This is a genomic window from Marinobacter sp. RI1, from assembly GCF_041155085.1.
Lineage (GTDB): Bacteria > Pseudomonadota > Gammaproteobacteria > Pseudomonadales > Oleiphilaceae > Marinobacter > Marinobacter nauticus.
In genome coordinates this window covers 3,551,916-3,666,011 of sequence record NZ_AP031605.1, presented here as the reverse complement: position 1 = coordinate 3,666,011, position 114,096 = coordinate 3,551,916, and the positions used below count along the sequence as shown (strand labels likewise).

General features: G+C 57.7%; 101 protein-coding genes, 2 tRNA genes, 3 rRNA genes, 1 other RNA gene and 1 pseudogene (1 of these 108 cut by a window edge). 84 read left to right on the top strand and 24 right to left on the bottom strand.

What is annotated here, in order from left to right:
- The 7 genes in view from ACAM27_RS16635 to ACAM27_RS16605 are tightly spaced (at most 39 nt apart) and all read left to right on the top strand, a layout consistent with a single transcriptional unit that may run on beyond the window.
- Positions 1-470, top strand: partial view of a GspH/FimT family pseudopilin gene (locus ACAM27_RS16635; RefSeq protein WP_369612888.1) — the 3' portion only. It extends 64 nt beyond the left edge of the window; the window shows 470 of its 534 coding nt (coding positions 65-534); its start codon lies off the left edge, out of view; its stop codon occupies positions 468-470.
- 10 nt (positions 471-480) lie between these two features.
- Positions 481-885, top strand: a complete 405-nt coding sequence (pilV, locus tag ACAM27_RS16630; RefSeq protein WP_222534811.1) for a type IV pilus modification protein PilV — start codon at positions 481-483, stop codon at positions 883-885.
- Positions 885-1,955 carry a PilW family protein gene (locus ACAM27_RS16625; protein ID WP_222534812.1) on the top strand — a complete coding sequence of 357 codons (1,071 nt, stop codon included), beginning with the start codon at positions 885-887 and terminating at the stop codon, positions 1,953-1,955. The genes pilV and ACAM27_RS16625 overlap by 1 nt, the downstream gene beginning before the upstream one ends.
- 14 nt (positions 1,956-1,969) lie before the next feature.
- Complete coding sequence (locus tag ACAM27_RS16620) at positions 1,970-2,539, top strand: PilX N-terminal domain-containing pilus assembly protein (RefSeq protein WP_222534813.1); 570 nt, start codon at positions 1,970-1,972, stop codon at positions 2,537-2,539.
- The gene (locus ACAM27_RS16615) at positions 2,536-5,928 is read left to right on the top strand and encodes a pilus assembly protein (RefSeq protein ID WP_369612333.1); all 3,393 of its coding nucleotides are present in this window, start codon (positions 2,536-2,538) and stop codon (positions 5,926-5,928) included. The genes ACAM27_RS16620 and ACAM27_RS16615 overlap by 4 nt, the downstream gene beginning before the upstream one ends.
- Positions 5,929-5,967: 39 nt before the next feature.
- On the top strand, positions 5,968-6,294 hold the full coding sequence (locus ACAM27_RS16610) for a hypothetical protein (protein WP_369612332.1): 327 nt from the start codon (positions 5,968-5,970) through the stop codon (positions 6,292-6,294).
- Positions 6,291-6,707: a type IV pilin protein gene (locus ACAM27_RS16605; protein ID WP_369612331.1), complete on the top strand. Its 417-nt coding sequence runs from the start codon at positions 6,291-6,293 to the stop codon at positions 6,705-6,707. The genes ACAM27_RS16610 and ACAM27_RS16605 overlap by 4 nt, the downstream gene beginning before the upstream one ends.
- A 1-nt stretch (position 6,708) precedes the next feature.
- Here the strand turns inward: ACAM27_RS16605 and ACAM27_RS16600 are convergent, their stop codons facing one another.
- The 3 genes from ACAM27_RS16600 to ACAM27_RS16590 form a co-directional block, all read right to left on the bottom strand.
- Entirely contained in the window at positions 6,709-7,185 is a 477-nt protein-coding gene (locus tag ACAM27_RS16600; protein ID WP_369612887.1) for a GspH/FimT family protein, read from the bottom strand.
- A gap of 165 nt (positions 7,186-7,350) precedes the next feature.
- Positions 7,351-8,739 carry a sigma-54-dependent transcriptional regulator gene (locus ACAM27_RS16595; RefSeq protein WP_369612330.1) on the bottom strand — a complete coding sequence of 463 codons (1,389 nt, stop codon included), beginning with the start codon at positions 8,737-8,739 and terminating at the stop codon, positions 7,351-7,353.
- A 49-nt stretch (positions 8,740-8,788) separates the two neighbouring features.
- On the bottom strand, positions 8,789-10,435 hold the full coding sequence (locus tag ACAM27_RS16590; RefSeq protein ID WP_023009262.1) for a PAS domain-containing sensor histidine kinase: 1,647 nt from the start codon (positions 10,433-10,435) through the stop codon (positions 8,789-8,791).
- A gap of 92 nt (positions 10,436-10,527) precedes the next feature.
- Here ACAM27_RS16590 and ACAM27_RS16585 point away from each other — a divergent pair, with 92 nt between their 5' ends.
- A complete protein-coding gene (locus ACAM27_RS16585; RefSeq protein ID WP_369612329.1) occupies positions 10,528-12,192 on the top strand; it encodes an NAD+ synthase in 1,665 nt (554 codons plus the stop codon).
- 8 nt (positions 12,193-12,200) lie between these two features.
- Here ACAM27_RS16585 and ACAM27_RS16580 read toward each other — a convergent pair whose 3' ends face one another.
- On the bottom strand, positions 12,201-13,034 hold the full coding sequence (locus ACAM27_RS16580) for an outer membrane protein assembly factor BamD (RefSeq protein WP_369612328.1): 834 nt from the start codon (positions 13,032-13,034) through the stop codon (positions 12,201-12,203).
- 172 nt (positions 13,035-13,206) lie between these two features.
- Between ACAM27_RS16580 and rluD the strand changes: the two genes are divergently transcribed.
- From rluD to clpB, 3 genes are all read left to right on the top strand, one after another.
- Positions 13,207-14,184 carry a 23S rRNA pseudouridine(1911/1915/1917) synthase RluD gene (gene rluD / locus ACAM27_RS16575; RefSeq protein ID WP_014420609.1) on the top strand — a complete coding sequence of 326 codons (978 nt, stop codon included), beginning with the start codon at positions 13,207-13,209 and terminating at the stop codon, positions 14,182-14,184.
- 49 nt (positions 14,185-14,233) lie between these two features.
- Positions 14,234-14,932: a peptidoglycan editing factor PgeF gene (pgeF, locus tag ACAM27_RS16570; protein WP_374730292.1), complete on the top strand. Its 699-nt coding sequence runs from the start codon at positions 14,234-14,236 to the stop codon at positions 14,930-14,932.
- Positions 14,933-15,106: 174 nt separating this feature from the next.
- Entirely contained in the window at positions 15,107-17,686 is a 2,580-nt protein-coding gene (gene clpB / locus ACAM27_RS16565; RefSeq protein WP_369612327.1) for an ATP-dependent chaperone ClpB, read from the top strand.
- Positions 17,687-17,766: 80 nt separating this feature from the next.
- Here clpB and ACAM27_RS16560 read toward each other — a convergent pair whose 3' ends face one another.
- Positions 17,767-18,243, bottom strand: coding sequence for a DUF4124 domain-containing protein (locus ACAM27_RS16560; RefSeq protein ID WP_369612326.1), 477 nt, complete (start codon positions 18,241-18,243; stop codon positions 17,767-17,769).
- A 470-nt stretch (positions 18,244-18,713) separates the two neighbouring features.
- Here ACAM27_RS16560 and ACAM27_RS16555 point away from each other — a divergent pair, with 470 nt between their 5' ends.
- The 23 genes from ACAM27_RS16555 to ACAM27_RS16445 all read left to right on the top strand — a co-directional run bounded on the left by ACAM27_RS16555 (position 18,714) and on the right by ACAM27_RS16445 (position 40,810).
- Complete coding sequence (locus ACAM27_RS16555) at positions 18,714-20,432, top strand: acetolactate synthase 3 large subunit (protein WP_011784400.1); 1,719 nt, start codon at positions 18,714-18,716, stop codon at positions 20,430-20,432.
- Between the two features lie 2 nt (positions 20,433-20,434).
- Positions 20,435-20,926, top strand: a complete 492-nt coding sequence (ilvN, locus tag ACAM27_RS16550) for an acetolactate synthase small subunit (RefSeq protein WP_011784401.1) — start codon at positions 20,435-20,437, stop codon at positions 20,924-20,926.
- A gap of 64 nt (positions 20,927-20,990) precedes the next feature.
- Positions 20,991-22,007, top strand: coding sequence for a ketol-acid reductoisomerase (gene ilvC / locus ACAM27_RS16545; RefSeq protein ID WP_011784402.1), 1,017 nt, complete (start codon positions 20,991-20,993; stop codon positions 22,005-22,007).
- Positions 22,008-22,097: 90 nt separating this feature from the next.
- On the top strand, positions 22,098-22,913 hold the full coding sequence (gene pssA / locus ACAM27_RS16540) for a CDP-diacylglycerol--serine O-phosphatidyltransferase (RefSeq protein WP_121208500.1): 816 nt from the start codon (positions 22,098-22,100) through the stop codon (positions 22,911-22,913).
- A gap of 87 nt (positions 22,914-23,000) precedes the next feature.
- On the top strand, positions 23,001-23,975 hold the full coding sequence (gene msrP, locus ACAM27_RS16535) for a protein-methionine-sulfoxide reductase catalytic subunit MsrP (protein ID WP_369612325.1): 975 nt from the start codon (positions 23,001-23,003) through the stop codon (positions 23,973-23,975).
- The gene (locus ACAM27_RS16530) at positions 23,975-24,592 is read left to right on the top strand and encodes a sulfite oxidase heme-binding subunit YedZ (protein WP_121208498.1); all 618 of its coding nucleotides are present in this window, start codon (positions 23,975-23,977) and stop codon (positions 24,590-24,592) included. The genes msrP and ACAM27_RS16530 overlap by 1 nt, the downstream gene beginning before the upstream one ends.
- A gap of 418 nt (positions 24,593-25,010) precedes the next feature.
- Positions 25,011-26,551, top strand: a 16S ribosomal RNA gene (locus ACAM27_RS16525).
- Positions 26,552-26,640: 89 nt separating this feature from the next.
- A tRNA-Ile gene (locus ACAM27_RS16520) sits at positions 26,641-26,717 on the top strand.
- A gap of 96 nt (positions 26,718-26,813) precedes the next feature.
- A tRNA-Ala gene (locus ACAM27_RS16515) sits at positions 26,814-26,889 on the top strand.
- Between the two features lie 311 nt (positions 26,890-27,200).
- Positions 27,201-30,092 (top strand): 23S ribosomal RNA (locus ACAM27_RS16510).
- A gap of 99 nt (positions 30,093-30,191) precedes the next feature.
- Positions 30,192-30,306, top strand: a 5S ribosomal RNA gene (gene rrf / locus ACAM27_RS16505).
- The 16S, 23S and 5S rRNA genes sit together here with 2 tRNA genes alongside, the layout of an rRNA operon.
- Before the next feature lie 116 nt (positions 30,307-30,422).
- Positions 30,423-31,973, top strand: coding sequence for a 2-isopropylmalate synthase (locus tag ACAM27_RS16500; RefSeq protein ID WP_011785936.1), 1,551 nt, complete (start codon positions 30,423-30,425; stop codon positions 31,971-31,973).
- 30 nt (positions 31,974-32,003) lie between these two features.
- Positions 32,004-32,822, top strand: coding sequence for a hypothetical protein (locus tag ACAM27_RS16495; RefSeq protein ID WP_369612324.1), 819 nt, complete (start codon positions 32,004-32,006; stop codon positions 32,820-32,822).
- On the top strand, positions 32,819-33,301 hold the full coding sequence (rimI, locus tag ACAM27_RS16490) for a ribosomal protein S18-alanine N-acetyltransferase (protein ID WP_369612323.1): 483 nt from the start codon (positions 32,819-32,821) through the stop codon (positions 33,299-33,301). The genes ACAM27_RS16495 and rimI overlap by 4 nt, the downstream gene beginning before the upstream one ends.
- A 61-nt stretch (positions 33,302-33,362) precedes the next feature.
- Positions 33,363-34,943: a peptide chain release factor 3 gene (gene prfC / locus ACAM27_RS16485; RefSeq protein ID WP_022991995.1), complete on the top strand. Its 1,581-nt coding sequence runs from the start codon at positions 33,363-33,365 to the stop codon at positions 34,941-34,943.
- A 23-nt stretch (positions 34,944-34,966) separates the two neighbouring features.
- Positions 34,967-35,758 (top strand): TatD family hydrolase, encoded by a 792-nt coding sequence (locus tag ACAM27_RS16480; protein WP_369612322.1) that lies wholly within the window; start codon positions 34,967-34,969, stop codon positions 35,756-35,758.
- Between the two features lie 202 nt (positions 35,759-35,960).
- Positions 35,961-36,389, top strand: coding sequence for a 50S ribosomal protein L13 (gene rplM, locus ACAM27_RS16475; protein ID WP_011785931.1), 429 nt, complete (start codon positions 35,961-35,963; stop codon positions 36,387-36,389).
- 12 nt (positions 36,390-36,401) lie between these two features.
- Positions 36,402-36,794: a 30S ribosomal protein S9 gene (gene rpsI, locus ACAM27_RS16470; protein WP_011785930.1), complete on the top strand. Its 393-nt coding sequence runs from the start codon at positions 36,402-36,404 to the stop codon at positions 36,792-36,794.
- A 239-nt stretch (positions 36,795-37,033) separates the two neighbouring features.
- Positions 37,034-37,627 (top strand): ubiquinol-cytochrome c reductase iron-sulfur subunit, encoded by a 594-nt coding sequence (petA, locus tag ACAM27_RS16465; RefSeq protein WP_014420621.1) that lies wholly within the window; start codon positions 37,034-37,036, stop codon positions 37,625-37,627.
- On the top strand, positions 37,627-38,859 hold the full coding sequence (locus tag ACAM27_RS16460; protein ID WP_183580835.1) for a cytochrome bc complex cytochrome b subunit: 1,233 nt from the start codon (positions 37,627-37,629) through the stop codon (positions 38,857-38,859). Before petA ends, ACAM27_RS16460 begins: the two co-directional genes overlap by 1 nt.
- Complete coding sequence (locus ACAM27_RS16455; protein WP_369612321.1) at positions 38,859-39,614, top strand: cytochrome c1; 756 nt, start codon at positions 38,859-38,861, stop codon at positions 39,612-39,614. The genes ACAM27_RS16460 and ACAM27_RS16455 overlap by 1 nt, the downstream gene beginning before the upstream one ends.
- Positions 39,615-39,718: 104 nt before the next feature.
- A complete protein-coding gene (locus ACAM27_RS16450; protein ID WP_011785926.1) occupies positions 39,719-40,348 on the top strand; it encodes a glutathione S-transferase N-terminal domain-containing protein in 630 nt (209 codons plus the stop codon).
- Between the two features lie 57 nt (positions 40,349-40,405).
- Positions 40,406-40,810, top strand: a complete 405-nt coding sequence (locus tag ACAM27_RS16445) for a ClpXP protease specificity-enhancing factor (protein ID WP_206769525.1) — start codon at positions 40,406-40,408, stop codon at positions 40,808-40,810.
- Between the two features lie 29 nt (positions 40,811-40,839).
- Here the strand turns inward: ACAM27_RS16445 and ACAM27_RS16440 are convergent, their stop codons facing one another.
- From ACAM27_RS16440 to ACAM27_RS16430, 3 genes are read right to left on the bottom strand one after another with little or no spacing between them, the layout of a single operon-like run.
- Positions 40,840-41,430, bottom strand: coding sequence for an SIS domain-containing protein (locus ACAM27_RS16440; protein ID WP_011785924.1), 591 nt, complete (start codon positions 41,428-41,430; stop codon positions 40,840-40,842).
- Between the two features lie 9 nt (positions 41,431-41,439).
- Positions 41,440-41,811 carry a YraN family protein gene (locus ACAM27_RS16435; RefSeq protein ID WP_014420625.1) on the bottom strand — a complete coding sequence of 124 codons (372 nt, stop codon included), beginning with the start codon at positions 41,809-41,811 and terminating at the stop codon, positions 41,440-41,442.
- 6 nt (positions 41,812-41,817) lie between these two features.
- Complete coding sequence (locus ACAM27_RS16430; RefSeq protein ID WP_369612320.1) at positions 41,818-43,671, bottom strand: penicillin-binding protein activator; 1,854 nt, start codon at positions 43,669-43,671, stop codon at positions 41,818-41,820.
- A 144-nt stretch (positions 43,672-43,815) separates the two neighbouring features.
- Between ACAM27_RS16430 and rsmI the strand changes: the two genes are divergently transcribed.
- From rsmI to lpxC, 18 genes and pseudogenes are all read left to right on the top strand, one after another.
- Positions 43,816-44,679, top strand: coding sequence for a 16S rRNA (cytidine(1402)-2'-O)-methyltransferase (gene rsmI, locus ACAM27_RS16425; RefSeq protein WP_369612319.1), 864 nt, complete (start codon positions 43,816-43,818; stop codon positions 44,677-44,679).
- A gap of 38 nt (positions 44,680-44,717) precedes the next feature.
- An RNA gene (gene rnpB, locus ACAM27_RS16420) (RNase P RNA component class A) lies at positions 44,718-45,068 on the top strand.
- 310 nt (positions 45,069-45,378) lie between these two features.
- A complete protein-coding gene (gene mraZ / locus ACAM27_RS16415) occupies positions 45,379-45,831 on the top strand; it encodes a division/cell wall cluster transcriptional repressor MraZ (protein ID WP_011785920.1) in 453 nt (150 codons plus the stop codon).
- Entirely contained in the window at positions 45,828-46,787 is a 960-nt protein-coding gene (gene rsmH / locus ACAM27_RS16410; protein ID WP_369612318.1) for a 16S rRNA (cytosine(1402)-N(4))-methyltransferase RsmH, read from the top strand. The genes mraZ and rsmH overlap by 4 nt, the downstream gene beginning before the upstream one ends.
- Positions 46,788-46,813: 26 nt before the next feature.
- Positions 46,814-47,218: a cell division protein FtsL gene (gene ftsL, locus ACAM27_RS16405; RefSeq protein WP_014420629.1), complete on the top strand. Its 405-nt coding sequence runs from the start codon at positions 46,814-46,816 to the stop codon at positions 47,216-47,218.
- Between the two features lie 30 nt (positions 47,219-47,248).
- On the top strand, positions 47,249-48,991 hold the full coding sequence (locus tag ACAM27_RS16400; RefSeq protein WP_369612317.1) for a peptidoglycan D,D-transpeptidase FtsI family protein: 1,743 nt from the start codon (positions 47,249-47,251) through the stop codon (positions 48,989-48,991).
- Positions 48,992-48,994: 3 nt separating this feature from the next.
- Complete coding sequence (locus tag ACAM27_RS16395; RefSeq protein WP_369612316.1) at positions 48,995-50,479, top strand: UDP-N-acetylmuramoyl-L-alanyl-D-glutamate--2,6-diaminopimelate ligase; 1,485 nt, start codon at positions 48,995-48,997, stop codon at positions 50,477-50,479.
- Entirely contained in the window at positions 50,476-51,873 is a 1,398-nt protein-coding gene (gene murF, locus ACAM27_RS16390; RefSeq protein WP_369612315.1) for a UDP-N-acetylmuramoyl-tripeptide--D-alanyl-D-alanine ligase, read from the top strand. Before ACAM27_RS16395 ends, murF begins: the two co-directional genes overlap by 4 nt.
- Positions 51,858-52,943 carry a phospho-N-acetylmuramoyl-pentapeptide-transferase gene (gene mraY, locus ACAM27_RS16385; RefSeq protein ID WP_014420633.1) on the top strand — a complete coding sequence of 362 codons (1,086 nt, stop codon included), beginning with the start codon at positions 51,858-51,860 and terminating at the stop codon, positions 52,941-52,943. Before murF ends, mraY begins: the two co-directional genes overlap by 16 nt.
- Positions 52,944-52,958: 15 nt before the next feature.
- Positions 52,959-54,299, top strand: a complete 1,341-nt coding sequence (gene murD, locus ACAM27_RS16380) for a UDP-N-acetylmuramoyl-L-alanine--D-glutamate ligase (protein ID WP_369612314.1) — start codon at positions 52,959-52,961, stop codon at positions 54,297-54,299.
- On the top strand, positions 54,299-55,498 hold the full coding sequence (gene ftsW / locus ACAM27_RS16375) for a putative lipid II flippase FtsW (protein WP_023008917.1): 1,200 nt from the start codon (positions 54,299-54,301) through the stop codon (positions 55,496-55,498). Before murD ends, ftsW begins: the two co-directional genes overlap by 1 nt.
- Entirely contained in the window at positions 55,491-56,582 is a 1,092-nt protein-coding gene (murG, locus tag ACAM27_RS16370; RefSeq protein WP_369612313.1) for an undecaprenyldiphospho-muramoylpentapeptide beta-N-acetylglucosaminyltransferase, read from the top strand. Before ftsW ends, murG begins: the two co-directional genes overlap by 8 nt.
- The gene (gene murC, locus ACAM27_RS16365) at positions 56,575-58,020 is read left to right on the top strand and encodes a UDP-N-acetylmuramate--L-alanine ligase (RefSeq protein ID WP_023008915.1); all 1,446 of its coding nucleotides are present in this window, start codon (positions 56,575-56,577) and stop codon (positions 58,018-58,020) included. The genes murG and murC overlap by 8 nt, the downstream gene beginning before the upstream one ends.
- Positions 58,013-58,990, top strand: a complete 978-nt coding sequence (locus ACAM27_RS16360) for a D-alanine--D-alanine ligase (RefSeq protein ID WP_369612312.1) — start codon at positions 58,013-58,015, stop codon at positions 58,988-58,990. Before murC ends, ACAM27_RS16360 begins: the two co-directional genes overlap by 8 nt.
- The gene (locus tag ACAM27_RS16355; RefSeq protein WP_369612311.1) at positions 58,983-59,822 is read left to right on the top strand and encodes a cell division protein FtsQ/DivIB; all 840 of its coding nucleotides are present in this window, start codon (positions 58,983-58,985) and stop codon (positions 59,820-59,822) included. Before ACAM27_RS16360 ends, ACAM27_RS16355 begins: the two co-directional genes overlap by 8 nt.
- Before the next feature lie 36 nt (positions 59,823-59,858).
- Positions 59,859-61,094, top strand: coding sequence for a cell division protein FtsA (gene ftsA / locus ACAM27_RS16350; RefSeq protein WP_011785907.1), 1,236 nt, complete (start codon positions 59,859-59,861; stop codon positions 61,092-61,094).
- Between the two features lie 100 nt (positions 61,095-61,194).
- Positions 61,195-62,184, top strand: a pseudogene (ftsZ, locus tag ACAM27_RS16345) (cell division protein FtsZ); the annotation flags it as partial.
- 377 nt (positions 62,185-62,561) lie between these two features.
- Positions 62,562-63,476, top strand: a complete 915-nt coding sequence (gene lpxC / locus ACAM27_RS16340) for a UDP-3-O-acyl-N-acetylglucosamine deacetylase (protein ID WP_011785905.1) — start codon at positions 62,562-62,564, stop codon at positions 63,474-63,476.
- 11 nt (positions 63,477-63,487) lie between these two features.
- On the opposite strand, the gene ACAM27_RS16335 is transcribed toward lpxC, so the two are convergent.
- Positions 63,488-63,937: a DUF721 domain-containing protein gene (locus tag ACAM27_RS16335; RefSeq protein WP_011785904.1), complete on the bottom strand. Its 450-nt coding sequence runs from the start codon at positions 63,935-63,937 to the stop codon at positions 63,488-63,490.
- A 213-nt stretch (positions 63,938-64,150) separates the two neighbouring features.
- On the opposite strand from ACAM27_RS16335, the gene ACAM27_RS16330 reads away from it, so the two are divergent.
- From ACAM27_RS16330 to ribA, 6 genes are all read left to right on the top strand, one after another.
- Complete coding sequence (locus ACAM27_RS16330) at positions 64,151-65,107, top strand: M23 family metallopeptidase (RefSeq protein WP_011785903.1); 957 nt, start codon at positions 64,151-64,153, stop codon at positions 65,105-65,107.
- A gap of 89 nt (positions 65,108-65,196) precedes the next feature.
- Positions 65,197-67,935, top strand: coding sequence for a preprotein translocase subunit SecA (secA, locus tag ACAM27_RS16325; protein WP_011785902.1), 2,739 nt, complete (start codon positions 65,197-65,199; stop codon positions 67,933-67,935).
- A 101-nt stretch (positions 67,936-68,036) separates the two neighbouring features.
- Entirely contained in the window at positions 68,037-69,254 is a 1,218-nt protein-coding gene (argJ, locus tag ACAM27_RS16320; RefSeq protein ID WP_011785901.1) for a bifunctional glutamate N-acetyltransferase/amino-acid acetyltransferase ArgJ, read from the top strand.
- The gene (locus ACAM27_RS16315; protein ID WP_011785900.1) at positions 69,235-70,224 is read left to right on the top strand and encodes a Nudix family hydrolase; all 990 of its coding nucleotides are present in this window, start codon (positions 69,235-69,237) and stop codon (positions 70,222-70,224) included. Before argJ ends, ACAM27_RS16315 begins: the two co-directional genes overlap by 20 nt.
- An 87-nt stretch (positions 70,225-70,311) precedes the next feature.
- Positions 70,312-70,794, top strand: coding sequence for a cyclic pyranopterin monophosphate synthase MoaC (moaC, locus tag ACAM27_RS16310; RefSeq protein ID WP_011785899.1), 483 nt, complete (start codon positions 70,312-70,314; stop codon positions 70,792-70,794).
- Positions 70,795-70,926: 132 nt separating this feature from the next.
- Positions 70,927-71,538 carry a GTP cyclohydrolase II gene (gene ribA, locus ACAM27_RS16305; protein ID WP_014420644.1) on the top strand — a complete coding sequence of 204 codons (612 nt, stop codon included), beginning with the start codon at positions 70,927-70,929 and terminating at the stop codon, positions 71,536-71,538.
- Positions 71,539-71,581: 43 nt separating this feature from the next.
- Here the strand turns inward: ribA and dxs are convergent, their stop codons facing one another.
- The 4 genes from dxs to ACAM27_RS16285 form a co-directional block, all read right to left on the bottom strand.
- Positions 71,582-73,513 (bottom strand): 1-deoxy-D-xylulose-5-phosphate synthase, encoded by a 1,932-nt coding sequence (dxs, locus tag ACAM27_RS16300; RefSeq protein ID WP_369612310.1) that lies wholly within the window; start codon positions 73,511-73,513, stop codon positions 71,582-71,584.
- Between the two features lie 120 nt (positions 73,514-73,633).
- A complete protein-coding gene (ispA, locus tag ACAM27_RS16295; protein WP_011785896.1) occupies positions 73,634-74,530 on the bottom strand; it encodes a (2E,6E)-farnesyl diphosphate synthase in 897 nt (298 codons plus the stop codon).
- Entirely contained in the window at positions 74,530-74,787 is a 258-nt protein-coding gene (locus ACAM27_RS16290; RefSeq protein WP_011785895.1) for an exodeoxyribonuclease VII small subunit, read from the bottom strand. Before ACAM27_RS16290 ends, ispA begins: the two co-directional genes overlap by 1 nt.
- Before the next feature lie 58 nt (positions 74,788-74,845).
- Positions 74,846-75,619, bottom strand: a complete 774-nt coding sequence (locus ACAM27_RS16285; protein WP_022991979.1) for an NRDE family protein — start codon at positions 75,617-75,619, stop codon at positions 74,846-74,848.
- 92 nt (positions 75,620-75,711) lie between these two features.
- On the opposite strand from ACAM27_RS16285, the gene ACAM27_RS16280 reads away from it, so the two are divergent.
- Genes ACAM27_RS16280 through ACAM27_RS16265 form a run of 4 tightly spaced genes read left to right on the top strand, consistent with a single transcriptional unit; the run spans position 75,712 to position 78,674 of the window.
- Positions 75,712-76,509, top strand: a complete 798-nt coding sequence (locus ACAM27_RS16280) for a sulfite exporter TauE/SafE family protein (protein ID WP_011785893.1) — start codon at positions 75,712-75,714, stop codon at positions 76,507-76,509.
- Positions 76,510-76,519: 10 nt separating this feature from the next.
- A complete protein-coding gene (gene lgt / locus ACAM27_RS16275; protein ID WP_011785892.1) occupies positions 76,520-77,308 on the top strand; it encodes a prolipoprotein diacylglyceryl transferase in 789 nt (262 codons plus the stop codon).
- On the top strand, positions 77,305-78,144 hold the full coding sequence (locus ACAM27_RS16270; RefSeq protein ID WP_022991978.1) for a thymidylate synthase: 840 nt from the start codon (positions 77,305-77,307) through the stop codon (positions 78,142-78,144). Before lgt ends, ACAM27_RS16270 begins: the two co-directional genes overlap by 4 nt.
- Positions 78,145-78,158: 14 nt before the next feature.
- Positions 78,159-78,674, top strand: coding sequence for a dihydrofolate reductase (locus ACAM27_RS16265; RefSeq protein WP_011785890.1), 516 nt, complete (start codon positions 78,159-78,161; stop codon positions 78,672-78,674).
- A gap of 19 nt (positions 78,675-78,693) precedes the next feature.
- On the opposite strand, the gene ACAM27_RS16260 is transcribed toward ACAM27_RS16265, so the two are convergent.
- Positions 78,694-80,220, bottom strand: a complete 1,527-nt coding sequence (locus tag ACAM27_RS16260; RefSeq protein WP_022991977.1) for a DEAD/DEAH box helicase — start codon at positions 80,218-80,220, stop codon at positions 78,694-78,696.
- 198 nt (positions 80,221-80,418) lie between these two features.
- On the opposite strand from ACAM27_RS16260, the gene ACAM27_RS16255 reads away from it, so the two are divergent.
- Positions 80,419-81,207: an acyl-CoA thioesterase II gene (locus ACAM27_RS16255; protein WP_014420651.1), complete on the top strand. Its 789-nt coding sequence runs from the start codon at positions 80,419-80,421 to the stop codon at positions 81,205-81,207.
- 18 nt (positions 81,208-81,225) lie between these two features.
- Here the strand turns inward: ACAM27_RS16255 and ACAM27_RS16250 are convergent, their stop codons facing one another.
- The 3 genes from ACAM27_RS16250 to ACAM27_RS16240 form a co-directional block, all read right to left on the bottom strand.
- On the bottom strand, positions 81,226-82,125 hold the full coding sequence (locus tag ACAM27_RS16250; RefSeq protein ID WP_369612309.1) for a haloalkane dehalogenase: 900 nt from the start codon (positions 82,123-82,125) through the stop codon (positions 81,226-81,228).
- Between the two features lie 122 nt (positions 82,126-82,247).
- On the bottom strand, positions 82,248-82,496 hold the full coding sequence (locus tag ACAM27_RS16245; protein WP_011785886.1) for a hypothetical protein: 249 nt from the start codon (positions 82,494-82,496) through the stop codon (positions 82,248-82,250).
- 98 nt (positions 82,497-82,594) lie between these two features.
- On the bottom strand, positions 82,595-82,945 hold the full coding sequence (locus tag ACAM27_RS16240) for a hypothetical protein (protein ID WP_014420653.1): 351 nt from the start codon (positions 82,943-82,945) through the stop codon (positions 82,595-82,597).
- A gap of 130 nt (positions 82,946-83,075) precedes the next feature.
- Between ACAM27_RS16240 and ACAM27_RS16235 the strand changes: the two genes are divergently transcribed.
- Positions 83,076-84,167 carry an AI-2E family transporter gene (locus tag ACAM27_RS16235; RefSeq protein ID WP_022991975.1) on the top strand — a complete coding sequence of 364 codons (1,092 nt, stop codon included), beginning with the start codon at positions 83,076-83,078 and terminating at the stop codon, positions 84,165-84,167.
- 107 nt (positions 84,168-84,274) lie between these two features.
- The gene (locus ACAM27_RS16230) at positions 84,275-84,685 is read left to right on the top strand and encodes a peptidoglycan-binding domain-containing protein (RefSeq protein ID WP_022991974.1); all 411 of its coding nucleotides are present in this window, start codon (positions 84,275-84,277) and stop codon (positions 84,683-84,685) included.
- A gap of 66 nt (positions 84,686-84,751) precedes the next feature.
- Here ACAM27_RS16230 and ilvD read toward each other — a convergent pair whose 3' ends face one another.
- On the bottom strand, positions 84,752-86,587 hold the full coding sequence (gene ilvD, locus ACAM27_RS16225; protein ID WP_014420655.1) for a dihydroxy-acid dehydratase: 1,836 nt from the start codon (positions 86,585-86,587) through the stop codon (positions 84,752-84,754).
- A 153-nt stretch (positions 86,588-86,740) separates the two neighbouring features.
- Between ilvD and ACAM27_RS16220 the strand changes: the two genes are divergently transcribed.
- A complete protein-coding gene (locus ACAM27_RS16220) occupies positions 86,741-87,994 on the top strand; it encodes an HDOD domain-containing protein (RefSeq protein WP_014420656.1) in 1,254 nt (417 codons plus the stop codon).
- Positions 87,995-88,038: 44 nt separating this feature from the next.
- A complete protein-coding gene (locus ACAM27_RS16215; RefSeq protein ID WP_011785880.1) occupies positions 88,039-88,620 on the top strand; it encodes an LON peptidase substrate-binding domain-containing protein in 582 nt (193 codons plus the stop codon).
- A 3-nt stretch (positions 88,621-88,623) separates the two neighbouring features.
- On the opposite strand, the gene ACAM27_RS16210 is transcribed toward ACAM27_RS16215, so the two are convergent.
- Genes ACAM27_RS16210 through ACAM27_RS16200 form a run of 3 tightly spaced genes read right to left on the bottom strand, consistent with a single transcriptional unit; the run spans position 88,624 to position 92,089 of the window.
- Positions 88,624-90,075 carry a bifunctional DedA family/phosphatase PAP2 family protein gene (locus ACAM27_RS16210; RefSeq protein WP_113879825.1) on the bottom strand — a complete coding sequence of 484 codons (1,452 nt, stop codon included), beginning with the start codon at positions 90,073-90,075 and terminating at the stop codon, positions 88,624-88,626.
- Positions 90,072-91,070 (bottom strand): GGDEF domain-containing protein, encoded by a 999-nt coding sequence (locus ACAM27_RS16205; RefSeq protein WP_224851130.1) that lies wholly within the window; start codon positions 91,068-91,070, stop codon positions 90,072-90,074. Before ACAM27_RS16205 ends, ACAM27_RS16210 begins: the two co-directional genes overlap by 4 nt.
- Complete coding sequence (locus ACAM27_RS16200; protein ID WP_369612308.1) at positions 91,067-92,089, bottom strand: GGDEF domain-containing protein; 1,023 nt, start codon at positions 92,087-92,089, stop codon at positions 91,067-91,069. Before ACAM27_RS16200 ends, ACAM27_RS16205 begins: the two co-directional genes overlap by 4 nt.
- Positions 92,090-92,225: 136 nt before the next feature.
- Between ACAM27_RS16200 and ACAM27_RS16195 the strand changes: the two genes are divergently transcribed.
- The 10 genes from ACAM27_RS16195 (at position 92,226) to lipB (ending at position 101,274) form a co-directional block, all read left to right on the top strand.
- The gene (locus tag ACAM27_RS16195) at positions 92,226-93,482 is read left to right on the top strand and encodes a glutamate-5-semialdehyde dehydrogenase (RefSeq protein WP_369612307.1); all 1,257 of its coding nucleotides are present in this window, start codon (positions 92,226-92,228) and stop codon (positions 93,480-93,482) included.
- A gap of 4 nt (positions 93,483-93,486) precedes the next feature.
- Complete coding sequence (gene nadD, locus ACAM27_RS16190; protein ID WP_011785875.1) at positions 93,487-94,137, top strand: nicotinate-nucleotide adenylyltransferase; 651 nt, start codon at positions 93,487-93,489, stop codon at positions 94,135-94,137.
- A gap of 93 nt (positions 94,138-94,230) precedes the next feature.
- Positions 94,231-94,581, top strand: a complete 351-nt coding sequence (rsfS, locus tag ACAM27_RS16185) for a ribosome silencing factor (protein WP_011785874.1) — start codon at positions 94,231-94,233, stop codon at positions 94,579-94,581.
- Positions 94,582-94,583: 2 nt separating this feature from the next.
- On the top strand, positions 94,584-95,054 hold the full coding sequence (gene rlmH, locus ACAM27_RS16180; protein ID WP_023008896.1) for a 23S rRNA (pseudouridine(1915)-N(3))-methyltransferase RlmH: 471 nt from the start codon (positions 94,584-94,586) through the stop codon (positions 95,052-95,054).
- An 8-nt stretch (positions 95,055-95,062) separates the two neighbouring features.
- Entirely contained in the window at positions 95,063-96,961 is a 1,899-nt protein-coding gene (gene mrdA, locus ACAM27_RS16175) for a penicillin-binding protein 2 (RefSeq protein WP_183580761.1), read from the top strand.
- A complete protein-coding gene (gene rodA / locus ACAM27_RS16170; protein WP_113879827.1) occupies positions 96,961-98,103 on the top strand; it encodes a rod shape-determining protein RodA in 1,143 nt (380 codons plus the stop codon). The genes mrdA and rodA overlap by 1 nt, the downstream gene beginning before the upstream one ends.
- Positions 98,104-98,213: 110 nt before the next feature.
- Positions 98,214-99,101 (top strand): septal ring lytic transglycosylase RlpA family protein, encoded by an 888-nt coding sequence (locus tag ACAM27_RS16165; protein WP_369612306.1) that lies wholly within the window; start codon positions 98,214-98,216, stop codon positions 99,099-99,101.
- Positions 99,102-99,158: 57 nt separating this feature from the next.
- A complete protein-coding gene (locus ACAM27_RS16160) occupies positions 99,159-100,322 on the top strand; it encodes a D-alanyl-D-alanine carboxypeptidase family protein (RefSeq protein WP_374730291.1) in 1,164 nt (387 codons plus the stop codon).
- A gap of 32 nt (positions 100,323-100,354) precedes the next feature.
- Positions 100,355-100,633, top strand: coding sequence for a YbeD family protein (locus tag ACAM27_RS16155; protein WP_370228928.1), 279 nt, complete (start codon positions 100,355-100,357; stop codon positions 100,631-100,633).
- A gap of 2 nt (positions 100,634-100,635) precedes the next feature.
- Entirely contained in the window at positions 100,636-101,274 is a 639-nt protein-coding gene (gene lipB / locus ACAM27_RS16150) for a lipoyl(octanoyl) transferase LipB (RefSeq protein ID WP_369612305.1), read from the top strand.
- Here the strand turns inward: lipB and ACAM27_RS16145 are convergent.
- Positions 101,262-102,356 (bottom strand): GGDEF domain-containing protein, encoded by a 1,095-nt coding sequence (locus ACAM27_RS16145; RefSeq protein WP_369612304.1) that lies wholly within the window; start codon positions 102,354-102,356, stop codon positions 101,262-101,264. The two genes, lipB and ACAM27_RS16145, sit on opposite strands and share 13 nt — an antisense overlap.
- Positions 102,357-102,609: 253 nt before the next feature.
- Between ACAM27_RS16145 and ACAM27_RS16140 the strand changes: the two genes are divergently transcribed.
- Positions 102,610-104,016 carry an AarF/ABC1/UbiB kinase family protein gene (locus tag ACAM27_RS16140; protein ID WP_113879832.1) on the top strand — a complete coding sequence of 469 codons (1,407 nt, stop codon included), beginning with the start codon at positions 102,610-102,612 and terminating at the stop codon, positions 104,014-104,016.
- Here ACAM27_RS16140 and ACAM27_RS16135 read toward each other — a convergent pair.
- A complete protein-coding gene (locus ACAM27_RS16135; RefSeq protein ID WP_014420673.1) occupies positions 104,013-104,438 on the bottom strand; it encodes a YqaA family protein in 426 nt (141 codons plus the stop codon). The two genes, ACAM27_RS16140 and ACAM27_RS16135, sit on opposite strands and share 4 nt — an antisense overlap.
- Before the next feature lie 58 nt (positions 104,439-104,496).
- Here ACAM27_RS16135 and ACAM27_RS16130 point away from each other — a divergent pair, with 58 nt between their 5' ends.
- Positions 104,497-106,623: a methyl-accepting chemotaxis protein gene (locus ACAM27_RS16130; RefSeq protein ID WP_369612303.1), complete on the top strand. Its 2,127-nt coding sequence runs from the start codon at positions 104,497-104,499 to the stop codon at positions 106,621-106,623.
- Positions 106,624-106,777: 154 nt separating this feature from the next.
- On the top strand, positions 106,778-107,032 hold the full coding sequence (locus ACAM27_RS16125; RefSeq protein ID WP_011785863.1) for a GrxA family glutaredoxin: 255 nt from the start codon (positions 106,778-106,780) through the stop codon (positions 107,030-107,032).
- 73 nt (positions 107,033-107,105) lie between these two features.
- Here ACAM27_RS16125 and ACAM27_RS16120 read toward each other — a convergent pair whose 3' ends face one another.
- Complete coding sequence (locus ACAM27_RS16120) at positions 107,106-108,368, bottom strand: 6-phosphofructokinase (protein ID WP_011785862.1); 1,263 nt, start codon at positions 108,366-108,368, stop codon at positions 107,106-107,108.
- A gap of 144 nt (positions 108,369-108,512) precedes the next feature.
- On the opposite strand from ACAM27_RS16120, the gene mpl reads away from it, so the two are divergent.
- From mpl to ACAM27_RS16100, 4 genes are all read left to right on the top strand, one after another.
- Complete coding sequence (gene mpl / locus ACAM27_RS16115; protein WP_183580753.1) at positions 108,513-109,907, top strand: UDP-N-acetylmuramate:L-alanyl-gamma-D-glutamyl-meso-diaminopimelate ligase; 1,395 nt, start codon at positions 108,513-108,515, stop codon at positions 109,905-109,907.
- Positions 109,900-110,523: a flavin prenyltransferase UbiX gene (locus tag ACAM27_RS16110; protein WP_014420676.1), complete on the top strand. Its 624-nt coding sequence runs from the start codon at positions 109,900-109,902 to the stop codon at positions 110,521-110,523. Before mpl ends, ACAM27_RS16110 begins: the two co-directional genes overlap by 8 nt.
- 122 nt (positions 110,524-110,645) lie before the next feature.
- Positions 110,646-111,785, top strand: coding sequence for an acyl-CoA dehydrogenase family protein (locus ACAM27_RS16105; protein WP_011785859.1), 1,140 nt, complete (start codon positions 110,646-110,648; stop codon positions 111,783-111,785).
- Between the two features lie 146 nt (positions 111,786-111,931).
- Positions 111,932-113,866: a hypothetical protein gene (locus ACAM27_RS16100; protein WP_369612302.1), complete on the top strand. Its 1,935-nt coding sequence runs from the start codon at positions 111,932-111,934 to the stop codon at positions 113,864-113,866.
- Positions 113,867-114,096 lie beyond the last annotated feature (230 nt).

Here is a 114,096-nt window from a genome sequence, read left to right as displayed (position 1 = left end):
GGCTTATGCGCAGTACTGGAGCGCAGCGAGGATTTACATTGATTGAGTTGTTGGTACTTGTGGCCATTCTGGGAGTCGTTGCCACCATCGCGGTGCCAAGCTTCTCACGTATTATTGAAAGCAATCAGCTGACCACCACCGGTAATGATTTGGTTGGAGCCTTAAACCTGGCAAGATCAGAGGCCGTGCGTATGGGAGCTCCGGTGTCCCTTGTGCCTGCTGGATCTTTCACCGCCGGTTACCGGGTAGTCGATAATGGTGGCTCCATCATCAGCGAGTTTCAGGGGGCCCCCGGTTCCTACAGCATTACCCGAACTCAGGGCGGTAATCCGAGATTTGCGGCAACGGGGCTCCTGCTTGGCGCCACGCCGCCAATATTCGATATTTGTCGGGCGTCTGGCGAAGATGGGGTAAGAATTACAATGACCGGTGGCGGTCAGATCCGTTCTCAACGAATAACCTGTCCATGAGGCTGACCTGATGGCTAAAAATTTTTGTAATCGAAAAGCTCAGCGCGGTTTCACTATGATTGAAGTGTTGATAGCGGTATTGATACTTGCGATCGGGTTGTTGGGCGTCGCCGGTGTGCAACTGGTGTCAATGCAGCAGACCGCCAACTCCACTCTTCGTTCAGAAGCGACCATGTACGCCCAATCTCTGGCTGACAGGGTTCGCTCAAACGGTGGCCTTAACCTCACCGCTACCGAGATTGCTGACCTCAAAAAGCAAGTGAAGGCTGGCTTGGGGCCTGGAGCTGATGTGGCGATCAATCTCAAGTCTGGCGGTGACATTGCCGAGGTCCAGATTACCTGGGTTGAGCGAGATCCGTTTGCTGCGTCAGGTGGAACATCGTCTCAGACACTTACTCTGGATGCGAGGCTGTGATGAGCGGTCATAATTTAGCCCCCAACGCTTTCTCAAAGAAGCAGTCCGGTCTGTCACTGATCGAGCTGATGATTGCCTTGCTGCTTGGTTCCATTCTGACCGTTGCGCTGGTTCAGATTTTTACCTCCAACAGCCAGTCGTTCCGCAGCAATCAGTCGATGGCTCGTTCGGCTGAGTCCGGGCGTATCGCCGTCGATATCCTGGCCCGCGCTATCCGTAATGCCGGTTTTTTTGGTTGTTATCCGATTACCAGCCTGACCAACAATCTGGATAGTACTGACGGAGAATACAGTGCTCTGCTGCATGGATATTCCACCTTTGGAGTGTCAGCCGACAACAGCGAGCGGCCGGCAGGGGCCGTTGCAGGAACGGGTTTTTTTAATGTAACTGGTGTTCGGCGTCCGGGAGACATTGTCCGTTTGGATGCCGATATGACGAATGGCTCCAGTATTCAGCTCAACACGGCTGGCAGCCTTACCGCAGGCGATGTAGTTTTTATCAGTAATTGTGAGGTGGGGGATTTGTTTGAGATCTCTTCGCTGAGTGTATCCGGATCTAACGTCACCATTACTGCTGATGGTAGTGCAGGCTCCAACGGGCACCCTGGTAATGACCTCTCGGGTAATGCGCCGGCTGGGTGCGGTTCCCAGTGCTTGAGTGCGACCTACAGGCGCGGTACGGAACTCTTTCAGGCCTACAGCGAAGGCTATTTCATCGGTAACGCCGCAGGCGGTGGCCTGTCACTCTTCATGAGACAGCAAGACGGATCCACGATAGAGCTGGTAAATGGCGTTGAGGATATGGAGATTCGGTTTGGAGAAGGCACGGCTGCTAATGGTGTTCAGAACTGGCTGGCCGCCGGGGCGGTTTCAGACTGGAACTCGGTGATAGCGGTTGAGGTGAGTCTGCTGGTGGCCTCGGAGGACAACAATGTCCGTGACAGCGCTCAGACCTATTGCTTCCCCGGGTGGGAAGACTGCGTCGCCGACACCAGCAAACGGACAACGGCAGCGGATCGAAGACTGTACCGGGTATACAACTTTACATCTGCCCTGAGGAATCCATTTTGAATCGGGTGATTGTTATGCATAGAGCAGGACAACAGCGAGGTGTTGCGCTACTGATGTCGCTGGTCATTCTATTGGTGCTTAGCCTGCTTGCTCTCTCCGGAATGCAGGGCAGTATCATGCAGGAGCGAATGACGACGGCACAGCGAGACGGAATGCTGGCGCTTGAGGTTGCCGAAACGGCAATGCGAGAGGCGGAGGCGACCCTGGATAATATGTCGGACCTGTCAGATTTTGGCAGCACGACAGGCTTCTTTGACGGTACGGACACCAGTGTGACGGTGCCGTCCCCGTTTTCCGCGGCGACCTGGAACAAGGACGCGTCGGGCGACCCGATAAGTGCGGTGGAGGGCTCTGCGGTAAATGGCGTAACGCCGCTATTCCTTTTTGAATACAAAGGCAAAGTCGTTGTGGATTCCGAAGGACAGTTGCCACGGGATTTCAGTCAGTATGGCTCTGAAGGGCCGGCGGAGTTTGATTACGCACGTATCCTGGTCAGAGCGTCAGGGCCTTCGGGTTCCGGGGTGCGCTTGCTTGAAGGCTTTTACGTATTCCAGCCGAACGGGCTGGCAGGAGGTAATCCGTGAACAAGTTCAATCTCAAATTGGCATTATCGGCCGCTCTCATAGTGCTGCCAGCGTCTGGCTACTCTGCTCGACCGGATTTTGCTCAGCAGCCGTTATTTCTGGGAAGTGCCGTAGCGCCAAATCTGATGTTTATTATTGATGACTCAGGTTCCATGGCTCGCGAGTACATGCCAGATGAGATCGGCGGGTATAACGACATCGATTCGAAGTCCTGGAACAGCTACTACCAGGAAGGGGCCGATGCTGAGTATCGCTTCTACTATTCTTCCCACATCAACAAAATGTGGTATGACCCATCGGTAACTTATTTTCCCCCTTACAAAGAGGATGGAACGGGGCGCTATCCGAATTCTTCGTATACAAATGCGCCCATCAACGGTTACGACGGAAACAGTGCCTCCAGAGATCTGCGGGATACGTTCTCGATTGATGGCTACAACGTTGAAGGCGGGGGGTTTTACTTCACGTTCAACAGTTCCAGCAGTTGTGATGCCAACCCCTATCAGAACGGCTGCTACACGTATGTTTCGGTCAACAACCTGAGCGCGGCGGAAAAGACCAATTTTGCTAATTGGTACTCTTACTATAACACCCGAATTGAATCTTCTCGTGCTGGCATTAGCGAGGCATTTTTTGAGTTGCCGACCAGTTTCCGGTTGGGCTGGGGGCGACTTAACTACGACAATGAGAGCAAGAACACCATTGATGATGCCTCCGGCGTTCGGGCGGTTCAGGAAGGCGTTCGAGAGTACACCAACTCCAGGCGTGAAGACTTCTATGATTGGCTCTACGCGGTTCCCGCCAACGGAAACACCCCACTGAGGCGTGCTCTGGATGGCGCGGGTACCTACTTCGAGAAAAGTAAACGAGCCTGGGCGGATAACCCTGGCGAGTCGGTAAGTTCGACCAATCCGGTGCGGGAATGCCGGTTGGCGTACACCATTCTGATGTCGGATGGCTACTACAATGGTAGCTTGAATCTCAACGCGACCAAGAAAGCCGACGACAAGGATGGCGATACCCTTACCAACAACAGGGGTGACTCTTTCAAATATACGCCGGTGAATCCATTCAAGGATAACAGGGATGACACCACCCTCGCCGACGTGGCTATGGATTACTGGAAACGTGACCTGCGAACCGATATTGTGAACTACGTTCCGACCTCAGAGAAAAATCCTGCGTTCTGGCAACACATGGTGACTTATACCGTGGGGCTTGGCGTGACGGGGTCCATCGACCCGGTTGATGCGTTTAAAGCGATTGAGAACGGCACTTACGTGAACTGGTGGGGTGGAACCAGTAATGAGGACAAGGTAAACGATATGCTTCATGCGGCGGTTAATGCCCGCGGAGGTTTCTTTAGTGCCTCAGATCCTGCAACCTTCGCGAAAGAGTTGAAGGGAACGGTTGGCGAGATCGTCAATGAAGCTGGCTCGTCCACCGCGGTGGAATTCGATGTGTCATCTTTTCAGCAGGGCGCCCTGATTTTCTCAACCCAGTTCGACCCGAATGGTTGGACGGGTGACCTTAAAGCGGCCAAGCTCGGCGGAACCAACTCACCCATCGTACCGGATATCAATGAAGCGGTTAAGCAAGGTAACGGCTGGTCAGCCCGGGATATTCTAGACAACAGGGACCTCAGTGCCGACGACCGTGTGATCATTACCTACGGCAGTGTTGCGGGCGGCTTTCGCTGGGGCAACCTGACTAACGCTCAGAAAAATGATCTGCGGTTCGGCGGTGTTACCGACACCATAGCCCAGCAGCGCCTTGCGTTTATTCGGGGCGATCGTTCACTCGAGGGCACTCCAGGATGGCGCAAGCGGGGTAGCCGGCTGGGGTCAATTGTGAATTCATCCCCCGAGTTTGTCGGTGAGCCCCGGGCGATCTGGCCGGATGCGTTGCCATTTGGAAGTAGTGGCAAGTGGTTCTCTGATTTTGCCAGCAGCAAAAAGTCTCGTACGCCGGTTGTTTATACTGGATCCAACGATGGTATGTTGCATGGCTTTAACGCAAGTGCCAACGGCGGTAATGAGGTGCTGGCATACATACCCGAGTTCGTATACAACGCTTCCGCCAGCAATGCTGGTTTGCATTTCCTGTCGGATCCGGACTATCAGCATCGTTATTACGTGGATCTGGAGATACGACAGCAGGATATCTTTACCAAGGGTAAACAAGCCGATGGTTCTCTGACGGCGGACGAAGACTGGCGGACGATTATTGTTGGCGGTGGTCGTGCCGGGGCAAAAGGAGTCTTTGCGCTGGACGTCACTGATCCCTCGGGATTTTCGGAGGCCAATGCCGAAAAAGTTGTTCTTTGGGAGTTTTCGGGGCAGGACGACGCCCGAATGGGATATGTCACCCAAGCCCCAATCATTGGAATGACCAAGTGGGGAACGGATCTGCGCTGGACTGCGTTCATCTCCAATGGTTACAACTCCAATACCGAAAGCACGGGTTTCTTCATGCTTGATATCGAAGGCGGTATGGACGGTACCTGGGACAGTGCGGATGTGCGTTATGTCGAGTTTGAGGGGGCTGGTGGCGACGGTTTGTCACCGCTGGCGGCATTCGATACCACGGGCGATTATCTGATTGACCGTGTTTATGCCGGTGATCTCGATGGCAATATGTGGGTTGCCAGCGTAGATTCCAGTGGTAACTGGGCATCGGCCTACGGCAACGGCGGGAACCCCCAGGCGCTGTTCACCACTCAAGCCAAGCAGCCCATCACTGCGGCTCCCGTTGCCTCAGCTAATCGCAGGGTTTCCCGTGCAGGCAATGTTCCCAACCTGATGATCTATTTTGCGACCGGCCAGTATCTGGAGACTGCGGACGTTACGTCGGTTGATACCCAGTCTGTCTATGGTGTTTGGGACCGTGGTACATCTGGTCTGACGGTGAGTAGCCTGGAGTCCCGGACGATTACTGAGGGTACGGTGACAGACAGCAACGGCGTTTCGGCGACTGTCCGCTATTCCAATGGGAAAGAGCTGGATTTCTCGACCACGAAAGGCTGGTTTGTTGACCTGCCCATTACCGGTGAAAGAGCGGTTGTCAGCCCGCAGGTTCGTGGTGATTTTGTTTATCTTAACTCGATGATACCGGATGAGAACCCCTGTCTGGGTGGCGGTACTGGTTGGGCGATGGCCTTTGGCCTCGATGGGCGAAACCCGGAAAAGGCGGCCTTCCTGCGCTGGCCGGAGAAAATCATTGGTTACAAGTTGGAGGGTTTGCCGAACCAGTCGACCATTCTGGGCACCTTCCGGTTCACGCCGGGAAGTAATGCCAAGGACCCTGTGGACGTTATGGAGATCCCGCCGCTAAGCGGTGCCGTGACTGATGCCGGGCGCAGAGGCTGGAACGAGTTAATCGACAATTAATCGTTATGGCCCGGACGCACTGGGTGGGGAGTTAGCAACATGAGTAGTCGTAGAAGCATAGCCATTGTCCTCGTTCTGGCGATGTCAAGCACCGGAGTGGTTGCCCAGGGAGTTCCGGGCAGTTTGGAAACGCCAGAGGGCACTCCACGCCAGCATGTGGTGGATTCCATTCATGCTGAAGCGCGCCGGATCGTGATTGATGACACAGAGTACTTTCTGGAGGGGAGTGTGCTGATCAATGGTCAGGAAGTCGCGCCCGCTGCCGTGGTAAATATTCTGCGGGAAGGTCAGCGTGTCACGAACCTGGAATCAGACCGTGATAACGAAGATGGCTACCTTATTTTGCGGGAGGTTAACCTGTTTTGATCAATATCAGAATGACGCACCATCGTGGTTTCTCGCTAATTGAGTTAATGATTGTGGTCGCCATCGTCGGCATCATTGCGGCAATAGCGTACCCTTCTTATTCGAATCACGTAAGAGAAACTCGTAGAACCACGGCTCAGGCGGATCTGGTGGAGTTGGCGCAATGGATGGAGCGTCAGTATTCGGGAGATTTCTCATATCTGGAGGGGGGGAATCAGCCCACCCTGCCATTTACCCAATCCCCCAGAACGGGTACTGCGTTCTACAACCTGAGCTTCAATGGGACTGTTGCCGCTAACACCTATACACTGCAGGCCGTGCCGACCGGAGATCAGACTAATGATACCTGTGGCACGCTCCGCATAACCCAGACCGGTGCGAGATCTTCAACATCAGGGACTGATTGCTGGTAAATTACGAGCATTTCAATGGGCGTCCCTGAGCATCCTCAGGGATGCCATCTCCATCATGATCGTTTGCCAGGCGCGCCCTCCCACCTCTGCTTATAATGATTTGCCCCGCCAAACTTGCATTGCCCGTGTTCGGGCACCAGGTTACGTTGCCGATGTCACTATGGACGAATCCAGAAGGCCTGAACTGGAAATAGCTTCGATGCAGTGAGCGAACCACGATCCGACCTGAACCTCCGGTAGAAACGACTCTTAGAGGGGCTTTGCCGGCGGTTAGCTGCCTTTGATTATCTGGATCGGAAAATGCGTAGATTTCATTGTTCCAATCCCGGGAGCATGCGCCCATCGAGTTCACAGGGCACACCGTAACGATGACTCCTTCCATAACGGCATGTTGTCGTGCAAGGGCAAACAGGCCCAAGAGGTCGTGCAGCGTGCCACGCCTTTCCTGGTTTTGAAGGGCGCTGGTGAGTGACGGCATAGCAAGGCCTGCCAGTAATCCGATCAGTGCAGTGAGGACAAGGAGTTCAATTAGTGAGAACCCTGCTTTTTTCTGGGAATGCATCGATTAACGTCCGTGTTGGTCATATTTGGGGCAGCGTTGCATCCTGCAAGCGCCGAAGTGAGGACTAACTATACTCCAAAGTCACTCCATCCCCAACTTCTTCAACCGGTACCGCAACGCCCGAAAGCTGATCCCCAGTCTCTTGGCCGCCGCCGTTTTATTCCACCGTGTCGCTTCCAGTGCTTTTTCAATGGCCTGTCTCTCGATGCTTTCCAGATAGCCCTCAAGATCGATCTCACCCTCGGGCACCGGAGCTGCTGCAGCATTCGTTTCTGACTCCGTCTCTCTGGTCGCCGAGCCCGAGCCCGCTGGCGCAACACCGCCGCCAAGATGGAGATCTCCGGCATCAATCAGGTCTTCGTCGCACAGGGTAAAAGCGCGTTCCAGAATGTTCTCCAGTTCGCGCACGTTGCCGGGAAACTCGTAGCCTTTGAGTCGCTCGATGGCGGCCGGGGTGAGTCTGGCCGGGTCGCACTCGTATTCCCGCGCTATGCGTTGGAGAATGTGCTCGGCCAGCAGGGGAATATCCTCGGCGCGCTCGCGCAGCGGCGGAACCGCCAGTTCGATAACGTTGATCCGGTAGAACAGATCCTGGCGGAAGTCGCCTTCCTGCACCAGTTCCGGGAGGTTTTTGTGGGTGGCGCTGAGCACCCGGATGTCCACTGGCACTTCTTTGGTATCGCCGACCGGGCGGACGGCTTTCTCCTGGATAGCACGCAGCAGTTTTACCTGCATGGCCAGTGGCAGGTCGGCCACTTCGTCCAGAAATAGGGTGCCACCATCGGCAGAGCGGAACAGGCCCTGCTTGTTCTCGACGGCTCCGGTGAAGCTGCCCTTCTTGTGGCCAAAGAACTCGCTTTCCATCAATTCCGAGGGGATTGCGCCACAGTTCACTGCGATAAAGGGGCCGTCACTTCTGGGGCCTTGCAGGTGAATCATGCGGGCGACCAGCTCCTTGCCGCTGCCGGATTCGCCGCTGATAAACACCGGTGCCTGGCTTCTGGCGAGCTTTTTCGTCTGTGTGCGCAGTTTCCGGATTTGCGGCGAGTCGCCCAGAAGCAGGCCAGGCTCATCGGAATCAGCGGTTCCGCGGGTCTGGGGTTCTGACAGCTTCAGAGCGCTGTTGACCAGTTCCCGCAGGCGGGGCAGCTCCACGGGCTTGGATACGAAGTCAAAAGCGCCGGCTTTGAGCGATTCGATAGCCGTATCCATGCTGCCATAGGCGGTGATCACTGCAACGGGGGTGCAGGGAGTGTGTTGCTGGATCCAGTGAACAAGCTCTATGCCATTGCCGTCGGGCAGGTTCATGTCGGTCAGGCAGAGCTGGGGGTTGTGCTGCTGCAGCAATTCCCTGGCGCTGGCCAGATCGGGGGCAGTGTAGGTGGTAATGCCCATCCGGGTGAGGGTGATTTCCAGTAGATCCCGGATATCCGGCTCGTCGTCAACAATCAGCGCTGTCTGTGTAGTCATTCTGTGTCTTCGGTTCCCTGTTGAATTCAAACGCCCGATGGCCAGCTGGTCAGATCATTCGCCCGGGGTGAGCAAACGTTATGCGGAATCGGCACCCCGGCTGTCCGTCATCGACCAGCGACAGGTGTGCCTGGTTGGCTTCGCATAACTCCCTGGCCAGGTAGAGGCCAAGCCCGGTTCCGCTTTTATCCGTGGTGAAAAAGGGCTCGAATACGGAATGCCGATGCTCGGCACTGATGCCCGGGCCAAAATCCCGAACGTCCACGTAAGCCCGTTTGCCATCGGCCGTGGCGCCCGCAATTAATTGTATCCTGTTTTGCCCGGTCTGCTGTTTGCTGTACCGCAAACCATTGTCGCACAGATTCACCATCACCTGCTCAATCTGGCTCTTGTCGAAACGAGCCTGTGGAATCTGCTCGCTGATATTCAATTCGATCGTGGTGGCCGTTTCCCCATTCACGGTCTGCACGAAATCATCCCGGAACTCGCGAAGCCATTGGCCGACATCTATCAGCTCGGAATTTGCGGTCCGGCGGCGAGAAAGGTCCAGTACATTCTCGATGATGCCATTCACCCGTCGGGAGTGACGGCGAATGATGTCGAGCATGCGAAGATCCCCCTCATCCAGGCTGGGGGATTCTTCCATCAACTGGGCAGCGTGGCTTATGGCGCCGAGAGGATTCCGGATTTCGTGAGCGATGCCAGCCGTTAAGCGTCCGAGTGAGGCCAGCTTCATCTGTTGGGCCTGCTGGGTCACTTTGCTCATGTCTTCAATAAACACCAGAATCTGGTCGCCCCGCTCCTGGTCCAGTTGCGTGAAGTTGGCCTGCAAAAGCGGTGAGGTAGACGACGCCTGAAAGGGTTCAATCCGCATGTTGGGGTTTTTCAGCCAGCTTTCGAGCCCCTGCCTGAGCGGTTTAGGCAGTAGCCTTGCACGGGGCTCCAGATCTTCTCCATCGGCGCTCACACCGAACAGCAGTTCTTCGGCGGCGGCGTTGGCAAGCCGAATCTGGCCGAAACGATCAAGCACCAGGATGCCGGTACGCATGCGCTGGATGATCTGCTGGTTGATCTGTTCCAGTTCCTGAATGCTCCGTGCCCGGCTGCTGGCCAGGGCTTCGCTTCGGATCATCCGTTTTGAAATGCCCTGCAGGACAAAAGCCGCGGCAAAGTAGAGTATGCCCAGAGAACCCGCCCGGACAATGTCGTCGGCGGTTTCATTGATGGCGAGTACCGCCCAGCCGGAGATGCCGAGAGAGCAGATGGCAGCCAGTGCCGCGTAGAAGGTACCTATCCGGCTTGGTGTCAGAATATTGCCCGCCGCCACCGAAATGATAACCAGGTTGGCCAGACCATTAGTGATACCGGTGCTGGCCAGTAACAGTCCATGCATTACCAGTATGTCGATCAGAATGGAGAGCGTGATATGCCGCTGTCTTGGCTGAAAGCCGGCAAGCAGTAGCAGTGCGGTAAAGCCATTGATTGCCAGGTAGGTAACCACGCCCGCCTGGTAGTACTCCAGCCAGCGGAACTTGCTGTCGGTGGTGAATGGATCGAAGAGCAGCAAGCCCAGCAGCATCAGGCTGATGACCACGCGATAATGATTGTAGATCCGGAACAGCCTTCCCTGTTGCTGCTTGGCCGGCGGCCCGAAAGCAGAGCGCTTGCTGTCTTTGTCGGCAGTGTCTTGAGCCATGGAGCGAGTCATCTGTCTGTGTGCGGGAGAAATCTTTGTTGTTGACGGGTTATAATAGCCTTTTAACGGCAAGAAGTTACAGGAGCCAGTCCATGCCGGAAGCCGGTCAAACATCCCAGAGCCAGAACGCCGTCAGAAAACTCCGCGTTGTTATGGCGCAACTGGATTTCCTGGTTGGAGATATTCCGGGCAATACCGATCTGATTCTGGAGGCAACCCAGCGGGCCTGGGCGGAGCATCAGGCCGATATCGTTGTCTTTCCGGAGCTGTGCCTGACCGGTTACCCGCCGGAGGATCTCCTGTTGCGCCCGAGTCTGGACCTTCGCGTGCGCGAAGCACTGGAAAAGCTGCAAAGTGCGGCACTGCCTCCGGCGATGGTCATCGGGGCTCCTATTCGCTCTGGAGGGTTGCTATATAACGCGGCGCTGGTGATTGAAGCCGGTCAGATTCGCGGTCGCTACTTCAAACGCTTCCCGCCGAACTACCAGGTTTTTGACGAAAAGCGCTATTTCGCCGAAGGTTCCGACACGCTGGTGCTCGACATTAAAGGCCAGCCCGTCGGCATTACCGTGTGTGAGGATCTCTGGAAAGATGGCCCTGTGGAAGATGCGGCAGCCGCGGGTGCCCGGCTCATCCTTAATCTCAATGCCTCGCCCTACGATATCGATAAACAGGCCCGTCGCAAGGCTTTGCTGGAACGCAAGTCCCGGGAGAACCGGGTCAGCATCGTCTACGTGAACCTGGTGGGCGGTCAGGATGAGCTGGTGTTTGATGGCGGCTCCATGGTGTTTGATCATTCCGGTGGGCTGTCGGCGGAAGTGCTTCAGTTCGAGGAAGGGCTGTACCCGGTGGACCTCTTGTGCGAACACCACTGCCAGCCGATCTCCCGGCCATTGCCGCCAGAACCGCAGCTGGAAGCCAATGTATACCGCGCCCTGGTGACTGGTGTGCGGGATTACGTCAACAAGAATGGTTTCAGGTCGGTAGTACTTGGCCTGTCCGGCGGCATCGATTCGGCGGTTACACTGGCGGTTGCGGTGGATGCACTGGGCAAGGAGCGTGTGCACGCGGTGATGATGCCGTTCCGGTATACCTCCAGCATCAGCCTGGAAGATGCCGAAGCCGAGGCCACCGCCCTGGGTGTGCAGTATGACGTGTTCTCCATTGAGCCCATGTACGATGCCTTCATGGCGGCGCTGGCAGAACCGTTTGCGGGCACAAAGCCGGATACCACTGAGGAAAACCTTCAGGCTCGTCTGAGGGGGGTGCTGCTCATGTCGCTGTCCAACAAGTTTGGCTCGTTGGTGCTCACGACTGGCAACAAGAGTGAAATGGCGGTTGGCTATTCCACGCTATACGGTGACATGGCCGGTGGCTTTGATGTTCTGAAGGATGTGCCGAAAACCCTGGTGTTCCGGCTGGCGCGCTACCGCAATACCCTGTCACCAGTGATTCCGGAGCGGGTGATTACCCGCCCGCCCTCAGCCGAGCTGGCGCCAGACCAGAAAGATGAGGACAGCTTGCCGGGCTATGACGTGCTGGATCAGATTCTGAACCTATATGTGGAGCGTGATTACAGTGCCGATGCTATCGTCGCGGAAGGGTTTGAGCGCGAGGATGTGGACAGGGTGGTCAGGCTGGTTGATATCAATGAATACAAGCGGCGCCAGGCCCCCATCGGTGTTCGTATTACCGAACGGGGCTTTGGCAAAGACAGGCGCTATCCCATTACCAATGGTTGGAAGAGCGGGAAGTAATCCCGCTCTTACTCATCCCCAATCAGACCGAAGGTCACCACGTTGGTCAATGACCGGTTCTGGCGGCGAAGAAGATCTGATTCGTACTCACCGTTGTCATTGAAGGCGTCGCTGTTCGGGAAGTTTTTTCTCAGCGTGGCAATGGCATCGTTGGCGCCCTTTTTCAGCTCCAGAAAGCGGAAGGTATCCGCCATGATCATCAGAGCCTCTTCCACTGAAGGCGAAGACGGGTAGTTCTCCACTACGTAGCGAGCACGGTTGTTGGCGGCCACGTAGGCTTCACGTTTGATGTAGTAACGGGCAGCGTGCAGTTCCAGTTCGGCCATTCGATTGCGGATGGCGATCATACGCTGGCGGGCGTCCAGAGCGTAGTCACTGTCCGGAAACCGGTTGAGCAACTGTGAGAAATCGCGGAACGCCTGCAATTGCTCGCCGGGATTGCGTGCGGCCGCATCAACAGGGAAATAGCGTGTGGCCAGTCCCAGGTCCAGATTATAGGAGGCGAGCCCTCTCATGTAGAGCGCGTAGTCCAGATGTTCACTCTGCGGATTCAGGCGAATGAAGCGGTCGGCGGCAGCCCGGGAACCTTCAAGGTCGAGGTTCTGGTAACGGGCAAAGATCAGATCGAGCTGGGCCTGTTCGGCATAACGGCCGAATGGATAATAGGTTTCCAGGGCATCCAGGTTCTGTTCGGCTTCGTTGAAGTTGCCCGAGTTCATGGCCTCACGGGCATTCTCGTAATAGGTTTGTTCCGGCAGGACTTCCACCTCCTTCTGGGACGCACAGCCGGCGGCCAGCGCAAAAAGTGTGGAAAGTAGCAGTAATCGAACGACTGATCTCATGCCGGAATCCCGTATAATGTTCAGAACTTGTGGTTGGATTGGTCATTGTAACGGGGAAGGCTGTCTGTGTGCAGTGTTTCCCGATATTGGCACCAGAATCTGACCGAAACGTAACATCGCCGCCTGCCAGGCGGCCGTCTGCGCCAGAAACCAACGGCGAAAACGAGGCTGAATGACTTCCGAAAACCGAATTACCGGCCAATTTACCGTACCGCCGGAGCTCAGCGATAAACGGCTGGACCAGGCGGCGGCGGAACTGATGCCCGAGCATTCCCGCTCCCGCCTGCAGTCCTGGATCAAGAGCGGAGCCCTGACGGTGAATGGAAAATCCCGTAAGCCGCGGGACAAGGTAATGATGGGCGATTCCCTGGCTCTCGATGCTGAGCCGGAAGTGCAGGTGACCTGGGAAGCCGAACCCATCAGCCTGGATATCGTCTACGAAGATGAGCACTTGCTGGTGATTAACAAGCCGGCCGGGTTGGTGGTGCACCCAGCGGCCGGCCATGCTGATGGCACGCTGGTGAACGCCCTGCTGAATTACGCGCCGGAAGTGGAAAACCTGCCGAGGGCAGGTATTGTTCACCGCCTGGACAAGGATACCTCCGGCATCATGGTGGTGGCCCGCAGCCTGATTGCACATACCTCCCTGGTAGACCAGCTGCAAACACGCACGATGGGGCGGGAGTATGAGGCCGTGGTGGTGGGCGCGCTGACCGGTGGTGCAACAGTTGACGCACCTATTGGCCGTCATCCGCAGGATCGTAAACGCATGGCCGTGGTTTCCAGTGGCAAACCGGCGGTCACCCATTACCGTCTGCTGGAGCGTTTTGCCGCGCATACCCTGGTTCGTTGCAAGCTGGAAAGTGGCCGCACCCATCAGATCCGTGTGCACATGGCGCATGTGCGCCACCCGCTGGTTGGTGATCCTGCCTACGGTGGGCGTCTGCGGTTGCCCAAAGGCACTACAGAGGAGCTTCGGGATGTACTGGCTGCGTTCACCCGGCAGGCCCTGCATGCGAGACAGTTGACCCTTGAGCATCCGGAAACGGGTGAGATTCTGAGCTGGGAGGTGCCGCTACCAGAGGATATGGTTCACCTGATCGAAGCTCTGCGCAAACACGCCCGTGAGCTGGAAGAACGTGATTTCTGACAATTACATCCTGAGGCCGAGTTGGTCCGCACCGGGGGCGGTGCAAGCCATGTGCACGACTCGCAAGGGAGGCGTCAGTGAGGCGCCGTGGAGTTCGCTCAACCTCGGGGATCATGTCGGGGATAGCCCTGAATCTGTCGCCGAAAACCGGCAGCGCCTGGCCCGCTTCACGGGGTTAGAGGTGGATCGGATTGGCTGGTTGAATCAGGTGCATGGTACGAGGGTGGTCGAGCTTACACCCGACAACGCCAAGCAGGTTCCGGAAGCAGATGCCAGTTTCACCCGATTTCCCGGCCTTGGTTGTGTCATTCTGACTGCCGACTGCCTGCCCGTGGTGATTGCTGATTCCGATGGAACCGTAGTGGGGGCTGCTCACGCCGGCTGGCGCAGCCTCTGCGGAGGCGTGCTGGAAAACCTGGTCAGTGCGATGGCGGTTGAGCCTGACAAGCTTTCGGCCTGGCTGGGTCCCGCCATTGGCCCCGACAGTTTCGAAGTTGGTCCGGAGGTGCGCGAAGCGTTTGTCCGGCATAGCCCGGTGGCTGAGAACGCCTTTAAAACCAGGGGGGCTCGCCCGGGCCATTTCATGGCCGATATCTACAGCCTGGCAGCCCTGCGCCTGCATCAGGTTGGTGTCTCGGCGGTCGCTGGCGGTAGCCTGTGCACCGTTCAAGATCGGGAATGGTTCTTTTCCTATCGCCGGGATGGTCAAACCGGCCGTATGGCGACCCTGGTCTGGTTAAAATCCTGAACTCCTGATTGCTCTCCCTGATGTGTTAACTGACAGCCGTCAAATTTCTGACGAATTGAGGTCGGCTCAACTTGAACTCCCCCCACTTGCCCCTACATTAAGTTTCAAAGCAATCGGAATATCCGCACCACAGGGTTGATCGGTATTCACTACGAATTTTGGGGATAAGAACACATGAGAATCGACAAGCTCACCAGCAAACTGCAAACCGCGTTGGCGGATGCGCAGTCCATCGCGGTTGGCAAAGACCATAACTTCATCGAGCCCGTGCATCTGATGCAGGCCCTGCTGGACCAGCGGGGAGGCTCCATTAAACCGCTGCTCAAACAAGTGGGGGTCGAGCCCGGCCGGGTACGGCAGGCCGTGGCGAAGGAAATTGAGAACCTGCCGGAAGTGCAGGGCAATGCCGGCGATGTGTCCATGTCGAACGACATGGGTCGACTGTTCAACATTTCCGACAAGCTGGCCCAGAAGCGGGGTGACCAGTTCATATCCAGTGAGCTGGTTCTGCTGGCGGCGGTTGAAGACCGCGGTTCGCTGGGGCGCATTCTGCGAGAGCAAGGCGTTGACAAGGCGGCGCTGGAAAAGGCGATTGACGAAGTGCGTGGGGGAGAGTCGGTGAATGATGCGGGCGCTGAGGAAAACCGTCAGGCGCTTTCAAAGTACACCATTGATCTTACCGAGCGGGCTGAAGCCGGTAAGCTGGACCCGGTAATCGGTCGCGACGACGAAATCCGTCGCACCATTCAGGTGCTGCAACGCCGGCGCAAGAACAACCCCGTGCTGATCGGTGAGCCTGGTGTGGGTAAAACCGCGATTGTTGAGGGGCTGGCCCAGCGTATCGTCAACGGCGAGGTGCCCGATGGCCTGAAGGACAAGAAAGTACTGTCGCTGGACATGGGCGCATTGATTGCCGGCGCCAAGTTCCGGGGTGAGTTTGAGGAGCGCCTGAAGGCAGTGCTTAACGAGCTGTCCAAGCAGGAAGGCCAGATCATCCTGTTCATTGACGAAATCCACACCATGGTGGGGGCTGGTAAAGCCGAAGGGTCCATGGATGCCGGCAATATGCTGAAGCCGGCGCTGGCCCGGGGAGAGTTGCATTGTGTCGGCGCCACCACGCTGAATGAGTACCGGGAGAATATTGAAAAAGATGCAGCACTGGAACGCCGTTTCCAGAAGGTGTTGGTCAGTGAGCCCAGCGAGGAGGATACCATTGCCATCCTGCGTGGGCTGAAAGAGCGTTATGAGGTTCACCATGGGGTTGAGGTAACGGATGGCGCCATCATCGCGGCCGCCAAGCTGTCTCATCGATATATTACCGATCGTCAGTTGCCGGACAAGGCCATTGACCTGGTGGATGAAGCGGCCAGCCAGATCCGTATGGAAATGGACTCCAAGCCTGAGGCTCTGGATCGTCTGGAGCGCCGGCTGATTCAGCTCAAGATTGAGCGGGAAGCCCTGAAAAAGGAAACCGACGCAGCCTCTAAGAAGCGGCTGGAAGAGTTGTCTGCCGTTATCGGCAACGTTGAGCGCGAATACGCCGACCTTGAGGAAGTCTGGAACACTGAAAAGGCGGCTCTGCATGGCTCCCAGAAGATCAAGAGCCAACTGGAGCAGGCCAGGATTGACCTGGAGAATGCCCGCCGTGCAGGGGATCTGGGCAAGATGTCCGAGCTGCAATACGGCAAGATCCCGGAGCTGGAGCGCCAACTGGATATGGCCAGCCAGGCGGAAATGATGGAAATGAAGCTGTTGCGCAACCGGGTCACGGATGAAGAAATTGCGGAAATCGTTTCAAAGTGGACCGGGATTCCGGTATCCAAGATGCTGGAGGGGGAGCGCGACAAGCTGATGCGCATGGAGGAAGCCCTCCACGATCGGGTCATTGGCCAGGATGAGGCCGTGGAAGCGGTATCCAATGCGGTGCGCCGGTCCCGGGCTGGACTGTCGGATCCGAATCGTCCCAATGGTTCTTTCCTGTTCCTTGGGCCGACCGGGGTGGGGAAGACCGAGTTGTGCAAGGCGCTGGCAAACTTCCTGTTCGATACCGAAGAGGCCATGGTTCGCATCGATATGTCGGAATTCATGGAGAAGCACTCGGTCGCCCGTTTGATTGGTGCGCCTCCCGGATATGTGGGGTATGAAGAGGGTGGCTACCTGACCGAGGCCGTGCGTCGCAGGCCCTACTCGGTTCTGCTTCTGGATGAGGTTGAAAAGGCGCACCCGGATGTCTTCAACATCCTGCTTCAGGTGCTGGATGATGGGCGTCTGACCGATGGTCAGGGCCGCACGGTCGACTTCCGCAACACAGTGGTGGTGATGACCTCAAATCTGGGTTCCCACATCATTCAGGAGAAGGCCGGAGAAGAGAACTACGAAGACATGAAGTCGGCGGTGATGGAAGTGGTTGGCACTCATTTCCGGCCGGAGTTCATTAACCGTGTGGATGAAGTAGTGGTGTTCCATCCGCTGGCGGAGTCCCAGATTCAGGGTATTGCCCGCATCCAGATCGAGAATCTGGCTCGTCGCCTGAAGGATCAGGATATGAAACTGGAACTCGGAGACGACGTCATGCAGTTGCTGGCGGAAGTCGGGTACGATCCGGTTTATGGTGCCCGGCCGCTGAAGCGGGCGATTCAGCGCATGATCGAAAATCCGCTGGCGCAAAAGCTGCTGCAGGGTGACTTTGTGCCCGGCGATACCATTCGCGCAACGGTTCAGGAAGACCGTCTGGTGTTCAGTAAGAACGGCTGAGGGCGGGACCTCAGCTGCTGAAAAAGAAAAGGGCGGAAGGCACGAGTCTCCGCCCTTTTCTGTTCTCCGAACCTTCGGATTTAACGCTCTCTGCTGCCTTCTTGTTCCGGGCCGCAGTTTTCGTCTGCAATTTCCTGGAATTTCTGGCGCTGCTGCTCAATTTCCTCAGGGCTCAGGTAGCGGGTTTCACCGTTTTCCTCCACCCGGATACGAGCGTTGCTGTTGATCACCTCAAGATTGGAGCGAGCTGTGCCGCAGTTGGCCTCGCGCTGCTTCCGGCGAGCTTCTTCAACCGCGGATTCTTCTCGTTGCTGCTGCTCTGCCGCTTGTTGTTCCTGCAGTTCGTCCAGCTGTTCCTGTGCGCTTCGGCGCTGAACACCAGCGCCCTGACTGGTGCCGGAACGAACGTTGACCTGCTCGGCGTTACGGCCGGTTGGCTGTCGGTCGCCAAAATGTGTTACGCCGTTCTCGTCTGTCCACTTATAGACCGAAGCGCTGGTTGCAAGGCCGGGTGCGGCCGCCATCAATACCGTCAGCAATAATATTTTTCGGTTCATGTCTCTGCTCGTCACTTGGTTACTGCCTGTGGCTATCATGCCATCGGATGGCTGGATTTTCCTGTCTCTGGTTCAAAATCTTGCACGCAGTTTTGCACAGTATGGCAGAGAGAGGCGAATTCGGCGGTAATTAAGCCACAGCGCCTATTGACAGCGAGTTTCCCGCTGTCAGAATTACCGATTGCCTGAAGACTGGGGTCAATACGGCAGGCAATCCCGAGCGAGTATCCCCCGTTAATCACCACACTGCGTTCGCCAGCGTCTGGCGGGCCTTGGTTGTTGCTTACGTGCAACCCGTTGATTGGCCGTTCTCCGCAACCCTCAGGAGGGCGGCTGGCCAGGAGACAACCTCTTTAGTTTTGGTGTGGAGGAGTACGCCGGTTCCGCTTTCACAAGAAGCAGGGAAACCGAGAATCCAGGCAACCGGGGCGTAACCCGGCTCATTCACTCGTAGAAGAGGGTAGAAAATCGTGGAGTTATTGTCTGGCGCCGATATGCTGATCCGCTCCCTGCAGGATGAAGGGATCGAATACATATACGGCTATCCGGGTGGTGCAGCCCTTCATATTTATGATGCGCTGTTCAGGCAGGACAAAGTCAAGCATATTCTGGTGCGGCACGAACAGGCGGCGGTCCACATGGCCGACGGCTATGCCCGTGCAACCGGAAAACCAGGTACCGTACTGGTGACCTCGGGTCCTGGAGCCACCAACACCATTACCGGCATTGCCACCGCGTTCATGGATTCCATCCCCATGGTGGTTCTGTGCGGCCAGGTTGCATCCACCCTTATTGGTGAGGATGCCTTCCAGGAAACCGATATGATCGGTGTTTCCCGTCCGGTGGTTAAGCACAATCTGAGCGTTCGTCACCCCGAGGAAATCCCTGAGGTAATCCGCAAGGCATACTACATCGCTGCTACCGGTCGTCCCGGTCCGGTTGTGGTTGATATCCCGAAGGATATGACCACACCGAATGAGCGCTATGAGTACTCCTATCCCAAGAAGGTCAAGCTGCGCTCCTATAACCCGGCGGTTCGTGGCCATGCCGGTCAGATCAAAAAAGCCGTCGACATGCTGATGGCGGCCAAACGCCCGGTCATCTATGCCGGCGGCGGTGTGATCCTGGGCAAGGCTTCCAGCCAGTTGACCGAGCTGACCCGGACGCTGGGCTTCCCTATCACCAACACCCTGATGGGCATCGGTTGCTATCCGGCGACTGACAAACAGCACCTGGGCTGGCTGGGTATGCACGGTACCTATGAAGCCAACATGGCGATGCACCATTCAGATCTGATTCTCTGTGTGGGCGCGCGCTTTGATGATCGCGTGACCAACGCCACCGAGAAGTTCTGCCCGGGCGCGCGCATTATTCATATCGATATCGACCCGGCATCTATCTCAAAGACCATAGATGCAGACGTGCCCATTGTCGGCCCGGTGGATGCGGTACTGAAAGAAATGCTGTCGCTGGTAAAAGAATCCAGGGACAAGCCGGATGCCGAGGCGCTGGCATCGTGGTGGAAGCAGATTGAAGAGTGGCGCGCGTTCCACGGCATGCGTTACGAGACCAGCCCGGATGTAATCAAGCCCCAGGAAGTGGTCGAGATGCTCTGGAAGCTCACCAATGGTGATGCCTTCGTAACCACCGATGTAGGTCAGCACCAGATGTTTGCTGCCCAGTACTACAAGTTCGACAAGCCGAACCGATGGATCAACTCCGGTGGCCTCGGCACCATGGGCTTCGGCCTGCCGGCCGCCATGGGCATCAAACTGACCCATCCGGAAGATGAAGTGCTGTGCTTTACTGGTGAAGGCAGTATCCAGATGAATATCCAGGAACTGTCCACCTGCAAGCAGTACGATCTGCCGGTGAAGATCATCAACCTGAATAACCAGGCTCTGGGCATGGTCAAGCAGTGGCAGGACATGAATTACGAGTCCCGCCATTCCCAGTCTTACATGGAGTCTTTGCCGGACTTCATCAAGCTGGCGGAAGCGTATGGTCATGTGGGTGTGCGCATTGATCGCAAGGAAGACCTGGAGCCCAAGCTCAAGGAAGTCCTGGCCATGAAAGACAAACTGGTGTTTGTCGATATCTATGTGGACCGCTTTGAGCATGTCTATCCCATGCAGGTCGCTCGAGGATCCATGAAAGACATGTGGCTCAGCAAAACGGAGAGGGTGTGATCATGCGTCGAATCATTTCTGTTTTGCTGGAAAACGAACCCGGCGCACTGTCTCGTGTGGTTGGCCTGTTTTCGCAGCGCAACTACAACATCGAAACCCTGACCGTAGCGCCCACGGAAGACGAAACCCTGTCTCGCCTGACTGTCACCACGACAGGTTCCGACAAGGTTATCGAGCAGATCACCAAGCAGCTGAACAAGCTGATCGAAGTGGTCAAGCTGGTGGATCTGACCGAGGGCGCTCACATCGAGCGGGAGCTGATGCTGGTCAAGCTCAAGGCAACCGGATCCCAGCGTGCCGAGATCAAGCGCACGGTGGATATCTTCCGTGGCCAGATTGTGGATGTCACCAGTTCTGTCTACACCGTGCAGCTTGCCGGCGACAGTGAAAAGCTGGACGGCTTCATTCAGGCGGTGGGCACTTCGGGTGTTCTGGAAGTTGTTCGCACTGGTGTATCTGGCATTGCCCGGGGCGAAAAGGTGCTCAGCCTGTAAGGGCTGCCGAAACAAATCGAAAATCATGGCCCCGAGGGGTCAGTACATATAATAGAGGTTTCTCATGCAGGTTTATTACGATAAGGATTGCGATCTTTCCATCATCCAGGGCAAGAAAGTTGCCATTCTCGGCTTCGGCTCCCAGGGTCACGCTCATGCGTGTAACCTGAAGGACTCCGGTGTAGACGTGGTTGTTGGTCTGCGTGCCGGTTCATCCTCCATCGCCAAGGCTGAAGCCTATGGACTGAAGACCAGCGATGTGGCTTCTGCCGTTGCATCTGCAGACGTGGTCATGGTTCTGACGCCGGACGAGTTCCAGGCCCAGCTGTACCGTGAGGAGATCGAGCCGAACCTGAAGCAGGGCGCTACCCTGGCCTTCGCTCACGGTTTTGCGATTCACTACAACCAGATCGTTCCGCGCAAAGATCTGGACGTGATCATGGTTGCTCCGAAAGCTCCGGGCCACACTGTGCGCACCGAGTTCACCAAGGGCGGTGGTATCCCTGACCTGATTGCGATCTTCCAGGACGCGTCCGGCAACGCCAAGAATGTAGCTCTGTCCTACGCCAGCGGCATCGGCGGCGGCCGTACCGGTATCATCGAAACCACCTTCAAGGACGAAACCGAAACCGATCTGTTCGGTGAGCAGGCGGTTCTGTGCGGTGGTGCGGTTGAGCTGGTTAAAGCCGGCTTCGAAACCCTGACCGAAGCAGGCTACGCTCCGGAAATGGCGTACTTCGAGTGTCTGCATGAGCTTAAGCTGATTGTTGACCTGATGTACGAAGGCGGTATCGCCAACATGAACTACTCTATCTCCAACAACGCCGAGTACGGTGAATACGTAACCGGCCCGGAGGTGATCAACGAGCAGTCCCGCGAAGCCATGCGTAACGCACTGAAGCGCATCCAGAGTGGTGAATACGCCAAGATGTTCATCTCTGAAGGCGCATTGAACTACCCGTCCATGACCGCTCGCCGTCGCCAGAATGCGGCTCACGAGATCGAAACCGTGGGCGAGAAGCTGCGTTCCATGATGCCGTGGATTTCCGCGAACAAGATCGTGGACAAAGACAAGAACTGATCCGGATTTTCGGTAAGGTTTGGAAACGCGGCCCCTTGTGGCCGCGTTTTTCGTTTATACTCCGCCCAAATGCTTTCCGGAGTTTATGGAATGACTGAAGAAAAGAATACCGTGGAAAAATCAGAAACCAGGAAAGCCGCAGATCCGGAAATTGAGCCCGGTGAAGTGGTTGAAGAGGAGCTTGTTGAGGGGGCCAAGGTTCGTCGCAAAGGCATTTACCTACTTCCCAACGCGCTGACGACAGCCTCTCTGTTCTCTGGATTCTATGCGATTGTTTCTGCCGCCAATGGTGTGTTCGACAATGCAGCCATCGCCATTTTCGTGTCCATGATTCTGGATGGACTGGATGGCCGTGTCGCCCGGATGACGAATACTCAGAGCAAATTCGGTGAGGAATACGACAGCCTTGCCGACATGGTGGCCTTCGGTGTTGCGCCCGGCCTGGTGGCGTTTTTCTGGTCCCTCAACGGATTGGACAAAGTGGGCTGGGTGGTTACGTTCATCTACGTGGCCGGCGCAGCATTGCGGTTGGCCCGGTTCAATACCCAGATCGGCTCCGTGGACAAAAAATACTTTGTGGGCCTGCCCAGTCCATCGGCAGCTGCCTGTGTTGCGGGGCTGGTGTGGTGTTTCCACCGTTTCGAGCCATCGTCCTGGCTGACGTTGCTGACAATTATCGTTGTGGCCGGAACCGGTGTGCTGATGGTCAGCAATATTCTCTACCGCAGCTTCAAGGATCTCGATCTTCGAGGTCGGGTGCCTTTTGCGGCGATACTTCTGGTCGTCCTGGTGTTTGTGGTGATCGCCCTTGATCCCGCCACCGTACTGTTCACCGGGTTCCTGATTTACGCACTTTCCGGTCCGGTTCGGGCTCTGTTCCGTCGCAAGCCGGCCCGCGCCCGGTAGGACTTGCCCCTCGGCCGAGTGAATCGGCCGGGAATTTTCTCGGGAACCTCCGGTCAGTTACCTCAAGTAATGAATTGGAGATTTCCAATGCTTATCAAGCGCCGCCCGTCGTGGGCTCTGTCAGAATCTGAAGTGACGCCTGAATCCGTCTACCTGAACCGGCGGAAATTCATGGCCGGGACGATGGCATCCGCTGCGGCGCTGACCATGCCGGGCCTGCTCAGGGCGGAGGAGGGCGGAATTCCTGGCGACTCCCTGCAATATAAGGCCATGCCTGCGTTTTCTACCGACGAAAAGAAAGCACCTTACCCCGCGATTACTTCCTACAACAATTTCTATGAATTTGGCACGGATAAGGGCGATCCTGCGCGCTATGCCGATGCCATGTCGGTCGACCCCTGGTCTGTGTCTGTCGAAGGTGAATGTGCAAAGACAGGCACCTATGCGCTGGAAGATCTGCTGAAGCCTCACCAGTATCAGGAGCGTATTTACCGGTTGCGTTGCGTGGAAGCCTGGTCGATGGTGATTCCGTGGGTCGGAGTGCCGTTGGCCGAAGTGCTCGCCAGTCTGGAGCCGACGTCAAAAGCCAAATACGTCTACTTCGAAACCCTTCACGATCCGGACCAGATGCGTGGGCAGCGCTCGATGTTCAGCGTGATTGACTGGCCCTACCGGGAGGGGCTCCGGATGGATGAGGCCATGAACGAGTTATCGTTTCTGGCCATTGGTTTGTACGGCAAGACCCTGCCAAACCAGAATGGTGCGCCGATCCGCCTGGTTGTGCCGTGGAAATATGGCTTCAAGAGCATCAAGTCGATCGTCCGTATCCGCTTCATGGAGGAGCGACCCAAGACCAGCTGGGAGATGATTGCGCCTGAAGAGTATGGCTTCTATGCCAACGTGAATCCGGAAGTGGATCATCCGCGCTGGAGTCAGAAGCGTGAGCGTCGCCTGCCCTCTGGTTTGTTGAGTCCGAACTGGATCGAGACAGTGAAGTTTAACGGCTATGGTGAACAGGTCGCTCATTTATACAAGGGCATGGATCTTTCCAGGTATTATTGATGGCATCCAAGGCTTCTCGTCAATTTCCCTATACTCCGGTTAAAGCCCTGGTTTTTCTGACCTGCCTGATTCCGCTCGCGTTGATCGGGTGGGGCATCCAGAGCGGTAATCTGGGGCCTGATCCAGGCCAGACCATTACGGAAGCACTGGGTATCGCAGCGTTCCAGTTTCTGCTGATAACCCTGTTGATCTCACCATTGCGAAAAATCACAGGTTGGGCCGGTTGGCTCCGTTTTCGCAGGATGCTGGGGTTATATGCTTTTTTCTACGCGGCTTTGCATGTGCTCGCCTTCCTCCAGTTCATCCTTGGATGGTTTGATCTATGGGCAACCTTTACCAAGCGCCCCTATATCATCGCGGGTGGCTTGGCGTTCCTGTTAATGGCGCCGCTGGCGGCGACCTCGACCAGGGGCATGATGAAGAGGATGGGGCGCGGCTGGAAACCGTTACATCGCCTTATCTACAGCTCGGCACTCCTGGCCTGGGTTCATTTTCTGTGGCAGGCGCGCAGCGACGTGACCGAAATGATGATCTATGGCCTGGTGCTGGCTGTTTTATTGGGTGCCCGGGTGTACTGGTCAGGTTTTTCGACGCTCATTCCTCTGAGAAGAGCGTGATTTTGATCAACGCCTGATCGTTTTGGTGGGTATTTGATCGCTGGCGTAGGTGGAAACCGAAGCCCGGCAAAATAAATTGAAAATGGGCGTTGACAGTTTTCCTGAGGGCTGTAGAATGCGCACCACTTCTGAGGGACACGGCAGACAACGCCGGTTCACGAAGAACGCAACTACTTGAAAGTGTTCGAAAATTTGCTTCAAAAATTCTTCGAAAAAAGTGGTTGACAGGGCAGCGGAACGATGTAGAATACGCGGCCTTGATTGAGCAACAGCTCAAACGCTCTTTAAAAAGTTAACCAAGTAATTCGTGTGGGCGCTGGCCGAGGTATTTCGGACACGAAATATCAGGACAGTGACTCGTCGAAATTGAGTTTTGTCTTGAGCAAGAATTAAGAACTTTCGGGTTCTTGTATGATTTAAACTGAAGAGTTTGATCATGGCTCAGATTGAACGCTGGCGGCAGGCTTAACACATGCAAGTCGAGCGGTAACAGGGGTAGCTTGCTACCCGCTGACGAGCGGCGGACGGGTGAGTAATGCTTAGGAATCTGCCCAGTAGTGGGGGATAGCCCGGGGAAACCCGGATTAATACCGCATACGTCCTACGGGAGAAAGCAGGGGATCTTCGGACCTTGCGCTATTGGATGAGCCTAAGTCGGATTAGCTAGTTGGTGGGGTAAAGGCCTACCAAGGCGACGATCCGTAGCTGGTCTGAGAGGATGATCAGCCACATCGGGACTGAGACACGGCCCGAACTCCTACGGGAGGCAGCAGTGGGGAATATTGGACAATGGGGGCAACCCTGATCCAGCCATGCCGCGTGTGTGAAGAAGGCTTTCGGGTTGTAAAGCACTTTCAGTAGGGAGGAAAACCTTATGGTTAATACCCATGAGGCTTGACGTTACCTACAGAAGAAGCACCGGCTAACTCCGTGCCAGCAGCCGCGGTAATACGGAGGGTGCAAGCGTTAATCGGAATTACTGGGCGTAAAGCGCGCGTAGGTGGTTTGGTAAGCGAGATGTGAAAGCCCCGGGCTTAACCTGGGAACGGCATTTCGAACTGTCAGACTAGAGTGTGGTAGAGGGTAGTGGAATTTCCTGTGTAGCGGTGAAATGCGTAGATATAGGAAGGAACACCAGTGGCGAAGGCGGCTACCTGGACCAACACTGACACTGAGGTGCGAAAGCGTGGGGAGCAAACAGGATTAGATACCCTGGTAGTCCACGCCGTAAACGATGTCAACTAGCCGTTGGGACTCTTGAAGTCTTAGTGGCGCAGCTAACGCACTAAGTTGACCGCCTGGGGAGTACGGCCGCAAGGTTAAAACTCAAATGAATTGACGGGGGCCCGCACAAGCGGTGGAGCATGTGGTTTAATTCGACGCAACGCGAAGAACCTTACCTGGCCTTGACATCCAGAGAACTTTCCAGAGATGGATTGGTGCCTTCGGGAACTCTGAGACAGGTGCTGCATGGCCGTCGTCAGCTCGTGTCGTGAGATGTTGGGTTAAGTCCCGTAACGAGCGCAACCCCTATCCCTGGTTGCTAGCAGGTAATGCTGAGAACTCCAGGGAGACTGCCGGTGACAAACCGGAGGAAGGTGGGGATGACGTCAGGTCATCATGGCCCTTACGGCCAGGGCTACACACGTGCTACAATGGCGCGTACAGAGGGCTGCCAACTCGCGAGAGTGAGCCAATCCCTTAAAACGCGTCGTAGTCCGGATCGGAGTCTGCAACTCGACTCCGTGAAGTCGGAATCGCTAGTAATCGCGAATCAGAATGTCGCGGTGAATACGTTCCCGGGCCTTGTACACACCGCCCGTCACACCATGGGAGTGGATTGCACCAGAAGTAGTTAGTCTAACCTTCGGGAGGACGATTACCACGGTGTGGTTCATGACTGGGGTGAAGTCGTAACAAGGTAGCCGTAGGGGAACCTGCGGCTGGATCACCTCCTTAAACGAAGCCGAATGCTTCGGTCAGAGTCCACACGAATTACTTGGTTGGCTAATAAAGAGAGCAGATGGGTCGTTGCAGGCCCGTGTTTTGGGTCTGTAGCTCAGGTGGTTAGAGCGCACCCCTGATAAGGGTGAGGTCGGTGGTTCAAGTCCACCCAGACCCACCAGAATTATCCAGCTCAGCGTTATCGAATGACTTGCATAGCAGGCTATGCGGCGCCATTCGATGCCTTGATCTGAATAATTCTTGTAGATAGCTTCTTGGGGCTATAGCTCAGCTGGGAGAGCGCCTGCCTTGCACGCAGGAGGTCGGCAGTTCGATCCTGCCTAGCTCCACCAAACTTTACTGACTAACTTCGGTTAGCAGTGTGCAGAAACAAGTGTTTCAACTTAATGAAAGTTCGAAGCCCTTCTTTCTGATCACTGGGTCAGATTTGCTCTTTAACAAATTGGACGAGATAGAACACGAATATTTTTCTCTCATTATCTCCGAGAGAAAATGTTCAAAGTGATAGCGATTTCAAGCGTTATCCGGTGTTGTCGTTGAAGTGGTTGTTCTATTGCTTCAAGTGACTGTCTCGAAGATGCCTCGGAATCAGGCTTGCCTGGTGAAGAGTGTGGATTCGTGATCAGTTGTCTTGGGGTTATATAGTCAAGCAACTAAGCGCATACGGTGGATGCCTTGGCAGTCAGAGGCGATGAAAGACGTGGAAGCCTGCGATAAGGTTCGGGGAGCTGGCAAACGAGCTGTGATCCGGACATCTCTGAATGGGGAAACCCACCAACCTTCGGGTTGGTATCTTACACTGAATCCATAGGTGTAAGAGGCGAACCAGGGGAACTGAAACATCTAAGTACCCTGAGGAAAAGAAATCAACCGAGATTCCCTAAGTAGCGGCGAGCGAACGGGGACCAGCCCTTAAGCTGAACAACTGGTAGGAGAAGGCTCTGGAAAGTGCCGCCATAGTGGGTGATAGCCCCGTATCCGAAACCTGAGTTCAGTGAAATCGAGTAGGTCGGCGCACGAGAAACGTTGACTGAACATGGGGGGACCATCCTCCAAGGCTAAATACTCCTGACTGACCGATAGTGAACCAGTACCGTGAGGGAAAGGCGAAAAGAACCCCTGTGAGGGGAGTGAAATAGACCCTGAAACCGTATGCGTACAAGCAGTCGGAGCAGACTTGTTCTGTGACGGCGTACCTTTTGTATAATGGGTCAGCGACTTATGTTCAGTGGCGAGGTTAACCGTTTAGGGGAGCCGTAGGGAAACCGAGTCTGAATAGGGCGAATTAGTCGCTGGGCATAGACCCGAAACCGGGCGATCTATCCATGAGCAGGTTGAAGGTGCCGTAACAGGCACTGGAGGACCGAACCCACTGTCGTTGAAAAGCCAGGGGATGACTTGTGGATCGGAGTGAAAGGCTAATCAAGCCCGGAGATAGCTGGTTCTCCCCGAAAGCTATTTAGGTAGCGCCTCGGACGAATACCACAGGGGGTAGAGCACTGTTTGGGCTAGGGGGTCATCTCGACTTACCAACCCCATGCAAACTCCGAATACCTGTGAGTACTATCCGGGAGACACACGGCGGGTGCTAACGTCCGTCGTGAAGAGGGAAACAACCCAGACCGCCAGCTAAGGTCCCAAAGTACCAGTTAAGTGGGAAACGATGTGGGAAGGCTCAGACAGCTAGGAGGTTGGCTTAGAAGCAGCCACCCTTTAAAGAAAGCGTAATAGCTCACTAGTCGAGTCGGCCTGCGCGGAAGATGTAACGGGGCTCAAACTGGTCACCGAAGCTGCGGCTGCATACTTTGTATGCGGGGTAGGGGAGCGTTCTGTAAGCCTGCGAAGGTGTGTTGAGAAGCATGCTGGAGGTATCAGAAGTGCGAATGCTGACATGAGTAACGACAATGCGGGTGAAAAACCCGCACGCCGGAAGACCAAGGGTTCCTGCGCAACGCTAATCGGCGCAGGGTGAGTCGGCCCCTAAGGCGAGACCGAAAGGTGTAGTCGATGGGAAACGGGTTAATATTCCCGTACCTTGGATAGCTGCGATGGAGAGACGGAGAAGGCTAGGTGAGCCGGGCGACGGTTGCCCCGGTTTAAGCATGTAGGGAGTGGACTTAGGCAAATCCGGGTCCACAATCCCGAGACGCGACGACGAGTGCCCAAGGGCGCGAAGTCATTGATGCCCTGCTTCCAGGAAAATCTTCTAAGCTTCAGGCTATTCGAGACCGTACCCCAAACCGACACAGGTGGTCAGGTAGAGAATACCAAGGCGCTTGAGAGAACTCGGGTAAAGGAACTAGGCAAAATGGTGCCGTAACTTCGGGAGAAGGCACGCCGGTGTGTACGTGAAGCCCCTGCGGGTGGAGCGGAAGCCGGTCGAAGATACCAGGCCCCTGCGACTGTTTATTAAAAACACAGCACTCTGCAAACACGAAAGTGGACGTATAGGGTGTGACGCCTGCCCGGTGCCGGAAGGTTAATTGATGGGGTTAGCATTCGTGCGAAGCTCTTGATCGAAGCCCCGGTAAACGGCGGCCGTAACTATAACGGTCCTAAGGTAGCGAAATTCCTTGTCGGGTAAGTTCCGACCTGCACGAATGGCGTAACGATGGGGGCGCTGTCTCTACCCGAGACTCAGTGAAATTGAAATCGCCGTGAAGATGCGGTGTATCCGCGGCTAGACGGAAAGACCCCGTGAACCTTTACTATAGCTTCACAGTGAACTTTGAGCATGCTTGTGTAGGATAGCTGGGAGGCTTTGAAACCGGGACGCCAGTTCCGGTGGAGCCAACCTTGAAATACCAGCCTGGCATGTTTGAGGTTCTAACTCTGGCCCCTTATCGGGGTTGAGGACACTGTGTGGTGGGTAGTTTGACTGGGGCGGTCTCCTCCCAAAGCGTAACGGAGGAGCACAAAGGTGGGCTAAGCACGGTCGGACATCGTGCGGTTAGTGTAATGGCACAAGCCCGCTTGACTGCGAGACAGACACGTCGAGCAGGTACGAAAGTAGGTCATAGTGATCCGGTGGTTCTGTATGGAAGGGCCATCGCTCAACGGATAAAAGGTACTCCGGGGATAACAGGCTGATACCGCCCAAGAGTTCACATCGACGGCGGTGTTTGGCACCTCGATGTCGGCTCATCACATCCTGGGGCTGAAGCCGGTCCCAAGGGTATGGCTGTTCGCCATTTAAAGTGGTACGCGAGCTGGGTTTAGAACGTCGTGAGACAGTTCGGTCCCTATCTGCCGTGGACGTTGGAGATTTGAGGAAAGCTGCTCCTAGTACGAGAGGACCGGAGTGGACGAACCTCTGGTGTTCGGGTTGTCACGCCAGTGGCATTGCCCGGTAGCTATGTTCGGACAGGATAACCGCTGAAAGCATCTAAGCGGGAAGCCCCTTCCAAGATGAGATCTCCCCGAGGCCTCGAGCCTCCTGAAGAGCCGTTCAAGACCAGGACGTTGATAGGTCGGGTGTGTAAGCGCTGCGAGGCGTTGAGCTAACCGATACTAATTGCTCGTGCGGCTTGACTATATAACACCCAAGACAATTGCGGATAACGCAGAGCCTAACCGCTCAATCGAAATCAACATCACTCAGTTCCATCTCGTCCCCCAGTGATCAACCGTTTTGCCTGACGACCATAGCGGTCTGGAACCACCTGATCCCATCCCGAACTCAGAAGTGAAACAGACCTGCGCCGATGGTAGTGTGGCGTTGCCCATGTGAGAGTAGGTCATCGTCAGGCGCCTAATGCCTAAAAACCCCCGACAGCTTCGCTGTCGGGGGTTTTTTATTTCTGGTTCCGGAGAAGTGATATACTTCACCGAAAATCAAAGCAACGTTTCTGATGGGAGCCCAGCAATGGCCGCTAGTGAACACCTGGTCATTTTTGATACCACTCTGCGTGATGGCGAGCAAAGTCCGGGCGCCACCATGAACAAGGCGGAAAAACTCCGCATTGCCAAGGCGCTCGAGAAGCTTCGCGTAGACGTTATCGAGGCGGGGTTTGCCATTGCCAGCCAGGGCGACTTTGATGCAGTCAAGGCTATTGCCGAGAACATCAAAGAATCCACTGTCTGCAGTCTGGCTCGTGCGTTGGACAAGGATATCGACAGGGCCGCTGAAGCGATCCGCCCTGCCGAGCGCTCCCGTATCCATACCTTTATTGCCACCTCGCCCATCCATATGAAGCATAAACTTCAGATGGAGCCAGATGAGGTGGTCGAGCAAGCCGTGCGCGCTGTCAAGCGGGCGCGTAGCCACGTTGATGACGTCGAGTTCTCCTGTGAAGACGCCGGGCGGTCAGAGCTGGATTTTCTTTGTCGCATCATTGAAGCCGCTATCGATGCCGGCGCCCGTACCATCAACATCCCTGATACCGTGGGCTATGCCATTCCTGAACAGTTTGGTGAGACCATCCGTCAGTTACTGAACCGTATCCCGAATGCCGACAAGGCTGTTTTTTCAGTCCATTGCCATAACGACCTGGGGCTTGCGGTAGCCAACTCGCTGGCTGCGGTTACCCACGGTGCCCGTCAGGTCGAATGTACTATCAATGGTCTGGGCGAACGGGCAGGTAACGCAGCGCTGGAAGAAATAGTCATGGCGGTTCGTACCCGCCAGGATCTCTTCAATATTGATACCCGCATAGACACCCAGCATATCGTCCCGGCATCACGTCTGGTGTCCACCATTACCGGGTTTCCTGTTCAACCCAACAAGGCGATCGTCGGTGCCAATGCTTTTGCCCATGAGTCCGGCATCCATCAGGATGGCGTGCTCAAACATCGCGAAACCTACGAGATCATGCGGGCACAGGACGTAGGCTGGCATACCAATAGCCTGGTTTTAGGTAAGCATTCCGGCCGCAATGCCTTCCGTACGAGACTACTGGAGCTTGGTATCCAGTTTGAAACCGAAGGGGAGTTGAATGAGGCCTTCACCCGCTTCAAGGCACTGGCCGACCTCAAGCATGAGATCTTTGATGAAGATCTGCAGGCGATTGCCAGCGATACCAAGCAAAAGGAAGAAGAAGGCCGCTTCGGTCTGGTCTGCATGCAGGTCTGTTCTGAAACCGGCGTTGTGCCCAAGGCGCATCTGACCATGACCGTGGACGGTAAGGAACACACGGTAGAGGCTGAGGGCAGCGGTCCTGTAGACGCAACTTTCAAGGCCATTGAATCTCTGGTGGATTCCGGGTGTAACCTGCAACTGTATTCGGTCAACAATATTACCAGCGGCACTGATGCTCAGGGGGAAGTCACCGTTCGTCTTGAGCGGGGCGGCCGTATTGTGAACGGCGTTGGATCGGATACCGACATCATTATTGCGTCGGCGAAGGCCTACATTGAAGCTCTGAACCTGATTTCCAGTGGCGGTATTCGCCAACATCCCCAGGTGGCTGATGTTTAAAGCGCCCGAAGGATTGCCATGGAGGGATTCGTGATAGGGAATGAGGCGGAGCGGCAGTTCTATCTGGCGGCGGCAGGCATTCGGATGTGGTATGCCCGCGAGAGTTTGCCTGGTGCGGCGCCAAGCCCCGACTTTGATTTCGGAGTGGAGGACGAGCCGCAATTCCAGCCCGCGTCGGAGATTCCTCAGATTGGGCGTAAATCTGAGCCGCTGTCTGGGGACCAGGGGCGGGAGCGCATTGCTCAGCTCCAGAGCCTGATGGGCAACAAGCCTGAATCCGTGCAGAAGGCGGACAGCGCTGCGCAACAGGCCGCGGACCCAGTGAAAGCTCCACCTGCCACCGAGCCTCGGTCTGAAACTCCAGAAACGGAGCCAGAGGCTTCCCTGCCGGCCTCGGAACCAGTAGAAGTGCAACGGCCGGAGCCCGTGCACCGGGTGTGTCTGACTGCCTGGAAAGGCTCCCGGGTCATGCTCTTGTGCCATATTGCAGAGGACGCCAGTTTTGCCTTGCAGGAAAATCTGGCTCGTAACATATTGCGAAGCATTGGAGAGACCGGGGTGTCTCAATGCAGAGTAGTGCGCTGGCCCTTGTTCAATAACCTGAAAGTGACGCTCAACAGTGAAAGCGATCTTGTCTCAGTCATAGCCTCTGCTTTTGCTGGCGACGCCCCGACAGAAACGCTAATAACGCTGGGGCTTGGCGACGAAACTCAGGCACGGTTGATCGAGCGTGGCCTGGGGCGGGTGCCGGAGATTGCGTTCTCCAGCACCCTCGCATCACTGGCATCAGACCCCTCCCAGAAGCGACTGCTCTGGCAATCGATTCGGGTTCTCGTACCTGGCCGATGAAAGCATCACAGCCTTTTCTCGACGTGCAGAACCAGGATGTCCGGGTACGCCCTCTGGTCGAGGCAGACCTGACGGCGGTCATGGAGCTGGAGTGTCAAGGACACTCCCATCCGTGGCCGAAATCGACTTTTCTTGACTGTTTTAAGCCGAATTACAGGCTCTGGGCCGCTGAGCGTAGCGATGAGTTGATTGGCTATGCGGTGGTGACCTATATGGTCGACGAAGCCCACCTGCTGAATATCTGCGTCAGTCCTCGTGTGCGTGGTCAGGGTGTCGGGCGCTGGTTACTAAGGCATCTGATCGCTGTCGCGGTGTCGGATGGCATGGAACAACTGATTCTGGAAGTGCGGGTTAGCAATGATGCTGCCACCCAGCTCTATCTGAGTGAGGGTTTCTCTGAAATCGGCAGAAGGGCCGGCTATTATCCCGATGGTGCTGGACGGGAAGATGCGCTGGTCATGGCGCTGCGGTTCACCTGAGGACGGTATAGGCCGTATAATGCTCGGCTTTCATCCATCTCGATTCAGGTCACCAGAGTTTATGCCTAACCTTTCCCAGGAAGTGGCCAAGCGCCGCACCTTTGCGATCATCTCGCACCCGGATGCCGGTAAGACCACCATCACAGAGAAGGTGCTGTTGTTCGGCCAGGCCCTGCAAAAGGCGGGAACCGTCAAGGGCAAAAAATCCGGACAGCACGCCAAGTCTGACTGGATGGAGATGGAAAAAGAACGGGGTATTTCCGTCACCACGTCGGTGATGCAGTTTCCCTATGGTGGAAAGCTGGTCAACCTGCTGGATACACCGGGTCACGAAGATTTCTCCGAGGATACCTACCGGACACTGACCGCCGTCGACTCCTGTCTGATGGTGATTGACAGTGCCAAAGGGGTTGAGGAGCGCACCATCAAGCTGATGGAGGTGACCCGCCTGCGTGACACCCCGATCCTTACCTTCATGAACAAGCTGGACCGGGATACCAGGGACCCCATCGAGTTGATGGACGAAGTGGAAGACGTACTGAAGATTGCCTGTGCGCCGATTACCTGGCCCATTGGTATGGGCAAGGGGTTCAAGGGGGTTTACCACCTGCTGCGGGACGAAGTGATTCTTTATCAGTCAGGCCAGGGGCATACCATTCAGGAAAAACGTGTTGTCAAAGGTCTGGACAACCCGGAGCTGGATGAGGCCATCGGCAATTACGCTTCCGACCTTCGTGATGAGATTGAGCTGGTCAAAGGGGCTTCCCATGAATTTGACCAGGAGGCTTTCCTGGCTGGTGAGCTGACCCCGGTGTTTTTCGGAACAGCGCTTGGCAACTTCGGTGTTGATCACATGCTTGATGGTCTGGTGGATTGGGCGCCGGCCCCTCAGCCCCGGGCCACGGATGTGCGCCAGGTGACCCCGACCGAGGATGGCTTTTCCGGCTTTGTCTTCAAGATTCAGGCAAACATGGATCCACAGCACCGGGACCGTATCGCTTTCCTGAGGATCGTGTCAGGTAGTTACAATCAAGGCATGAAGGCCCGGCACGTCCGTATCGGTAAAGATGTTCGGTTCTCCGATGCGCTCACGTTCATGGCTGGTGACCGTGAGCATGCGGAAGAAGCTTTTGCCGGTGACATCATTGGCCTGCATAACCACGGCACCATTCAGTTGGGTGATACCTTTACGGCGGGCGAGGACATGAAGTTTACCGGTATCCCGAACTTCGCCCCTGAGCTGTTCCGGCGCATTCGATTGAAAGATCCGCTGAAAGCCAAGCAATTACAGAAGGGCCTGATCCAGCTTTCCGAGGAGGGTGCTGTTCAGGTCTTCCGTCCGCTGAAGAACAACGATCTGATCGTCGGGGCGGTGGGTGTGCTGCAGTTTGATGTAGTTGTCGCCCGCCTGAAAAGTGAATACAAGGTGGAAGCGGTTTACGAGCCCATCAACGTGGCAACTGCCCGTTGGGTAACCTGTTCCGATGAGCGTAAACTGGACGAATTCCAGCGTAAGAATCAGGACAACGTCGCACTGGATGGCGCAGATCGCCTTGCGTACATCGCGCCGACCATGGTGAACCTGAATCTTGCTCAGGAGCGTTATCCGGATATCCAGTTCCACAAGACCCGGGAGCACTGATTCGCTTCCGGGAGGAGGCCGCCATGCAGTTGGTAGACGCCCATTGCCATTTTGATTTCCCGTTTTTTGACGGGCATCGGGAGACGGTGTTGGCGCAGGCGGCCAGCCTTGGAGTTTGCGCGGTCGTGATTCCGGGGGGCCGGCGGCAGGACTGGCAGCGTGTGGCGAGCATGGCAGATGCAGAGAAGGGTCTCTGGTACTGTCTGGGTATTCACCCCTGGTTTATTCAGGAGCACGGCGCTGACGATCTGGCCGAGCTTGAAAGGTTGCTGTCTTCCGCGCCCCAAGCCTGTGTTGGCCTTGGAGAGTGTGGTCTGGACGCCCTCAAAGGCGATCTGTCTGAGCAGGAACCCTGGTTCGAGGCCCAGATTGATATTGCTCAGCGGCTCGGTCTGGCGCTGGTGATTCACTCCGTCAAGAGCCATGATCTGGTGCACAGTAGTCTGAAACGCGCCGGATGGAACGGGCGGGCATTGGTTCACGGCTTCTCGGGCAGCTATCAGCAGGCCCAAAAGCTGATTGACCTGGGCTGCTTCATCGGCGTGGGCGGAGTGATAACCCATGACCGGGCCCGGAAAACCCGGGATACCATCGCCCGGTTGCCGGTGGATGCGCTGGTTCTGGAAACCGATGCGCCGGATATGGCGCCGGCCGGAGTGGCGAAAGGGCAGAATTCGCCCATCCACTTGCCGGAGATTTTTGAAGCCCTGGCAGATCTGCGGAGTGAGCCCCGGGAGTTGCTGGCCGAATCATTGCTGGCCAATACCGCTAAGCTCTACCGGATAGATCCGGGAGCTCTGGTTCCACGCCCATAGGGGATTAACGAAACAGCATAGGTCGGGGTTGGCATTCGATAGGGGTTCGAGTATACTTCGCGCCCTGGCTTTTCAAGGCGATGTCATTATCTCAGCCCCGAATGATGGCAGCGCAACATACAGGTATGAACCTCCTCCGGATGCCTTGCATGTACCGGTGGTGGTTTTTAACGTTTCTTATATAGCGTTCAAGGCGGAATCAATGAAGACTCTGAGTGCGAAACCAGAAACAGTAAAACGTGACTGGTACGTTGTAGACGCAGCCGGCAAGACGCTGGGTCGTCTGTCAACCGAAATCGCCCTTCGTCTGCGGGGCAAGCATAAGCCTGAGTATACCCCTCACGTGGACACTGGCGACTACATCATTGTTATCAATGCCAGCCAGGTGAAGGTTACCGGCAAAAAGGCATCGGCTAAAATGTATTACAGCCATACCGGCTTTCCGGGTGGAATCAAATCCATCAATTTCGAGAAGCTGGTTGACAAGGCTCCCGAGCAAGTCATTCAGAAGGCCGTAAAAGGCATGCTTCCGAAGGGCCCGCTTGGCCGCGCCATGTTCAAGAAGCTGAAAGTGTACGCAGGCGCTGAGCATGCTCATGCCGCCCAGCAGCCCAAAGAACTCGACATCTAACGGAAGGCGAATATGTCTGTAGCACAAAATTACGGTACTGGTCGCCGCAAATCATCCACGGCTCGCGTCTTTATCAAGCCGGGTAGCGGTAACATCTCCATCAACGGTCGCACTATCGAAGATTTTTTCGGTCGTGAAACCCTGCGCATGATTGTTCGTCAGCCGCTGGTGGTTGCCGAATCCGAAGATCGTTTCGATATCGCCATTACCGTAAAGGGTGGCGGCATCAGTGGCCAGGCCGGCGCCATTCGCCACGGTCTGACTCGCGCTCTGATGGACTACGACGAAACTCTGCGTCCGGCACTGCGCAAAGCGGGTTACGTAACCCGTGATGCCCGTAAGGTTGAGCGTAAGAAAGTGGGTCTGCGCAAAGCGCGTAAGCGTCCGCAGTACTCCAAGCGTTAATCGACGTTCAGTCGATTTGGAAAAACCCGGTCTTGTGGCCGGGTTTTTTTTATATCTGTACTCCGGAAATATTTTTGATCTGGCGCAGGGATAGGCTCGCCTGCCGACCTTTCCGGCTTGTAAGCGGGGGGTAATTTCATTACCATTTCAGCGCTTATATTTTTGGGTTGTGAAGTCCTTTTCGAAGCGCAGTGCCGGTTTTTCCGCGTCTGTGCCTCGCCTGATGGGAGAAAACCATAATGAGTAATGGCGACGTGAGCCAAGGCCGGCGCCGGTTTCTGATCGGTGCTACGTCCGTGGTAGGTGGTGTCGGCGTCGTCGGTGCAGCCGTTCCTTTCGTAGCGTCCTGGAACCCCAGTGCGAAAGCGGAAGCGGCCGGTGCACCGGTAACCGTCAATATCAGCAAAATCGAACCGGGTCAGCAAATCACCGTTGAGTGGCGAGGTAAGCCTGTTTGGATTATCCGCAGAACGGAAGAAATGCTGGCGAATATCGAGAAGCTCAATGACGCAGTGAAGGACCCGATGTCGGAGGCGCCTCAGCAGCCTTCGTATATCCAGGGGCCCTTGCGCGCGATCAAGCCAGAGTTCGGTGTCTATGTGGGGCTCTGTACCCATCTGGGCTGCGTGCCCTCCTACCGGCCAGAGGTTGCGCCGGCTGATCTGGGTGAAAACTGGCTTGGTGGGTTGTTCTGCCCGTGTCACGGTTCCCGCTATGACATGGCCGGTCGGGTTTATGAGGCTCAACCCGCGCCGCTGAACCTTGAGGTTCCGCCGTACCGGTTTGACGATGATGTGACCATGACCATTGGTCTTGATCCGGAGGCCGCGTGATGCAAAAGCTGATTAACTGGGTAGACGAGCGTCTGCCAATCGTTGAGGCCTGGAACAAGCACCTGGCCAAGTATTACGCGCCGAAGAACTTTAACGTCTGGTATTTCTTCGGTTCACTGGCAATGCTGGTGCTGGTCAACCAGCTAGTGACCGGTATCTGGCTGACTATGAGCTACAACCCGTCTGCCGAGGGGGCGTTTGCCTCGGTGGAATACATCATGCGTGATGTGGAGTGGGGTTGGCTGCTGCGATACCTGCACTCGACCGGCGCATCTGCGTTCTTCGTGGTGGTGTATCTGCACATGTTCCGTGGTCTCATGTACGGTTCCTACCAGAAGCCGCGGGAATTGATCTGGATTTTCGGTATGCTGATCTACCTGGTGCTGATGGCAGAAGCCTTCATGGGCTACCTGCTGCCCTGGGGCCAGATGTCATACTGGGGTGCCCAGGTAATCGTTAACCTGTTTGGTGCGATTCCGGTCATCGGTGAAGATCTGTCTCTGTGGATTCGTGGTGACTATCTGATCTCCGGTATCACCCTGAACCGTTTCTTTGCCCTGCACGTGGTTGCTCTGCCAATCGTTCTGCTGGGTCTGGTTGTTCTTCACATCCTGGCGCTGCACGAAGTGGGTTCTAACAACCCCGACGGCATCGACATCAAGAAGAACAAGGATGAAAACGGTATTCCGAAAGACGGTATTCCGTTCCACCCGTATTACACCGTTCACGACCTGCTGGGCGTGGGTGTGTTCTTCTTCATCTTCTTCATCGTTGTCTTCTTCTTCCCGGAGATGGGCGGTCTGTTCCTGGAAAAACCGAACTTTGAACCGGCCAACGCCCTGAAGACACCGGATCACATCGCGCCTGTCTGGTACTTCACGCCGTTTTACGCGATGTTGCGGGCGGTGACGGTAGACTTTATGGGGCTGCCGGCTAAGTTCTGGGGTGTTGTGGTCATGGGTGGTGCGATTGCGATTCTGTTCGTGTTGCCGTGGCTTGACAGAAGTCCTGTCCGCTCAATCCGCTACAAGGGCTGGTTGAGCAAGATTGCCCTGGCAATCTTTGCGGTGAGCTTCGTAATCCTTGGCTACCTTGGACTGGTTCCCGCAACAGAAGGTCGCACGACTGTCGCTCAGATTCTGACAGTGTTGTACTTCCTCTACTTCATTCTGATGCCGTTCTACACGCGCATGGAGAACACCAAGCCAGTTCCAGAGAGGGTGACAGGATAATGAAAAAGCTGATTGTTGGTCTTTTCATCGCACTCCTGCCAGCGCTTGGCCTGGCGGCCGGTGCCGCGGTTCCTCTCGATCCTATGGAGCCGGATCATATGGACAAGGCGTCTCTGCAGCGCGGTGCTGCCTTGTTCACCAACTACTGCATGGGGTGTCACTCCATGGAGTACGCCCGCTACAAGCGTGTTGCGGATGATCTGGATATCCCTGTCGAGCTTTACGAGGAAAACCTGATCTTTACCGGTGCCAAGATCGGTGAGCTCATGAAGAACTCCATGAGCAAGGATATGGCCGCCGGCTGGTTCGGTGCGCCGCCACCTGACCTGACTCTGGAAACCCGTCTGCGTGGTGAGTCCTGGGTTTATTCATACCTTCGGGGCTTCTACAAGGACGATTCCCGGCCACTGGGCGTAAACAACGTGGTGTTCGATAACGTTGGTATGCCTCACATTCTGGTCGAGATGCAGGGCCTGTGCGCCGTGAAGCCGAACATTGGTGTCGGGGCGTCTGTCGAGCCGTTGAGCGGTAACGTCAATAACGCAGACGCTTGCCCGGATTATGCAACGGAAGGCTCGATGTCCGGTGCGGAGTTTGATCAGGCCATGTGGGATCTGACCAACTTCATGTCCTACATGGGCGACCCGGTCAAGGTGGAGCGCGAGCGTCTCGGTATCTTCGTGCTGATCTTTGTGGCGATCTTCTTCGTCTTCGCGTACCTGCTCAACCGCGAGTACTGGAAAGACGTACACTAAGATTTAGGGTATAATCCCGTTGCCTTGATTCCAGCGAGTCTTTAAGGCTCGCTGGATTTTTGCGTTTTGCATTGTTTCGATTTTTAGAATCGTGAGGTAGCTATATGGGCGTTGTGACCAAGCGGTCATCAATGACTTTTTTCTCGGATCCCGCAAGCCACTACAGTCACCGGGTGCGTATTGTCCTGGCTGAGAAAGGTGTCACTGTTGATATCGTGGATGTGGATCCGGACAACCCGCCGGCGGAACTGGCGGATATGAATCCGTACAACGCCCTGCCAACCCTGGTAGATCGGGACCTGGTTCTGTACGAGCCCAACATCATGATGGAGTATCTGGATGAGCGTTTTCCTCATCCGCCGCTGCTGCCGGTTTACCCCGTTGCCCGGGCTAACAGCCGCCTGATGATTCACCGCATCCAGAAAGACTGGTGCGGACTGGTTGATCAGATCCTGGCGCAGCCGGGGGCCAAGGCCAGCGATGCCGCTCGCAAGGAACTCAAGGAAAGCCTTCTGGCCACGGCACCTTTGTTTGCCGAAATGCCGTTCTTCCTGTCGGAAGAGTTCACCATCGTGGACTGCTGTATTGCGCCGATCCTGTGGCGTTTGCCGGCTCTGGGTATTGAGCTGAATGAAAAGCAGGCCAAGCCTTTGCAGAAGTACATGGAGAGCATCTTTGCCAGAGAAGGCTTCAAGGCAAGCCTTTCGGATCTGGAAGAAGATATTCGCAGCTGATTGTCAGCGCCCGTATTTCAGGGCAGGAGTTAAGCAGTGTCTGACATGACTATCGCCATGACATCCAGTCGTCCCTATCTGGTCCGCGCGTTGAACGAATGGATCCTCGATAACGACTGTACCCCGTATATCGTGGTGGATGCCGGCATTCAGGGTGTTCAGGTGCCTACTGAGCACGTTGCCAACGGCCAGATTGTGCTCAATATCAGCCCCGGCGCCGTGCGCGGACTGGTGATTGGCAATGGTGCGCTGGAATTCAGCGCTCGTTTCGGTGGTGTGCCGATGCAGGTCTTCATCCCGTTGCAAGCAGTTATGGCCATCTATGCCAAGGAGAACGGCGAGGGCATGGTGTTTGGCAGTGAGCCTGGCTCTCCCGATCCGGAGGGTGGAGGTGAGCCCAAGTCGTCACGGCGAGCGGAAGACCGCCCGAATGGCAGGCCAACCCTGAAAGTGGTCAAGTAATAAAAAAGCCGGCGATGCCGGCTTTTTTATTAGCCTCCGAAAAGCTTGTGGTCAATCAGGTCGCAGAAGGCGTTGATGATGACCAGCAGTAAGGGCGTGGCCTCGCTTGGCGGCAAATCGTTTAGTGCGATTTCATGGTCTTCAGGGTGCATCAGGGAAGTGATGTCGGATTTTTCCCTTGCGCTCAGCACCACAATCCTCATTTCCCGGTCGTGGGCAGCCTGGATGGCCTGGATCAGGTTTGCCTTGTGGCCGTCATCCACGATCACAAACAGAAGGTCGCCGGGCTTGCCAATGGCTCTGACCTGACGAGAGAAGGTGTCGTTAAATCGATTGTCACGGCAGATAGCGGAATAAGTGGTGGCGTCCGCCCCAAGGTTGATTGCCGGTAGTGCGGGGCGGTCCTGGTCAAAGCGGGACAATAATGCCGTGCAGAAATACTGGGCCAGTACGTTGGCGTTGCCATTGGCGCAGGTAATGATCTTGCCATCCTGGAGCAGGGCGTCAACAAATGCCTGCGCTACCTGCTCAATGGCGGGACCAGCGGTGCTTGCCGCCTGCGCTGTGTGCTCCATATGGCTGGCGAACCACTGGTTGATTCTCTGTTCGGTGTCGGTCATGGTTTCTGGTCAGTCTGCCTGAATTGCGTTTTTGATCCATTGTATACGGTACTTGCTGGAGTGGCCTGGTGTGATGCCGATAACATCGATCCGGCTGACCCGGTCCCAGAGCCCGTGGCGGTGCAGGTAGAATGAGGCTGCACGCACCAGGCGCTGCTGCTTCACTGCGGACACCGAGCTTATCGGATCCACCAGCGCACCATCAGCGCGGAAGCGAACTTCAAAGAACACCAGTGCTTCGGCATCCATTCCAATAAGATCGATCTCGCCGCCACGATTGTGCACGTTCCGCTCAATAATCCGGATGCCTCTGCTTTCCAGATACCGCGCGGCGACACCTTCGTAATGCTGTCCGAGTTTTCTGGAGCCTTCCCTGGCCATCGGTTATCAGTTGTTTGCAGTCGGGGCGGGTTCACTTTCCCGGGGAACCGTCGGAGAAAGCAGTTTGGGTGTTCCCCCCTGGAATTGTGCCCAGCGTTGTTCGCGATGAATGCTGCCGTCAGGATCCATGGTCAGAATGCCGGTTTGCCCTTCAATGGCGGCATCTTCAACCTGGCGTAGAAGCGGCAAGCGCTTGCTCAGTTGCCAGGCGTCGGCGCCCATGGCGAAAAGGCGCCCCAGTTGCCCGGTGGTGCCACTCAGATACTGGCGCGATTCTTCCCGCAGGGGATTCGTCTCGGCCAATACCCAAGGGATGTCCGTAAAGAAGACCCGGTCAATATCTCGGTCCCGGCCCGGATTCGGCGTACCCTCGTACACGATGGAAGGTGAGTATACCGGCAGATCACCGCCATAGTAGAAGGCGAACAGCGGCTTGAACTGGCGGGCAACCGTGGGTGCGGCAACCAGCACGATGCCTTGGGCATCCTGACGGCGGCGAGGTTCAAATTCCACATTCAGGCCAATTGTTCGCTCCACCTGAATGGCCCGCTGGCGGGATGCAGTGATGCCCAGCAGGTCAGCTGTCACCGAGCGAAGGTTGTCTTCCGGGAAAAAGCGTTCGATGTCGAGCGCTCGCAACCCGAGCTGGTCCATCCTCGCTCGCAGGGCGGCTTCAACCCGGTCTCCCCATTCGCCGTGGGGAATCAGTACGAGAACCTGTTCGATGTTCTCGGCATCGAGTCTGTCGGCGATCTGTCGCGCCTCGTCTTCGGCAGATAGCCCGAACTGATAAAGGCCGTCCGGGATACGGGCATCCGGGCCAAGGTAGTTCAGGCCCAGTGCCGGAATCGGCAGCGTGTTCATGTTAGCTAGCTGGGACAGTGCTTCCTTGTCCAGCGGGCCAACAATCAAATCAATGTCGCTATTGGAGAGTTCCTCGTAGAGCTCGGAAAAAGAGCCGGTGGAGGTGTCGATGACCCGAATATCGGTTTTACTGCGGTCCGTGGTCTCATCCTGATAATAGGCGGCCAGGAAACCGTCGCGAATCGCTTTGCCGGCGCTGGCGAGGGCACCTTGAAGCGGAACCGCCAATGCCAGTTTCTCCGGCCGGCTTGCTGCAAGTTCAGCCAGCAGGGCGAGATCCATGGGGAGCACCTGTGCTGCGGGGTGTCCGGGCCAGTTATTCTGCCATTGCCGGATCAGGCGCCCCTGATCATCCAGGCTGGCCCCCTTGGTGCGAAGGCGCAGAGCGAGCTCAAGCCATCCTTGAACCTCGAATCCGAGAGCGTTGTTGGAGGCGGATTGCAGGGTTGAGCGATTGATGGGCTTGAGCAATTGCCAAATGCGATTATGCACCTCCTGCGGGGAAGTGCTGGAGTCGGTCTGGCTGAGCAGGATCAACGTCAGTGCCCCGTCCAAAGGTTGTCCGGCCAGCTCATAGGTCCGGGCCTGCAGCATGGCTGCCCGGGACATTAACTCCGCGGGGTAGGAAAGAAAGCTTTCTGGGGTGCTATCTGTGGCGAGCTGCTCAGCCCATTGGCCGTCCTGTAACTCGCTGGCACTGGCCATGGACAATAGTAAGCGTTGTCTGGCGATGTCCTCCGGAGCATTTTCCAGAGCGGGGGCCTGGAGAATGACTCGGGCATCTTCGTGGCGGCCTTGATCCTGGAATCGGCTGGCCACCCTTAATAGATAGCGTTGGCCAACCACCGGATCACGTTCATCGCTGGCCAGTGACAGTGCCTGCTCCGGGCTTTGTGCAATATGTTCATCGAGATTGACGGTGGCGCAGCCGCCCAGATAGAACAGAACGAGGGTGATCAGGGCCAGAATTGGGCTGTGACGGAAGCGATTTGTCATGGCGGGCTCGGTACTCTCTGAATCGTTGGGCTTGTGGTGCCGCGTTTTAGCTGGCAAGTTTACCAGCTCCCGGCGCATTTCACATGACGGGACAGTCATGGGCCGGAAATAGCGGCGCCGCGGTTCACTTCAGTGGAGTTTATTATGTCCAGTTCTGTAGCAAGCGTTGTCGGTGGCCGGCTTTCAATTGTTGCCACGCCCATCGGTAATCTGGCCGATCTTTCTGATCGTGCCCGGCAGGTGCTCGCTGCGGCGGATCTGGTCGCTGCGGAGGACACCCGTCACAGCTCGCGCCTGCTACAGCACCTGGGCCTGAGCAAGCCTTTGCTGGCGCTACACGATCATAATGAGAGGGATCGTGTTGGCAGAATCCTCTCTGCCCTTGCTGAAGGGCAGCAAGTGGCGCTGATTTCCGATGCCGGCACCCCGTTGATCTCCGATCCCGGGTACATCCTGGTACGTGAAGCCAGAAAGGCGGGCTTTCCGGTTTCCCCTATCCCCGGTCCGTGTGCGCTGGTTGCGGCATTGTCGGCGGCAGGTTTACCGACGGATCGTTTTCTTTTCGCAGGTTTTTTGCCGGCTAAACGGGCGGGTAGACGTTCAGTGCTCGTGGAATTGCGTGAACAGACTGCCACTCTGGTGTTCTACGAATCCCCCCATCGAATTCTGGACCTGATGCAGGATCTGGTTGATGAGTTTGGCGATGGTCGGGAGTGTGTGCTCGGTCGAGAGCTGACCAAAACCTTTGAAACTTTCTACACTGGGACGGTTAAAGAGGTATTGGCGGAGTTGGAGGCCGACCCGCATGGCAGTCGGGGCGAATTCGTGGTGATGGTCCGGGGTAACGATGTCGTGGCCGGTTCGTCGCTCGATCTGGATGCCGATAAGCTGTTAAAGCTGCTTGTTGCAGAGATGCCGGTCAAAAAGGCAGCGAAAATCGTCTCGGAAGTCAGCGGCATCGGAAAAAATGAACTGTATCAGCGAGCGCTGCAGCTAAAGGGCGATTAAGCCTTGCATGCCTGCCCGCACGCGGGTATTGTCAGCGCCGAGCTCGCCAGACAGTCGCCGCCGGTTGATCCGGGGGAGGAAAGTCCGGGCTCCGCAGGGCAAGGTGCCAGGTAACGCCTGGGCGGCGTGAGCCGACGGAAAGTGCAACAGAAAGTATACCGCCTAAGCGCTTTCGGGCGCCGGTAAGGTTGAAATGGTGCGGTAAGAGCGCACCGCGTGGCTGGCAACAGTCCACGGCGATGGTAAACCCCACCTGGAGCAAGACCAAATAGGAATCCAATGGCGTGGCCCGCGCTGGATTCGGGTAGGTTGCTTGAGGCCTGTGGTGACGCAGGCCCTAGATGAATGACTGTCCAAGACAGAACCCGGCTTATCGGCGAGCTCGCCTCTTTTCCCGATTATTCGGATGTGATCCGCATCCTTCTCACAAGTTACCTTTTATAGCCAAAAAATCTTAAACCTGAAGTTGGCTATCTAAAGGTGTCTGCAGGTATTTGTTTTTTATCCTTTTCTTTACGTCTTTTTAACGCTTCGTTCCGTTTCTGCTTTGTAACCTCTTGTCGTTAAAGGAACTTTCCTGTGTGTGGTGCCTGTCGCGGCGCTTGCATTGTTATTTGCGTGTTTCTATAGTGTGCGGGAGTGGGAAAAAGTGGTTTTTGGTGGAATTTTGTGGAAATGAAAACCTCGGACTAGACGTTAATGAGCAATTTTCTTGGCAGTCATGCCATCAATATGGACGCGAAGGGTCGCCTGGCGATCCCGACAAAGGTGCGTGAAGAGCTCGCGCAGCTTTGCGGTGGCCGTATTGTATTGACAGCCAACGCCGATGAGGAGAAATGCTTGTTGCTCTATCCCGAGCCGGAATGGGAAGTGCTGCGCCCGAAAATCGAGGCGCTGCCCAACATGAACAAGGCGGCCAAGCGCCTGCAGCGCCTCATTCTGGGTAACGCTGCCCTTATGGAGCTGGATGCGTCCGGCCGGATTCTGGTACCGCAGACCCTCAGAAATCACGCCAATCTTGAAAAACGGCTGATGTTGGTCGGGCTTGGCAAGAAGTATGAGCTGTGGAGTGAGGAAAGCTGGAATGCTTACCTTGATGCCTCCGCAGCCGACGAGGAAATGCCGCCGGAAATGGAGGCGCTGTCGCTATGACCGCATGCCAGGACGATCAGGCCAATGAAGGCTATCAGCATCGCTCGGTACTGCTGGATGCAGCGGTCGACTATCTGGTTGCAGATGAAAATGGCCGTTTTGTCGACGCCACGTTTGGCCGGGGCGGTCATAGTCGTCTGATTCTCGGCAAGCTCGGTCAGGATGGTCAGCTCCTGGGTATTGATAAAGACCCGGAAGCTATTGCCGTCGCCAGAGAGCTGGCATCTGAGGATTCCCGGTTTCAGTGGTACCAGGGCTCGTTTGCCGAACTGGATCTTGTGCTTGAACGTCAGGGTTGGTCACAGGTTGATGGCGTGTTGATGGATCTTGGGGTGTCTTCGCCACAACTGGATGATGCTTCCCGCGGTTTTTCGTTCATGCGGGACGGTCCATTGGATATGCGAATGAATCCGCAGCAGCAGCCGAGTGCTGCCCAGTGGCTGGCCGAGGCTGATGAGCGGGAAATCGCAGATGTGATCTGGCGATACGGCGAGGAGCGGTTTTCTCGCCGTATCGCTCGTCTTGTCGTGGAGCGGCGTCAGGAGCAGCCGATTGAAACCACGCGGCAGCTGGCGGAGTTGGTTGCGGAGGCCGTGCCGAAGAAAGAGAAGCACAAGCACCCCGCCACCCGGGCTTTTCAGGCTATCCGGATTTTTATCAACCGGGAGCTCGAGGACCTGGAAGCCGGTCTGGCCGCGGCAGTTGATCGCCTGGCTCCCGGTGGGCGCCTGGTGGTGATCAGCTTTCACTCTCTGGAGGATCGTCTGGTCAAGCGCTTTATGCGTGATCTGGCGCGGGGGCCAAAGCTGCCGAAGGGGATACCGGTCACGGCGGAGCAGGAAGAGTCCGGATTTCAGCTGATTGGTAAAGCCAGCAAGGCCAATGAGCAGGAAATTACTGAAAACGTCAGGGCTCGCAGCGCGGTCATGCGAGTGCTTGAACGTAAAGCGAATTAATCGAAAACGCAGGGGAGCGCGACGCCATGGGCGCGGTAGCGATTGAGCAACCAGTAAAAACCAACAGGATAAACAAACAGCGGGTTCGCGAGGGTGTTGCGACAGCCGTTCGTTTGTCCCGTCAGGTGTTTGATGCAACACGGGAAAGTCGGGTTCTGGTTACTCTGGTGTTGGTGGCGGTACTGACGCTGTCGTCCATCGGGGTGGTGGTCAGTGCCCATGAGAACCGCGAGCTGTTCAATACGTTGTCGGGTCTGCAGGAGCAGCGCGATGCTTATCAGCGTGAGTGGAGTCAACTGTTGCTGGAGCAGAGTGCTTTGAGCGCTCACGGGCGGGTCGAGAAACTCGCTGCTGAGCGCTTCAATATGGTGGTGCCCGGGCGGCAGGACATTGTACTCGTGCCTTTGATGTCACCGCTGGCAGCGAACTAAAACCAACAATAACCATCCGGGGTAACTGAAGTGTCCGGTCAGGGAACGCACACAAACAGCTGGAAGCAGAGGCTGGTGACAGGCTTGAAAGCCTGGCGCTTCGGCTCTGTGCTGGGCGTTTTTCTGCTGGTTGTGGCCGGCATTGGATGGCGGTTGGTGGATCTTCATGTGGTGGATAATGACTTCCTGCGCAAGCAGGGAGATGTCAGAACCATACGCGTTGAATCTATCGATGCCCATCGAGGCGTGGTGACGGATCGTCATGGCGAGCCTTTGGCCGTCAGTACGCCAGTTCAGACCGTGTGGGCAAATCCTTCCGAAACCGATCCCGAAGATCCCCAACTGGCGGTGCTTGCCCGAATTCTTGGGTTGTCTGAGGGCGCGCTGCGGGAGCGATTGCGCCAGTATGCTGGCCGCGAATTTATCTACCTGCGCCGCAAAGTGCAGCCCTCAATGGCGCGTGAAGCGCTGGCTCTAGGTGTCGGTGGTATCTATGCCCGGCAGGAATATCGTCGTTATTACCCGGCGGGAGAAGTCACCGCTCATGTGGTCGGGTTTACTGATATCGATGAGCATGGCCAGGAAGGTATCGAGTTAGCCTACAACAAATGGTTGACCGGTGAGCCGGGCCAGAAGCGGGTGCTCAAGGATAACCGTGGGCGCGTGATCAAAGATCTGATGCTTATCCGCGATGCCCGTCCCGGGAAAGACCTGGAACTGAGTATTGATCTCCGGCTGCAGTATCTGGCCTATCGGGAGCTCAAGGCGGTGGTCGGTGCTCACAAGGCTCGCGGCGGCACGCTGGTGATGCTGGACGTCGACACCGGTGAGGTGCTGGCCATGGTCAATCAAGGTTCCTACAACCCGAATGACCGGTCACAGCTTGCCGCGGAAAACCTGCGCAACAAGGCCATTACAGATCTGTTCGAGCCCGGCTCAACCATGAAGCCGCTGACGATAGCGGCCGCTCTGGAGTCCGGGGAATACACGGTTAACAGCACCATTGATACTTCCCCGGGCTTTCGGAGGTTTGGTCGTTTCACCATTCGGGATCATCGCAATTACGGGGTGCTGGATCTGACGGAGATTATTGTCAAGTCCAGCAACGTCGGGGTGAGCAACATCGCAACGGATCTGGGTGGCGATACTCTGAGAAACCTCTATGCCCGCCTGGGCCTCGGCCAGGCAACTGGTATCGGCTTCCCTGGGGAAGCCGTTGGTGTTTTGCCGGCCCCCCCGAAATGGCGGCCGGTAGAAGAATCCACCTTGTCTTATGGCTACGGCATGAGCGTTAACGCCTTGCAACTGGCACAGGCGTATATGGTTATTGCCAATGGTGGAATTCGTTACCCCCTCAGCCTGATGAGGCAGGAGCAGAGGCCGCAGGGGCAACGTGTACTGTCTGAACAGGTGACAAGGGCCGTGCGGGACATGCTCAAACAGGCGGTTGCCCGTGGTACTGGCAAGCGCGCCCAGCCCGGGCTGTATGCGGCCGGAGGCAAAACCGGGACCGTTCACCTAGTGGGAGCGAACGGGTACGAAGACAGTCAATATAAGGCCATCTTTGCCGGTATGGCACCGATTGATGACCCCAGAATTGTAACCGTTGTGGCCGTGGATGCGCCGCAGGCCGGAGAATATTACGGCGGAGAAGTTGCCGCGCCGGTATTCGCCCGGGTGATGGGTGACGCGCTGCGACTGCTGAATGTGAAGCCTGAACTGGAAGTCAGTGAAACACGCGTTTCGCAAGTAACTTCCGGAGGGAGAGGTTAAGCCATGTGCATCACATCCATCAGCACCTTGCTTCAGGGCATTATTGAGGTGCCATCGGTCTTCGATGTCACTATCCACGGACTGAAGACGGATAGCCGGAAAGTGCAGCCCGGTGACGCCTTTATTGCTCTGGCCGGGGCACGAACGCCCGCAGAGCACTATATGGATCAGGCCATCAGCGCCGGTGCCACGGCTATTCTGCTTGAGTCCGAGCAGGAGCGGCAGTGCCATGAGCGCCACGGCGCGTTAATTGTGCCCGTGGTTGGTCTGCGCGCCCGTCTGGGCCGAATTGCTGATCGCTTCTTCGAGCATCCCTCGCGCCATCTGAGAGTGATCGGGGTTACCGGCACCAATGGCAAGACGTCGGTGACCCAATACATCTCCCAGTTGTTACGGGAAACCGGCACGCCCTGCGGGCTGCTGGGTACCCTGGGTTATGGCATGCCGGGCAGTATCGAGTCGGCCACGCATACCACGCCGGATGTGGTCCAGGTGAACCGGGTATTGAACCGCATACGCAATGAGGGTGGTCGGGCTGCCGTAATGGAAGTGTCGTCGCACGCTCTGGATCAGGGGCGGGTTGATAACCTGACTATGACCGGTGCGGTGTTCACCAACCTCACGCGTGATCACCTGGATTACCACGGTTCCATGGAAGCCTATGGTGAGGCCAAGGCCAGGCTGTTCCTGCGGGAAGAACTGCACTTCTCAGTGATCAATTTTGACGATCCGTTTGGCCGGCAGCTTTACGGTCAGCTTGAGGGCCAGTGTGACCGCGTTCGTTACAGTCTGCATGAAGCCCAGATGGAACTCTGGTTGAAGGAATTTACGCCCACGGCCTCAGGGTTCCGTGCCAGGGTCGATGGGCAATGGGGCGAGTTTGATCTTACTGTCCCCCTGTTAGGGAGTTTCAATGCCAGCAATGTTCTGGCAGCCCTGGCTACCGTACTGACGCTTGGCGTACCGGTTGAGCGGGCGGTGTCCGTTGTCAGGGAGCTGTCACCGCCCCCTGGGCGTCTTGAACGATTCACCGGCTCAACCGGCAAACATGTGGTGGTGGACTACGCCCACACGCCTGATGCCCTGGCCAATGCCCTTGAAGCATTGCGGCCCCACACCCGGGGCAGGCTGATCTGTGTGTTCGGTTGCGGTGGCGACCGGGACCCCGGCAAGCGGCCTGAAATGGCGAAAGAAGCGGAAAAGCGGGCGGATTACGTCATCGTAACCGACGACAACCCGCGTACCGAGCAGCCTGAACGGATTGTCAGCGACATTTCTGCTGGTTTCACTCAGGCTGGTCGCTGGCAGGTGATTCACGACCGCGCTCAGGCAATTGCCGAGGCATTGGGTATGGCCAATGAGGATGATCTGGTGCTGATTGCAGGTAAAGGTCATGAAGCCTATCAGGAGATCCGGGGCCAGAAGTTGCCGTTCAGCGACGCCGAGCAGGTACGCCATCTATTGAACCTGAATGGAGGTGTGGCATGATGCGCGCCTTTTCGCTGGCGGAAGCTCGCGAGTGGCTTCAGGCCACCCTGGCAGGAGCGCGCACTGATGCGGGTGAACTCTGGTTTGATGGCGTCTCCACCGATACCCGATCGGTTGGAGATGGGCAGCTGTTTGTTGCTCTGCGCGGTGAGCGGTTTGATGGTCATGAATTCCTTGGCCAGGCCCTGAAACAGGGCGCAGTCGCCGCAGTAGTGGACACCGAGATCACCGATGTTGCCATTCCGCAACTGGTCGTTAGCGATACGGTTCAGGCATTGGCCGATCTGGCCAGCGGCAATCGCAGCGAAAGCGCGGCCCGGCTGGTGGCGATTACCGGCAGCAGTGGCAAAACCACGGTTCGTGAAATGACCGGGGCCATTCTCGCCGGCATGGGGCCGACCTTGGTGACTGAAGGTAATCTCAATAATCACATTGGTGTTCCGCTGACCCTGTTTCGGCTGACGCCGGATCACCAGTTCGGTGCCATCGAGCTGGGGGCCAGTGGTCTTGGCGAAATCGCTCACACGGTGTCGATTACACGTCCTCAGGTTGCGATTCTGACCAATGCAGGGCAGGCGCATCTGGAGGGTTTTGGCAGTTACCAGAATATTGTTCTGGCCAAAGGCGAGATTATTGATGGCGTGCCGGCAGATGGAGCCGTCGTGCTGAACCGGGACGATCCCGCCTTCGATCAGTGGCATGCCCGTGCGGGCCAACGGCGGGTGCTGGGTGTTTCCCGGATGGGTCACCCGGCCGCGGATTACCACGCGGAGGCGATCATGGCCACTGACCAGGGGTTTGAATTCCTGGTGCTGGGGCCAGACAGCTGGCGCTGTCATCTGGTGCTGGGGTTGCCCGGTGAACACAACATCACCAATGCTCTGCTGGCTCTCGCGGCCTGCAGGGAACTGGGAGCGACGGATCAGCAGGTTCAGTCCGGGCTCATGCAGGTGCAAGCGGTGAAGGGGCGCCTCCAGGTGCTCAAGCCGGCCCCGGATCTGACCCTGATTGACGACAGTTACAACGCCAATCCGGCATCCATGAAGGCGGCGCTGGATGTGCTGGCGTCGTACCCGGCGCCGCGGCTGGCGGTGCTTGGCGCCATGGCTGAGTTGGGCGATGAAGCCGAAGAGTTGCACCGGCAGGTGGGTGAACATGCCCGCGCCCGAGGAATTGACAAGCTTATGGTGGTTGGAGCCGGGGGTAACGGCTACGGCACCGGATTTGGTGACGAGACAGAGTTTTTCCCGAGTCATGAGCAGGCGGTGAACGCCATTGTGGCGGACCGGAATGGTGCTATGACGGTCCTGGTGAAAGGTTCTCGTAGTTCCGCCATGGATCGCGTGGTGGAGGGAATTCAGAAAAAGGTGAAGAACCCATGCTGCTCTGGCTGACAGAGATACTATCGCAATACTTTTCGTCGCTGACGGTGTTTCAGTATCTGACACTGCGGGCGATTCTGGGCATTCTTACGGCGCTGCTGATCTCGCTGGTGATCGGTCCGGTGATGATTCGCAAGCTGAGTCAGTACCAGATCGGCCAGGCCGTGCGTGATGACGGCCCCCAGACTCACCTGAGCAAGGCTGGTACGCCGACGATGGGCGGCGCTCTGATTCTGGTGGCCATCGCCATTTCCACCCTGCTGTGGGCGGATCTGACCAATCGTTATGTCTGGGTGGTGTTGCTGGTTACCCTGCTGTTCGGTGCCATTGGCTGGGTGGATGACTACCGTAAGGTTGTGGAACGCAATCCCCGGGGCCTGCCGGCACGCTGGAAATACTTCTGGCAGTCGGTGATCGGGGCCACGGCCGCGATTGTGCTTTATGTCACTGCTTCACTGCCCCAGGAAACCTCGCTTTATTTGCCGTTCCTGAAAAATGTCTCGCTGACCCTGGGACCGGTGTTGTTCATTCTGCTGACCTACTTCGTGATTGTCGGTAGCAGCAACGCGGTAAACCTTACAGACGGTCTGGATGGTCTGGCCATCATGCCAACCGTCATGGTGGCGGGAGCTCTGGCCATCTTTGCTTACCTCTCGGGCCATGCCCAGTTCGCCAATTACCTGCTGATTCCGCATCTGCCCGGAACCGGTGAGCTGATCATTTTCTGTGGAGCCCTGGTGGGTGCGGGTCTCGGGTTCCTGTGGTTCAACACTTACCCGGCTCAGGTATTCATGGGCGATGTCGGTGCCCTTGCCCTGGGAGCCGCCCTGGGTACAGTGGCCGTCATCGTACGGCAGGAAATCGTGTTGTTCATCATGGGCGGTGTGTTCGTGATGGAAACCATTTCTGTGATTCTGCAGGTGGCCTCATTCCGGCTCACGGGTCGGCGGATCTTCCGGATGGCGCCGCTGCACCATCATTTTGAATTGAAAGGCTGGCCCGAGCCACGAGTCATTGTCCGGTTCTGGGTTATCACTGTTGTTCTCGTTCTGATTGGCCTGGCCAGTCTGAAAATCCGATAGGAAATTGCTACGGCTATGAGTGTCATTGTTTCGGATCGTCGCACGTTAATCGTAGGGCTCGGTAAGACCGGGCTTTCCTGCGTGCGTTACCTGTCCGGGCAGGGGCGTGAGATTGCTGTGGCTGATAGTCGCCTTCAGCCTCCAGGCCTGGATGAGCTGAAGGCCGGTTGGCCAGACGTCCCGGTTTACCTGGGCGAGTTTGATGAGGACCTGTTTGCCGGTTTCAATGAGCTGGTCGTCAGCCCGGGAATCAGTATTGCAGAGCCGGCGATTGCCGGTGCGGCGGCCAGGGGCGCCCGGATTCGCGGCGACATCGATTTATTCGCCGATGCGGCCGACGCGCCGATCATTGCCATCACCGGCTCTAACGGCAAAACCACGGTAACAACCCTGGTCGGGGAAATGGCACGAGCTGCGGGCCGCAATGTGCAGGTGGGCGGCAATATCGGTACGCCCGCGCTGGATTTGCTGGACCAGGGTGCGGATCTCTATGTATTGGAGCTGTCGAGTTTTCAGCTGGAGACCACTGAAGAACTTGGGGCGCTGGCGGCCACTGTGTTGAATGTCAGCGATGATCACATGGACCGGTACCCGGACAAGATGGCGTATTTCCAGGCCAAGCAACGGATCTACCGTGGCTGCAAAAATGCCATCGTGAACCTCGACGATGCGCTGAGCACGCCCATGGCTCGGGATACCCTGAGGTTTCTGTGTTTTGGCTTTAACCGGGTGAATCCGGAGACCTTCAGCACCCGGGATGATGACCAGGGCACCTGGATTACCTGGGGCCTGGATAACCTTTTGCTGGCCAGTGAACTCCAGTTGATGGGCAGGCATAACATCAGCAACGTGATGGCCGCCCTGGCGCTGGGGCATGCGGCTGGCCTGGCCATGGAGCCGATGCTGGAGGTGGCCCGCAGCTTCCGGGGGCTGCCCCATCGCTGTGAATTCGTCCGCAACCTGAATGGCGTGGATTACATCAATGATTCCAAAGGTACCAATGTTGGTGCCACGGTAGCCGCCATTGAAAGCCTGGTGCCGGATTCAGGCAAGGTGATCCTGATCGCAGGCGGAGATGGCAAAGGCGCGGATTTTCAGCCGCTCGCAGAGCCGGTGGCCGCATGCTGTCGTGCCTTGGTGCTGATTGGACGCGATGCCGGCAAGATATCCGAGGCGGTAGGCGTGTCAGTGCCGCAGTATCGCGCAACGTCACTGCAAGAGGCGGTCAGCCTTGCCCGCCAGGCGGCTGAGCCGGGCGATCGGGTGCTGTTGTCTCCAGCCTGTGCCAGCTTTGACATGTTCCAGGATTACAACGATCGCGGCGAGCAGTTCCGCGCTTTGGTGGAGGGGCTGTGATGCAGGCAGGCGTCAGCGTTCCTCATTATCAGGGTATGGCGGGTGAGTTGCAGCCGCTGCCGGTGCTGATTATTACCTCCGTGGCCTTGCTGGTGACTGGTGTGGTGATGATTTCGTCAGCGTCGATGGACATGGCGGCCGCCACGTTGGGCAACAGTTACCACTACGTTATTCGCCAGATCCTGTTCGCCGGTCTTGGCTGTGCCACGGCTCTTGTTGCTGTCAACGTGCCGGTATCCTGGTGGGAGCGCAGCGGATGGCTGCTGCTGGGCATTGGCCTTCTGGTATTGGTGCTGGTACTGACGCCGCTCGGCCGCACGGTTAATGGTTCTACCCGGTGGATTCCCATGGGGCTATTCAATGTTCAGGTGTCTGAAGTCGCCAAGCTCTGCCTCATAGCCTACCTGGCCGGTTATGTGGTCCGTCGGCGGGAAGAACTGCTCCATACCTGGCCGGGCTTCCTGAAACCCCTGGGAGTTTTGGGCGTGGCATCGGTGTTGCTGGTTATCCAGCCCGACTTCGGCGCAACGGTGGTGCTGGTGACGGCGGCGGCCGGCATGATTTTTCTGAGTGGCGTGAGGCTTAGCCGGTTCATGCCATTGATTGGCGTACTGGCGGCGCTGGGTACGATTCTGGTAGTCACCCAACCGTATCGATTGAAGCGGGTGGTCAGCTATCTCGACCCCTGGAAAGACCAGTTCGACAGTGGTTATCAGCTCACTCAGTCGCTGATTGCCTTTGGTCGAGGCGAGTGGGTGGGCGTTGGCCTGGGGAACTCGGTACAGAAACTGTTCTTCCTGCCAGAGGCCCATACGGACTTTATCTACGCGATTATTGCCGAGGAATTCGGTTTGCTTGGAGCGCTGGTGGTGCTCGGCCTGTTTGCGGCGCTGGTGGTCAGTGGCCTGGTGATTGCCCGGCGTGCGGAGAAAGCCGGCATGGCGTTCGGCGCCTGTTTCAGCTACGGCATCACGCTGCTGATTGGATTGCAGGCGGGCATCAACATGGCGGTGAGTACTGGGCTCCTGCCAACCAAAGGCTTGACCTTGCCGCTGGTCAGTTATGGCGGCTCCAGCCTGATGGTTACCTGCATTGGTATCGCGGTTATCGCCCGGGTAGAGCTGGAGCGGCAGGATCGGGCCAGGGTGGCATCGGAAACAAAGAGCAGCGGACGCAAAGGAGGAGCAGTGTATGACTGATTCACCTCGCCGTCGCTTCCTGATGATGGCTGGCGGCACCGGCGGCCATGTGTTTCCTGCGTTGGCCACAGCCCGCGCGTTGCAGCAACGGGGGCACGAGGTGCACTGGCTCGGGGCCAGCGGCGGCATGGAAGAACGTCTGATTGGAGACACCGATATTCCGCTGTCGCTCATTCACATTTCCGGCCTGCGCGGTAAAGGCAAGCTGGCGCTGCTGCTGGCACCGTTCCGGTTGATGCGCGCCCTGGGCGAAGCCTACACCCATTTGCGCCGGATCCGCCCCGACTGCGTGGTAGGTATGGGCGGTTTTGTCACCGGGCCGGGTGGTATTGCCGCCTGGCTGATGCGCAAGCCGCTGGTGATTCATGAACAGAACGCCATCGCTGGAATGACTAACCGTTGGCTCACACGTTTTTCCGAAACGGTGCTTGAGGCGTTTCCTGACAGTTTTGGTGACCAGACGGTTACCCGCTGTACTGGCAATCCGGTGCGGGGCGAAGTGGCGTCGATGGACACCCCCGAACAACGATTGGCGGGCCGAAGTGGCAGGCTCCGGGTGTTGGTTATTGGTGGCAGCCTGGGAGCACAGGTGTTCAATCAGCAGCTGCCCCGGGCCCTGGCGCTGATGCCGGAGGCTGATCGCCCGGATGTTCGGCATCAATGCGGTGAGAAGAATCTCGAGGCGGCCCGGGCGGCCTACGACGAAGCCGGAGTCAGTGCCAGCATTGAGCCCTTTATCCGCGATATGGCGGAGGCCTATGGCTGGGCTGATCTGGTGATCTGCCGTGCCGGAGCGCTGACGGTGTCTGAGCTCTGTGCGGCGGGAATTGGCGCGGTGCTGGTGCCATTCCCCCACGCGGTCGATGACCACCAGACCCGGAACGGCCAGCACATGGTGAAAGCCGGGGCGGCCATTCTGGTTCCGCAGCCAAAGCTGAACCCGGAGGTGCTGGCGGAAACCCTGAAAGATCTGGCAACAGATCGAAAACGAATTCTGACTATGGCGAAGGCCGCCCGCTCGCTGGCCCGCCCTGATGCAACGGAGAGAGTCGTGAATTACTGTCTGGAGGCCGCCAATGGCTGATGCAACCAATCCGCCACTGGTATATCAGGTGCCGGAAATGCGCCGGATCCGCCGCATCCATTTTGTCGGGATCGGTGGTGCCGGGATGAGCGGTATCGCCGAAGTCCTGAAGAACCAGGGCTATGACGTATCTGGCTCTGATATCCGGGACAGTGCTGTTACTGCGCGCCTGCGGGCAATGGATGTCGATGTGTACATCGGTCATCGCGCCGAAAACACCGATCTGGCCGACGTGGTGGTAGTGTCTTCGGCCGTTGCCGGCGACAACCCGGAAGTGGTCTCTGCCCGTGAACGGCGGGTACCGATTGTACCCCGGGCCGAGATGCTGGCGGAGATCATGCGCTATCGCCATGGTATCGCTGTGGCCGGTACCCACGGCAAAACCACAACCACCAGCCTGATTGCCTCCGTGTTGGGAGAGGCCGGACTGGACCCCACCTTTGTGATCGGTGGCAAACTCAACAGCGCCGGAACCAATGCCCAGTTGGGTGGTTCCCGTTACCTGGTGGCAGAAGCCGACGAAAGCGATGCGTCGTTCCTGCATCTGACACCGGTTATTTCTGTGGTCACCAACATTGAAGCTGACCACATGGACACCTACGGTGGGGATGTCGAAAAGCTCAAGCAGACCTTCGTGGACTTCCTGCACAACCTGCCGTTTTACGGTGTTGCGGTTATGTGCGTGGACGACGACTACGTTCAGGAGATCATTCCACGCATTTCCCGGGCCATTATCACTTATGGCATCGACAATCCTGATGCTGATTACCGGGCGGAGAACATTACCTCTGATGGTCTGAAGACCCGGTTCCTGGTGCGTCGCCCTGGTGGTCGGCCGGATCTCCAGGTGGAGCTGAAAATGCCGGGTCGTCACAACGTTCTGAACGCCCTGGCAACGATTGCCGTGGCGACCGATGAAGGGGTGGACGACCAGGCCATCTGCCGCGGGCTGGCTGGATTTGCCGGTGTTGGCCGTCGGTTCCAGGTGTATGGCGAGTATCAGACACCGAAAGCAGCAGCGACGCTGGTGGACGACTACGGCCACCACCCCACCGAGGTGGAGGCCGTTATCCGGGCTGCCCGCGAAGCCTGGCCCCAGCGCCGGATCGTGATGCTGTATCAGCCACACCGGTATACCCGGACACGGGATCTATATGAGGATTTCGTGCGGGTATTGTCCGAAGTGGATGGGCTGTTGCTGATGGATGTGTATTCCGCGGGTGAGCCGGCTATTCCGGGAGCAGACGGGCGGGCTTTGTGCCGGAGCATCCGGCAGCGGGGCAAGGTAGAACCCGTGTTCGTTGAAGATAACCGTGAAATCGAGAGTCTGCTGGCGAATGTCCTGCAGGATGGTGATCTGTTGATCACCCAGGGGGCCGGCGATATCGGTGGCGTAGCAGCAAGGCTGGCAGCAGCAGGAGTCAAGGCAAGTGAGTGATCTGACCCACAACGACATTCAGCCGTATCAGGCCCCCCCCGAACTGGTTCGGGCACTGGGGCGCGTGGCTGTGTTCATGGGGGGCGATTCCGCCGAGCGGGAAGTATCCCTGAAAAGTGGCAAAGCCGTGCTGGCAGCGTTGCAATCGGCGGGTATCGATGCGGTTGGCCGGGACATTCGGGGCTGTCTGCTGAGGACCGTGGACGAACCCGATTTCGATCGCGTGTTCATTGCCCTTCATGGCCGTGGTGGCGAAGACGGGACCCTTCAGGCGATCCTTGGGCAGGCAGGCATTCCTTATACCGGCAGTGAAGTGCTGGCATCGGCACTGGCCATGGACAAATTGCGCACCAAGTATGTGTTCGAAGGTTGTGGGCTGCCTACGCCGGCATTTCGTGCCATGACCTCCGTGAGTGAGGCCGAGGACATTGCGACGGCACTGGGGGCGCCCCTTAGTGTGAAACCGGCCCACGAAGGTTCGAGTATCGGTATCCGTAAAGTGAGCAGCGCGGCAGAGCTGGCTGAAGCCTATGAGGCGGCAGCCCGGCTGGATGATCTGGTGCTGGTAGAGCAGTGGATCGAAGGGCCGGAGTTTACCGTCAGCCTGCTACAGGACAAAGCGTTACCGGCGATTGGCCTGAGCACCGATCACGCCTTTTACGACTATGACGCCAAGTACCTGGCGGACGATACCCGGTACCGTATTCCCTGTGGTCTGGCGCCCGATGACGAATTGAGATTGCAGCATCTGGCCCTGGGTGCCTTCCGGGTGCTGGGCTGTCGCACCTGGGGACGGGTCGACATCATGCAGGATCGGGCCGGTGAGTTCTGGTTGCTTGAGGTTAACACGGTTCCCGGTATGACGGACCACAGCCTGGTGCCGATGGCCGCAAAGGCGGCCGGCATCAGTTTTGAAGAACTGGTGGTGCGAATTCTCAGGGACACGCTGGCGGAGGGCATCGATGCTTGAGACGTTGCTGATCCGGAGCCGGGCGGTACCGCCCGAACCGCCACGCCGCCGGGGGGCAACCTCTGTCGGGCCTGAGCGGGACCGGTTTGGTGTGTTGAAAGCTGTGCTGTCGGCCGTACCCTGGTTGCAGGTCGGCCTGGGCGCAACGGTGGTACTTCTGGCCGCCATGGTGCCCTGGGCAACGGACCGGATGCTGACCGCCATGGATCAGCAGATACTGGCGGTGGATGTGCGGGGCGAATTTGCTGGCGACAGCCAGACGGCTATTGAGCGAGCGGCCGGCGCCTGGATTGGCAAAAGCTATTTCGCCACCGATCTGGCTGACATCAAGGCTGAACTGGAACGGCGCCCCTGGGTGGCGTCGGCAGCGATAAAGCGAGTCTGGCCAGGCCGTCTTGAAATCGATATTCGGGAAAAGAAGCCACTGGCCTACTGGACCGATGGTCGACTGGTGAGCCGTTCAGGCGAACTGTTCTCGCCGCCGAATCCGGAGGTGGCCGGAAAGCTGCCCCGTCTGGCTGGGCCGGATGAGCGGGTCAGGGACGTGATCGGTATGGCCCGGACCATGAGCGAGCAGTTGGTGGGATATGGCCTGGGTTTTGCCGGACTGGCGCTGGAGCAACGTGGCGCCTGGACCCTGACTCTCAGCAATGGCATCGAAGTGGTGCTGGGGCGAGATCAGGTAGAACAACGGTTTGAACGCTTTATCACCGTTTATGAGAACCGTCTGGCCTCGCGGGTTGATGAGGTCAGCCGGATAGATGTCCGCTACTCGAACGGGGTGGCGGTGCAGTGGAAGACGGACGTGGCTCAGGCTGCTCCGAAATCCTGATAACGATTACTACGAACCTGGGGTTTGGTGAAACACATGTCATCGGTTGAAACGGAAAACATGATTGTCGGCCTGGATATTGGAACCTCCAAGGTGGTGGCGATAGTCGGCAAGCGCAAGATGGATGGAACCATCGAAGTGGTCGGTATCGGTTCACACCCGTCCCGGGGGCTCAAACGCGGTGTTGTGGTGAACATTGAAACCACGGTACAGGCCATTCAGCGCGCGGTTGAAGAGGCCGAACTGATGGCGGGTTGTCGCATTCATTCGGTGTACGCCGGTATTGCTGGCAGCCACATCAAGAGCCTCAATTCCCACGGCATCGTGGCGATCCGGGACCGGGAAGTCACCCAGGCGGATATTGACCGGGTGATTGACGCTGCCCAGGCGGTGGCGATTCCGGCGGACCAGAAAATCCTGCACATCCTGCCTCAGGAGTTCGTCATCGATAACCAGGAAGGTATCAAGGAACCGATGGGGATGTCCGGTGTGCGGCTGGAGGCCAAAGTTCACCTGGTGACCTGTGCCGTGAATGCGGCCCAGAACATCGAGAAGTGTGTCAAACGCTGCGGGCTGGAAGTGGACGACATCATTCTGGAACAACTGGCTTCCAGCCACGCCATCTTGACCGAGGATGAAAAGGAATTGGGCGTCTGTGTGGTGGATATCGGTGGTGGTACAACCGACATTGCCGTGTTCACGGGCGGGGCAATTCGCCATACCGCCGTCATCCCGATCGCCGGTGACCAGGTGACCAATGACATTGCCATGGCGTTGCGCACGCCCACCCAGAATGCCGAGGAAATCAAGATCAAGTACGCCTGCGCCCTGACCCAACTGGCGGGTGCGGAAGAAACCATCAAGGTTCCCAGCGTGGGAGACCGGGCTCCGCGGGATCTTTCGCGTCAGGCTCTGGCGGAGGTCGTTGAGCCCCGCTATGAGGAGCTGTTCACGCTGGTGCAGTCTGAGTTGCGCCGGTCCGGGTTCGAGGATCTGATCCCGGCAGGCATCGTGATTACAGGCGGCTCGTCCACCATGGAAGGGGTGGTGGAGCTGGCTGAAGAAATCTTCCACATGCCGGTAAGACTGGCCTGTCCGCAGGCGGTTTCCGGTATGACGGAAGTGGTCAACAACCCGATATACGCCACTGGCGTCGGATTGTTGATCCATGGCTTCCGGCAAATGGATCTTGGCCGGGCGCCGGTGCTCAAGGGGGAGGAGGCTCCCTCGCTGGTTGAGCGCATGAAAGCCTGGTTCACCGGTCATTTCTGACGGTGTTCCGGTTGCAGTACACGAAGGTCTCTCGAAAAAAACACAACGATTGAAGCAACCGGCCTGGAAAGGCCGGACACAGCACGAAGGAGTAGGGGAAATGTTTGAACTCGTTGATAATGTTCAGCAGAACGCAGTTATCAAGGTCGTCGGTGTTGGCGGTGGCGGTGGCAACGCCGTTCGTCACATGCTCAACAGCGACGTGGAAGGCGTTGAATTTATCTGCGCCAACACAGATGCCCAGGCCCTGAAGGACCTGGACGCACGTCAGATTATTCAGCTGGGTGGCAACATCACCAAGGGCCTGGGTGCGGGTGCCAATCCGGAAGTCGGTCGCCAGTCTGCACTGGAAGATCGCGACCGTATTGCTGAAGCTCTGAGCGGCTCCGATATGGTGTTCATCACCGCCGGCATGGGTGGCGGTACCGGTACCGGAGCAGCCCCCGTGGTTGCTGAAGTTGCCCGTGAGCTGGGTATCCTGACGGTTGCGGTGGTTACCAAGCCGTTCCAGTTTGAAGGCGGCAAGCGCATGAGTGTGGCTGAAGCCGGTCTGAAAGAACTGGAAGAGAGCGTTGACTCCCTGATTACCATTCCCAATGAAAAGCTGTTGGCAGTCATGGGCAAGAAAACCAGCCTGCTGGATGCCTTTGCCTCCGCCAATGATGTGTTGCTGGGTGCGGTTCAGGGCATTGCTGACCTGATTACCCGCAACGGTATGATCAACGTCGACTTTGCCGACGTGAAAACGGTTATGTCCGAGATGGGCATGGCGATGATGGGTACCGGTCGCGCCACCGGCGAGAATCGTGCCCGTGAAGCCGCAGAAGCCGCGGTTCGCAGCCCGCTGCTCGAAGATATCAACCTGCAGGGTGCCAAGGGTATTCTGGTCAATATCACCGCTGGTATGGACCTGAATCTGGGCGAGTTCTCCGAAGTGGGCGACATTGTGCGCGAATTCGCGTCCGATTCAGCCACTGTGGTGGTCGGTACCGTGATCGATCCGGAAATGACCGACGAGCTCAAGGTTACTGTTGTGGCGACTGGCCTGGGTGGCGAGCGCGAGAAGCCGACCAAGGTGGTGGACAACACCCGTACCCTCGATGGCAAGACCGATTACAACCAGCTGGATCGCCCGGCCGTGTTGCGTCGTCGTGCGGTTGCCCAGGGTAATGTGGCGCTGGATCAGAGCAAAGAAAGCGAAGAACAGGGCGTGGACTATCTCGATATTCCCGCATTCCTTCGCCGGCAGGCTGATTGATAATCTGTTTCAACCGTGGCAGGGCTGGCTTTACTGTGAATCAGAAAGCATAAGCTTCCGCCTAAGTTGAGCTGATGCGCCATAGCTCATGACTATTGCAAAGGTTAAGTAAAGTCATGTTGGTTAAATGGTACTCAGTCTTGAATTCTGATATTCTCCGGGCAGTTTTTGCTCAGAATATCGACTTTTTGTGACGGAATAATGAACCGATGATCAGACAACGGACACTCAAAAACACCATCCGCGCGACCGGTGTTGGCCTGCATTCCGGGGAAAAGGTATACCTGACCCTGAAGCCAGCACCCGTCGACACGGGGATCATCTTCCGCCGCACGGACCTCGACCCGATGGTCGAAATCCGTGCCTGTGCGGAGAATGTGGGTGAGACCATGCTGTCCACGACGCTGGTAAAAGACGGTGTCCGTGTGGCGACGGTAGAGCATCTGCTCTCCGCCATGGCTGGTCTCGGCATCGACAACTGTTTTGTCGAGCTCAGCGCTGCAGAAGTGCCGATCATGGATGGCTCTGCCGGGCCGTTCGTGTTCCTGCTTCAGTCTGCCGGTATCTCCGAGCAGGAAGCGGCCAAGCGTTTTATCCGCATCAAGCGCGAAGTCACTGTGGAAGAGGGCGACAAAAAAGCCACCTTCCTGCCGTTCGAAGGCTTCAAGGTGAGCTTCGGGATTGATTTTGATCACCCGGTCTTCAAGGGCCGTGCCCAGACAGCGACCGTGGACTTTTCCAGCACCTCCTTTGTGAAGGAAGTGTCCCGCGCCAGAACCTTCGGGTTCATGCGTGATATCGAAAAGTTGCGAGCGATGAACCTGGCACTGGGTGGCAGCGTGGATAATGCGATTGTGGTGGACGACTACAAGATCCTCAATGAGGACGGTCTCCGCTACGATGACGAGTTCGTCAAGCACAAGGTACTGGATGCCATCGGCGATCTCTATCTGCTGGGCAACAGCCTGATTGGTGAGTTCCGTGGTATCAAATCAGGTCACGACCTGAACAACAAGCTGCTGCGCAAGCTCAGGGCAGAAGAAGATGCATGGGAAGTAGTGACCTTCGATGATGAAGCCACTGCGCCTATCTCTTATATGAAACCTGTGCTGGCGGCGGGTTAAGGCGGGAAGCCTTAATCCCGGACGTGGCTGGCGAGTTTTTCGAGAACCTCGCGTAGAGCTTTATCCTTCGTGTGCCCGGCTTCCTCCTGGAGGAGCCGGGCATTTTCTTTGCTGAGCGGCTCTTTTACCGGTTTGCGTCGGCTGGCGAATCTGGGTGGGCTGACCTTGATTCTGACCTTCCAGACGTAGCGGAACAGTTCATTCTCCCTCAGTGCCGACATGATCTCGTGCTGGCGGAAGCGCAGTCGCGTGGCTTTGCTTGCATTATCAGTAGACAGCACCAATTCCCCCTCCCGACAGCTGACGAATCGGGTACCCTCGGACAGTTCTGCGGGAATGGCCGCGAGTACCAGTTGTTCGGCCTGCAGGTGCAGTTCGGCTTTGGACATCAGCTCTTTGAGCGTATTGTTGCCAGCCGACCCTTTGCCAAAGATCATTTTTTGATCATTTTTTTCCGTCATGGTCGCTTTTTTCTCGACGAGCCTGTTTACGATTGGTTACACTTCGGCACGCTTTGTGCGTAGCGCCATTGTTACTCTCGTTTTACATTGTCACGAGTGAGAGAGTCTACCGGGCGCTGCGATTATTCAGTACGTAGTTGTTGCCAAGGATAGCAGACCCGCTCGGAATATTTCCGGGTCGCAGCACTACAGGGATACGGTTGCGGCTCAACAATGAAACCGAAAGACGATATGAACGTAATTTTCGTAGGCAAACGTCACGGTCAGTCCAGGGCAATACCGCTGAATGGGCCGCTGTTGTGTGGCCTGGTCTTTCTGGTGTTGGCCACGCTGGCGGCAGCCGGATGGGCTGGCTATCAGGTGGCGATCAGTCAGTTTGAAGCTCGGCAACCCACCGAGTCTGAGCTTGTGGCGGGCTGGAAAGAAAGGCTGCAAGATCAGAAGGACGAAGTCGCCCGGGTTCGTGAGAACGTGCAGCAGCAGATTGATGCGCTGACCCTTCGGCTGGGCCAGATTCAGGGTCGTCTGCTGCGCCTGGATGCGCTCGGCCAGCGATTCGTGGAAACCGGCATGGTCGCCAGCGATGAATTCAATTTTGACAAGCCGGCAGCGGTTGGTGGCCCCGAAGAAGATGCGCTACCCGGGGATTCCTACACGGCTCCCGAGCTGACGGACATGATCAATCAGCTGGAACAGCAGATCAACGATCGTGAAAAGCAACTGCGCCTGCTCGATAAAGTCGCTTCCCGCAAAAAGCTGGAAGATGAGCTCTATGTGCAGGGGCGGCCGATCACCTGGGGCTGGCTCTCGTCCAAATACGGATACCGCTCGGATCCTTTTACCGGAAAACGTACCTGGCATGCCGGTGTTGATCTGGCGGGCAAGGAAGGCAGCGACATTATTGCCGTGGCGGCTGGTGTTGTAACCTGGGCCGACGAGCGTTATGGCTACGGAAATCTGGTTGAAATCGACCATGGCGACGGCCTGGTTACCCGGTATGCCCACGCCAAGGCCATCAAGGTTAAGGTTGGGGATGTGGTGCAGAAAAGCCAGGTTGTTGCACTGATGGGCAGCACCGGCCGGTCCACCGGCCCCCATGTGCATTTTGAAGTTATCCGCAATGGTAAATCCGAAAATCCCGTGAAATACATCCAGCGCGCAAGCCGCTGATTCCATTCCCGTGAACCCCGCCTTTTGTCCTGTCGCCAAATAAGGTTAGAATGCCGGCTTCCTCCGTTTAACTGAAGAAGCAGTGGTCTATGTTCACAAAGCTTGCAACCAAGATGTTCGGCAGTAAGAACGCCAGAGAAATCAAGAGGATGCGCAAAGTAGTTACGCGTATCAATGAACTTGAGGAACAGTTTGGCGCATTGTCTGACACCGAGTTGCAAGGCAAGACTGCTGAGTTCCGGCGCAGACTTGATGAAGGTGAAGCGCTGGACAGCCTGCTGCCTGAAGTGTTTGCCACAGTGCGGGAGGCCAGCCGCCGGGTGATGGGCATGCGCCACTACGATGTCCAGCTCATCGGGGGCATGACCCTGCATGAAGGTCGAATCGCCGAAATGAAGACCGGTGAAGGGAAAACTCTGGTGGCTACCGCCGCGGTCTACCTGAATGCGCTTCCCGGTAAAGGCGTGCACGTGGTAACCGTGAACGATTACCTGGCTCGCCGTGACGCCGAGTGGATGGGCAAACTTTACCGTTTCCTTGGCATGCAGGTGGGAGTGGTGGCGTCGGGCCAGCCGCCGGAAGAAAAGCGTGCCGCCTATCAGGCGGATATCACCTATGGCACCAATAACGAGTTCGGTTTCGACTATCTGCGCGACAACATGGCCTTCAGCATTGAGGACAAGGTTCAGCGCGGTCTTAACTTTGCCATTGTCGATGAAGTCGATTCCATCCTGATCGACGAGGCCCGTACCCCGCTCATTATTTCCGGTGCCGCTGAGGATTCTTCCAAACTGTATCAGGCCGTCAATGCTCTGGTGCCGAGTCTTGAGAAAGGTGAGGTGAGCGAGGAAGGTGAATCCTCCGGTGACTTCACCATTGATGAGAAATCCCGTCAGGTTGAACTGACCGAATCCGGTCATGAGAAGGTTGAAGATCTGCTGCTTGGTCAGGGCCTGCTGAAGGAGGGCGAAAGCCTGTATTCGGCTGCCAACCTGAGCCTGCTGCACCATGTGCACTCGGCGCTTCGCGCCCATCACCTGTTCCAGAAAGACGTGGATTACATTGTCCAGGGCGGTCAGGTGGTGATCGTAGATGAACACACTGGCCGGACCATGCCTGGTCGCCGGTGGAGCGAAGGTCTGCATCAGGCGATTGAAGCAAAAGAAGGTCTCAAGATTCAGGCCGAAAGTCAGACGCTGGCGTCGACTACCTTCCAGAACTATTTCCGTCTCTATGACAAGCTGGCCGGTATGACCGGTACCGCCGATACCGAAGCTTTCGAATTCCGCCAGATTTACGGTCTGGACGTGGTGGTTATTCCGCCGAACAAGCCTATTCAGCGGATTGATTACAACGACCTGGTGTACCTGACCCAGGAAGAGAAGTTCCACGCTATCATCGACGAAATCAAGGATGTGACCGCAGAAGGGCGGCCCATTCTGGTGGGCACCGCGTCCATCGAAGCCTCCGAACTTCTGTCCATGCTGCTGAAGAAGGCGCGCATTGACCACAAGATCCTGAACGCCAAACAGCACGAATCCGAAGCCCTGATTATTGCCCAGGCAGGGCGCCCGGGTGCGGTTACCATCGCCACCAATATGGCGGGTCGGGGTACCGATATTGTCCTCGGTGGCAACTGGGAGTACGAAGTTGCGGCCCTGGATAATCCCTCGGAAGAGGAAGTGGCTCGCATGAAGGCGGAGTGGACTGAGCGCCACAACCAGGTACTGGACGCCGGTGGCTTGCACATCATCGGTACCGAGCGCCACGAGTCCCGCCGGATTGATAACCAGCTCCGGGGTCGTGCCGGTCGTCAGGGGGATCCGGGCTCTTCCCGATTCTTCCTCTCGCTGGAGGACAACCTGATGCGGATCTTTGCGCCGGAGCGCGTGAAGAATCTGATGCAGGCCATGGGCATGAAGAAAGGTGAAGCCATCGAGCACCGGATGGTCACCAATGCCATTGAAAAGTCGCAGCGCAAGGTCGAAGGCCGCAACTTCGATATGCGTAAAACGCTGCTTGAATACGACGATGTCGCCAACGATCAGCGTACGGTCATTTACGAGCAGCGCAACGAGGTGATGGCGTCCAACGATATTTCCGAGATGATCGATACCATCCGTGAAGACGTGGTGGATTCGGTGGTCAGTGAGTTTATTCCGCCGCAAAGCATGCCCGAACAGTGGGATGTGCAGGGGCTGGAGGCTCAGTTGCAGTCCGAGATGGCGATTGAGCTGCCCATCCAGCAGTGGCTGAAGGACGACAATAAACTGTATGAAGACAATCTTCGCCAGAAGATTCTCGACGCCATTGTGGCTGAGTACAAGGCCAAGGAAGAAGTGGCCGGTTCCGAAGCCATGCGCAAGTTTGAGAAGCAGGTGTTCCTGCAGGTGCTGGATACCCTGTGGAAGGAGCATTTGTCCAACATGGATCACCTGCGCCGGGGTATCCATCTGCGTGGCTACGCTCAGAAGAACCCGAAGCAGGAATACAAGCGCGAGGCGTTTAACCTGTTCGAAACCATGCTCGATACCATGAAGCGTGACGTTACCCGGGTTTTGTGCCATGTGCGGGTTCAGAGCCAGGAGGAAATGGCGGAAATCGAACGTCGACGCAAGGAAGAGCTGGAGCGGGAAATGGCGCGCGCCAAACTCCGTCACGAGCAGGCCAGTGCCGCCCAGGCAGAAGGCGAGGGTGACGATGGCCAGCAGGGCCAGCAGGCAACCCCGGAGACCTTTGTCCGCCAGGAGCGCAAGGTCGGTCGTAACGAGCCTTGTCCCTGCGGGTCTGGCAAAAAATACAAGCAATGCTGCGGAAAGGTGAGCTGACCAGCCACCGAGTAGCCGGAAACCAGAACCCGCAATTCGCCAGTGCGCTGGCGCTTGCGGGTTCTGTCGTTTGAAGATCAGGAAAATTCAAGGAGACAGGCATGGCGGTAGGTCCAGGAACCTTACCCGATTTCTTCCCGGTGGCGGGAATCAAGCTGGGCATAGCCAGTGCGGGGATCAAAAAGCCCGGCAGAAAAGACATCGTGGTGTTTGAGCTGGCGCCGGAAACCCGGGTAGCGGGTATTTTTACCCGCAACCAGTTCTGTGCGGCCCCAGTGGTCCTCAGTCGCCGCCACCTGTCCCAGGATGCTCCGCGATATCTGTTGATCAACACCGGCAATGCCAACGCCGGTACCGGCGAACGGGGCCTGACGGACGCCGCGGCCTGCTGCGAGGCGCTGGCGAAAGAGGCGGGCATTTCTGCCAGCCAGGTATTGCCATTCTCTACCGGGGTGATTGGAGAGCCATTGCCGGTCGCCAAGATTGTCAGTGCACTGCCAGAGGCTCTGGCCGACACCCGGGAAGACCGCTGGGCAGAGGCGGCATCCGGCATCATGACCACCGATACCCGCCCTAAAGGCGCGTCTCGGCAGCTGGATCTGGATGGCCATCGGGTGACCATTTCCGGAATCAGCAAGGGCGCGGGCATGATTCGCCCCAACATGGCCACCATGCTCGGCTTCATCGCTACCGATGCCCGTCTTGCGCCGGAGGTACTGCAAACGCTGGCTTCTGAGCTCGGCGAGAAGTCGTTCAACCGCATTACCATTGACGGCGACACCTCCACCAACGATGCCTGCATGCTGATGGCCAGTGGCCAGTATGGCGGGCCTGAGATTACCGCCGACAGCCCGCTGCTGCCGGAACTGCGGGCGGCCTTGCAGGACGTGTACCTGGAACTGGCCCACGCCATTGTCCGGGATGGCGAGGGGGCTACCAAATTCGTCACCATTGATGTCAGCGGCGCAGCCAGCCAGCAAGAAGCGCTTGATGTAGCCTATACCGTGGCGCACTCCCCGCTGGTGAAAACCGCCCTGTTCGCTTCAGACCCGAACTGGGGGCGTATCCTGGCGGCCGTTGGTCGTGCCGGTGTGGAGAATCTGGACCTCAATGCCCTTGAAATTTACCTGGGCGATGTCTGCCTGGTGCGCAACGGTGGCCGTGCCGACGACTACTCCGAGGCTCGGGGCCAGGCGGTGATGGATCAGGAAGAGATCACCATTGCTATTGACCTGAAGCGGGGCAATGTCCGGGAAACGGTCTGGACCTGTGATTTTTCCCATGATTACGTGACCATCAATGCCGAATACCGTACCTGAGTCTGTCGAGGGTCTTTCGGCTAACCGTAAGACTGTTCATGTAGCGGTGGGCGTGATCGTTCGCGATGGTCGTGTCCTGATTGCAAGGCGCCCGGACACAGCCCATCAGGGCGGTTTGCTGGAGTTTCCGGGTGGTAAGGTCGAGCCCGGAGAAACCGTCCAGCAGGCATTGTGTCGGGAAATCGCCGAAGAGACCGGGCTGGTTCTGACTGAGGACAGCCTGGAGCCGGTGATTGGCATACGTCACGACTACGGCGACAAGTGTGTGTTTCTTGATGTCTGGTCAAGCCACTCGGCTCAGGGCGAGCCAGAGGGTAAAGAAGGTCAGCCGGTCAGCTGGCTGGCTCCTGAGGCGCTCAAGGACGAAGAGTTTCCTGCCGCTAACCGGCCCATCATCAGAGCGCTGCGATTGCCCCATCGGCTGGCGGTTACCGGAACAATTGAGGATGCGCCGGCAGGCCTGGCCAGACTCGGTGCCGCTCTCGACCGGGGGCAGCCGGATTCACTGGTGGTGCTTCGCGCTCCGACCCTCTCCGGGGCTGCGTACCTTGAGCTGGCCGCAGCGGCTCTGGGCGGGTGCCGGGAAAGGGGCGTCGGGTTGATTCTGCATGGGGCGGCAGACCTGTGTCGGGCCGTTCCAGATGTCCAGGGCGTTCACCTGCCCTGGTGCGAGGCGCAGCTGCATTCAGAACGCCCTGTCAGCGACGATTACTGGTTGGGTGTGTCTTGCCATAGTGCTGAGCAATTGCGCTATGCAGAGCGTCTGGGGGCGGATTACGTGGTCCTGGGTAATGTGCTGGAGACGCCCAGCCATCCGGGGCAGCCCGGAATCGGGTGGGCTGCTTTTCAGGCGTTGGCCGCAACGGCAAATGTGCCGGTTTACGGTATCGGAGGTCTCGGACCTGAGCACCAGTCCCGGGCCCGCGCGCTTGGTGGCCAGGGCGTGGCTGGTATCGGTTTCTGGTGGTAGCCATCTGTGGCCCGGGGCGATTACGGATTCCAACCAGGCCCGGGCCATGCCAAAGTAACCTCTTCAACAGATCAATCGGAGTTTTCTGTGACAAAACTGACCCATCTGGATGACAAGGGCGAAGCCCGAATGGTGGATGTCACCGACAAAGCGGTGACGGAACGCGAGGCCAGAGCCGAGGCCTGTGTCCGGATGGCTCCGGAAACCCTGAGAATGATCCTGGAAGGTGAGCACCCCAAGGGGGATGTGCTGGCGACGGCCAGGATAGCAGGCATCATGGCTGCGAAACGAACCCACGACCTGATTCCCCTGTGCCATGCGCTTAACCTGACCTCCGTGAAAGTCGAACTGAGGGCTGGCGATGATGGCGCCTCTGTGGCGATCGAGACCCGGTGCAAACTGGCCGGTCAGACCGGTGTTGAAATGGAAGCGCTGACGGCCGCGAGTGTGGCCGCCCTGACCATTTACGATATGTGTAAGGCGGTCGACAAAGGTATGGTGATCGATAATCTGCGTCTGCTGGAAAAGAAAGGCGGCCGCTCCGGCCACTGGCAGGCCCGGGAGCAATGATCTGAAGCCTGGCGGCGACCGTAACCTTTCGGGTACTGCATAATCCGGAGGGGAACTGTGTCGACACTACGCCAGGCAAGCAGCCGCATGATAGAATGCCCGCCCAATTTGTCCGAACCACGAGGAAACACAGTGGCTGTTCGTTACATTGAAACCTGCCGTTTGCCCACCCCCTTTGGTGTGTTTGATATGCACGGCTTTGAGGAGCCGGACACCGGGAAGGAGCATGTGGCGCTGACGTTGGGGGACATTGATAGCGCAGAACCACTGCTGGCACGAACCCACTCAGAGTGTCTGACGGGCGATGCCCTGTACAGCATGCGTTGTGACTGTGGTTATCAGCTGGAAGAAGCGTTGCGCAGTATCGCCCGGGAGGGTCGGGGTATTCTGATGTACTTGCGTCAGGAAGGCCGCGGTATCGGATTGCTGAACAAGATCCGGGCCTACCGTCTGCAGGACCAGGGCGCCGACACCGTGGAAGCGAATGAGCGTCTGGGCTTTGGCGCAGATCTCCGGGATTACAGCATGTGCAAAGACATGCTTGAGCACCTGGGCATCAAAAGCCTGCGCTTGATGACCAACAACCCGCGCAAGGTGAAGGCGCTGGAATCTTACGGCATCAACATTGCCGAGCGCGTGCCTTTGCATGTGGGCCGCAACCCGCACAACGAGCACTACCTGAACACCAAACAGAGCAAACTGGGCCACTGGCTGGAAACCCACCAGGACGACGACCCGGTCTGATGGATCTCTGGCGGATCAGTGCTGATCCGCCTTCGTTCCCGAGTTATTTAGCCGCCACCACTGTCGGGTATCCGAGCTGCTCCATTCGACGGGCAATGCTGCGACGAATACCGTCTGCATCCAGCCCGCAGTCCCGCAGTAATTCCTTGTGCTGACCGTGCTCAACGAACGCGTCCGGCAGTCCCAGTTGTAATACCGGCATGGAAACCTGGCGGGCATTCAGGAATTCCGTCACCGCGCTGCCCGCGCCACCGGCAATAACGTTTTCTTCCAGGGTGACCAGCAGGTCGTGGGTTTCCGCCAGTTCCAGTACCAGGGCCTCATCCAGAGGCTTGACGAAGCGCATGTCGGCGACCGTGGCGCCCAAGGCTTCTGCTGCCTCCAGTCCCGGCGCCAACAGAGTGCCGAAATTAAGGATGGCAATACTGCTACCGTCGCGTACGCGCCGGCCCTTGCCGATGGGCAGTGGGGTGAGTTGCTGCTGGATTTCGGCCCCAGGTCCGGTGCCCCGGGGGTAGCGAACGGCAGCCGGGCCGCTGTATTCAAGGCCGGTGTGCAGTAGCTGTCGGGTTTCGTTTTCGTCCGACGGCGTCATCACCAGCATGTTGGGAATGCAGCGTAGATAGCTGATGTCGAAGGCGCCAGCGTGGGTGGGGCCGTCTTCGCCGACCAGGCCCGCACGATCAATGGCAAACAGGACGTCCAGGTTCTGGATGGCGACATCGTGTACCAACTGGTCATAGGCTCGCTGCAGAAATGTTGAGTAAATGGCCACGACCGGCTTGGCACCATCGCAAGCCAGACCCGCCGCCAGGGTGACCGCATGCTGCTCGGCAATGGCGACATCAAAATAGCGATCCGGGAAACGCTCTGAAAAGGCCAGCAGGTCTGAACCCTCGCACATGGCGGGGGTAATTCCGGCTACCCGGCTGTCCTGTTCGGCGGCATCGCATAGCCACTGCCCGAAGACGTTGGCGTATTTAGGGCTGGCCGGTTTCGGCTTCACCGGTTCCGGCTTGCTGGCGGGCACCGGTTCAATCTTGTTGATGGCATGGTAGCCAATCGGGTCCGCTTCGGCAGGGGCAAAACCTTTGCCTTTGGTTGTGACCACGTGCAGGAACTGCGGGCCTTCCAGCTCACGGATGTTCTCCAGGGTTTCCACCAGCAAGGGCAGGTCGTGGCCGTCGATGGGGCCAATATAGTTGAACCCCAGCTCCTCAAACAGCGTGCCGGGCGCAATCATACCCTTGAAATGCTCTTCGGTTTTCTTTGCCAGGGCCATCAGGTGAGGAGTGCCTTTGAGCACCTTCTTGCTGCTGTCGCGCACCTGATTGTAGGTACGGCTGGAGAGCAGCTTGGCGAAATAGTTGGAAAGCCCGCCGACGTTGCGTGAAATCGACATGTCGTTGTCGTTCAGCACCACCAGCATGTCGGCATGAAGGTGTCCGGCATGATTCAGGGCTTCAAAGGCCATACCCGCGGTCATGGCACCATCCCCGATAACGGCAATGCTCTTGCGGCCGGTGTTCTGCATCCGGGCGGCGATTGCCATGCCCAGTGCCGCGCTGATGGATGTGCTCGAATGACCTACGCCGAAGGTGTCGTACTCGCTCTCTGCCCGTTTCGGGAAGCCGGCCAGGCCTCCTTTACGGCGAATGCTGCCCATTTGTTCCTTGCGACCGGTCAGAATCTTGTGGGGATAGGCCTGGTGGCCGACGTCCCATACCAGCCGGTCTTCGGGGGTATTGAAAACGTAGTGCAGGGCCACCGTCAGTTCGAGCACGCCAAGGCCAGCGCCGAAATGACCACCGGTCTGGCCCACTGACCACAGCAAGAACGCTCGCAATTCCCTGGCCAGCCGGGGCAAGTCCTCAGCTGGCAGTTCACGCAGCTGGGATGGCACGTCTATCCGGTCGAGCAACGGCGTATTGGGTCGCTGCGACGGGATTTCCCTGAAAATGTATGTGTCCTGCATCAGCTCGGGTCTTTATCGGAATGTGGGTTCTATGGCTGGCATTATAAGGGAACAGGCGGCCCGGTTTCATACATCCCGGGCCAGTTGTTACAAAATGGTGATGCTTGGCCTTGAAATGGTTCAGTGGCTGCGTGCCACTACGTAGTCAGCCATGGCCCTCAGGGTGTCGGCTTCCGAGTCGAAGCTCTCCAGTGCGCTCAGAGCTTCATCAAGGAGTCGGGCCAGGTGCTGGCGAGCTCCCTCGATACCCAGTAATGCCGGATACGTGGGTTTTGCCCTGGCGGCATCAGAGCCCTGGCGTTTTCCGATGACCTCGGTGTCGCCCTCAATATCCAGAAGATCGTCCTGCACCTGAAACGCGAGCCCCAGTGCGCTGGCGTAATCCGTCAGGTTGCTCAACTGGCACTCGGTCACGGTTTCAGAGGTTAGTGCGCCCAGGCGAACACTGGCTTCGATCAGGGCGCCGGTTTTGTGCCGGTGCATGGTTTCCAGTTGCGCCACGCTCAGCTGTTGCCCCACGGATTCCAGATCAATGGCCTGACCGCCAACCATGCCTTGATGACCGCTGGCCCGGGCCAGCTCCGAGATCATGGTCACGCGTTGTCGATCTGACAACGCCGGCGCATCGGACAGCAACGCAAACGCCAGTGTTTGCAGTGCATCTCCGGCCAGAATGGCCGAAGCTTCGTCAAAGGCAATGTGAGCGGTCGGTCGGCCCCTGCGGAGATCGTCATCGTCCATGGCCGGTAAGTCATCGTGGACCAGGGAATAGGCGTGAATCAGTTCCAGGGCGCAGGCTGGCGCCAGGGCCGTGCTTTCGTCGCTGCCCATGGCTCGGGCGGCAGCCATGCACAGAGCCGGGCGCACTCGTTTGCCGCCGCCCAGAACGCTGTAACGCATGGTTTCCTGGAGCCGTTCTGAGGTGGCGTTGCGGGCAAGGCAGCGGTCCAGCTCCCGATCAACCTGGTGGCGGCACTGGTCCAGATAGGCCTCCGCCTGGCGGATGCGATGGTCCATCACTGCTCGTCGTCTGCTGAGAAAGGCCGGGTTTCCAGTGTGCCGTCACTGTTCTGCACCAGCTGCTCGACCCGCTGTTCGGCGGATTTCAGGGCACTCTGGCACTCCCGTGTCAGCTTGACGCCGCGCTCGAAAGCCGCCAGTGATTGTTCCAGGGACAGTTCGCCCTGTTCCAGGTCACGAACCAGTTGTTCCAGTTCGTTCAGGGATTTCTCAAAGTCGGCTATGGAAGCGCTGCTGGTGTTCTCGCCGGCCATGGGGCGACCTCCGGTCGGGTGTTTCGGAAATTGCGCGGATTATAACAGAGTCGGTTTGCTATCGCTGCCAGCTGAATTGCCGTTTTTCCAGGGGCTGGGCATTGGGTCCCCAGGATTGTTCTGTCACCCTGGCTTCGCCCTGTGCGTCCAGTGTGACGATGGTAGTGGCCCGTGTGCCGTAGTCACTGCCGACAATGAACGGTGACGATAGAAATCGTTCGGTCTCAATGCCTACGCCAGTGTCGGGAAGCATGGCGTCGGGCGCCGGGCTGGTGTCCTGAAGCAAAGGCAGGAGTTGGTTGTGCAAGTCCTCGGTACGGTGGCTCGCAGCTTCAACCACGGTGGCAAAGGCCTTTCTCAGGCGCAGCAGTTTCGGCCAGGGTGTCTGTAAAAGATGATTGCTAAGACCAAAGCTGCCTCGGAAGAGTTGGCGCCCCGGGTGCGCGTCGCGGTTGCTGTAATACCAGCCGCCGCGTTCTGTCAGAGACACCAGGTTAAATCCGGCGTACCGATCGGGTTCGCTGTTCAGAGCAGCGCCCAATACGCTGGCGGGTTCAGCCAGGGCACGAACGGGCAGCTCGCCGCGGCTGGAGCGACCGGTTTCCGGGCTACCCTCCCGCACATTGGTGACAGCGGCAACCTGACCGTTCGCGCTGATGGCCAGCCAGGTGCCGCCAGAAGCCAGGTCTCTCCCGGCCAGCAGATGCTGACCGCTGTCGGCCTGCCACCAGTCCATGGCGGCCGTGGGACGGCGGAAGAATTCATCCCGGTTGGCAGCAACCACCAGGGGAAAGCGGGGGTTCTGGCCGATGGCAAAAGCAATTAGGCACATGGGTGAACGGAATTCCTTGGATGCGTGGGCTGAAGTTGCTGGCATTCCTGCGTATCATACCAGCCTGATCTGAGCCGGGGTGGTCTGTAACCATGAGCATGATAGGCATCATCGTACTGTATCTTTTATTGGGTGCACTGGCGGGCACCATGGCCGGTCTGTTTGGCATTGGTGGCGGTCTGGTGATTGTGCCGGTACTGATCTTCAGTTTCGGGCTGCAGGGGATCAGCCCGGAGATTGCAGCCCATCTTGCTGTGGGGACGTCTCTGGCCACCATTGTCTTTACCTCCATCAGTTCCATACGTACCCACCACCAGCATGGCGCAGTACGCTGGGATCTGTTTCGCCCCATGACTTTTGGTATTGTGGTTGGTGCTGTGCTTGGTGCCTGGACAGCTGCGATGCTGAGTGGCCCGGTGCTGGAAACCATTATCGGGGTGTTCGTCATTCTGGTGGCACTGAAGATGATTCTTGAGGTCAATCCGAAGCCGGGGCGGGATGTTCCGGGCACCACAGGGCTCGGGGCAGCCGGCGGTATCATTGGCTGGGCATCGGCCATCTTCGGTATTGGTGGTGGCACTCTGACCGTACCCTATTTGAGCTGGTGCAACGTCAAAATGCAGCAGGCGGTGGCGACTTCGGCTGCTTGCGGCTTCCCGATTGCAATTGCGGGCGCCCTGGCCAATGTCTGGACCGGCTGGCAGGATCCCGATCTGCCCGAGCTGAGTCTTGGTTTTATCTACCTGCCGGCGTTGGTGGGTGTGGTTGCCACCAGTGTGTTCTTTGCACGAATCGGCGCCGGGCTGGCCCATCGTCTGGATGGGCGTCTGCTCAAGCGCATCTTTGCCATTATGCTGGTTCTGGTTGGTTTACGGTTTCTTCTGAGCTGAGAGAGCATTCATGCTGCAACATCCACAGTTTGACCCGGTGGCGATCGCCCTTGGGCCGTTGAAAATCCACTGGTATGGCCTGACCTATCTGGTCGGGTTTGCCGCCGGCTGGTGGCTGGGCCGTCTTCGGTCCCGCAAGCCCTGGTCGCCACTGCAGGAAGAGCAGGTGGGTGATCTGCTGTTCTATATGGCCCTGGGTGTGATCCTCGGTGGCCGCTTTGGCTATGTAGTGTTTTACAACTTCGATGCCTTTATAGCGGACCCGCTCTGGTTGCTCCGGGTCTGGGAAGGCGGTATGTCTTTCCATGGCGGGTTGCTGGGGGTAATGCTGGCCATGTGGTGGTATGGCCGAAAAACCGGAGCCGGGTTCTGGAAAATTGCCGATTTTGTCGCGCCCTTGGTTCCGGTTGGGCTGGGTGCCGGGCGAATCGGAAATTTCATAAACGGCGAACTCTGGGGAAAACCGACAGACGTAGCCTGGGGCATGGTCTTTCCGCAGGCGCCAGACAGCCTTGCCAGGCACCCGTCGCAGTTATATCAGTTCGCGCTGGAAGGCGTACTCCTGTTCGTGATTCTCTGGTGGTTCTCCTCAAGGCCCCGCCCGAAAATGGCAGTGTCCGGCCTGTTTCTGGTGTGCTATGGCATCTTCCGTTTCCTGGTGGAGTTCGTTCGCCAGCCAGATCCACAGTTGGGTTACCTGGCCTTTGACTGGCTGACGATGGGGCAGGTGCTCTCTGCACCGATGATTGCCGCCGGCGCCGCCCTGATGTTCCTTGCTTATCGGAGAAACGTCCAATGAAAGCCTATCTCGATCTGATGCAGGATGTCGTCGATAACGGATTCGACAAAGGTGATCGCACCGGCGTGGGCACCCGTTCGGTGTTCGGCCGCCAGATGCGTTTCAATCTGCAGGACGGTTTCCCGCTGGTGACGACCAAGAAGGTCCACCTGCGCAGCATCATTTATGAACTATTGTGGTTCCTCAAGGGTTCCACCGACAACACCTGGCTGACAGAACGCAAAGTCAGCATCTGGAATGAGTGGGCACTGGAAAACGGCGATCTCGGTCCGATCTACGGCAAGCAGTGGCGCAGCTGGCAATGCCACGACGGCCGCGTGATTGACCAGATCAGCGAGGTGATCGAGCAGATTCGCACCAAGCCCAACTCCCGGCGCCTGATCGTCTCCGCCTGGAATCCGGCCGAGCTGCCGGACGAGTCCATCAGTCCGCAGGATAACGTGCGGGAGGGGCGTATGGCCCTGGCGCCTTGCCACTGTCTGTTTCAGTTCTATGTCGCCGACGGCAAGTTGTCTTGCCAGCTCTATCAGCGCAGCGCCGACCTGTTCCTGGGGGTGCCCTTCAATATTGCGTCCTATGCCTTGCTGACCCATATGATTGCGCAGCAGTGTGATCTGGATGTGGGGGAGTTTGTGCACACATTTGGTGATTGTCATCTTTACCGGAATCACCTGACGGACGACATCGTATTCGAACAGCTCCGGCGTGAGCCCCGTGCGTTGCCGAAGCTGGTCATCAAACGTAAACCGGAATCCATCTTTGGCTACGAGCTGGAAGATTTCGAGTTCGAAGGTTACGACCCGTCCCCCGTGATCAAAGCCCCTATAGCAATTTGAGCAAGGAACCCGTTATGCGCAAGGCCCTCATCGTAGCTATGGCCCGAAACCGGGTGATCGGCCGGAATAACAAGCTGCCCTGGTATCTGCCCGGTGATCTGCGCTACTTCAAGCAGGCCACCATGGGCAAGCCCATTATCATGGGTAGAAAGACCTGGGACTCCATCGGCCGGCCTTTGCCCGGGCGGATGAACGTGGTGATTTCCAGAAATCCGGAATGGCAGGCGCCAGCCGGAACCGTTGCCGCAGCGTCGCTGAACGAAGCGTTGGTGAAAGCCGAAGCCCAGGCGAACTTGGAAGGTGGTGATGAAGTGATGATTATTGGCGGAGGTCAGATCTATGCCGAAGCGCTGCCAATGGTTGACCGGATATACATCACCCAGGTGCACGCCGAGGTGGACGGAGATGCCTTCTTTCCGGAAGTGAACTGGGACGAGTGGGAAGAGATCGGGCGCGAAGATTTTTCTGCGTCTGACAACAATCCTTACGACTACAGCTTTGTCGTCTACCAGCGTAGCCGGTCAGAGTGACCGGCTAGCCAATCAGGCCTCAGCGCGGCGCGCGCTTGGGGCCTTTTCCTGCAGGTTTGCCGCCCTTGCCGGCGGGCTTGCCACCTTTCGGCCCGCTCTTGCGGAAGCCGGGTTTGCCATCCTTGCTGAACTTCTTGCCAGGGCCGCCTTTGCGGAAACCGCCTTTGCCTGGTGGCGGGCCTTTACGGTCCCGGCGGGGCGCGGCGGAAATCTCCGGCAGTGCTTCCGGCTGTTCCAGCGGCAGAGAGTCTGGCTGGGAAGCTTCCAGCAGGCAGGCCATGGCGCCGGCGATGGCGGCCATGTCCATGTCGTTACGCTCGGCGATCTCATCCAGCAGGGCGATGGCCTTGGCAGCGCGAGGATCGTCGGTGAAGCCCAGCAGTTGCGCCTCAAACTGCTCTACCCGCATTTTCTGCAGGGCGGCAGGTGACGGCAACTGGTAAGGTTCCATCGGGGAGTTGGTGGCCCGCTCCAGAGTGCGCAGCCAGCTGCGCTCACGCGGAGTCACCAGCAGGATAGCCTTGCCGGTACGGCCGGCACGGCCAGTACGGCCAACCCGGTGGATGTACGCCTCGGTGTCGTAGGGCACGTCGTAGTTGATAACGTGAGTAATCCGGGGCACGTCCAGACCACGGGCGGCGACGTCGGTGGCAATGATGATGTCTTTCTTGCCACGCTTGAGGTCTTCAACGGTCTGTTCGCGTTGGCGTTGGTTCAGGTCGCCGCTCAGGGGCGCCACAGCGTGGCCGCGTGCGGACAGTTTTTCTGCCAGCATGGTGGTTTCGGCCTTGGTGCGCACGAAAATGATCGAGGCGTCAAAAGGCTCCACTTCCAGAATGCGGGTCAGCGCATCCAGCTTGCGCTCGGCGTAGACCGGCAGCACAAACTGAGCGATGCGTTCAACCGTGCGGGTTTCGCTCTCGATTCTTACTTCGGTAGCGTTTTTCAGGTAAGTCTGGGCCACTTTCTTGATTTGTGGCGGCATGGTGGCCGAGAAGAGCGCGCGCTGGCAGGTGTCCGGCGTCTTCGCCAGGATGGCTTCCACGTCATCAATAAAGCCCATGCGCAGCATTTCGTCGGCTTCGTCCAGTACCAGTGCCTTCAGGCCGTCTAGCTTCAGGGTGCCCTTGCGCAGATGGTCGAGCATGCGGCCAGGTGTGCCCACAATAACCTGGGCGCCACGCTTGAGGCCGCGAATCTGTGGTGAGAAATCCTGGCCACCGTAAATTGGCAGAACATGAAAATTGCGGAACTTGCTGGCGTAGGTGGTGAACGCTTCCGCGACCTGAATCGCCAGCTCCCGGGTAGGGGCCAGCACCAGAATCTGTGGCTCGGCCACGTTAGCATCAATCCGGCTCAGCAATGGCAGGGCGAAGGCTGCGGTCTTGCCGGTGCCTGTCTGGGCGACGCCCAACAGGTGGTTGCCGGCCAGCAGAGCAGGGATGGATTGCGCCTGGATGGGCGACGGGGTTTCATAGCCAACGGCGGAGACGGCTTCCAGTACTGCTGGATCCAGCCCCAGTTCGGCAAAAGACAATTCTGACATGAATGTACTCGGTATTCGGAGGGTATCGCACTGCAAAGGCAATGCATGATTTTGGCGCATTATAGTCTGTTTGGGGTGGTTTTTATACGACTATTGCCAGGCAATCGATAGGTAGTTGCCGGGGCCGGCCTATTGTCAGGCTTCGACAAGTGGTGCAGTCTTACCGGTTTGCAGGCTAATGAACAGGATCTAAAACAAATGACGTTCGATGACCTTCTCGGTGATGTCCGGAATAACTGCGAAGTGGTGATACCGTCAGACTGGGGCCAGGGACGTGCCACGTTCGGCGGCCTGGTCGCGGCCCTGGTGTTTGAGGTGATGGCATCAAAAGTGGCGGATGATCGCGCCATGCGGGCTCTTCAGGTGTCTTTTGTCGGCCCCGTAGAGCCGGATGTGCCGGCCCGTGTTGAGGCCGAAGTCCTGCGTGAAGGCAAGGCAGTATCCCAGGTCCAGGGACGGATCCTTCAGAATGGCGAGCCCCGCCTTGTCTGTCTGGCCAGTTTCGGGGGCGACCGTGAGTCTGCTGTCCGAGTGGCGCCGACATCGGCGCCGGAAGCGGTGCCGGTAGAGCAATGTCAGTCACTTCCGTATATCCCGAAAGTGACGCCGGAGTTTACCCGTCATATCGAAATGCGCTGGGCGTTTGGCCATATGCCATTCTCCGGTAAGGGCGGGCGCGAAATGGGGGGCTGGATGAAGTTCCGGGAAGCCCCGGAGACTATGACCGACGCCCACATTGTTGCTCTGGTAGATGCCTGGCCACCGGCGCTGTTGCCGCATCTCAAGGGGCCGGCGCCAGCCAGTTCCCTGAGCTGGGCGCTGGAGATTGTCCATCCCCGGCCTGCCATGAAGCCGGATGACTGGCTGCTGTACCGGGCAACCATCGACCAGGCTGGCGCCGGATATGGTCACACTCATGCTGGTATCTGGACTCCGGCCGGTGAACTGGTGGCCCTGAGCCGGCAAACGGTTACAGTCTTCGGCTGAGTGAGGCGGGCCTGGCTATCAGGCCGCCATCTCGGCTTTGAGCGCGTCCAGAATGACCCGGGCAAACTGTCGGGGGGAATCTTCCTGCAGGAAATGTCCGCCGTTGAGGGTGATATGGGGCTGGCCGAAGGCTCCGGGGATTCGCCGCTGCATATAACGGTCGCCACCCCGGGTAATCGGGTCGCCGCTGCTGAAGCAGGTGATAAAGGGTTTGCGCCATTTTTCCAGCACGCGCCAGGCTTCCCGGTTGGCGGCGCTGGCCGGGTCGTTGGGTGAGGTTGGCACCAGTGCCGGGAACGCCCGGGCACCGGCTTTGTAATCCGGTGTCGGGAAGGGCGCCTCGTAGGCGGCTATTTCGGCCGGGCTTAGTGACCGTTCGGTACCAAGCTGGACAATCCGGCCTATCGGAAACCAGGGGCTATGGCTGGCAAACGCCTTCCAGAGTCTGAAGACGGCCGGTACCCGGGTGTCCCCCGTTGGCAGCATGCCGTTGCCGACAATGATCCGGCTGAACCGACGATGATGCTCTGCCGCCAGCCTTAATCCCAGCAGTGAGCCCCAGTTCTGACACACCAGCGTGACGTTGGTCAGGTCCAGTGTTTCAAGCCAGTGGGTCAGCCAGCGCATGTGGCTGTCATAACTGTAGTCGCTGACATCGGCGGGTTTGTCTGACTTGCCAAAACCAATCAGATCGGGCGCCAGCACCCGATGGCCCGCTTCGGCGACAAGCGGAATCATGTGCCGGTAGAGATAGGACCAGGATGGCTCCCCGTGAAGCATCACCACTGGGTCTGCGTGGGTGGGCCCTTCGTCTACATAGTGCATCCGAAGACCTGGCTCAACATCCAGATAGTGTGCTGAAAAGGGGTAATCCGGGAGGCCTGCGAAGCGGGCTTCGTCGGTTCTCAGAATACGCATGCCATCGACTGTCCTGACTGAGTGGTTGCGTGATTATCGGTACGACAATCGTCGAAGGTCAGGATAAATCAGATGGGAATTTTGTGTGTTTGAGTTGCGTAACAGAGCGTTGCCAGTTTGAATCAGGATGCGATGTCAAACAGGCGTTCTGGGTTTTCCACCTGGGCCAGAGCCTCGTCGCAGCAGTTCACCGCGCCGCAATCGTCCGCGGAGCACAGGCCGATGGTGTTGCACTCAATGGCCTGATGGGCGTCGCCCTGGTTACGGAAAATTCTGGCGCGGGAGAGAATGGAATGGCAATGCCCGCACAACAGGGTGGGCACGGCGCTCCCCTGGGCCAGGATGGCAGTGTAATGGTTATTGTCTGTCATAGTTATCCTCCTGATCAGATCACAGTAAGGGCGAAGTGTGACATTTCAAAGTCAGTCCGGGCCTGGGCCCTGCACTTCGGCTTCCGCAGTTGTACGTATCAGGCGTCAGGATCGACCAACGGCCGGCGGTTGGAGCGCTTGTCCTCCCAGTCGAGTTGCTTGGGGTCGTACCAGCCAAGTCCGTCCAGAACCCGTTGGCGAGTGTATTCAGACAGCGTGGGCCAGAGCTCCTGGAAATCCTCCAGGCCGCGATCCCGCAATCGTTGCTGCTTGCCACTCAGGCGGCTGATGGTTCTGGGCAGGTGCAGGGCCTCGCCCAACTGGCCGGGCACGAGTACCTCCTGGCCCATCACCTTGCGACGATGGGTTCGGGCTGCCAGCACTTTCTGCAGTTCCAGTGCGGCCTCCAGCGCGCTCTCCACGGTAAAGTTGTCTGCTTCCAACCACATAACCTGTATTGTTGGCTGATTGATAACCAACCACTATAACGCGAACCCCACTACACTGGCCACGCTATCGTGGTAGTCTGCTTTCCCTACCAGCCCCGATGGGCATGTTCTGGACAGGAATTGTTTAACTATGTACGCAAAACTTGAAACACGGACTTTTCTGGCGATGCTGCTCGGTGTGTCGCTTGCGTTCATTCTGTTGATGAAGCCGTTCTTTGGCCCGATCTTCTGGGCGGTGGCCATTGCGCTGATTTTCCATCCGGTGCAGCAGTTGCTGGTACGCAGACTTGGCGACCGGCCGACACTAAACGCCCTGATTACATTGTTCGTGTGTATGGTGATCGTGGTGATTCCGGTGCTGGTACTGGGCGCGGCGCTGATCGCGGAAGGTATGGGGATCTACCAGAAGATCCAGGCCGGAGAGATCCGGCCGGGGGAATACATTGATCAGGTTAACCAGTCGTTTCCTGCCATCCAGGCCTTTCTGGCCCAGTTTGACATCAATTTTGCGGATCTGAGGGACCGCGCCGTTAATGCCTTTCTGGGGGGGAGTCAATTTCTGGCCAAGCAGGCCCTGGGCATCGGGCAGAACACCTTTCAGTTCTTTCTGGGGCTGGCTCTGATGGTTTACCTGGCCTTTTTCCTGATCCGTGATGGCCAGAAACTGATAGAGCTGATGATTCGCGCCTTGCCGCTGGGTGATGAGCGTGAGCGCCTGTTGTTTGCCAAATTCGCGGAAGTCACCCGTGCCACGGTCAAGGGTAACCTGCTGATCGCCATCATTCAGGGTGCGCTTGGTGGCATAATCTTCTGGATACTTGGCATTACCGGAGCCTTGCTGTGGGGGGTGGTCATGGCCATCGTCTCATTGCTGCCAGCCGTCGGGGCTGCGATTGTCTGGGTGCCGGCGGCCATCTATCTGGCTGCCGTGGGGGACATTGTGCCGGCCATCATTCTGACCGCCTATGGGGTGGTGGTGATTGGTCTGGCGGATAACCTGCTCCGGCCTGTGCTGGTAGGGCGGGACACCAAAATGCCGGACTATCTCGTGCTTTTGTCCACCCTGGGCGGCATTGTTATGTTCGGCATCAATGGTTTTGTCATGGGTCCGCTGGTGGCGGCGCTTTTCATGGCGTTCTGGGGCATTTTTATCCGTGAATTTGGCCAGTATCACTATGCCGATCCGGCAAATCCCGAGAATGGTCCGGCCCGCGAAGATTAAATTATGTTATGGTCTAGGAAGCGCTGATACGTAGAGGAAGGCGCCACACTATAAAAACAGAACAGCAGATGTCACAGAGATATCCAGGAGTAGATCAGGTGAGAACCATGAAAACAGTCACCCGTCACATCGGCAGGACGGCGCTGGCGGTCGGAACGGTCGCCCTGCTGGGTCTGGCACCCGTTGCCCAGGCCAATGAAGTGGTCGCGCTCAAGCACGCGCTTTATGGCGCCGGTTACGACATCACCAATGTCAGCCCGAGCATGGATGACAAGACCCGGGCGGAACTGACCCGCTTCCAGAAAGACAACGGCCTTGAGGCAACCGGTATTCTGAACGAGGAAACCGAGCGTGCTCTGGGGCTGATCACCGTGCAGCAGGCGGCCGCTGATGCAGGCCAGTCTGCGCCGGCGGCAACTGCGCAGGCGGCACCGGCAGAACCGGCTCCAGCTGAGACCGAGTCTTCTGCCGAAGACACCATTGAAGAAGACGAAGATGGTGGCTGGTCGCTCTGGTAAACGCCAGTCCCCGGATAAAAAAAGCCCGCAAGGCAAACACTTTGCGGGCTTTTTTGTGGTCCAGATTCAGTCCAGCTTGCTCAAATCCCGAACCGCACCTTTATCGGCACTGGTGGCCAGCAGTGCGTAGGCTTTGAGGGCGGCGGATACCTTCCGGTCCCTCGGTAACTCCGGTTTCCAGCCCCTGGCGTCGCGTGCTTCCCGTCGCTGTGCCAGTTCTTCCTTACTGACCTGAACATTGATAGATCGGTTTGGGATGTCGATCAGAATGGTATCGCCATCCTCAATCAGACCAATCGCGCCACCGGCAGCAGCTTCCGGCGAAGCATGGCCGATGGAGAGCCCTGAAGTTCCGCCGGAGAACCGGCCATCGGTCAGCAGTGCACAGTCCTTGCCCAGCCCCTTGGATTTCAGGTAGCTGGTCGGGTAGAGCATTTCCTGCATTCCTGGACCGCCTTTGGGCCCTTCGTACCGAATGATCACCACATCACCGGCCTTGACCTCGTCACCCAGAATGCCGGCCACGGCGGAATCCTGGCTTTCGAAGACCCGGGCCTTGCCCTCGAAGACGTAGATGCTTTCATCAACGCCCGCGGTTTTCACCACGCAGCCATCCTGGGCGATATTGCCATACAGTACTGCCAAGCCGCCTTCTGAAGAATAAGCGTGTTCCACGGAGCGGATGCAGCCGTCTTCACGGTCGCCATCGAGGCTTGGCCAGCGGGTGCTCTGGCTGAAGGCTGTCTGAGTCGGAATACCGGCGGGGCCGGCTTTGTAGAATTCGATCACTTCGGGTGTTGGCGAGCGCATGATGTCCCAGGTTTCCAGGGCTTCACGCATGGTTTTGCTGTGAGTCGTGGGCAGGTCGACGTTGATCAGGCCGCCGCGCTCCAGTTCACCCAGAATGCCCATGATGCCGCCGGCGCGGTGCACGTCTTCCATGTGGTACTTGGGGGAGTTGGGAGCAACCTTACACAGCTGCGGAACCTTGCGGGACAAGCGATCGATATCGGCCATGGAGAATTCAACACCGCCTTCCTGGGCCGCAGCCAACAGGTGCAGGATGGTGTTGGTGGAGCCGCCCATGGCAATGTCCATGGTCATGGCGTTCTCGAATGCTTCCACGGAGGCGATGCTGCGCGGCAGAACGCTGGCATCGTTCTGCTCGTAATAGCGTTTGGCATTCTCCACAATCTGGCGACCGGCTTTCAGGAACAGCTGTTCCCGGTCGGCATGGGTGGCCAGCATGGAGCCATTGCCGGGCAGGGCCAGGCCGATGGCTTCGGTCAGACAGTTCATGGAATTGGCGGTGAACATGCCGGAGCAGGAACCGCACGTGGGGCAGGCGCTGCGTTCGTATTCCTCGACCATCTCATCGGTCGCCGTTGGATCGGCGGCGATGACCATGGCATCCACCAGGTCGAGCTTGTGTTCAGAAAGCTTGGTTTTTCCGGCTTCCATCGGGCCGCCGGAAACAAAAATGGTGGGAATGTTCAGGCGCATGGCGGCCATTAGCATGCCCGGGGTAATCTTGTCGCAATTGGAGATGCACACCAGCGCATCGGCGCAGTGGGCGTTGACCATGTATTCCACCGAGTCGGCGATGATTTCCCGCGACGGCAGGGAGTAAAGCATGCCATCGTGCCCCATGGCGATACCATCATCTACAGCAATGGTGTTGAACTCTTTGGCAACACCGCCGGCCGCTTCGATCTCGCGGCAAACCAGCTGGCCCAGGTCTTTCAGGTGAACGTGCCCGGGCACAAACTGGGTAAAGGAGTTGGCAACGGCGATGATGGGTTTGCCGAAGTCCTCGTTCTTCATGCCGGTGGCACGCCAAAGGGCGCGGGCACCGGCCATATTGCGGCCGGCGGTAGAAGTGTGGGAACGATACTGGGGCATGGTAGGCGGTTCTCTCCCTAGGTTATCGGATAAAGTGAAAGACCAGAGGATAACAGATTCGACGCCGCTCGCATGGCTGTTTTCCCGAGTGGTGATTACAATACGTAACATGTGATGCCCGTTTATTATCCAGCAGTTCAGGGGAGTCTGCCTATGGGCGGCCAGGAAAGCCTGCCATTACGTCGTCTTAAAAGTTTTCAGCCTTTGGGCCGTCTGACTGACGATCAGCTTGTGTTGTTGGCCAGCCGGGCTGAGCGCAGAACCCACGGACCAGGGCAGAGGGTCATGGAACGGGGCGTTCGGGATGGTCTGGATTATTTTCTGATTTCCGGCGCCGTGGAGCTGCAATCGGTTGATGGTCGTAAGTCGACCATTGAGGCTGAGACCGACAAAGCTCTCAATCCAGTAGCCCGTCTGCAGCCCCGGATGTATGACGTTACTGCGGTCAAACCCTGCGAGTTTCTGGTGATCGAGCAGGAAGTGCTGAACCAGATGCTGAGGGCGGCGCCCATTTCCCAGGTGGAAATGGACTCGTCCGATCACGACGAAGATCAGAGCGAAGAGCACCATCTGTTGATGGAGTTCTACTCTGAGCTGCGGTCCAATCAGGTCCAGCTACCGAGTGTGCCGGATGTGGCCTGGAAAGTCCGGCGGGTGGTGGACCGGGAGGACTCGTCGGCCACCGAGGTCGCTTCTGCGGTGTCGGCAGACCCGGCCATGGCGGCCAAGCTGGTACGTTCCTGCAACAGTCCGCTCTATCGCGGTTTCAGCGATGTCCGCAATGTGCGTGAGGCCGTGGTTCGTCTGGGCATGCGAACCACCCGGCAATTAGTGACGGTGTTCGCCATGCGCGAGGTGTTCAAGACCCGTCGGGCGCCATTGCAGAAAGAAATGGAGCAGCTATGGCGCCATTCCCGGGAGGTGGCGGCGCTGTGCTGGGTGCTGGCGGACCACGCCACACGCATTGATCCTGAGGAAGCCTTACTGGCGGGGTTGCTGCATGATATCGGGGTGGTTCCTGTACTGGTGCAGGCCGAGCACCACGTCAATCTGTTCGCCGATGACAGAAACCTGCACCATGCCATCGACGAACTCCGCGCCGATGTCGGGTGCGCGGTACTTGAGAACTGGGCGTTCCCGAAAGCCTTCGTGGAGGCGGTGCGCCATGCGGAAGACTGGCATCATGAGTGCCGGGAAACTGCGCCCCAACTGGTTGACGTGGTGATTGTTGCCCAACTGCATTCGATGATTGGCTCCAGCCAGAATGAGGGGCTTCCAGCCTTTGATCAGGTGCCGGCATGGCGCCGGCTGGGGGAGCTGGAACTGAATGCTTCCAGAAGTCTGCAACTGCTGAGTGAGGCCCGGGAACGGGTGGATGAAGTGCAGAAGCTTCTTTCGATTCGATAGACCAAGCCGCAGCAGGAGCCTGGCCGGTAGTGACTGAAAAACTTATGAACGTACCGCTGTTTCCATTGAATTCAATCATCCTGCCCGGGGGGCGAATCCCCCTGCAGCTGTTTGAACCCCGTTATATCGACATGCTCACCCGTTGCCTGAAGGAGGATCGCGGTTTTGTCGTGGTTTTGTTGCGGGAAGGGGCCGAGACCGAAGCCCGGGCCTCGTTCTACGACATCGGCACCTACGTCCGGATCATTGACTTCCAGCAACTGGATAACGGTTTGCTGGGTATCACCGTTGAGGGCGATTACAAGGTTTCCGTCATCCGTAGCTGGCAGCAGGAGGATGGTCTCAATGTCGGCGATGTGGAGTGCCTGATTGCCGAGGCCGAGAGCGACGTGCCGGAACGCTACCATGAGTTGCCCTCGGTTTTGCGGGCACTGTTCCGACATCCGGTGGTCAAGGATCTGGAAATGGATGTGGATTATGACGATGCCCGCCATATTGGCTGGAGGCTGACCGAATTGCTGCCGCTGGATAAGCAGGAAAAACAGCGGCTGGCGGAATTACAGGATCCGCTGGAACGGCTTGACCGACTGCAACAGTTGCTGGAAGCGCTGGAACAGGGCGGCTGACGGTTATAGCTGAGGGGCGTAACTCACCACGGCAGTTTCCCAGTTACCCATCATGTACATGGCCACGAAAGCCAGCCAGCCGATTCCGGCGGCCCAGGTCAAGCTGTCCGGGCTCAGCGCCACCCTGTCATATCGGCTGTAACTGGCCCGTGTCGCACCGGTGATCGCGAGCCCCAGAAACAGGCCTCCAAGCACATCCGTGAACCAGTGCACGCCGAGATACAGTCGGCTCAGGGCTACCGGCAGCAAGGGTAGTGACAGAAACAGGTAATGTTGCCAGCGCTGGTGTTTGCGGTTTTCGCCCGCGACGAAGCTGGCTGCCAGGGTAACCAGCACGGTCATACCGGCCGTATGCCCACTGGGGTAAGCGCCGGAGCTTGGTGCCGAGAGCACCTGATCTGGCCGGCTGATGCCGATACCTGCTTTCAGCAGCCAAACGCTGATCCCGGTGATGGCTGCTGCAGTGGCAATATGAATGGCGGCTGCGTAGTAGCCCCGGAACGCCAGCAACAGAACGGCAAACACGGCGGCAGCGAACAGGACCGGGGGATCTCCCAGCAAGGTGAACGCTACCATCGGGAGATCCAGCAGGGGTTGGCGCAGAGCGCCGAACCATTGCAGCACTTGCTGGTTCATAAAGGCCAGCTCACCACTGACTCCGACCAACTGTGCCAGCCCAAGAAACAATGCGAGCGAGGTGGCCGTCATTAGCAGTGAGGGCAGAGGAAATTCCCCCTGCTGAGCCGGCCGCTCGCTGCTGTACAGACGCCAGAACCGGTGTGTTGCGTCGTATTGACTCATCCGGGATTCCAGCCATTGATAGAGCCAGCTCCCTTCACCAACGCCGAGCCGAATCCGCAAAACAATCAGATAGACAACCACCAGCGCCGCACCACTGATCGCAAGTACCAGATAGAAATGGGGTGGGGGTTTGATCTCGCTGCCCATAGCCGAGCCTACGAAAAATCCCGGCAGGATATACACCAGGGCCCAGCCCGTGGCTGATAGCAGATTAAAGGTGAGAAAGCGCTGCCAGGACATGGTCAGCGCACCGGCAATCAGTGGAATGACCGGGCGTATCGGCCCAACGAAACGGCCAATGACCACGCTTTTTCCTCCGTGGGCGCGAAAAAAGCTCTCTCCGCGGGCAATGAGCCCCGGGTATCGACTGAATGGCCAGACGGTATTCAGACGCCCCTTGAACAGGCGGCCGATGGCGAAGCTGATCGCATCCCCCGCCACGGCGCCAAGGCCGGCCCACAGTAGGGCGTCGGACAGGGGCAGGCCGCTCTTGCCGGCGAGCGCGGCAAATGCGAACAGTAAAGCCACTCCGGGCACGATGATGCCGGCCACGGCCAGCGATTCTATCAGCGCGGTCAGGAACAGGGCGGCAATCAGCCAGCCCGGATTGGCGGCGACCCAGGAAGTAACGTCGGTGAGCCAGGTCGCGGTCATGCCTTGACGGGCTCTCCCGGGCTGAACCAGGCAGAATCCGCACCCCGCTTCCGGGCTTCGAGCATGGCGGTGACTGCGCGGTCACGCAATGAATGGGTGCTGGTGTCGCCGTTGCCCCGGGTGGTGCAGCCGAGGCTGACCGAGATCTTGCCAACCTGGGCCCAGTCATGTTCGCTGAGCATTCTGCGAATGCGCTCTGCGATGACCCGGACCCCTTCCTCCGGCGTAAACGGCAGGATCAGGAAAAACTCCGAGCCGTTGATGCTGTAGAGCGAATCCCCGGCCCGGATGATTTCAAACAGGGTACCTGTGACGTCGCGCAGCAGCGTTTGCAGGCCGGCCTTGCCGTGCAGGTCGCGAATTTCGTCGGCATGGTCGATGTTCAGGCTGACGACCGACAATGGGTGGCCGGTGGCAATGGCACGACTGATTTCCTTCTGCAGTGTCTCATCCAGAAAACGCGCGTTATGGGCTCCGGTGGCGGGGTCGGTAATGGCAAGATCCTGGGCCGATTGCGCCATATGGTCGTAGTGCCAGATATACAGGGCCGTAACTGCCAGCAGTGCCATAAGGCCGGCTGTCGTCATCAGGGCAGTGTCTATGGATGTCGACAGCCAGGTGACAGCCAGCACCGGCACCAGCAGCATCGCTGAGAGCATTAATCCATGCCGCAGGGGCAAAATCAGCAGGTTCAGCGAAAGCAAAGGCATGGCCCAGTGGCTGATGCCCGGGGCATCCATCGTCAGTACCGCTGCAACCAGACCACTGTTAAGGCCGGCGAGAATGACCAGGTGGCCGGGCGCGGAGAGCTGCTGGCGACGGCATAGCCAGGTATAGACTAGGCCGGCAACCAGTAAGGCGGTCATGGCCAGGGCCAGATAGAACAGCTGGTAAAAGCCGTAACGCAGGTTCTGCAGTGCCAGTGCGGCGGTGAACAGCGCCGCCAGGCCGTAGCCAAAGGCGTGGGTCCAGGTTCGGAGTCGGGTCTCGGTCATTGCGCTGCCTCCCTGCCGGAAGGTTCAGTCAGTCCGCTGGCCTCCGGGGGTACCGGGTTGCTGTAGGTCTGGGTCCGGTTACCACCCTGCTGTTGGGCGCGCCGCAGGGCGTTGGCAACGCTCTGTTGCAGGCTGTCGGCATCGTCGCCGATATTGAGCCCGGCCACGCCGGTACTGACCGTAAGCTTAAGGCCGTGCGAATCCATCAGCGTGCACAGGCCTCGGCGAACCTGTTCTGCTGTGCGGGCAGCCTCGGCAGTATTGGCGCCGGGGAGAATCACCAGGAACTGAAGGTCGGCCACCCGGTAGTAGGTATCGAAATCCCGAAGCTGGGAGTGCAGGTAGCGGCCGATGCGTGGCAGTATCGCACGAATGTCTTCGTCCGGATCGACGTCGCTCAGGTGAGTATCCAGCCCGATCATCATCACCGACATGTTGGTGCCTTCCCGCTCGCTGCGTTGTATTTCCTTGTGCAGGTCAGCTGACAGGTATTCCCGGCTGGCTGCCTGGGTAAGCTCATCGGTACGGCGCAGGGGCGCAAGCTGCCGGGATTTGTACTCGCGCATGAACACCAGAATGGCCCCGAGGAGCGTGGTCAGTACCAGTGCCGTCATCATCTGGTGCCTGTCCGGGAGGGCTATCGCCCACTGGGTGCCGGCCAGCACCAGGAAAATGAAGATGACAGTAACAATGGCTGCCAGGTAGACCGGCGCCATGGCGAACAGTACCAGTGGCAGGGCATAGAGCCAGTGGCTGAGTGGCCAGGGACCCAGCCAGATGGCCGATGCCAGAGCCAGAACGAGGGCTGTCAGAAAGAATGCCCGTAATTGTGGCCAGGGTGCGTTTTGATGTGCTTTGCCCTGATGGGTGCCCGCCAGGCAAAGGCCAGCCGCAGCTGCAGCTGCCACTGCCGCCAGCAGTTCCCCCATGAACAGACAGAGCCCGGTGGTCAGGCCAAAGGCAATAAACCCGCTGCGGGAAAACTTGCCGGGAAGAAATTTTTCGGCGGTTTGGGGCATTGAGTCTGTCCTTTGCTGGCGCATCCATTTGAACCTGTGCAGCGCTATAATAGTCGTTTGGGGTGCGGACTTGAAACGGGAAAGGTAAAGTAACCCTCCCGTTTTGGAATCAGCTTGCAGAATTAAGGGTAAATCAATGGATGTAGCATCCTACATGACGGAGCTCGGCCAGCAGGCCAGGGCCGCTTCCCGGGAAGTCGCCCGGTCCTCCACTGCCGTGCGGAATCAGGCACTTCTGGCCACCGCCGCCGCCCTGGACGCCGCCAGATCCGAGCTTGCCACGGCTAACAGCAAGGATCTGGAGCGTGGCCGGGAAAATGGACTCGATAGTGCCATGCTGGATCGCCTGGAACTTACCTCTCAGCGCATCGATGCCATGATTGAGGGTTTGCGACAGGTGGCTGCGCTGCCGGACCCTGTGGGTGTGATTACTGATATGACGTATCGCCCGTCGGGTATTCAGGTAGGCAAGATGCGGGTTCCGCTGGGGGTGATCGGGATCATTTACGAGTCCCGGCCCAATGTCACGGTCGAGGCTGCCAGCCTGTGCCTGAAATCCGGCAACGCGACCATTCTGCGCGGCGGCTCCGAGGCGATCCACTCCAACCAGGCCATTGCCCGTTGTCTCAAACAGGGCCTGAGCGAGGCGGGGTTGCCGGAAACTGCAGTCCAGGTGGTCAGCACCACCGACAGGGCCGCTGTGGGTGAGCTGATCACCATGCCTCAGTTCGTGGATGTAATTGTTCCCCGCGGCGGTAAGGGCCTGATTGAGCGCATCAGTCGGGACGCCCGTGTGCCGGTAATCAAACATCTGGATGGTGTGTGTCATGTTTACATCGACAGCCATGCCGACCCGGAGAAGGCGCTGAAGGTAGCGGTTAATGCCAAAACCCAGCGTTACGGGACCTGCAATACCATGGAAACCCTGCTGGTTGATGACGAGGTGGCGGAGGACTTGTTGCCGCTGCTGGCGGAACAGTTCCGAAGCAAAACCGTGGAGTTGCGGGGGTGCCAGCGCACCTGTGCCATTCTAGGAGATCTTGTCGAAGCCACCGAGGAGGACTGGCACGCGGAATACCTTGCCCCAATCCTGGCGGTGAAGGTGGTTGACGGACTGGATGGTGCCATTGAGCATATCAATCGCTACAGTTCCCAGCACACCGACAGCATTATCACCGAAAACTACACCCGAGCCCGTCGGTTCCTGACTGAGGTGGATTCCAGCTCTGTCATGGTCAATGCCTCAACCCGATTTGCCGATGGCTTCGAGTATGGCCTGGGCGCTGAGATTGGTATTTCCACCGATAAAATCCATGCCCGTGGGCCGGTCGGTCTGGAAGGGCTTACCTCACAGAAGTACGTGGTGTTCGGTGACGGCCATATCCGGACCTGACACCATGCATGTGATCTACGGCGGCACCTTTGACCCGATTCACCACGGTCACCTCCGGCTGGCACTGGAAGTGTCCGAGGCGCTGGAGGTGAGCCGGGTACATCTGGTGCCCAGCCATATCCCTCCGCATCGGGGTAGCACCGGAGCCAGTTCAGCGCAGCGTCTGGAGATGATCCGGCAGGCCATCGCCGGCGAACCCGCGCTGGCGCTGGACGAGCAGGAGGTGCACCGGGGCGGAGCCTCATACACCGCCGATACATTGCGCCAGCTTCGGGCCGAGCTGGGGCCGGATTGTCCTCTGGTGATGGTGGTTGGTACCGACGCTTTCTCATCGTTTGACCGCTGGCGCGAGTGGCAGGAGATCCCCGGGCTTGCCCATATCGTGGTGGTGCGCCGCCCCGGCTCGGAACTGCCGGTGGGCAGCGAGGCAGCGCAGCTGGTAGCAGAGCGCTGTGTGGGTTCAGCTTCGGAGCTGCATTCGCGGCCGGCGGGCCTGGTACTGGAGCTGGCGCCGCCGTTGCTGGACATTTCCGCCACTGGTATTCGACGGCGTATCGCGGCGGGTCGGTCGCCACGCTACCTCACACCGGATGATGTCTGCCAGAGTATCCGCGCCTGGGGGCTCTACGGTGCCCGGCCCGTTGAGGGCCAATAGGAGTTATTCACAGGCGTCTTTGATGCTACAATCGCGTCTGAATATCATTGATCGGGTGGCCATACCGGCCAGTACCCGTACTACAGGGTAATTATGCAGGCTGAACAACTGAAAGATCTGGTCGTTAACGCACTGGAAAATATCAAGGCTCAGGACATCAGTGTGATTGATGTTCGCGACCGCACCAGCGTGACCGATTTTATGGTTCTGGCATCCGGTACCTCCAACCGACATGTAAAATCCCTCGCGGATTCGGTGGTGATCGAGGCCAAAGAGCAGGGTGTACGTGCATCCAACGTTGAAGGTGAAGGCGGCAGTGACTGGATCCTGGTTGATCTGGGTGACGTGGTTGTTCACGTGATGATGCCTGCTACCCGGGAGTTCTACGATCTGGAGCGCTTCTGGCGTGATGCTCCGGATCTCGGTGCTGCGGGCAGCGAGTAGTCATGCGCCTGCGTCTGATCTGTGTGGGGCAGAAAATGCCCGACTGGGTCACTGCGGGGTACAACGACTACGCTCGCCGGATGCCGCCCGAGTTGCCCCTTGAACTGACAGAAATCCCCATGGCCCACCGGGGCAAAAATCCCGACATCTCCCGACTGATGCAGCGGGAAAGCGACGCTATCCTGTCTGCAGCAGGCACCCGTGACCGCGTGGTGGCTCTGGAGGTGGGTGGGCGCCCCTGGTCAACGGAAAAACTCGCCTCACAGCTGGAAAACTGGCAACAGGACGGCCGGGATGTCGCTTTTCTGGTCGGCGGCCCCGACGGCTTGGCGGATGCCTGTCGACAGCGAGCGGACCAGCAATGGTCACTGTCGCCTCTTACCTTGCCCCACCCTCTGGTGAGAATCCTCTTGGCCGAGCAACTCTACCGGGCCTGGAGCATCACCCGTAACCACCCTTACCACCGGGCCTAGGAACAGACATGGTCTGGGGCGAACTGAAAAATACCGCAGCGGAGCGCCGGCTGTTCCAGCGCCGGGCCATGGTGATGCTGGTGTTCGTCCTGGTGCTGATGACCGGGTTGCTGGCGCGGATGTACCAGTTGCAGATCGTTGAGCACGAGATCTACACCACACTGTCTGACAAAAACCGGGTTCAGGTACAGTCGGTACCGCCACCCCGAGGCCTGGTGTACGACCGGAATAACGTTCTGCTGGCGGAGAATCGCCCGGTATTCAGCCTGACGGTGGTGCCGGAGCGCGTTGGCGATATGGACGCAACCCTGGCGCGCCTGAGCGACATTCTGAGTATTGCCGATGAAGATCTGGAACGATTTCAGCGCCGACTGCGGGAGCCGCGGCGTCCGTTCCAGGCGATCCCCCTGAGTTACGATCTCGACGAAGCCGAAATTGCCCGCATGGCAGTGCACCGACATCAGTTTCCGGGGGTGGAAGTTGAGGCCGAACTGGTTCGCTACTATCCCCATAGCGAGCTGACCGCCCATGCCCTGGGGTTTGTCGGCCGTATCAATCGCGACGAACTCCAGCGTATCGATCCGGTCAATTACGCGGGGACCAACTACATCGGCAAATCCGGGATTGAACGTTTCTACGAGGAGGCGCTTCACGGTCAGGTGGGCTACCAGCATGTAGAAACCAACGCCCGCGGCCGGATCTTGCGGGTGCTTGAGCGAGTAAATCCTGTTCCGGGCGAAGATCTCCAGCTCCATCTTGATTTGCGGCTCCAGCGCAGGGCCCACGAGCTCATGGACGGGAGGCGAGGTGCAATCATTGCCATTGAGCCGAAGACCGGTGGCATTCTGGCGCTTGCCAGCGTGCCCGGTTTCGATGCCAATAAGTTTGTGACCGGTATCAGCGTCAATGATTATCGCGAGCTGAGTCAGAGTATCGACAAACCGTTGTTCAACAGGGCGCTCCGGGGCCAGTACCCCCCCGCCTCGACCATCAAGCCCATGATGGCTGTTGCAGCGCTGGACAGCGGCGCAACGGATAAAGACCGTAGAATCTGGGACCCGGGATACTTCCAGCTCCGTGAGGGCGGGAGGCGTTTTCGGAACTGGAATCGCTCTGGTGATGGCTGGGTGGATCTGAAGTACTCGATGGCGAGATCCAATGATGTTTACTTTTACGCAGTGGGCGTTGATATGGGGGTGGATGTCATGTCTTCCTATCTGGCCCGGTTCGGCTTTGGTGAGGATGCCACCCTGGATGTGTCCGGTGCTTTGACCGGGTTGTTGCCGACCGCAGACTGGAAAAGGGCCGTGAGAAATGAACCCTGGTATCCCGGAGACTCCGTCAATATGAGCATTGGGCAGGGTTTTTTGCTGGCAACGCCCATGCAACTGGCAACGGCTACAGCATTGATTGCCAATCGCGGAGCCTGGGTTGAGCCCAGGTTGCTTAAAGATGTTCACGGCGACAGTCCAGTGGAGGAGTTCCTGCCGGAGCAGACGCATGAACAGCTTGAACTGAAGGATCCTGACGATTGGGAATATGTCGTCGATACCATGGAAGAAGTGATGCATGGTGCCCGTGGGACGGGGCGAAGCGCTGGTCGAGGCGCAAGCTACCGAATGGCTGGAAAAACGGGCACGGCCCAGGTATTCAGTCTTGGTCAGGATGAGGAGTACGACGAAGAGCAGATAAGGGAACGGCTTCGGGACCACGCGATGTTTGTCGGGTTTGCGCCAGCGGATGACCCCAAGATCGCAGTGGCGGTTATCGTTGAAAATGGTGGCAGTGGCAGCGGCGCCGCGGCTCCGGTTGCCCGGGCCTTGTTTGATGCCTGGCTGGAGGAGTTTCCGGCGGAGCAGGCAGAACCTGTGATCAGCGATTCCAGCGCGGCCGGGGGAGACAACTGATGGCCGGCAGCAAATTGTGGAGCAGTCAGACTAGCAGCGATCTGGGGCGCAACCGCAGTATCTGGTCAGCGTTGCATCTGGACCCGATTCTCCTGGGGCTTCTGTTGTTACTCGTCGGTGGCGGCCTTTTTGTGCTTTACAGTGGTGCTGACCGGAATATTGATGTGGTCAAGGCACAGGGCATTCGCCTGGGCGTTGCCTTTGTGGTGATGTTCGTATTCGCTCAGTTGGATCCGGCGGTCTTTCGCCGATGGGCACCCTGGCTCTACGGCTTGGGGCTGATCGGGCTGGTCGCCGTGTTGCTGGTGGGTGTCGGTGCCAAAGGGGCGCAACGCTGGCTGGCGTTGCCTGGCCTGCCCCGGTTTCAGCCTTCCGAGTTCATGAAGCTGGTGGTGCCGATGATGGCAGCCTGGTATCTGTCTCGTTATTACCTGCCACCGACCTTCCCCAGGGTGATGACGGGGCTGGTGATCGTTCTGCTGCCGATGTTCCTGATCATCCAGCAACCGGATCTCGGTACCTCCTTGCTGGTCGGCATGGCCGGCATTTTCGTGGTGTTTTTTGCCGGTATCAGCTGGAAGTTGATTGCCGCTTTCCTCGCCATGGTCTCGGTTTCTGCCCCGCTGATGTGGTTCTTCGTCATGCGGGAATATCAGAAGCAGCGGGTATTGACACTGTTGGACCCTCAGAGTGATCCGCTCGGAGCCGGCTGGAACATTATCCAGTCGAAAACCGCGATCGGTTCCGGCGGTATGGAGGGCAAGGGCTGGTTGCAGGGTACCCAGTCACACCTGGAGTTTTTGCCGGAAAGCCACACCGACTTTATTGTCGCGGTGCTGGCAGAGGAGTTCGGTTTTATCGGTATGTTGCTGCTGTTGACGGTGTACTTCCTGATTATCCTGCGTTGTCTCTATATCTCGGTTACCGCGCAGGACTCCTTCAGCCGGTTGGTGGCCGGAGCGCTGACGATGACGTTCTTTATCTATATCTTCGTCAACATCGGAATGGTGAGCGGCCTGTTGCCAGTGGTCGGTGTGCCTTTGCCGTTGATCAGCTATGGCGGCACCTCAAGTGTCACTTTGATGGCGGCGTTCGGCGTGCTGATGTCGATTCACACCCATCGCCGGATGATCACCGCCTGAACCAGTAATGATGGCTGCCCGGTAATGGTGTATACACAAGGGAACCCGTTACAATGTTGCTGGTCAGTAATGGCGGTATCAATACACAGGTTTTGGGGTAGTGAACAGACATGGTCAAGGTCTCTGACAAACGGATTCCCGCACTGGCTTTAGCTGCCTTGCTGGCCGGCTGTGCCAGCAGTCCTGAAGTTGACCACTCGTCACGCTACACCATTAAGCAGGATCGGGCACCTTCGGGCAGCTTTGACGCCAGCGGCCTGGCCGATGCCACACCCCGTTATGAGCAGCCACGGTCGGCTGGCAACAAGTCGCCCTATACGGTCTGGGGCAAGCGCTATCATGTGATGGACAGTAACGACGGCTACGTGCAGCGCGGCACCGCGAGCTGGTATGGCGAGAAATTTCACGGCCACAAGACCTCCAACGGTGAGGTGTTCGACATGTATGCCATGTCGGCGGCACACAAATCCCTTCGGATTCCGGGTTACGCGCGAGTGACCAATCTCGACAACGGCCGCTCGGTGATTGTCCGTGTGAACGATCGTGGCCCCTTCCACGGGGATCGGCTGATCGATCTGTCCTATGCCGCGGCCAAGAAGCTCGGCTATCAATCCCGTGGTACCGCCAGGGTTGAAGTGGCCGCTATTACGGTGCGTCCGGACGGCGCCATGTTTCTGGCTGGCAAGCCGTTTGATGCCGCTGGCCAGGCTCCAGTGGTTGCCTCACAGGCTTCCGGAACAACAGAGCTGGCCGCCGGTGAGGGGCTGTTTGTCCAGCTCGGCGCATTCAGTCAGCGGGATCCGGCTGAGGCCATGCGTGAGCGTCTGCTGGGAGTGCTGGATAATCCTGTGAGAGTCCGGGAGATCACCACTGATAATGGCCGGTTCCATCGGGTTCAGGTGGGGCCATTCAAGAGCGAGGGCGACGCGCGCTACGCTCAGAACCTTCTGGAATCCAGAGGGTTCCGGCAGTCCATTGTACTGACCGATTCGCACTGAACCGACTGAGTTCAGAACCAACATAAGACAAGCATCTGACGACGAATGAAACTATCCATGGCTTTCAAGACTGTAACTCGAACCCTGTTTCTGGTTTTCTCCCTGTTGCTGATGAGCGGGCAGGCCTCGGCGCAGGCGGTACTGATCCCGTCGCCGCCGCAGATTGCCGGTAGCTCCTGGGTATTGATGGATCCGCTCAGTGGTCGTGTGATCATGGAGCACAACAGTAATGAGCGTTTGCCACCAGCGAGCCTGACCAAAATGATGACGGCCTATATTGTCGAGCGCGAGCTGGATGAAGGCCGTATCTCCATGTCGGATATGGTACCTATCAGTGTCAAGGCCTGGCGCACAGAGGGGTCCCGAACCTTCGTGCAGGAAGGCACCTCGGTTTCCGTTGAGGATCTGCTCAAGGGTGTGATTATCCAGTCTGGCAACGATGCGTCTGTGGCGTTGGCCGAGTTTGTGGCCGGCAGTGAAGGGGCTTTCGTGGACATCATGAACCAGCAGGCGCAACTGCTGGGCATGAAAGATACCCACTTCGAAAACGCCACCGGCCTTCCCTCCGCAGACCATTTCTCAACCGCCTACGATCTTGCGGTCCTGGCACGGCATATTATCCAGGACTATCCGGAAAACTACCCGCTGTATGCGCAGAAGCACTTCACCTACAACAATATTCGTCAGCCCAACCGAAACAGCCTGCTATGGCGGGATGACAGCGTTGATGGTTTGAAAACCGGGCACACGGAAGAGGCCGGTTATTGTCTGGTGGCATCGGCCAAGCGGGGTGAGACCCGGCTGATTGCTACGGTTATGGGAACCAGCAGCTCTGAGGCCCGGGCCCAGGAAGTGCAGAAAATGCTCAACTACGGCTTCCGCTACTTTGAAACCGAGCGGCTGTTCCGTGCCGGTCAGGAGCTGATGGCGTCCAGAGTGTGGGGCGGTCAGGCGGATGAGGTGTCGGTAGGCATGCCGGAGGATATCTATGTCACCATTCCCCGTGGCTCCCGCGAGCAACTGGAATCTGTCGTCGACCTTGATTCCGTGATAAAAGCGCCCATTAAGGTGGGAGATGAGCTGGGCCGTGTTCGTGTGGTTCTGGATGGTGAAACCCTGGTGGATGAGCCGGTGCTGGCACTTACCGAAGTGCCTGAAGGCGGTTTGTTCAAGCGCATCTGGGATGCCATCAAGCTGTTTTTTGTTCAACTGTTTAACTGAGGTTGAGGCGCTGTTTGCCTTAGCCGGGAGTAATGTGCGGCATGACTGAGCCGAAAGCACCAAAAATCGAGTTTCCCTGTGACTATGTCATCAAGGTGATTGGCAATGCCGCGCCCGATTTCACCGAATTTGTGGTGGAGGTCGTTGAGCAGCATGCCCCGGGACTGTCTGAAGCGGACATCTCGGTGAACGACAGCAGCAAAGGCCGGTTTTCTTCGGTTCAGCTGAAAATTGTGGCGACCGGTGAAGATCAGCTCAAAGCACTCTTTGAAGAGCTTAAGGCCAGTGGCCGCGTTCACATGGTGCTGTAACGGTGGCTGACCTCATCGTACGGTCACTGGGGCAACAGCCCTACATGGAAACCTGGGAAGCGATGAAATCGTTCACCGCCAACCGGGACGAGGCCACCGTGGATGAGCTCTGGTGCCTGGAGCATCCCAGGGTGTTTACCCAGGGGCAGGCGGGCAAAGCCGAGCATATCCTTCTGCCAGGAGACATTCCGGTAATTCAGGTGGATCGTGGTGGTCAGGTGACCTACCACGGCCCCGGGCAGTTGGTGATCTACCTGCTGATTGATCTGACCCGGCGTAAACTCGGGGTGCGTAACCTGGTCAGTGCCATTGAGCAGGCGATTGTCCGTACCCTGGCCCAAGGCGGCATCGAAGCAGCACCGCGGTCAGATGCGCCGGGTGTCTATGTGAATGGCGCCAAGATTGCGTCCTTGGGTTTGAGGGTCCGCCGGGGCTGCTCCTTCCATGGCTTGGCTTTGAATGTGAACATGGACATGGAACCCTTCTCCCGAATCAACCCTTGTGGCTACGCGGGTATGTCCATGTGCCAAGTCAGTGATTTTGAGGCCGGAGCCTCGGTCTATGACCTGGAACGCCGGCTGGTGAGCGAGCTGGTCGACGGCCTGGGCCATTGTCAGGTGGAGCAACGTCAGGGCTGGTGAAGCGCCTCAGTAGCCTGACACACGCGATTTCTCCCCAGCGTCTTGGCCTGATACAGCGCCTCATCGGCCCGTTGTAGCAGGCGATCAATCGACTCTGAGCCCTGTATACATGCCGCGCCGATACTGATGGTGGCGGTCACTCGCTTGCCCGCGCAGTCGATGGCCTGGCTCGCCACGGCAGAGCGAATCCGCTCCGCCGTGGCAGCGGCTTCGGTCAGGGCGGTTTCGGGTAGTAGTACCAGAAATTCTTCTCCGCCCCAGCGGGCAATGGTGTCCACTTTGCGGCTCTGGCCGGTCACGGTGCGGGCGACCAACACGATCATGTCGTCGCCCGCCTGGTGACCGTAGCTGTCGTTTACATTCTTGAACAGGTCGATATCCATCAGCAGAACCGAGAAGCTGCGTCCGTTACGCAGGTAGCGCTGATACTCTGTTTCCAGTTGTTCCAAACCTTCGCGGCGATTGGCCAGGCTGGTGAGTGCGTCGTGCTTGGCGGCGTACTCGAATTCTGCGGCCAGCCGGATCAAGCCTAGCTTGCTCCGCCGCCGGCTCTGGTCGAGGATGTAACAAGTGGCCATTTCGAAAGCCAGCACGATGATCATGGAAAGCCGGAAGCTGGTACTGTAGGGCGAGTCAAAAACCATATCCCCCAACGGGCTGAACAGGAATAATACGGCCAGCCATCCGCCCACACAGGCCAGTATGCCTACTCTGGCTTCACTGATGTAGAAGATTATGGGGGGATAGGCGAACAGCCAGATGATGGCCGAGCCGTCTTCAACCGCCTGGATGGCCAGGTAGGTAAACAGAGCGATAATCAGGGTAATGAATGTCCGGCGCTGGAGGGTTTTGTGGCCCAGGCTCAGAAAAACGATCGCATTAATGGCCAGAAGGGCTGCGAAGGCCAGCAGTAGCCGTGAAGTCAACGGGTCGCCGTGGCCGGATGAGCGCCAGGCAAAAAACACAAGCAGCGGCACTGCCGCACAGGTGAGGCCGTTGATCAGGGCCGGTACCGGTATCTCGCCTTTAACGCGAAACTGCGACAGCTCGGCGTCTGGCGTTCTTGAAGCGGGCTGATTCATGTGTGGGTGGTGTTGTTGTAGTTGATAAATATCACAGAAACCCTGTCAATCAATACTAGACCGCTTTGTGATCTGTGACTGTGTCAAAACGTAACCGATGTCACGAACTCTTTTAAATTGGTCGAAGTTTATACACATTGGCTGCAGGGGCAGCGCCGGCGCGACGACTGGGTTAGGTAGTCGCGCGCCCAGATCCGTATAATGGTCAGATGTATTGCAGGCATTCACATTTCCTGACAGAAACAGGTCTTTCATGTCTTCCAGCCGACCCGGAAAATCCGTCTCCCGTATCAAGACCGGCAGTTTTGAGCGCAGGTTGTCGCTGACCAGAGCCGGACTGTTCGCAGGCACGCGCATGGCGTCCCATATGGCGACTAACTGGTTCAGCAACAAGGAAACCCGGGAGCAGCGGCATCGGGCAATGCTCTCCAGTCAGGCCCGGTTTCTGGTGGACGAGCTTGGCCGGCTCAAGGGCAGTGTGGTCAAGATCGGCCAGGTCATGGCGCTGTACGGCGAGCATTTTCTCCCCGAAGAAGTCACTGAGGCGCTGCACACTCTGGAAGACCAGACCACCTCTCTGGAGTGGCCGGCCATTGAGCGGGTTCTCAAAGCCGAACTGGGGGAGAGCCGGCTTTCTGAACTCGATATTGACCCGGAGCCTATAGGAGCCGCCTCACTTGGCCAGGTACATCGTGCGGTGCGCCGTAGCGACGGGTTGGAGCTTGTGCTTAAAGTGCAATACCCCGGTGTTGCCGATGCCGTCGACAGTGATCTGAACGCTGTGGCTCATCTGCTGAAAGTGGCGCGGCTGGTCAGCTTCGGCCCTGAATTCAACGACTGGCTGGAAGAAGTCCGGGAAATGATGCATCGGGAGGTCGATTACCGGCTGGAGGCCCGTACCACCGAAAAGTTCCGCCAGATGCTTAGCCATGATCCACGCTTTGTGGTGCCAAGAGTGCTGGCAGAATTTTCAACGGATCATGTTATTGCCTCGACCTATGAGCACGGCCATTCGGTCAGTTCAGTGGCGGTTCGTGAATTGCCACTGGAGCGACGCAGTGCCCTGGGCCAGGCAGCCCTGGAATTATTTTTCCGGGAACTATTCGAATGGGGAGAGATCCAGACCGACCCGAATTTCGGCAACTACCGGATCCGTATTGCGGGCGAACAGGGTGGTGATTCGGAAACTGACCGGATTGTCCTGCTGGATTTTGGCGCCGTGCAGAGTTACTCGTCTGACTTTCTGAAGCCGGTCATCCAGATGATCAGGGCTTCCTATGAGGAAGATCTGGAGCAAGTTGTTGAGGGCGGAATCAAGCTCAGATTCATGAGCCGGGACTGGCCGGCGGAGGTGCTGGACAAGTTTGGCAAGGTCTGTATGTCAGTACTGGAACCCCTGGCGAAGGATCGCAGTCAGTGGCCGGATTATGCCGTCAACAGCCATGGCCAGTACCGCTGGAAACAGAGCGATTTGCCCTCGAGAGTGGCCAAGCAGGCCGCCAGGTCTGCCATCAGCCGCTATTTTCGTGTACCCCCCAAGGAATTCGTGTTCCTCAATCGAAAACTAATCGGGGTTTACACCTTCATTGCGGTGTTGCACTCCGAGTTCAACGGCGAGGACTTGTTGAGAAAATACCTCTATGGGAGCGGTGCTGCCTAGCCAGACGCGGTCAGCACCACCCAGATGACGAAGGCATAGCGCAGTCCCTTACCAATCCCCACCAGAACAATAAAATTCAGCCAGGGGACTCGCATAATGCCGCCCACCAGAGTCAGTGCATCGCCGCCAATGGGCAACCAGCCCAGCAGGAGCGACCACTGACCATATCGATTGAACCGGTTTCGTGCCTTGTGTAGTTGAAGTTCACTGACGGGAAACCAGCGTTTGTGCTTAAAGCGATCCACTTGCCGGCCGATAAGCCCATTAACCACTGACCCCAGAGTATTTCCCATGGTTGCCCAGAACCACAACCAGAACAGGGGATAATTCTGGCTGACCAGGGTGCCGAGCAGTATTTCCGAATACGCGGGCAGCAGCGTTGCCGCGGCAAAAGATGTCAGGAACAGGGTCAGGTAGGCCAAAAACGCCTCCATGCTCTAGGATGTTGGTTAAGCCTCACAGAAAAAGGTTTCGATGTACATGAAACAACTCTCTCTGCGCGTAAAACTCTACGCCCTGGTGATTGCACTGCTGCTAACCATGGGTGTGAGTATTGTTATCACCGCCCAGCTCTCCCTCGGTTCCATGGAGGAACGGCTGACCCGGGAAACCCGGGGCACGGTGCAACGTATTGTAATGGATCAGCTTAGTGCGACCGCAGGGAAATACGGTGAGCTGGTGACCGGGGTATTCGAAACCGCCTACCAGACGCCTGAAGTGGTTCGCAGCCTGATTACCCGAAATATCGAAGCGGACAGCTCCGGAAGGATCAGTCGGCGCGACCTTCAGGAAAACATTGGGGCTGTGCTCGAGGAGCAGAAGCATCTGAGTTCGATTTACGCCCAGTTTGAGCCGGATGGTTACGACGGCCAGGACATTTACTTTACCGGCGGGGTGGAAGAACACAGCAGTGATGAGGGTACCCTTGAGATCTACTACTATCGGGACCCGGCTGGCAATGTGGTGTTCAGCAGAACCGAAGACCCTGCCACCAAATACCTGGACAACCGCAATGAGTTCGGGATCCGTGAAGCCGAATGGTACCTGTGTTCCCGCGATTCTCTAAAGCCCTGCCTGATGGAGCCCTATGAGTATGAGATTGAAGAGGGCTACTCCGAGCTGATGACCAGCCTGGTGGTGCCGGTGATCAGTGACGGCGAGTTTGCCGGGGTGGTCGGTTCCGACATCAACCTGTCGACGCTGCAGTCGACCATTGCCGGTGTCAGCGAGGAACTCTTTGACGGCCAGTCACGGGTCACATTATTGAGCGAGAAAGGCCTGATTGCTGCTTCCAGTCATTATCAGGAGCATCTGGGCCGGCCACTGCGGGAAGCACTGCCGGATCTGGCTGGCGAGTTTACGGCGTTGCACCGCAACGGTGGCAGCTTCGACAACGGTGAGATTCTCGCCGTGTCGTATCCCGTCAAGGTCGCGTTACCGGGCGCTGAATGGTCGCTGTTGATTGAATTGCCGCGCGATATCGCCCTGGCCAGTGTGAATGAAATAACGGCGTTGCTGTCAGACGAAGTAACCAGCACGGCCACCCGCCAAACCGTGGTGGGCATTGTGGTGGTCGTGCTTGCGATTGCCGTATTGGTGTTGCTGGTGCGTTCGGTTACCCGGCCGCTGGACGAAATCCGGAAGCGCATGCGCAATCTGGCCAGTGCCGAGGGCGATCTTACCCGTGAACTGGATATTGACACTCATGCCGAGCTGATTGACCTTGCTGGCGGCTTTAATGCCTTCCTGGCCCGCCTGAGGGAAATGATCAACGACCTCAAAGATGTGAATGCCCAGGTGCGGGGGCAGGCTTCGGATGTGGGCGCCATTGCACGGGATACCGATGAACAGACAGCCCGCCAGCATCAGGATATCGACAGTGTGGTGACCGCCATGAATGAAATGTCGGCGGCGGCGGGGGAAGTGGCCGGCTTTGCTGGCGAGGCAGCGGATAATGCCCGGGCTGCGCGGGATGGCATTAAATTTACCCAGGATACTCTGGGTACGGCGTTGCGGGGCGTGGATGCACTGGCCGGCGATATGGATCAGGCCAGCTCGGCTATTGGTCACGTGGCCCAGCGCAGTGAGGAAATCAACCGGATTCTGGAAGTAATCCGTGGCATTGCCGAGCAGACCAATCTGCTGGCACTGAATGCCGCTATCGAGGCTGCACGGGCCGGAGAGCAGGGGCGTGGCTTTGCGGTGGTAGCCGATGAAGTGCGCACGCTGGCGTCCCGAACCCGCGAATCCACGGACGAGATCAGTGGCATGATTGAGCGCCTGAAAGGCGACGTGGACGGTGCGGTAACGGTCATTGGAACCGGGGTGGAGCGAGCCACCAGCGCGGTAGAGGGTACCCGGGAAGCCAGTCACTCGCTGGCCACAGTGGTTGAGCGTATCGCCACGATTGTTGAGCATGTCACCCAGGTGGCCACCGCCGCTGAGGAGCAGAGTTCGGTGAGCGAGGAAATTAACCGGAACCTGACCCACATCGGCGACGCAGCCAACGATCTGCGGGAGTTGGCGCAGCGGGTCCGCCAGAGTGGCGATGCGCTCGATGGCCAGGTTCAGGTGCTGGATCGCGAACTGGGCCGCCTGAAAACCTGAGGCTGGCCCTTCCACGGGCGATATCGGTATCGTCAGCTACTATCACGATCATGGCGAGGATCAATTTTCAATTGGTGCTCGCCATGCCATTATTGCGACATTATAAATGCGCTGAGTGCCAGCCACTCGCAACCCTTTGAGTCAGGAGGTATGTATGGAGCAGGTCACGATTTATGGCCGTTCAAGTTGTGGTTTTTGCGTTCGGGCAAGGGACCTGTGTGAATCCAGAAACATCCCCTACGTGTGGGTGGACATGATCGAAAAAGGCATGAGCAAACAGGACATTGCCGACCGTATCGGCCATCCGGTCTACACGGTGCCCCAGATTCTGGTGGGTTCCGAGTATGTGGGTGGTTTCGACGATTTCTCAGCGTATGTGCGCCGCCATGAGGCGCAAACGGCCAGTTAGGTCGCAGCCGTTTGTAGCGTAAAAAAAGCCCGGCAATTTTGGCCGGGCTTTTTTGTAGGGCTGCAGGGCAGGATCAGAGTTCGAACTCGGTCCTCAGTTTCTTCTCCACCAGCTGGTTCTTCAGCTTGGCAACCCTGGGCAGACCGTCGTCAAACGGCGGGAAGCTTTCGCCGGCGATCAGCGGCTGCAGGTAATCCCGGCAATCCTGAGTGATGCCAAAGCCGTTGTCTGTGATGTAATGGATCGGCATTTTCTTTTCCTGGTTGGCGACCTCGCTGAGGTTGGCCTCGCCGATTGACCAGCGATAAGGCTTGGCCTGATCCCGCACGATGGTGGGCATCAGAGCCTGTTTGCCTGCCAGGGCCATTTCCACCGCAGCCTTGCCAACCGCGTAAGCCTGCTCCACATCAGTGGCCGAGGCAATGTGCCTGGCTGCACGCTGCAGATAGTCTGCCACTGCCCAGTGGTATTTGTGGCCCAGGGCCTGTTTCACCATATTGGCCAGGGCCGGGGCAACACCACCAAGCTGGGTGTGGCCGAAGGCATCCTTGGCGCCGGCATCGGCAACGAAGCGGCCGTCTTCGTATTGGGCGCCTTCAGACGCCACCACCACGCAGTAACCGTAATCCCTCACGCACTGATCCACTCGCTCCAGGAATTTCTCCCGGTTGAAGGGAATTTCCGGGAACAGGATGACGTGAGGCGGCTCGCCTTCGCTCTGTCCGGCCAGTCCGCCAGCGGCAGCAATCCAGCCGGCGTGGCGACCCATCACTTCCAGAATGAAGACCTTGGTGGAGGTTTCACACATGGATTTGATATCCAGGCTGGCTTCGAGGGTGGATGTGGCAATGTACTTGGCCACGGAACCAAAGCCGGGACAGCAGTCGGTGAAGGGAAGGTCGTTGTCGACCGTTTTGGGCACGCCAATGCAGGTGATCGGGTAACCCATACGATCGGCCAGTTGGGAGACCTTGTAGGCGGTATCCTGGGAATCGCCGCCGCCGTTGTAGAAGAAGTAACCGATGTCGTGGGCCCGGAACACTTCAATCAGGCGCTCGTATTCGCGCTGGTTCTCGGAAATGTTCTTGAGCTTGTAGCGGCAGGAACCAAAAGCCCCGCCTGGCGTGTGGATGAGGGCCTGGATGGCGTCGTCAGATTCCAGACTGGTATCAATCAGCTCTTCTTTCAAAGCACCGATGATGCCGTTGCGGCCGGCATAGACCTTGCCGATCTGGTCCGGATGTTTGCGTGCGGTCTGGATAACACCGCAAGCACTGGCATTGATAACGGCGGTGACCCCGCCAGACTGGGCATAAAATGCGTTCTTGATAGCCATCTCGGGCTGAAGCCTCCTGCTGGTTCAACGATGGCGCAGATGATACGCCAAACACCGCGGTTTTTCATGAGCATATGCCGGCTCTTGACCGCGCAGAAAGTATGGTAGAGGCTTGGCAGGTTTCAAACCGGAGGCACAACCTTAATGCATATACATATTCTGGGCATTTGCGGCACGTTCATGGGCAGTCTGGCGGTGATCGCCCGGGAGCTGGGGCATAAGGTGACCGGTTCGGACCAGGGCGTTTACCCTCCCATGAGTACTCAGCTGGAGGCCCAGGGCATTGCGTTGACAGAAGGTTACCGGCCCGAGAACCTGGAGCCGAATCCGGATCTGGTGCTGATCGGGAATGCCATGTCCCGGGGTAACCCGGAAGTGGAAGCAGTGCTCAACCGGCGCATTGATTATATGTCTGGCCCCGAATGGCTCGCCCGGGAGGTCCTGCGCCACCGGTGGGTGATGGCCGTAGCCGGTACCCATGGCAAAACCACCACAACGGCCATGCTGCTGTGGATTCTCGACCAGGCCGGCTTTGATGCCGGTTACCTGATAGGCGGTGTGCCCCAGGACTTTCCGGTGTCTGCCCGGCTGGGCAGCAGTGATTTCTTTGTGATCGAGGCGGATGAGTACGACAGCGCGTTCTTTGATAAGCGCTCCAAGTTTATCCACTACCGCCCGAATACCCTGATTCTGAATAACCTGGAATTCGACCACGCCGACATTTTCGAGAACGTGGAAGCCATCGAGCGTCAGTTTCATAACCTTGTGCGTACCGTACCGTCTCAGGGGCTGATCATTCGACCTGCCCTGGACAGTCACCTGGATAATGCTCTGGAGATGGGGAGCTGGAGCCCGGTGCAGGATACGGCTATCGGCAGCGAGATCAGCCGCACGGCGGACTGGCGGGCTGAGCTTCTGGCTGAGGATGGCAGCCGCTTCATGGTTATCCACCATGAGCAGCCGGTTGCGACCCTGAAATGGGGGCTGACCGGTTTGCACAATGTGCGTAATGCCCTGTCGGCGATTGCCGCTGCCCGTCATGTGGGCGTTACGCCTGACCATGCGGTGGCGGCGTTGTGCCGGTTCTCTGGAGTGAAGCGCAGAATGGAGCTGGTGGGCGAAATCGGCGGTGTGCGCGTATACGACGACTTTGCCCATCATCCAACCGCGATTGCGTCTACCCTGGAGGGATTGCGCAATCGGGTGGGGGATGAGCCAATCCTGGCCATTATCGAACCCCGCTCCAATACCATGAAGCAGGGTGTGCACAAGCAGACGCTGATCCCGAGTGCCGCACTGGCGGATCGGGTGCTTTGGGGTAATCTCAGTGATATGGACTGGTTGCCGGAACTGGTGGGGAGCTGGCAGGCGGAACATGGTGAGCTGGATCATCACAGGGTGGAGGCGTCGGTGGAGGAGCTGATTGAGAAGGCCCTGGAGGGACTGCCAGAGACCTGTCATATCGTAATCATGAGTAATGGCGGTTTTGGCGGCATTCATCGGAAACTGGTGGCGGAACTGGAGAAGCGTCGTGGCTGAACAATCACCGGTTGTTAATCTGGCGTTTACCGGCGCGTCGGGAGCCCAGTACGGGCTTCGTCTGTTGCAGTGCCTGGTAGCCAACGGTTGCCGTGTGAACGTGATGATCAGTAAGGCGGCCCAAGTGGTGATCGCGACTGAAACCGATTTTCGGCTGCCGGGTTCCACGCCTGCCATGGCAGAGGCCTTGTCGGACTTCGCCGGTGCGCAGCCCGGTCAGGTGCAGGTCTTTGGCCGGGAGGAGTGGTTTTCTCCACCGGCTTCCGGTTCCGGCGAGAAGGCGCCGCTGGTGATTTGCCCCTGCAGCACTGGCACGCTCTCGGCACTGGCGACCGGGGCCAGCAATAACCTAATTGAGCGCGCCGGCGACGTGGCCCTGAAGGAGCGCCGCAAGCTGATTCTGGTGTTGCGTGAGACGCCCTATTCTGAGGTGCACCTGGAAAACATGCTCAGGCTTACCCGTATGGGTGCGGTAATGATGCCGGCGAGCCCCGGGTTCTATCACAACCCGCAGTCGGTGGATGATCTGGTCGATTTTATGGTGGCCCGGATTCTCGACCATCTGGATTTTCCGCAGACCCTGGTACCTCGCTGGGGCGAAAAGAAAGCCGACTGATCCGTTCCGGGGCGATGGTTTTGGCCAAAGCGATTGATGGTTTTCACCATTGAGCGAAACCCCGCCCCGCCACAGACTTGCTGAACACAATGATAAACCAACCCGTTCACCGAGGTTCAGCAATGATTCCACGTACTCTTTTCGACGCCGATCTTGAAGGCTTCCGCGATTCCGTTCGCAAGTTTCTGGAGCAGGAAGCGGCTCCGTATCATGACCAATGGGAAAAGGATGGTCAGGTCAGCCGCGAGCTCTGGCAGAAAGCAGGTGAGCTGGGCTTCCTGTGCCCGATGCTGCCGGAAGAGTACGGCGGTGTGGGGGCCGATTTCCGTTACTCCGCAGTGATTATGGAAGAGATCTCCCGGGCCGGATTGTCTGGCATTGGCTGGGGGCTGCACTCCGATATCGTGGCGCCCTACATCCTGAACTACGGCTCAGAAGAGCAGAAGCAGAAGTATCTGCCGAAAATGGCTTCAGGTGAAATGATTACTGCCATCGCCATGACTGAACCGGGCGCGGGTTCCGACCTTCAAGGCGTAAAAACCACGGCGATTCGCCAGGGTGACCACTACATTCTGAATGGCTCAAAAACCTTTATCACCAACGGCCAGCTGGCGGATCTGGTGATTGTCGTTGCCAAGACCGACCCCAAAGAAGGTGCCAAGGGCACCAGCTTGTTGCTGGTCGAAACCGCCTGGGAGGGCTTTGAAAAAGGCCAGAACCTGAACAAGGTGGGGATGAAAGCCCAGGATACCTCCGAGCTGTTCTTCCAGGATGTGAAAGTACCGGCAGATAACCTGCTGGGCAGCATGGAAGGGCAGGGCTTTTTCCAGTTGATGCAGGAGTTGCCGGCGGAGCGTCTGCAGGTGGCCCTGACCGCCGTCGCTGCCGCCGAGGCGGCCTGGCAGTGGACCCTGGATTACGTGAAAGAACGCAAAGCCTTCGGTAAACCGGTCATCGCCTTCCAGAACACCCGTTTCAAGCTGGCCGAGCTGAAAGCTGAAATTACGGCAGCCCGTGTCTTTACAGACCGCTGCCTGGAGCTGCACCTCGACAAGAAACTGGATATCCCGACGGCGGCCATGCTCAAGCAGCACACTACCGACCTTCAATGCAAGGTGATGGACGAATGCGTTCAGCTGCACGGTGGCTACGGCTACATGTGGGAGTATCCGATTGCCCGGGCGTGGGCCGATTCGCGCGTGCAGCGGATCTACGCCGGCACCAACGAAATCATGAAAGAAATCGTGGCGCGGTCGTTCTGACGAATTGTCCCGATTTGCAGGCCCCGGCACATTCCGGGGCCTGCTCGTTACCAAACTTTACAATTTGCCAAGCCTGTCAAGGTCTCCCGGCGGCACATCTCCTAAAGTAGCGGCACAACCTCTAACAAGGATAAATGGTTGCCGCGATGAAACGTCTGATCAGTGTTACCGTTCCTCTGCTGTCACTTGCGATCGCCGGCTGTGGCGATGAATCCGATGACCTGCCGGTTGATGGCCGGGAGTTCGATGGTGTTACCTACAGTGAGCGAGCGCCTTACCAGGGGCGGGTAATCGACGGTTACCTCAATAATGCCCGGGTCTGGCTGGATCTTGACGACAATGGTCAGTACACCGCAGGGCCGGTGGAGATTGAGCTGGACAGCGGTAATACCCACATACTCGAGGACGGCGAGCCATCCGTGATGAGCGGTCCCGGCGGGCGGTTTTCCATGGACGTTTCCGCGCTGGATGTTTCGCCCTCGATCGGCGCAAACCTGGACCCCAGGGATTATCCGCTTTATGCCCTCGCGATTCCCGGCCAGACCCTGGAGGAGCGTAGCTACGGCGATGAGGCGGTCAGCCGGGCGTTTTTGATGTCAGCCAGCCCCGGCGTAACCAATATTACCCCCCTGACTACGCTGGCCCGTTTCCGGAGCTTGGCCGGACAGTGGAATGCAGAAAATCCGATTCCGGATAACCGGTTCGCTGATCTGGACGGTATCAACCTGTGGAAGGATTACATTCTTGCCAATGATGACCGGGCTCACGCCTATGCCCGGGCGTTGGCGCGGTTCATGGCCAGCCAGATTCCTGATGGCTACAACGATTACCTGGCAGGGAATGGCAGTGACGGCAGCGAAGCCAGTCTGTTACCGCGTGACGGGGTGTACCTGCTTGGTTATTCGGTGGTGCAGAACGTTGATGAGATTATTGCCATTGTCGATGCTGCTGCGTCCGGTGGCAACTACGGCAATGTGGATACCGATACGCTGGTACTGCCGGATGTTGATGTGGAAGTAAGCAATCCCAGGCTTCTGGTGAGTCAGCGGATTTCGGCACGGCCAACCCGATCAGACGTACTGCCTACCAATACCTCTGATCTCGGTGCCTCGGCTGAGCTGTCTTTTGAATATAGTGAAGGTGGCAGGCTGCTGGCCGTATCCAGCCGGGGCTGCATGGGTATCTCGTTGCCAGAGATGGCCCGCTTGTTTGAGGCCGATGGCTATATGACCAATCTGAAGACTCAGTGGCTGCCATCTTCCTCCCTTTCGCCCCAAAGTGCCGTCTGGTACGACGGGGAGGGCGTGCACGAGCGTCTGGAGTTTGCGTGGGAGAATGGCACGGCCAGTCTCGATACTGTCACTACGTGTCACGAGCAGACGCTCGGGGTAACGCCAGGGGGAACCGAACTGGATGGTATCAGTGACATCAGCTGGGTTTGGGATGAGCAGACCGGGACTCTGCTGGAATCCGTGCCCGGCAGAGCTGATGATCGCGTGCTGACATTAGAGGAGGCCAATTCGCCAGCGGACATTCTGGATGGCGAGCAGTCGCCACGGGATCTGGTCAGTGGGTATCGGCTGACCGCGGGCGGTGGCCTGGAAGCAGCCGTTGGTTTTGCTGGTGGTGGAGCCTCCTGCGCGCCCCAGGGTGTTGCGCCTAACGATACCGAGCGCAACGGCCAGTATGCGACCCGGCTGTTTCCCTTCTCATTTACCAGTGACGTTGCCGCTTCCGATCTTTTCGGGGCTGGTGTCTATGAATACGATATTGATGAGCGTAATGGCGTCTCTTTTGCCCGCTTGCTCCGGTTCCCGTTCCTGGATCGGGCGACCGCAAATAGGCCAGAAGTGGATTCTGCGAACGGGGCGTTCCAGTGGCAGCTGTTTTACGACGCACTGAACAGCGAAGAGCTGGATATGCAGCGTCCGAACCTGCTCAAGACGGCGTATCTGGTCGATTTCGTCGCCACATCCGATTGCGGTGACGGTCCTCTCGACCGGCCGGGCCGGGCGTATTCCACAGTGGAGTACGAGTACCAGAGCCTCTCGGACTATCTGTTGGACAGGCTGTCGGAGTAAGGCGGTTTGCGGAAAGGGCGATGGATGTTCTGTCTGTCGTCCTTCCAGACAGCACAAAATGCTCGGCGTAAATACGGCGAGTTCGACGTCAGATGCTGCTGATTTTTTCGGGATTTTTAATTTCTTAGGCCATTTTCTGGGGAAGAAAATGGTGCCGAGGAGAGGACTTTATTCACCCTTTGAAAAATAGTTTAATAACAAATGGTTATGCTCTCTGAGTTAGATTGTGT

Bases quoted from the DNA above. Each gene is read 5' to 3' on its own strand.
- ACAM27_RS16335 (WP_011785904.1), bottom strand. From the start codon at position 63,937: ATGACGGAAAAAAATGATCAAAAAATGATCTTTGGCAAAGGGTCGGCT.
- ACAM27_RS16530 (WP_121208498.1), top strand. From the start codon at position 23,975: ATGGCATCCAAGGCTTCTCGTCAATTTCCCTATACTCCGGTTAAAGCC.
- ACAM27_RS16610 (WP_369612332.1), top strand. From the start codon at position 5,968: ATGAGTAGTCGTAGAAGCATAGCCATTGTCCTCGTTCTGGCGATGTCA.
- ispA (WP_011785896.1), bottom strand. From the start codon at position 74,530: ATGGACCATCGCATCCGCCAGGCGGAGGCCTATCTGGACCAGTGCCGC.
- ACAM27_RS16445 (WP_206769525.1), top strand. From the start codon at position 40,406: ATGACATCCAGTCGTCCCTATCTGGTCCGCGCGTTGAACGAATGGATC.
- ACAM27_RS16270 (WP_022991978.1), top strand. From the start codon at position 77,305: ATGAAAGCCTATCTCGATCTGATGCAGGATGTCGTCGATAACGGATTC.
- mpl (WP_183580753.1), top strand. From the start codon at position 108,513: ATGCATATACATATTCTGGGCATTTGCGGCACGTTCATGGGCAGTCTG.
- ACAM27_RS16255 (WP_014420651.1), top strand. From the start codon at position 80,419: ATGACGTTCGATGACCTTCTCGGTGATGTCCGGAATAACTGCGAAGTG.
- petA (WP_014420621.1), top strand. From the start codon at position 37,034: ATGAGTAATGGCGACGTGAGCCAAGGCCGGCGCCGGTTTCTGATCGGT.
- ACAM27_RS16140 (WP_113879832.1), top strand. From the start codon at position 102,610: ATGTCTTCCAGCCGACCCGGAAAATCCGTCTCCCGTATCAAGACCGGC.
- ACAM27_RS16160 (WP_374730291.1), top strand. From the start codon at position 99,159: ATGGCTTTCAAGACTGTAACTCGAACCCTGTTTCTGGTTTTCTCCCTG.
- ACAM27_RS16195 (WP_369612307.1), top strand. From the start codon at position 92,226: ATGGATGTAGCATCCTACATGACGGAGCTCGGCCAGCAGGCCAGGGCC.
- ACAM27_RS16210 (WP_113879825.1), bottom strand. From the start codon at position 90,075: ATGACCGCGACCTGGCTCACCGACGTTACTTCCTGGGTCGCCGCCAAT.
- ACAM27_RS16280 (WP_011785893.1), top strand. From the start codon at position 75,712: ATGAGCATGATAGGCATCATCGTACTGTATCTTTTATTGGGTGCACTG.
- ftsA (WP_011785907.1), top strand. From the start codon at position 59,859: ATGTCATCGGTTGAAACGGAAAACATGATTGTCGGCCTGGATATTGGA.
- ACAM27_RS16355 (WP_369612311.1), top strand. From the start codon at position 58,983: ATGCTTGAGACGTTGCTGATCCGGAGCCGGGCGGTACCGCCCGAACCG.
- ftsW (WP_023008917.1), top strand. From the start codon at position 54,299: ATGCAGGCAGGCGTCAGCGTTCCTCATTATCAGGGTATGGCGGGTGAG.
- rpsI (WP_011785930.1), top strand. From the start codon at position 36,402: ATGTCTGTAGCACAAAATTACGGTACTGGTCGCCGCAAATCATCCACG.
- ACAM27_RS16240 (WP_014420653.1), bottom strand. From the start codon at position 82,945: ATGTGGTTGGAAGCAGACAACTTTACCGTGGAGAGCGCGCTGGAGGCC.
- ACAM27_RS16600 (WP_369612887.1), bottom strand. From the start codon at position 7,185: ATGCCGTCACTCACCAGCGCCCTTCAAAACCAGGAAAGGCGTGGCACG.
- argJ (WP_011785901.1), top strand. From the start codon at position 68,037: ATGGCGGTAGGTCCAGGAACCTTACCCGATTTCTTCCCGGTGGCGGGA.
- ACAM27_RS16395 (WP_369612316.1), top strand. From the start codon at position 48,995: ATGTGCATCACATCCATCAGCACCTTGCTTCAGGGCATTATTGAGGTG.
- ilvN (WP_011784401.1), top strand. From the start codon at position 20,435: ATGCGTCGAATCATTTCTGTTTTGCTGGAAAACGAACCCGGCGCACTG.
- ACAM27_RS16235 (WP_022991975.1), top strand. From the start codon at position 83,076: ATGTACGCAAAACTTGAAACACGGACTTTTCTGGCGATGCTGCTCGGT.
- ACAM27_RS16450 (WP_011785926.1), top strand. From the start codon at position 39,719: ATGGGCGTTGTGACCAAGCGGTCATCAATGACTTTTTTCTCGGATCCC.
- ACAM27_RS16220 (WP_014420656.1), top strand. From the start codon at position 86,741: ATGGGCGGCCAGGAAAGCCTGCCATTACGTCGTCTTAAAAGTTTTCAG.
- pilV (WP_222534811.1), top strand. From the start codon at position 481: ATGGCTAAAAATTTTTGTAATCGAAAAGCTCAGCGCGGTTTCACTATG.
- ACAM27_RS16200 (WP_369612308.1), bottom strand. From the start codon at position 92,089: ATGCCCCAAACCGCCGAAAAATTTCTTCCCGGCAAGTTTTCCCGCAGC.
- rimI (WP_369612323.1), top strand. From the start codon at position 32,819: ATGAAAGCATCACAGCCTTTTCTCGACGTGCAGAACCAGGATGTCCGG.
- ACAM27_RS16480 (WP_369612322.1), top strand. From the start codon at position 34,967: ATGCAGTTGGTAGACGCCCATTGCCATTTTGATTTCCCGTTTTTTGAC.
- rsmH (WP_369612318.1), top strand. From the start codon at position 45,828: ATGACCGCATGCCAGGACGATCAGGCCAATGAAGGCTATCAGCATCGC.
- nadD (WP_011785875.1), top strand. From the start codon at position 93,487: ATGCATGTGATCTACGGCGGCACCTTTGACCCGATTCACCACGGTCAC.
- ACAM27_RS16590 (WP_023009262.1), bottom strand. From the start codon at position 10,435: ATGGCTCAAGACACTGCCGACAAAGACAGCAAGCGCTCTGCTTTCGGG.
- ACAM27_RS16105 (WP_011785859.1), top strand. From the start codon at position 110,646: ATGATTCCACGTACTCTTTTCGACGCCGATCTTGAAGGCTTCCGCGAT.
- lpxC (WP_011785905.1), top strand. From the start codon at position 62,562: ATGATCAGACAACGGACACTCAAAAACACCATCCGCGCGACCGGTGTT.
- lgt (WP_011785892.1), top strand. From the start codon at position 76,520: ATGCTGCAACATCCACAGTTTGACCCGGTGGCGATCGCCCTTGGGCCG.
- ACAM27_RS16165 (WP_369612306.1), top strand. From the start codon at position 98,214: ATGGTCAAGGTCTCTGACAAACGGATTCCCGCACTGGCTTTAGCTGCC.
- prfC (WP_022991995.1), top strand. From the start codon at position 33,363: ATGCCTAACCTTTCCCAGGAAGTGGCCAAGCGCCGCACCTTTGCGATC.
- ACAM27_RS16440 (WP_011785924.1), bottom strand. From the start codon at position 41,430: ATGACCGACACCGAACAGAGAATCAACCAGTGGTTCGCCAGCCATATG.
- secA (WP_011785902.1), top strand. From the start codon at position 65,197: ATGTTCACAAAGCTTGCAACCAAGATGTTCGGCAGTAAGAACGCCAGA.
- ACAM27_RS16205 (WP_224851130.1), bottom strand. From the start codon at position 91,070: ATGACCGAGACCCGACTCCGAACCTGGACCCACGCCTTTGGCTACGGC.
- ACAM27_RS16460 (WP_183580835.1), top strand. From the start codon at position 37,627: ATGCAAAAGCTGATTAACTGGGTAGACGAGCGTCTGCCAATCGTTGAG.
- ACAM27_RS16265 (WP_011785890.1), top strand. From the start codon at position 78,159: ATGCGCAAGGCCCTCATCGTAGCTATGGCCCGAAACCGGGTGATCGGC.
- ACAM27_RS16155 (WP_370228928.1), top strand. From the start codon at position 100,355: ATGTGCGGCATGACTGAGCCGAAAGCACCAAAAATCGAGTTTCCCTGT.
- clpB (WP_369612327.1), top strand. From the start codon at position 15,107: ATGAGAATCGACAAGCTCACCAGCAAACTGCAAACCGCGTTGGCGGAT.
- mraY (WP_014420633.1), top strand. From the start codon at position 51,858: ATGCTGCTCTGGCTGACAGAGATACTATCGCAATACTTTTCGTCGCTG.
- ACAM27_RS16330 (WP_011785903.1), top strand. From the start codon at position 64,151: ATGAAACCGAAAGACGATATGAACGTAATTTTCGTAGGCAAACGTCAC.
- mrdA (WP_183580761.1), top strand. From the start codon at position 95,063: ATGGTCTGGGGCGAACTGAAAAATACCGCAGCGGAGCGCCGGCTGTTC.
- msrP (WP_369612325.1), top strand. From the start codon at position 23,001: ATGCTTATCAAGCGCCGCCCGTCGTGGGCTCTGTCAGAATCTGAAGTG.
- rluD (WP_014420609.1), top strand. From the start codon at position 13,207: ATGACTTCCGAAAACCGAATTACCGGCCAATTTACCGTACCGCCGGAG.
- murD (WP_369612314.1), top strand. From the start codon at position 52,959: ATGAGTGTCATTGTTTCGGATCGTCGCACGTTAATCGTAGGGCTCGGT.
- dxs (WP_369612310.1), bottom strand. From the start codon at position 73,513: ATGCAGGACACATACATTTTCAGGGAAATCCCGTCGCAGCGACCCAAT.
- pssA (WP_121208500.1), top strand. From the start codon at position 22,098: ATGACTGAAGAAAAGAATACCGTGGAAAAATCAGAAACCAGGAAAGCC.
- ftsL (WP_014420629.1), top strand. From the start codon at position 46,814: ATGGGCGCGGTAGCGATTGAGCAACCAGTAAAAACCAACAGGATAAAC.
- ACAM27_RS16120 (WP_011785862.1), bottom strand. From the start codon at position 108,368: ATGGCTATCAAGAACGCATTTTATGCCCAGTCTGGCGGGGTCACCGCC.
- rlmH (WP_023008896.1), top strand. From the start codon at position 94,584: ATGCGCCTGCGTCTGATCTGTGTGGGGCAGAAAATGCCCGACTGGGTC.
- ACAM27_RS16215 (WP_011785880.1), top strand. From the start codon at position 88,039: ATGAACGTACCGCTGTTTCCATTGAATTCAATCATCCTGCCCGGGGGG.
- ACAM27_RS16435 (WP_014420625.1), bottom strand. From the start codon at position 41,811: ATGGCCAGGGAAGGCTCCAGAAAACTCGGACAGCATTACGAAGGTGTC.
- murC (WP_023008915.1), top strand. From the start codon at position 56,575: ATGGCTGATGCAACCAATCCGCCACTGGTATATCAGGTGCCGGAAATG.
- rodA (WP_113879827.1), top strand. From the start codon at position 96,961: ATGGCCGGCAGCAAATTGTGGAGCAGTCAGACTAGCAGCGATCTGGGG.
- ACAM27_RS16260 (WP_022991977.1), bottom strand. From the start codon at position 80,220: ATGTCAGAATTGTCTTTTGCCGAACTGGGGCTGGATCCAGCAGTACTG.
- rplM (WP_011785931.1), top strand. From the start codon at position 35,961: ATGAAGACTCTGAGTGCGAAACCAGAAACAGTAAAACGTGACTGGTAC.
- ilvD (WP_014420655.1), bottom strand. From the start codon at position 86,587: ATGCCCCAGTATCGTTCCCACACTTCTACCGCCGGCCGCAATATGGCC.
- pgeF (WP_374730292.1), top strand. From the start codon at position 14,234: ATGTGCACGACTCGCAAGGGAGGCGTCAGTGAGGCGCCGTGGAGTTCG.
- ACAM27_RS16245 (WP_011785886.1), bottom strand. From the start codon at position 82,496: ATGACAGACAATAACCATTACACTGCCATCCTGGCCCAGGGGAGCGCC.
- ACAM27_RS16500 (WP_011785936.1), top strand. From the start codon at position 30,423: ATGGCCGCTAGTGAACACCTGGTCATTTTTGATACCACTCTGCGTGAT.
- ACAM27_RS16430 (WP_369612320.1), bottom strand. From the start codon at position 43,671: ATGACAAATCGCTTCCGTCACAGCCCAATTCTGGCCCTGATCACCCTC.
- ilvC (WP_011784402.1), top strand. From the start codon at position 20,991: ATGCAGGTTTATTACGATAAGGATTGCGATCTTTCCATCATCCAGGGC.
- ACAM27_RS16455 (WP_369612321.1), top strand. From the start codon at position 38,859: ATGAAAAAGCTGATTGTTGGTCTTTTCATCGCACTCCTGCCAGCGCTT.
- ACAM27_RS16560 (WP_369612326.1), bottom strand. From the start codon at position 18,243: ATGAACCGAAAAATATTATTGCTGACGGTATTGATGGCGGCCGCACCC.
- ACAM27_RS16625 (WP_222534812.1), top strand. From the start codon at position 885: ATGAGCGGTCATAATTTAGCCCCCAACGCTTTCTCAAAGAAGCAGTCC.
- ACAM27_RS16285 (WP_022991979.1), bottom strand. From the start codon at position 75,619: ATGTGCCTAATTGCTTTTGCCATCGGCCAGAACCCCCGCTTTCCCCTG.
- ACAM27_RS16290 (WP_011785895.1), bottom strand. From the start codon at position 74,787: ATGGCCGGCGAGAACACCAGCAGCGCTTCCATAGCCGACTTTGAGAAA.
- ACAM27_RS16100 (WP_369612302.1), top strand. From the start codon at position 111,932: ATGAAACGTCTGATCAGTGTTACCGTTCCTCTGCTGTCACTTGCGATC.
- rsfS (WP_011785874.1), top strand. From the start codon at position 94,231: ATGCAGGCTGAACAACTGAAAGATCTGGTCGTTAACGCACTGGAAAAT.
- murG (WP_369612313.1), top strand. From the start codon at position 55,491: ATGACTGATTCACCTCGCCGTCGCTTCCTGATGATGGCTGGCGGCACC.
- ACAM27_RS16585 (WP_369612329.1), top strand. From the start codon at position 10,528: ATGCCGGAAGCCGGTCAAACATCCCAGAGCCAGAACGCCGTCAGAAAA.
- ACAM27_RS16595 (WP_369612330.1), bottom strand. From the start codon at position 8,739: ATGACTACACAGACAGCGCTGATTGTTGACGACGAGCCGGATATCCGG.
- ACAM27_RS16130 (WP_369612303.1), top strand. From the start codon at position 104,497: ATGAAACAACTCTCTCTGCGCGTAAAACTCTACGCCCTGGTGATTGCA.
- rsmI (WP_369612319.1), top strand. From the start codon at position 43,816: ATGTCCAGTTCTGTAGCAAGCGTTGTCGGTGGCCGGCTTTCAATTGTT.
- ACAM27_RS16580 (WP_369612328.1), bottom strand. From the start codon at position 13,034: ATGAGATCAGTCGTTCGATTACTGCTACTTTCCACACTTTTTGCGCTG.
- ACAM27_RS16250 (WP_369612309.1), bottom strand. From the start codon at position 82,125: ATGCGTATTCTGAGAACCGACGAAGCCCGCTTCGCAGGCCTCCCGGAT.
- ACAM27_RS16145 (WP_369612304.1), bottom strand. From the start codon at position 102,356: ATGAATCAGCCCGCTTCAAGAACGCCAGACGCCGAGCTGTCGCAGTTT.
- ACAM27_RS16230 (WP_022991974.1), top strand. From the start codon at position 84,275: ATGAAAACAGTCACCCGTCACATCGGCAGGACGGCGCTGGCGGTCGGA.
- mraZ (WP_011785920.1), top strand. From the start codon at position 45,379: ATGAGCAATTTTCTTGGCAGTCATGCCATCAATATGGACGCGAAGGGT.
- murF (WP_369612315.1), top strand. From the start codon at position 50,476: ATGATGCGCGCCTTTTCGCTGGCGGAAGCTCGCGAGTGGCTTCAGGCC.
- ACAM27_RS16125 (WP_011785863.1), top strand. From the start codon at position 106,778: ATGGAGCAGGTCACGATTTATGGCCGTTCAAGTTGTGGTTTTTGCGTT.
- ACAM27_RS16620 (WP_222534813.1), top strand. From the start codon at position 1,970: ATGCATAGAGCAGGACAACAGCGAGGTGTTGCGCTACTGATGTCGCTG.
- ACAM27_RS16315 (WP_011785900.1), top strand. From the start codon at position 69,235: ATGCCGAATACCGTACCTGAGTCTGTCGAGGGTCTTTCGGCTAACCGT.